Raw genomic sequence first — 115,343 nt, 5'->3', positions numbered from 1 at the left:
GCCTCGATGGCCCGCGCCCACGGATCGAGCCCGCACCGTTCAAGGGCGGCAACCCGCAGATGAGTCTTTTTAGCGACTGATCAGCGAAAACGGTGCCCACAGGGCCGGATGCGGCGGCACATTTTTGTCCTTAAGCAGGTCGAGCGTCGCCTTGCGCAGGGCCTCCGGCTTCGACAGCCCCGCCGCATTGGCTTTCAACGTTCCGACGCTGAGCTTTGCCGCCGCGTCGTCGCGCACGGGCCACAGCGAGACGAGCAGATTGCGCGCCCCGGCCTGCATGAAGGCCTGCGCCAGACCGCTATAGCCTGCCCCGCCGGTTTCGCGCGCCGAACCGGTATTGCACGCCGACAGAATCACCCATTCGGCATTCAGGCGCAGCAGCGACACCTCGGTGGCTGTGAGCAGTCCGTCATCGGCTTCGCTGGCGACTTCGGGCGGCGTCAAGACCAGCGCCGGTTCGCCGACGCGGCCCGTCTCGCTGCCTATCAGGCCATGGGTGGCGAAGGCAATGACCCCGTAATCGGTAAGCGCTGCCGCCTTGACGCGGGCCTCGGTCGCGTCCTTGCCGACCAGCAGAAGGGTCTTCCCGCTCTTGAGGATGGCGGCCATGGTGCTCAGCTCCTGTGCCGCCTCCGGCAAGCTCGGCAGGGTTTTCAGCACCGTCACATCAGCCAGATTGCCGCGATAGTCGTCGTCACCGCCGCGCGCTTCGCTCTCACCTCGCAGGGCATAGGGACTGCCACGCAGATCGGCCAGCAAGTCGCCGGACGGCCCCAGCAACGGCGCCCCGATACCGGCAAAGCCCTTGACCGCCAGAGACTCCGTTCGTGCCGCCACCGAAAATACCGGGCGCACCGACACCGCATAGCGCTTGATGAGGAAGGCGGTGCCGCGCAACGCCGCCGGATCCTCGTCGCGACCCTTCGGGGGATCGAGGACCAGCAGCGAGAACGGCAGGGTCATCAGCGGCCCGGCCCCCATCACCTGCACCGCCTTGACGCCGCCGAGCTTCTGACGCAGCGACGGCGGCAGAACCGCGACCCCCAGCACGTAGCCGGCCTGACGGTCGAACGCCGCGTCCGGATTGCGCAGACCCGCTTCGAGCGACAGGCGCACCTGATGCACCTTCTGACCGACCACGATCTGACTGATCGCGACCGTGTCGCTCAGCAGAGCGTCGCGCGTCAGGGCCAGGGTCAGGACCGCGTCGTCGGCGACCAGCGGCATGAGGACCGCCTGACCGGGGCTCAGGCCCGCCCGGGCCTCCTCGATCGATTGCGGACGCGGACGCCGCAGGGTTTCATAGACCGGCGACAGGGCCTTCAGGGCCTCGCGCGCCGCCACCAGCTCGGCCGCCGCCGCATTGATGTCGGGGATCAGGGCCTCGGCGACGCGCGCCGCCGCCGGATTGGACGCCGATTTCGACAGGGCATAGGTGCGGTCGCGATCAAGCTTGTGATACCGCCGCTCCGCCGCCTGAAGACGCGACAGCAGCCCCGTGGCCCGCGGGTCGTTCAGCATGGCCCGCACGGCCAATGCCTGCGCCGTGGCCGCCACTTCGGAAAACGCCGCCAGTTGCGCGGCGCGAAACGCCTCGTCGCGATATCCCGCCGCCAGCGCGATATGGCCGTAACGGGCGTAGTTGAGGCTGTAGGCATTGGCGATTTCAGACGGCTCGTTGCGCTCGGCCCCGCCTTCCAGCAGACGCGCGGTCATCACCGCTTCGGTGGCGCGCGCCTGCTCGAAGGCGTCCGCCGTACGGCCCAGCCGGACCAGAATGAGGGCGCGCAGCATCTCGGCATTGACGCGATCGGGGGCGGCGGGCGGCATGGCCACGCGATAATAGACCAGCGCCTCGTCGGTCAGGGTCAGGGCTTCGGCGGGGGCACCACGAATCAGTCGCACCCGGGCCAGCTCGACCTTGAGACGGCTGCGGGTGGTGTCCGCTGTCTTGCCTGCCCCTTCGAGCGCCGACACCCCGGCGCGCAGATGCGTCTCGGCACAGATCAGCCCCGCCTTGTCCGCTGCCGCATCGCCGCACAGGCGCGCCAGTTCCAGCCGCACCAGACCCGGCAGATCGGGGTTCGGGCCCGACGATACGCCCTCCATGGCCGCCAGGGCCGTATTGAAGAAGGTCAGGGCCGCCGCCTCGTCACCGCTCAGGCGACTGACCTGCCCCAGTCGATAGGCGAAGCCCGCCGTATCGATGCTTTTCGCGCCGCGGTGTTTCGTTGCCAGATCGAACCCTTCGCGCAGGACGACCTCGGCTTCGGTCAGACGCCCCATGTCGATCAGGGTCGCACCCATGGTGTTCATCGCCGTCAGGGTGCCCAGATGCCCCGCCGGCATCTTGACGCGGGCGACATCGAGCGCGTCGCGGCTGACCCGGAGCGCGCGCTCGTATTCCCCGGCCAGTCGCAAGGCCAAAGCATAGTTGGCCGATTGCGTCACATAGGGTCGCACGACGCCGTCATTGACCGCCATGCGTGGCAGGGCCTGATCGTACAGGTTTATGGCCTCGGTCAGGTTCCCCCCCGCCAGGGTCGAAAAGGCAATCTGCGACAGGATCGTCGCCCCCATCGGGCTTTCGGGCCCTTCCAGGCGCAGATAAAGCGCCCGCGCCTCGCGTTTGAGCGCCAGCCCGTCGTCGAGCAACCCCTTCTGGTCGAGCAACTGCGCGTGAAGCAGATAGAGGTCGCCCAGCTTGCTTTCGGTCAGCGGCGTCGCCCCGGGGCGGCTCATCGCGGTTTTCACCACGTCCTCGGCCTTCGCCACCACCGTCAGGGCGGTGTCGAAGTCGCGCGCAAAGGCCAGGGTATAGGCATGGATCAGGCTCAGATCGGCGTAGTCGGCAGCATCGGGAATACCGGCAGCCTCAAGCTCGGCCTTCAGCGCGACGATCTCATCCAGTTTGGGGCGTTTATCCGGCGTCGCGTACCGGGCCGCCATGTCGGCCACCTTCGCCTTGAGGGCCGCATCGGAGGCTTTTGCGGGTTGAAGCGCCGGTTTGGGGGGGGCCTTGTCCGCCGCGCCGACACCCGTCGCGCCGAGAAGCATTGCCCCTGCCGCCATCACGCCCGCCATCTGCCGCCGAACCATAATATCTTACCCCAACACTGAACCGTCTTAACCTATGACAGCGTTGAAATATTTTACAGATCGGCGGCAAAGCACACCCCCTGTTCAGGGGTAGTGGCCGTAATTTATATCAGGGCTGTTGAAAATCTTCGGGCGGGTTGACCCCATATTCCGCCGGTGTGACTGTCTCCGACTTCGCTTCGGTCTGGGCCTCATTCTGGGCGCTGAAAAAGCCCGCAATCCACTGGCTGAGTTCGGTGAAGACATCCGTTTCGGCGGATGTGGCCGCGTGAGCGCCGCTGGCCGACAGCATGGCCACGGCGGCACCATAAGCGATAGATTTGAGTTTCATATGACGTCCCCTCTACGTCAACACCCTGTGCGCTGACGACTCAACTTGCCATTGCGCCTTCAGGCGTCAACCGGGAACCTTACGCGACCGCCAGCGCTTCCATCTGACGCTTGACCTCTTCGGACGCCGACGCCACCTGAGAGAAGGTGCCGGAAATCGTGCCCATCGAGTCGGTGATGCGACCCACCGCGCTGACGGCGGACTGCATGTCGGCGCTGATCGTCGTCGTGGCGGCGTTTTGTTGCTCAAGCGCCCCGGCGATCGAGGCGACGTTTTCCAGCACGTCGTTCATCGAGCCCGAAATGAGATTAAGCGTCCCCGTCACCTCGCTGGTCACGCCCTGCATGTTGGCGATTTCCTCGGAGATGGTCTGGGTCGAGCGCGCCGCCTGATTGGCCAGGGTCTTGACCTCGGACGCCACCACCGCGAAACCGCGCCCGGCCTCACCGGCACGTGCCGACTCGATGGTCGCGTTGAGCGCCAGAAGGTTGATCTGGCTGGCGATGTCCTGAATGAGATTGACGACCTGGGTCATCGATTCCGCCGACTTGCCCAGCCGCTCGGCAGAGATATTGGCGGTTTCGGTGTGTTTGAACACCGCCTCGACCCCGCCGCGGGCATTGCCCATCGAGTTCGAGATTTCGCGCACCGAGGCCGACAGCTCTTCGGCGGCCGAGGCGACTGCATGGATCATGGTCCCGGTCTCGTCTGTGGCGTGGGCGACGCGCGAGGTCATGGAATTGGCGTCGAGGATTTGCCCGATCACGGCGCCCAGTTCCTGATTGAGGCGCTCGGAGCGTTCGCGCCGCTGCACGGTTTCGGTGATGTCGCTGGCGAACTTGACGACCTTGACCACCTCGCCCGCATCGCCGAAGACCGGATTATAAGTCGCCTGAATGTGGATTTCGCGCCCGCCCTTGCCGATACGCCTATATTCCGCCGACTGGAATTCGCCGCGCGCCAGACTTTCCCAGAAGCGGCGATAGGCGTCGCTGTTGACCACCGCCGCGTCGCAGAACAGGCTGTGGTGGCGGCCGCGGATTTCGTCGAGCGTATAGCCGACGGCGGCGAGGAAATTGGCGTTGGCGGTCAGTATCTGGCCCTTGGGCGTAAACTCGATCACCGCCTGAGCCCGGTCGATGGCGTCGATCTTGCCCTTGTAATCCATATCGCGCAGCTTGGCTTCGGTGATATCGGCGGCGAACTTGACGACCTTGATGACCTTGCCCGACTTGTCGCGGATAGGGTTATAGGTCGCCTGAAGCCAGATCGGCGATCCGTCGCGGCCAAAGCGCTTATAGACACCGGCGGCGAATTCGCCGTGCGCCAGATCGGCCCAGAACCGGCGATAGGCCTCGCTTTGCGCATAGGCCGGGTCGCAGAACAGGCTGTGGTGACGTCCCGCGATCTCGCTGAGACTGTATCCCGTCGCCTTGAGGAAATTGTCATTGGCCGTCAGTATGTCACCGTTAGGCGTAAACTCGATGACGGCCTGAGAGGCATGGAGGGCGGAAACGACGGCGTGGTCGCCATCGGCGGTCTTAGAGGAAAAGAACATGGGATACCTCACTACATGCGACACTCAACCAAAAGATGCGTGAATGCGGTTAATGTGAGGTTACCAGCGACGTTGGCATAACGGTATTTTCGCGCCTCACGCGATTGTGGGTTTGCGCGCGGGTTTTGGTTTGAGGTCCGGGCGTTTCGCGCCGGGTGATATGGCCTGCCAGCGCGGGTGCAGATCACGGAAGCGCGGCTCGCTACCACAGGCTGAGAAGCCAGACGAATTGACCTGCCCCTTTTCGAGCGCCTCGGCACAGGCATAGACGCGCGCCGCCTGAGGCTCGGTCAGGTCGTAGCGCGGGATATTGATGATCGCGGTACGGCCCGGCGCCCCGTTCAGGCCCGCAATATATTGCGTGATCGGCAGATAGCCGCGCTGGGCCGTCGCCTTCTGCCGCAACCGGAACGCGGCGGGCAGGTTCTTCGGCGTACCGTTGAGGCCGAACCTGTAGACCACCGCCAGAGCCAGTTGCGCCCGCGCCACGCCGCCATCGGCCTGAGGCTGCAGGTCCTCGACGCGCGACGTCATGGCGGTGTCCAGAATATCGAGGTCGGCGTGCGGATCACCGGCCAGCGTGGCGCAGCCCATCAGGCCTAAAACCAGACCCGACAGAACAATCATTTTAAGTTTCTGCATAATACCCCCCGATATCACGACTTAGCCCCTCCTCTGATATCAGAGGAGGGGCTTAAGATCTAAGCAAACAGCATTGCCGTCGTATTGACCACCAGCGACCTGAGTTCCTGCGCCGAAGCCCCGGCGCGAGCACGTACCCCCAGATTGGCGGTAATACCGCCGATCATCTGGGCCAGGACCTTCGGATCGTGGCCGGGCTTGAGGCAGCCATATTTCTGACCGTCGGCGAAGAACTTCTCGAAGCGGATATCGAACTCCTCGATGGTGTTCTGCAGCATCTCAAGGATCGACTCGTGCTGCGGCGCTTCGTTCAGCGCCGTACACATGAAGGCGCAGCCCAGCGGATGCTGGCTTTCGCCGGTATAGGTGTCGATGATGATATCGAAATAGCGCCGGATGATCGACAGGACCGTGTCGTTGGGATCGCCGTTGCAGATCAGCACCTCGTCCAGCCGCTCGGCCAGCGACTCGCGGTAACGCTGCATGGCCTTGAGATAGAGCGACTCCTTGTCGCCGAACCCGGCATAGAGGCTGGGGCGGTTGACGCCGGTCGCTTCGACCAGATCGTCGAGCGAGGTGGCCGCAAAACCCTTCTGCCAGAAGACCTTGAGCGCCTTTTGCAGCACTTCGTCGGGATTGTAGGCGCGCGGACGGCCACGGGCCTTAGGTTTGCAGACGCAGGCTTCGGGATCGAGGCTTTGCGCGCCGCAGACGCCGTTCAGGTCGAGGCTGTCGCTCAGATCGATTTCAGCCGCTTTATGAATCAGGGTCTCGTAGGGCTGATGCACCATGATGACGCTTATACTCCTGTGGCCATGCGCGCCGGCCTTGTCTGCCGGTCTTATGCACACGCCGCGTTTGACGTGACCCCACTCTAACCTCAGTTGAACCGCGCCGCCACCCCTCTTCTGTGCCGCGCCCGTATGCGGACGTCAGGACAGCGGCGATGGCGCGGTCGGTACGACAGCCGCCGACGCCTGAGCCTCGGCAAATGCCTTTGTTTTTAAGCCTTCAACACCGCATTAGGTCATTTTTGTGCGAATTAGTACAAAAATTTTGACTTTTTGGTGTCCGCCCTCTATTAATTTGCGGGGCAGTACATAAATAGGCCTCGTTGACGCCATTTCAAGCGTACCCAGCCACCAATTTCCTTTTCCCTTTCTCCCCGAAGGTGACCCGCCATGACCCCGTCTGAATTGTATAAAAAAGTCCCCCGCAAGCCTCTGCTGGCCGCCGTGGCCGCCGCCGCCCTTGGTATTGGCGGTCTGGGCATCGCCACCGTGACCTCCAACGCCTCCGAACAGGCGGCACCCGCCGCGCCTCAGGCCATACCGGTCAAGGTCGCCGTCATCGAAGAACAGACCGTGTCGGGCTGGGAATCGTTTTCGGGCCGCCTTGAAGCCGTCGAGCGCGTCGAAATCCGCTCGCGCGTTTCGGGCGCCGTGAAATCGATCCACTTCCGTGAAGGCGCGTTTGTGCGTCAGGGTGACCTGCTGGTGACCATCGACCCGGCCCCCTACGCCGCCGAAGTCGCCCGCGCCAAGGCGCAGGTGCAGGCCGCCGATGCCCGCCTGACGCTGGCCCGCTCCGACAATGACCGCGCCCAGCGCCTGCTGGCCGAACACGCCATCTCGCAGGCCGAGGCCGAAAGCCGCACCAACGGCCTGCGCGGGGCCGAAGCCGAGGTCGCCGCCGCCCGCGCGGTCCTGCAATCGGCCAATCTCAACCTCTCCTATACGCAGGTCCGCGCCCCGGTTTCGGGCCGCGTCGGTCGCGTCGAAATCACCCAAGGCAATCTGGTCGCGTCGGGGGCCGGTTCGCCGCTGCTGACGACGCTGGTGTCGGTGTCGCCGATCTATGCCAGCTTCGATGCCAATGAAGAGGTCATCAACCGCACCCTGAAAGACCTCAACGGGACCGCCTTTGAGCGCATCCCGGTCAAGCTGGAGCTGGACGACGGTTCGGCCCCGCTGGACGGTCACCTGCAACTGATCGACAATCAGTTCGATAGCCAATCCGGCACGGTCCGCGCCCGCGCGGTCTTCTCCAACGCCGACGGCCGCCTGATCCCCGGTCAGTTCGTCCGCGTCCAGATGGGCGAGGCCACCGCCAAGCCGCTGATCCTGATCAGCGAACTGGCCGTCGGCACCGATCAGTCGAAGCGCTTCGTCTATGTCGTCGGTAAGGGCAATGCGGTCGAATACCGCGAAGTTCACCTCGGCGGCACGGTCGAAGGCCAGAAGGTTGTCATCGACGGCCTCAAGCCCGGTGAGCGCGTGGTGATGTCGGGCCTTCAGGCCCTGCGTCCCGGCACGGTAATCGCCCCGCAACTGGTCGCGCTCAAGCCCGTTATCGACGCCACGCCGAAACCGAGCGTGTAAGCAAGATACCCCACCACCGCATCTAGCGCTTCGCGCGTCGTGCGATCCCCCTCCCCGGCATAGCCAAGGAGGAATGTTCTCCCCGCCTTTTATACCTCCCCAACTTGTTGGGGAGGGGGACCGCCGCGCCTGCGCGGGGGTGGTGGGGGGTCTTATGTCTGCAACAGACACCGCCCAACCAAGGGGGCAACTCATGAACCTCTCCAAATTCTTCATCGACAGGCCGATCTTCGCCGGTGTGCTGTCGCTCCTCATCGTGGTGTTCGGGCTTCTAAGCCTGCGCGCCCTCCCCGTCTCGGAATATCCCGAAGTCGTCCCGCCGCAAGTCGTGGTGCGCGCCGTCTATCCGGGCGCCAGCCCCGCCGTCATCGCCGAAACCGTCGCCACCCCCATCGAGGAAGCGGTGACCGGCACCGAAGACATGCTCTACATGTCGTCCGCCGCCACCTCCGACGGTCAGATGACCCTGACGCTGACCTTCAAGCTCGGCACCGATCCGGACCTCGCCCAGCAGATGGTTCAGAACCGCGTCTCTCAGGCCGAGGCCCGCCTCCCCGCCGACGTGCGCGCTTTAGGCGTGACCACGCAAAAGAGCCAGTCGTCCCTGCCGCTGGTCGTTCACCTCGTCTCGCCCAATGGACGTTATGACGAGAACTACCTGCGCAACTACGCGCTGATCCACGTCAAGGACCGCCTGCAAAAGATCGAAGGCGTTGCCCCGCTGCAAATGTTCGGCGGCGGCGAATATTCGATGCGCATCTGGCTCGACCCGCAAAAGGTCGCCGAACGTGGCCTGTCGGCGTCGGACGTCGCCAATGCCGTGCGCGGTGAAAACGTACAGGCCGCCGCCGGCATCGTCGGGGCCTCGCCCGGACAGCCGGACATCACCCTGCAAATGTCGGTCAACGCTCAGGGCCGCCTGAAGACCGAAGAAGACTTCCGCAACATCGTCGTGCGTTCGCAGGACGGCGCGGTGACCTATCTGGGTGACATCGCCCGCGTCGAATTAGGCGCGTCGGACTACGCCCTGCGTTCGCTTCTGAACAACCAGAAGGCCGTCGCCGTGCCGATCTTCGAGCAGGCCGGGGCCAATTCCCTGCAAGTCTCCGCCGACGTCAAAAAGACCATGGCCGAACTGCAAAAGACCATGCCCGAAGGCGTCGAATACCGCATCGCCTACGATACCACCGAATATGTGCAGGAATCGATCGACTCGGTGATCCACACCCTACTTGAAGCGATCATCCTCGTCGTCATCGTCGTCATCGTCTTCCTTCAGACGTGGCGCGCCTCGATCATCCCGCTGCTGGCCGTCCCCGTTTCGGTCATCGGCACCTTCGCCATCATGCACCTCGCCGGGTTCTCGATCAACGCCCTGACCCTGTTCGGTCTGGTGCTGGCCATCGGGATCGTCGTCGACGACGCCATCGTCGTGGTCGAAAACGTCGAGCGCAATATCGAAGCCGGGAAATCGCCCAAGGAGGCCACCTATCAGGCCATGCGCGAAGTCTCCGGCCCCATCATCGCCATCGCGCTGGTGCTGGTCGCCGTCTTCGTGCCGCTGGCCTTCATCACCGGCCTGTCGGGGCAATTCTACCGTCAGTTCTCGCTGACCATCGCGATCTCGACGGTCATTTCGGCGATCAACTCGCTCACCCTGTCGCCCGCTCTGGCCGCGCTGCTCCTCAAGGATCACCACGCCAAGAAGGACGGCCTGACGCGCTTCATGGATAAGTGGCTGGGCGGCTTCTTCCGCCTGTTCAACCGCTTCTTCAACCGCTCGTCGGATAATTACGGTAAGGGTCTAGGCGGCATCATCTCGCGCAAGGCCCTCATGCTCGGCCTCTATGTCGTGCTGGTCGGCGCCACCATGTTCATGTTCAAAACCGTCCCCACCGGCTTCATCCCGGCGCAGGACAAGGCCTACCTCGTCGGCATGGTGCAACTGCCCGAAGGTGCCACGCTCGACCGCACCGAAGCCGTGGCTCGCGCCATGACCGACATCGCCATGAAGCAGGAAGGCGTCAAGGACGCCCTGTCCTTCCCCGGCTTGTCGATCAACGGCTTTACGCTGGCGTCGAACTCCGCCGTCGTCTTTCTGGCGCTCGACTCGTTCGAGCATCGCTCGAAGCACCACCTCGACGCCAATGCCATCGCAGGTGCCCTGAACCAGAAGTTCATGGGCATCGGCGAAGGCTATGTCGTCGCCTTCCCGCCGCCGCCGATCCTCGGCCTCGGCACCACCGGCGGCTTCAAGCTGCAACTTCAGGACCGCGGCGCGCTGGGGCCGGAAGCACTTGACCAAGCGACCAAGGCCTTCATGGCCAAGGCCTATCAGACCAAGGAACTGGCCGGGGTCTTCTCGAACTATCAGATCAATGTCCCGCAGATCTATGCCGACATCGATCGCGTCAAGGCCCGACAACTGGGGGTTAATGTGCAGGATGTCTTCGACACCATGCAGATCTATCTCGGCTCGATGTACGTCAACGATTTCAACAAGTTCGGTCGCACCTATTCCGTGCGCCTTCAGGCCGACGCGCCCTACCGCGCCCGTCCGGAAGACATCGGCAAGCTGAAGGTGCGCTCTACCTCGGGCGAGATGATCCCCCTGTCAGCGCTGCTCAAGGTCGAACCCTCGTTCGGCCCGGTCAATGCCACGCGCTATAACGGCTATCTGGCGGCTGACATCAATGGCGGCCCCGCCCCCGGCTTCTCGTCCGGTCAGGCCGAAGCCGCCGCCGCGCGCATCGCCAAGGAAGTCCTGCCTGCGGGCATCGACTACGAATGGACGGACCTGACCTATCAGCAGATTCTGGCGGGCGACTCGTCTGCCGTCATTTTCCCGCTGGTCATCCTGCTCGTCTTCCTCGTTCTGGCGGCGCAGTATGAAAGCATGGTCCTGCCGATTTCGATCCTGCTGATCGTACCGATGGGCTTGCTGGCCGCCATCACCGGCGTTTGGATTTCGGGCGGCGACAACAACATCTTCACCCAGATCGGCCTGTTCGTTCTGGTGGGGTTGTCGGCCAAGAACGCCATCCTGATCGTCGAGTTCGCCCGCGAACTGGAACTGTCAGGTCGCAAGCCGCTCGATGCCGCGATCGAAGCCAGCCGCCTGAGACTGCGCCCGATCCTGATGACCTCGATCGCCTTCATCATGGGGGTTCTGCCTCTGGTGCTGGCGCATGGCGCAGGGGCCGAAATGCGCCACGCCATGGGGGTCGCGGTCTTCGCCGGCATGATCGGGGCCACCATCTTCGGCCTGTTCCTGACGCCCGTCTTTTACGTCACCCTGCGTGCCCTGAGCGGTAACCGCCCGCTCAAGGCCCACAACACCCCCCACGACGACGCCGGTCACGAGGTCATCGACGCGACCCTGACCACCGCCGCCCTGAATACGGAGGCACACTAATGTCCCGCTTTATTCCGCTCACCTTCGCCGCTTTACTCCTCGCAAGCTGCGCCACAGAACCCCTGACCAGGGACACCGGTCTCGCCACGCCGACAGCCTTTAAGGCCCCGGTGACGAGCGAGACCACGGCTCCGCCGCTCGCGAAAAAGACCGGCGCATGGTGGCTGATCTTCTCCGACCCTGTGCTCGACGATCTTCAGGCCCGCGCCATGACGCGCAATACGGACCTTGAGATCGCCGCCGCCCGCTTGCAGCAGTCGCGCGCCTTTGTCCGTCAGGCCCGCGCCGTGCAATTGCCTCAGGTCAATGCCGGTCTGCAATCGAGCCGTGGCTCGGACGGCGGCCCCAAGGCCTCGACCGTCCATGCGCTGGGTGTCGATCTTGACTACGAGGTCGATTTGTTCGGCCGCCTGTCCAAGGCGACCGGTGCCGCGAAACTCGATGCCGAGGCGTCGGCCGAACTCTATCGCGGCGCGCAGCTTCTGGTCTCGGCGCAGGTCGCGGAAACCTATTTCGCCCTGCGCGCCATCGACGAGGACCGCGCCATCGTCAACGAGACCCTGACCGCCTATCGCGAAACGCTCAAGGTCACCCAGCGCCGCTACGAGGCCGGTGACGTGGCCGAACTCGATGTGGTACGGCTGCAAACCGAGGTGTCGTCGACCGAGGCCGAGCTGAAGGCGCTCGACCGTCAGCGCGCCCAGATCGAAAACGCTTTGGCCGTGCTGGTCGGCGACATCGCCTCGACCTTCACGGTTCAGGCCTCGGTGTGGGACGCGCAAAGCTGGTCGCACGCCGTGCCGCTGATCCCGGCAGGTCTGCCGTCGGAACTGCTGGAGCGTCGTCCCGACGTGATTGCCGCCGAAAAGACCATGCAGGCGGCGCAAAAGCGCGTCGGCATCGCGAAAGCGGCGTGGTTCCCGCGTCTGGCGCTCACCGCGTCGGGCGGCGGCGCGTCGAACGAACTGGGCGACCTGTTCGAAGACGCGGCGCGCAGCTGGTCCCTGACCGGCATTCTGGCGCAGGCCATCTTCGACGGCGGTCAGCGTAAGGCCGCCACCGAACTGGCCGAAGGCGATCTGGCCGTTGCCTTCGCCCAGTATCGGCAGAGCGTTCTGGTGGCCTTTGCCGATGTCGAGAACCAGTTGTCGGACATCGACGGTCTGGCCGGTGAGGCAAAAACCCAGGGCGAGGCGCTCACCGCCGCGCAGCGGGCGCTCGACCTGTCGCAGTCGCGTTACAGGCACGGCTACGTCTCGCAGCTTGAGGTGCTGGACGCTCAGCGCTCGTATCTACGCCTGCGTCGTCAGGACCTGTCCGTCCGCGCCCAACAGTATCAGGCGACGGTACGTCTGATCCGCGCGCTCGGCGGCGACTGGAAGGCATAACAAATCGCCTCCCTACGCAAGCGTAGGGAGGCGGATTTTACGTCCGCGGCTTGACCTGCCCCGGATCGACGATGTCACCCGGCGCAGGAGGTGTAATCACCGTCGGTGCCGCCCAGTAACGTCCGCCCATCCAGGCGTCCAGTTCGCCCACTGTCAAATTCGTGGCGGGGGCGAATTTCGCTGACGCCATATAGTCCAGCACCGACCGGCGCAGGGATGGCGCGCCCGCATGACCCTTCAATCCGGCCTCTGACAGGTCGAACGACGTCACCATCAACCGGCCCTCGCCGACCTTCGCCTCGAACAGCATGGCCAGCCGCAGATTGCGGTTCCAGTCGTCGATCGGCTGCACCACCGGCGTCAGACTCTTCGGCAGGGCCTCGACATTGAGCGCCGTCGTCCTGCCCAGCAGATCGACCCACTGCCAGTCGCAATTGGCCTGCGTCGGGAAGCCGCCCAGCGCCGCATGGTTCGTGTCGCACAGCAGGCCGAGCATCCACGCGCGGCTGGGGTTCATCAGGCGGTTCCAGAAGATCGGCACGGTCGTCAGGGCCAGATCGGGCACCGGCTTTTCCGGCTTGCCCGACAGGAACAGGACGCGCCCGCCCTTGGCCAATTCAGCCTTGGCCTCATCCCACGAGGCGGTCACCGTTACCCCGACGGGGACGGCCGCATCAACGCTGGCCGGATAGACCCAGAACGGCCAGCTATTGCGGAACGTCGTGCCTTTCAGCTCCAGCACCAGCGTATAGGCCGAAGGACTCTTCAGCTTCGACAGGTCCGCCGTGATCGTCCCCAGTTTCAGGTTCTTGCCGCGCGGCGCGGCGCGTTTCGGCAACGAGCCCGACTGCACGGTCTTGCCCGCCGCGTCGACAATCCGCCATATCGGCGTCACCGACGCCAGCGCTTTCGGCCCGAAATGCGCCAGTTCGGCCTCGGCGGACAGCATTTTGTCGGAGGTGAACACCCGGTCTTTCAGGCGCACCAGCGGCACGGTCGTGTTGCAATACTGACGGAACTCGTCCGCCGTGACATAGCCCTTCTCTTCCCAGAAAGCGTCGAGCAGACCCATCAGCGCCCCGCCCTGCCCCAAATAGTCGTGCAGGTCGAGCAGGTGATAACCCGAATAGGACGGGGTGCGTAGATTGGCCTCGATCTCCTCCTTATAGCAGGCGACCTGAAAGCGGCCCGAGGCGTGGGCCAGTTCTTTGTTGCGGCTGAGCATCCCGTGCGCCTCGGCGGAATCGCGCATGATCTCGTAATTGCCGGGGACCATATAGGCCTGTTTGCCCCAACCTATGCCTTGCGGGAAGGCGGCGTATTTGCCCTTGCCGGAGAACTTCTCGATGATGCCGAAGTCGGGATAGGCGCACCATTGCCCGACCTCGTGGGCGATGCACGGGATGTCGGCATTGCCGGTCGATTCGGTCATGACCTGTTCGTAGTCACCGCCGAACCAGCCGCCCGGGCCGCGCCCGCGGATCGTCCCGAGGAAATCCGAGGCATAGGGCGTACCCGCCCCGCCCGGCGGCGGCGAAAAACGCCCAATACCGTCGGCATAGAGGCGGCGCGGATCGGCCTTGCGCCATTTCAGATCCCATTCGGGCAGTTGCGTCGGATACTGCCCCGCCGGCTCGTTCGACGCCGCCAGCATGATGAAGGACGGGTGGTTGCCATAGGCCCTGAGCAGCTTTTCGGTTTCTTCATTGAGCACGCCCAGCATCTTACGGCCCGGATCGAAATTGTTCCACATGCCGCATTCGGGTTGCAGATAGAAGCCGATCTCATCCGCCGCCTCAAACGCCGCTTCGGGCGGACACCACGAATGGAAGCGCATCGCATTGAGCCCCCACGCTTTGCAGATACCGAGAATCTTCTTCCACGTCTCGACATCGGTCGCCGGATAGCCGGTCAGCGGGAAACCGCCGCCGTCGTGCGTGGCGCGGAAATCGAGTTGTTCGCCGTTAAGCAGTATCTTGCGGCCTTCGGTTTTGATCTCGCGCATCCCGAAGGTCAGGTCGCGCGTATCGTCCGCGTCCGTGCCTTTCAGCACCACGGTCAGCTTTTGCAGAATCGGGGTGAATTCCGACCACGGTTTGGCGTCCGGCATCGGCACATCGATGACGGCCTCACCGCCCTCGACGGCCCACGTCACCGGCACGGACACCTTGCCCGCGTTCAGCGTCCCCGATCCGGCCTTGCCGGTCAGATTGCCGATCTTTACGCGGACCTGCGCCGACTTTTTGGCAAGGTCCGTATAGACCTGCGCGTCGTAGATCCACACCGGCGAGGTGGCCTTAAGCTCGATGCGCCCTACCACACCGTTCCACGTCGAGCCTTCGCCGTCCGACACACCGTGGCCGTCCGGGCGATAGACCGGTTCCTGCATCGAATTGTCGATGCGCAGCGTCAGGCGATGCATGCCGGGCTTCAGGATACCCAAATCGAAATCGTGCGGCGCGACCAGCGACGAATCCGTCCCCACCATGCGGTTGCCGATCCACACATCGGTGCGCCAGCGGGTCCGCTCCAGCGACAGGGCCACGCGTTTGCCGGCCCACGCCTCCGGAATCTCGATATCACGCTGATACCAGGCGACGCCCAGATAGTGCCGGATCGGTTGCGACAGGTACGGCACCTTGACGTTACCGGGCTCGGTATAGGCCTTGTACTGCGGCAAGAGATACCAGCGCATGTCGCGCGGCAGGGCCGCGACGAACTGCGTCTCGGCAGTGATCTCGTTGCCGTAACCTTGCGTTTGCAGGATGCCGGGCAGTTTGATCTTGAGGTCCGACGGCATGGTCTTGTTGAACCAGTAGTCCGCGGCGCCGACATCGGCGCGATCAAGCGCAAAGCGCCAGTCCCCGGCCAGCGACACGGTCCCTTCCCGCGCGGGCGCTTCCGGTGTCGAGGCCGCATGCAGCACGGTCGGCACCACGGCGGCGGCAGACCCCAGCAGGGCGATAAAGGTACGGCGGTCGGGATGGATGGTCGGCATTGTCTGTCCCTGCTTTATACGTCCCTGCGGACGGGTTTTGATAAGTCATATAATTATCAGATCAGGGCGACAAGACCTTAAAATCCTTCCCCGTTTACGGGGCCAAGAAACCTCAATCATCCTTCCCCGTTTACGGGGCCAGCCTCTAAAACTCCTTCCCCGTTTACGGGGAAGGTGGCGCTGAGCGGAGCGAAGTGACGGAAGGGGGAGCGGTGTTTCAACAAAGACCGGCAGAGTTTGCGAGTTCTATGGTGTTCCCCCTTCCGTCTTTGCCGCCTATCGGCGTCAAATCCACCTTCCCCGTAAACGGGGAAGGATGCTCCTTCTCTGGCCCCGTAAACGGGGAAGGATGCTTTCCCTTCTCTGGCCCCGTAAACAGGGAAGAACAAGCGTTCCAAATTCAGCAACATCAAATCAGCAAATCACGCACTTCTGAAACACCAGCGTTACGGCTATCTATTCGTCAACGACCTGAACCACAGGCCGCGCGTTTAAAAACCTCATCCTTTGAAAGGAACCTGTGTCATGTCCAAGCTTGAATCCGTTACCCCCGCCTTTGCCCGTCTGCTGATCGCGGCGATCTTCATCCTGTCCGGCCTGTCGAAGCTGGCCGCGCCCGAAGGCACCATCGGCTATATCGCCTCGGTCGGCCTGCCCTTCCCCGAACTGGCCTATGTCGGGGCCGTCGCCGTCGAAATCCTCGGCGGTCTGGTCTTCCTCGTCGGCTATCAGACGCGTCTGGTCTCGCTGGCGCTTGCCGCCTTTACCGTCGCGACCGCCGTCTTCTTCCATAGCAACCTTGCCGATCAGAACCAGTTCATCCACTTCATGAAGAACATTTCGATCGCCGGTGGCTTCCTTTATGCCGCGGTCTATGGCGGCGGTGTGGTGAGCCTCGATCACTGGCTGGCCAACCGCCACAAGACCCGCCTCGCCAACGCGTAACCGCTTTTAACTAAACCTTGCCCGCCGCTCTCCTCCCCCGGAGCGGCGGGCTTTTTTATTGCGCGTCCGGTTGCCGCCGCCTATAAGTCAGACAAATAAAAACACAGGAACCGTCCGATGAAAAAGGCCCTTCTCCTTACGCTTGCCGCACTGACGCTTGCCGGTTGCGCCCATTTGCCGACAGGCGGCGTTGCGCCCAAGCCGCTGTTCCGCGATCCGGTCTATGACGGGGCCGCCGACGTCTCCATCGTCTACGACAAGGCGGCGAAGGACTGGAAGATGTTCTACACCAACCGCCGCGCCACGCTGAAACTGCCCGACAAGGACGTGTCATGGGTCCACGGCACCGCCATCGGCATCGCCTCGTCGAAAGACGGCCTGAAATGGGACTATCAGGGCACGGCCAGCGTCCCGGCGGCCTGTACCGGCGAGACCCTGTGGGCCCCGGAACTGTACGCGGAAAACGGCACCTATCATATGTGGCTGACCATCGTGCCGGGCGTATTCAAAAACTGGCAAGGCGACCGCTTCATCGTCCATCTGACCAGTCCGGATCTGAAAACGTGGGCGTGCAGCGACCGGCTTGACCTGGGCACCGACCGCGCCATCGACGCCAGCGTCGTGAAAAAAGATGGCGTCTATCGTTTATGGTTCAAGGACGAGCGCAAGGGTAGCCGCCTGTTCACGCTGGAAAGCCCCGACCTGAAATCGTGGGTGCGTCAGCCCGATCCGGTTATCGATACCAATGCCGAAGGCCCGAAGGTGTTTCAGTTCGGCGGCCACTACTGGCTGATCGCCGATGTGTGGAAAGGCCTGATGGTGCTGCGCTCCGACGATCTCAAGAGCTGGACGCCGCAGCCGACGCGCCTGCTGGAACAGCCCGGTTTGCAACCGACCGACAACGACAAGGGTCAGCACCCGGACGTGGTCGTCAATGACGGCAAGGCGCTGATCTACTACTTCGTCCATCAGCACAAGTCCCCCGAAGCCGCCAGCGACCCGACCTATGGCCAGCGTACGGTGATTCAGGTCGCCGAGCTGAAAATCGGTCCGGATGGCTGGCTGACGGTGGATCGCGAGGCGAAATTCGATGCGCGGTTGAAAGCGCCGAAGTAACACTTAACATACCTCCCTGCACTTTAGTGCGGGGAGGTATAAGATGAGGTTCATCCCTCCTCGCCGCCGTTCGTCCCGCGCGCCCTGTTCAGGTCCGTGTGAAACGGCCACAGCGGTGTTATGCACACGCTTAACATCCTCACCCATATCGCCGCCGGTTGCGCCGCCCTTGCGCTCGGCCTGTTTCCGCTCCTGACCGCAAAAGGCAGCCGCTGGCATCGTCTTACCGGCTGGCTGTTCGTTGCGGCGGGGACGCTGGTCCTTGGCTGCGCGGTGATCGGCGTCACCTTCTTTCCCCAACCCGCCCCGCTGATTATGGCGACGCTATCGGCTAGCTACCAGTTCATCGGCGGTTTGCGGGCCCTGAAACGCCTGAACTACCTCGACACCCTGATGGCACTGGCGACGCTGGGCGCGTGCCTCTGGCTGGCGCTCAATATGCACAACGGCAATGCCTCATGGCCGCCGATGATCGGCTATTCGATCCTCGGCTTCCTCAGCCTGTTTACGCTCTACGACCTGAGCCGCCCCCTGTGGCGTGCGACATGGATGCGGGGGCGCCATATCGACCACGGCCTCAAGATGACCGGGGCCTATTTCGCGATGGCCTCGGCGGGGCTCGGCAATCTGTGGCCCACCGGACAGCCGTGGAGCCAGCTGGCGCCCTCGCTGATCGGTCTGGTGACCATGATCTTGCTATTGGGGATACATCTGAGCGAGAAAAGGCGCATGGATATCGCCGCATGAAACTGCCAAAATGGTGGCCCCTTGCCCTGACCGGGTTGATCTACGCCGAAACCGTCGGGTTTGCGGCCACAGCGGCGCGCGATCTGAGCGGTGGCACGATGTCGTGGATGTCGGCGATTCTTTGGCAGGGCCTGAACTACGGGACGTGGCTTCCGTTCGCCGCCCTCGTCCTCTGGCTGGCGCGGCGGCTTGGCCTGAGTGTGCGGTTTCTGGCGGCGCTATATCCGGCCATTGGCCTTTATACGCTGCTCCATGCCGCGATCAGCCTTGGACTATCCTACATTTTCAACGATAGCTCGACCACATGGCGTGGCTGGCTGTATCGCCTGCCGATAGACGTCCTCATCGCTACAGCCATCGCTGCCTCGATCGCCGCTCTGCGTGGCTATCGTCTTGCGATCGTCGAGCGCGACCGCGCCGTTGCCTTACAAGCCGCATTGGACAGGGCACAGACAGAACCAGCCACCGAACATCGTCTGTGGGTCTCGACCGGTCGCCGCAAGACCGCTGTGGATCTGAGCGAAGTCGAATGGTTCGCCGCCGCCGGGAATTACGTCGTCGTCAACTGGGCGGGTCGCGAAGGCCTGATGCGCGAGACCCTCAGCGCGCTGTCCGAACGCCTCGATCCGACGGTTTTCGTCCGCGCACACCGCGCCAGCATCGTCAATCTGGGCAAGGTTCGCAGTACCGCCATACTCGACGACAGTTGGGTTCTGACACTTGACTCAGGCGCGGAGCTGGCCGTCAGCCGCACCTGTCGCGACGCTGTGCTGGCGCGACTAGGGCATAAAAAACCCGCCTGACCAGCGCCAGACGGGTTTTCATTCTAGTCGCGCATCTGATTCCAAAAACCGCTGCACACTTTTTGGGATGCGCTTAATATGGATGAAACGGCTCTCTATGGCCTTGCGGCCCCGCCTCATCCTCCGGCAAGCCGGATACTTTTACGGTCGAATTTACTGAATCCCACCACCCAGTGCCGCATACAGGTTCACCAGGTTGAGCGCGCGTGTCAGGCGAACCCCGATAAGCCCCTGTTGCGCGCTGTAAAGCGTGCGCTGCGCGTCCGTCAGGGTCAGACGCGAGTCCACACCTCGGTCGAAGCGGGCCTGCGACAGGGTCTGGGTCTCGGTGGCGGCGTCAACCACGCGGGTCTGCGCCGCCAGACGACGATCGATCGTGGCGCGGGTGGCCAGTTCGTCGGCCACATCGCGGAACGCCGATTGAATGGCGCCTTCATACTGAGCCTGAGCGATCTCGCGTGCCTTGCGCGTCGCTTCGAGGTTCGCCGTATTGGCCCCGCCCGAGAAGATCGGGATCGAGACCGACGGGCCGTAGCTCCAGGTGATGCCGCCGTCGAACAGGTTGCCGAGTTCGGTCGAGGCCTTGCCGACGCTGCCGGTCAGGGAAATGCGCGGGAAAAACGCCGCGCGCGCCGCGCCGATATCGGCATTGGCGGCTTTCAGGTTGAATTCCGCCGCGGCAACGTCCGGACGCTTGAGCAGCACGTCGGACGGCACCCCTACCGGCAAATCGGCAAGGATGGCATTGTCGGCGAAGGTGTCCGGCAGAAGATCGGCAGCGACCTCGGCCCCGACCAGCAGGCGCAGGGCGTTCTTGTCCTGCTGCACCGTGGCTTCCAGTTGCGCGACGTCGGCGCGGGCCTGCTCGGCCAGGGTTTCGATCTGACGCAGTTCCAGCGCCGAGGTCGCCCCCAGATCGAAGCGGCGCTGCGTCAGGTTGAGGCTGTCTTCGCGCAGACGCAGGGTCTCACGCGACAGGCGCAGCTGGTCCTGATCGGCCCCGAGGTTCAGCCACGCGCTGGCGACCGAGGTGATCAGGCTGATTTGCGCCGCCTTGCGGTTTTCCTCGACCGCGAAATAGGATTGCAGGGCAGAGTCGCTCAAAGACCGCACGCGCCCGAACAGGTCCAGTTCCCACGACGCGCCGATATCGGCAGAGTAGGCATTCGTAGCGCCGACATCGTTACCTTGGCTGTCAACCGCCCCCGTGTCGGCTCTGCGCCCACTCACCGTGCCGTCGACCGCCGGGAACAGCGAGGCGCGCTGGATGCGATACTGCGCCCGGGCGCGTTCGACGTTCAGCACCGCCACGCGCAGGTCGCGATTATTGGTCAGAGCCTGCTCCACGACGCTTTGCAGACGCGGATCGAGCAGAACCTGACGCCACGCAAGGGTCTCGGCGGAAGCACCGGTCGCCGTGGAGGCGGTCGGGAACTGATCGGCGACCGGCAGGGTGCCGCGTTCGTACTTCGGCGCCAGGGTACAGGCCGACAGGGTCATCGCACCGGCGGCGGCCAGAAGGGCGGGTTTCAAAAAGGCGCGCATATTAGTGACCTTCCGGAGTGTGATCGGCACGGTTTTGTCTCGATTGTTCCAGCGCGGCCAGCGCCAGACGTTCATCAGCCTGAGCTTTAAGGTGTTTTTCGTCGGCTTTGAACAGTTTTTCGATGATGACGAAGAAGAGCGGAATAAAGAACACCGCCAGGAAGGTGGCCGACAGAATGCCGCCGACAAGGCCCGTACCGATGGCGTTCTGGCTGCCGGACCCCGCGCCATTGGCGAAGAAGAGCGGCAGGATGCCGAAGGTAAAGGCCAGCGACGTCATGATGATCGGACGCAGGCGGACGCGGGCGGCCTGTAGCGTCGCCTCGATCAGGTCCATGCCCTTTTCGTGGTTATGCTTGGCGAACTCCACGATCAGGATGGCGTTCTTGGCGCTGAGGCCGATGATGGTCAGGAGCGCCACCTGAAGATAGATGTCGTTCGACAGGCCGCGCAGCATGGTGGCGAGCAGTGCCCCCAGAACCCCAAGCGGGATGACCATGACGATGGCGACCGGGATCGACCAGCTTTCGTACAGCGCTGCCAGCAGGATGAAGACGACGAAGATCGACAGGGCGTAGAGCATCGGGGCTTCGGCACCGGACTGCTTTTCCTGCAAGCTGAGCCCCGTCCATTCATAGGAAATTCCGGCGGGCAGTTGCGCGATGATCTCTTCCATGGCGGCCATGGCCTGACCCGAGGAGTGGCCCGGCGACGCCATGCCCTGGATGTTCATCGACGGCGAGCCGTTGTAACGCTCCAGACGCGGCGAACCGTAAGCCCAGTGCGAGGTGGCAAACGCCGTGAACGGCACCATCTGGCCCTGATCGTTGCGGACGTACCACTGGTTCAGGTCTTCGGGCTTCATGCGGAACGGCGCGTCGGCCTGCACGAAGACCTTCTTCACGCGGTTGCGGTCGATGAAGTCGTTGACATAGGCCCCGCCCATGGCGGTCGACAGGGTCGCATTGATGTCGCTGAGGCTGACGCCCATGGCACCAGCGGCGGTCTGATCGATTTCGAGCTTCAGTTCCGGCGTGTCTTCCATGCCGTTCGGGCGCACGGCCATCAGGGCCGGGTTCTGCGAGGCCATACCCAACACCTGATTGCGGGCATTGAGCAGGGCGTCGTGGCCGAGGCCGCCGACATCCTTGAGCTGCAGGTCGAAGCCCGACGAATTGCCGAGTTCGGACACCGCCGGCGGCACGATGGCAAAGGCCATGGCATCGCGGAACTGGCTGAAGGCACCCATGGCGCGCCCAGCGACGGCCGGGGCCTTGAGATTATCGCTCTTGCGGTCGTGGAAATCCTTGAGGCGGACGAAGGCCATGCCTGCGTTCTGCCCCGGACCGGAGAAGGAGAAGCCCGACACGGTAAAGGCGGCTTCGACGGCTTCGTCCTTGCGGAAGTGCGCGCCGACCTGTTCGAGGACGGCATTGGTGCGTTCCTCGGTCGCGCCCGGCGGCAGCTGGACGATGGTGAACAGGATGCCCTGATCTTCGTCCGGCAGGAATGAGGTCGGGATGCGCGTGAACAACAGCACCATCAGGCCGACGATGACCGCGAAGACGGCCATGTAACGGACGCTTTGACCCAGAATCTTCGACACGATACCGCGATAGCCATTGGCCAGACGGTCGAAATTACGGTTGAACCAGCCGAAGAAACCCTTCTTTTCGTGGGTGTGCGTGTCGTCGACGGGCTTGAGCAGATGCGCGCAAAGCGCCGGCGTCAGGATCAGCGCCACCACGACCGACAGGGCCATGGCCGAAACGAGGGTGATCGAGAACTGACGGTAGATAACGCCCTGCGACCCGCCGAAGAAGGCCATCGGGATGAACACCGCCGACAGGACCAGCGCGATACCGATCAGGGCGCCGGTGATCTCTTCCATCGATTTGATGGTCGCGGCCATGGGCGGCAGCTTTTCCTCGGTCATGACGCGCTCGACGTTTTCGACCACCACGATGGCGTCGTCGACCAGCAGACCGATGGCCAGCACCAGCCCGAACAGCGTCAGGGTATTGATCGAGTAGCCGAAGGCCGCCAGCACGCCGAAGGTGCCCAGAAGCACGACCGGTACGGCGATGGTCGGGATGATCGTCGCGCGCCAGTTCTGCAGGAAGAGGAACATGACGATGAAGACCAGCACGACGGCTTCGATCAGGGTCTTGACCACTTCGTGGATCGACAGCTCGATGAACGGCGTGGTGTCGTAGGGGACGACGTAATGGTAGCCCTTGGGGAAGTTCTTTTCGAGCTGCGCCATCTTGGCCTTGACGGCATTGGCGGTATCGAGCGCATTGGCACCGGTCGCGAGCGTCAGCGCGATACCCGAGGCCGGACGGCCGTTATATTTGGCGGTACCGCCGTATTGCTGCGCGCCCAGTTCGACACGCGCCACGTCGGACAGTTTCACCACCGCGCCTGTCGTCGAATTCTTGACGGTGATGTTGCGGAATTGCTCGACCGTCGTCAGGCGCGACTGGGCCGTGATGGTGGCGTTGAGCGCTGTGCCCTTGACGGCGGGCAGGCCGCCCAATTGACCGGCGGAGACCTGCGTGTTCTGCGCACGGATAGCGGCGATAACGTCGGTCGGCGTCAGGTTGAAGCTGGTCAGCTTGGCCGGATCGAGCCAGATACGCATGGCGTATTGCGCGCCGAAGCTCTGGATCGTGCCGACGCCGTCGACGCGGCTGACCTGATCGACGATGGTCGAGGCCAGGTAGTCGCCGAGATCCTGATCGGTTACGCTCTGATCATCGGCATAAAGACCGACCACCATCAGGAAGCCGCTGGTCGCCTTGGCCACCGTCAGACCCTGCTGCTGCACCTCGGTCGGCAGAAGCGGCGTCGCCGATTGCAGCTTGTTCTGCACCTGAACCTGCGCGATGTCCGGATCGGTCCCCGCCTTGAAGGTCAGGGTGATCGAGGCCGCACCGCTCGAATCCGAGGTCGCGTTCATATAGAGCAGACCGTCGAGGCCCTTCATCTGCTGCTCGACGATCTGGGTCACCGAGTCTTCGACGGTCTTGGCCGACGCCCCCGGATAGAGGGCCGAAACCGAGACCTGCGGCAGTGCGATCTGCGGATACTGCGCTACCGGCAGGTTGGCGATGGACAGAAGCCCCGCCATCATGATGACGATGGCCACCACCCAGGCAAAAATAGGTCGGTGAATAAAGAAACGCGAGATCATGACGGTGTCCTCGGAGGGAGCTGAGGTATCTGAATAGGGCCGGTCGAAGACACACTTCGGGCGTAAACGACCACGCAGTTCAAATTAAACGCTTAATATTACTTAGCTTTTTGTTCGGCAGGCTTCTCAGCCGAGGCATCGGCGGGCTTCTGGCCCTCCTTGGTCGCGGTAAGGGTCGAAGCCTTAACAGGCGCATCCGGACGCACCTTTTGCAAGCCTTCGACAATGACCTTGTCCCCGGGCTGAAGGCCTTCGGTCACCAGCCACTTGTCGCCGACGGTCTGGGCGACCTTGATCTGACGCTGTTCGGCCTTGTTGTCCTTGGACACGACCATCACAAGGGCATTGCCCTTCGGATCGCGCGTCACGGCGGGTTGCGGCACCAGAATGCCGTTGCCGACCACGCCGGAGACGATACGCGCCTTGGCGTACATGCCCGGCAGCAGGACGCCGTTCGGGTTCGGGAACAGGGCGCGCAGAGTCACCGTGCCAGTGGCTTCATCCACCGAAACGTCGGAGAACTGCAACTTGCCCTTGAGCGGATAGACGCTGCCATCTTCGAGGATCAGCTCGACGTCGGCGGTCGCCGCTTCGCCGATCTGACCCGACGCCGCGCGGCGCTTAAGGTTCATCAGCTCGTTCACCGACTGGTTTATGTCGAGATAGATGCTGTCGATGTTCTGAATCTTGGCCAGTTCCACCGCCTGAGACGCCGTGACCAGCGCGCCGGGGGTGACGTTCGACTTGCCGATACGGCCGGAGATAGGCGCAAGCACCTTGGTGTAGTTGAGGCTGATGCCTGCCGTCTGCAGACCGGCCTTGGCCGTCGCCACGGTCGCCCTGGCCTGTGCATAGGCGGCCTGGGCGTCGTCATTATCCTGCTTGGACACGGCGTTGATCTTGACCAGCTCGGCGTAGCGTTCAGCCTTGAGACGCGACGAGGTCAGGTTGGCTTCGGCCTGAGCGACCTGGGCCTGAGCCGAGGCGTATTCGGCCTGAAATGGTGCGGAGTCGATCTGATACAGCGACTGACCGGCCTTGACGTAGCCACCTTCGGTGAAATAGCGCGCCTTGACGATGCCGCCGACCTGAGGGCGGACGTCGGAGACCAGATAGGCCGAGGTGCGGCCCGAAAGCTCGGCGGTCAGATTGACCGGCTCGGAGGCCACGACGACCACGCCGACCTCGGTCGGACCGCCGCCGCCCATGCCGCCACCCGCGCCACCTTCTTTTTTACCGCAGGCAGTCAAGGCCAGACCGAGCATCAGCAACGCAGCAGCAGGCTTGATCATATAAGAGGGCGATGTCATGCGGGGTCTCTCCGGAAAAATTCAGTCGCTTTAAAATGTCGCCGCGCACAGCAGCGCCGTATCAAAGGGTGCAACGCAATACTAACAGACACCTGTCGCACAGACATGTAAAAAAGTGTCAGCAGTGAATGAGAGTGAACGATCATTCTCATTTTTAGTGGCATTAAGCCCCTTTTTCGTGTATGTCAAGCGAGCCAACGACATTAAAAAATCTTAACCACCTTATGTATCAAGGATCAGCCATCATAGATGGATAAGCCTGCCCCCTCCTCCGCCGTGCCTGAAAATACCGCTCCAAAGCCCCGCCAGAGCCGCGAAGCGCGCCAGCAGCAGATTCTTGATGCCACGCTGCGCTGCGTCCGGCGTTCGGGCTTTCACGGCGCCTCGATGTCGGAGATCGCCGCCGAAGCAAAGATGAGCGTCGGCGTCATCTACCGCTATTTCGAGAACAAGGAAGCCATCGTCGAGGCTATCGTCGCCAACGACCTGGCCGAGATGCGCGCCAAGTTCGCCGAATGGGACGAGACGCCGGACGACCGGCTGCTCGATACCCTGCTCGACACCATCGACTTCGCGCTCGACCACAAATACGGCCCCGACAATTCGGCGCTGGCGCTGGAGGTGCTGGCCGAAGCGGCGCGCAACCCGCGCGTCGCCGCCATCGTTCAGGCCGCCGACGTGCAGGAGCGCGAACTGGGCCGCCATCTGTGCACGCGCCTTAATGCCGGCTGCGACCCGGCGCGTCTGGACGCCCGCGGCGAAATCATCGGCATGCTGTTCGACGGCATGATGATCCGCGCCGTTTCCAATCCGAATATCGACCGCAAGGCGCTGGCGCGGGAACTGCGCGAGGTGCTGCGCTATCTTTTCATATTGAAGTGAGTCACATATCGATGGCTCGCCACCGTGTCACACAACTGTCATCAAACTGTTGTAAACGGCGCGCCATGCCCGAACCGGTTTGAAATTTTACCGTCACAGTGGGCAATGAAACCTCCGGCCATCTCGGCCCTGACTCATCGGAGAGCCTCATGTTCAAACCCTTCGCCGCAGCTGTCGGCGCGCTCGTCCTTCTGGCCGCCTGTTCCAGCGGTGAAGCCCCCAAGACCGAAGCCCCGGCATCGGGCGGTCTGACGGGCGCTGGCTCGACCTTCTTCGCGCCGCTGGCGTCGAAGTGGGCGGAAACCTTCAAGGGGGCGACCGCATCGAACGTCAATTATCAGTCGATCGGCTCCGGCGGCGGCATCAAGCAAATCAAGGCCAAGACGGTCGATTTCGGGGCGTCGGATAAGCCCTTGTCGGTCGAAGACCTTAATGCGGCGGGGCTCTACCAGTTTCCGGTCGTTATGGGCGGCGTCGTCCCTGTGGTCAATGTTCCCGGCGTCGCCGCCGGTAAACTGAACCTGACCGGTCAGGTACTGGCCGATATTTTCATGGGCAAGATCAAGCGCTGGGACGATGCGGCGCTTAAGGCGCTGAACCCTGGCCTGGCCCTGCCGAACCTGCCGATCACGGTCGTTCACCGTGCCGACGGTTCGGGCACAACCTACCTGTTCACGAACTATCTGGCGGCGGTGTCGGCGGAATGGAAGTCCGCGGTCGGGGCATCGGACGCGCTGGAATGGCCGACGGGACTGGGCGGCAAGGGTAATGAAGGCGTTTCGGCCTTCGTAGCGCAAACCACCGGCTCGATCGGTTACGTCGAATTCGCTTACGCCGTCAAGACGGGCGCGGCCTATGCCAACCTGACCAACCATGACGGTCAGACGGTTGCCCCTTCTGCCGAGTCGTTTGCCGCCGCCGCCGCCGGTGCCGACTGGAGCAAGGCCCCCGGCAACCAGCTTCTGCTGCTCGACCAGCCCGGCGCCAAGTCGTGGCCGATCACCGGTGCCGTCTTCGTTCTGGTCTATAAGGATCAGGCCGATGCCGCCAAGGCGAAGGCAACCCTCAACTTCTTCGACTGGGCCTATACCAGCGGCGATGCGGCGGCGGCGGAACTCCACTACGTGCCGATGCCCGCCGAAGTGAAGGCCCTGATCCGCGCTCAGTGGGCCAAGGAAATCACATCGGGCGGTCAGCCGGTTTATGTGCCGGCCGCGAAGTAGTTGCAAAAAAGCGTTTGCCGCGACAAAAAGACGGTCTATGGAGCGGGTTCCCCACAAGGGAACCCCTCTTTGATTGCAAGGTATCGTAAAACCTTCATACAGACCGTTTAAGCCCTGAGAGCAGAAGCGACCTCGATGGATTTTAAAAGCATGGCCTTCAATGTTACACAGGCGGCTAAAAACGGGATAGCGGGCGTATCTGCCCCGCTCCCGAAAAAGGACCTGGCTGACCCTATCTTCAGAGCGGTGGCTTTTTCGGCAGCAACGCTGCTGCTGATCACGCTGGGTGGCCTGCTCGTCTCGCTGGTTATCGGCGGGTGGCCCGCCCTGTCGACGTTCGGCCTCGGATTTTTCACCTCGACGACATGGAACCCTGCAACCGAGGTGTTTGGCGCCGCCGGCCCCATTGTCGGCACCCTGCTCACCGCCGTCATCGCCCTCGCCTTCGCCCTGCCGATCGCCATCTGCATTGCGGTTTTCCTGACTCAGTTCTGCCCCAAGATCATCGCCCAGCCGATTTCGACGGCGATCGAGCTTCTGGCCGGTATCCCGTCGATCGTCTACGGCATGTGGGGCCTGTTCGTCTTCGCGCCGTGGTTCGCCAAAACCATCCAGTTGCCACTGCTGTTGTCCGTCGATCCTGACAGCCTCTGGGGCAAGCTGTTCGCCGGGGTGCCGAACGGGGCCAACATACTGACGGCGTCGACCATTCTGGCCATCATGATCCTGCCCTATATGGCCGCCGTCTTCCGTGAGCTGTTTCGTTCGGTGCCGCCGCAGGTGCGCGAGGCCGCCTTCGGTCTGGGTTGTACGCCCTTCGAAGTGGTGTCGTCGGTCCTCATCCCCTATGTCCAGAAGGGCATGATCGGTGTCATCATGCTGGGCTTCGGCCGGGCGCTGGGTGAAACCATGGCCGTGACCTTCATCATCGGCAACGCCCACGGATTCCCCGAATCGCTGTTTGCCTCCGGCTCTACCCTCGCCTCGACCATCGCCAACGAATTTACCGAAGCGACCGGCGACCTTCATACCTCGGCCCTGATCGCACTCGGCCTTGTCCTGTTCATGATAACCTTCGGCGTCCTGGCCATGGCTCGCGCGCTGCTATCGTCGCAAAGGTACTAACCCATGGCCCTTGCTCTTTCTCGCGCCACGCGCCGAAAACTGGCGTCTCAGGTCTTTGTGGCCGTATGTATCGGCGCGGCCGCCCTGGCCCTGCTGGCCCTGTCGCTGATCATGTTCTCTCTGTTTACCAAGGGCTTTGGCGGGATGAACCTGATGGTCTTCACCGCCGACACGCCCGGGCCCGACTCCGCGGGGGGCCTGCGCAACGCGATTGTCGGCTCGGTCATCATGTGTGCTCTGGCCATGATGCTGGCCGTCGTTATCGGCGTTCTGGCCGGGACCTGGTTGTCGGAAATCGGCGGCAACAGCCCCTATGGCCACGTGGTACGCTTCCTTAACGACGTGCTGCTGTCCGCACCCTCCATCCTGATCGGTCTGTTCATCTACGAGCTTCTGGTCCGCCCGATGCACGGCTTCTCGGCCTGGGCCGGCGCCATCGCGCTCGGCATTCTGGCGACCCCTATCGTGACGCGTACCACCGAAGATATCCTCAACCTGCAACCCAACGCGTTGCGCGAAGCCGGTATGGCGCTCGGGGCTTCGCAATGGGTCACGGTCCGCAAGATTATATGGAAGGCGGCAGGCGCCGGCCTTTTGACCGGCGGCCTTCTGGGGTTCGCCCGCATTTCGGGTGAAACCGCACCGCTTCTGTTCACCGCGCTGAACAACCAGTTCTTCAGCCTCAATATGAATCAGCCGATGGCCTCGTTGCCCGGTGTCATCTTCCAGTTCGCCATGTCCCCCTTCGACACCTGGCAGGAACTGGCCTGGGCCGGTGCGCTTCTGATCACCGTTACGGTTCTCGCCATCAATATTCTGGGGCGGTGGATCGCCCGCGACACAGATCACAAATAGGCTTCACCCATGTCCGATACCGAAACCGAATTCAAAAGCGTCATCACGCCGCCGCCGGCCGACCAGATCGTACTGGAAACGCGCCATCTCAACTTCTTCTACGGCACGCATCAGTCGCTGTTCGACGTCTCGATCCCCGTCAAGCGCAACGGCATCACCGCCCTGATCGGCCCGTCGGGCTGCGGGAAGTCGACGCTGCTGCGCACGATGAACCGTATGTACGACCTCTATCCGGGTCAACGCGCCGAAGGGGAAATCCTCATCGACGGCGAGAATGTCATCGGGCCCAAGATCGATGTGACGGCGCTGCGCGCCAAGGTCGGCATGGTATTCCAGAAGCCGACCCCTTTCCCGATGTCGATCTACGACAACGTCGCGTTCGGCGTAAAGCTGTACCACAAGAAGTCGAAGGCCGAGATGGACGAGGTCGTCGAAACCAGCTTGCGCCGCGCCGCCCTGTGGGACGAGGTGAAGGACAAGCTGAACAAGTCCGGCCTGTCGCTGTCGGGTGGCCAGCAGCAGCGTCTGTGCGTGGCGCGCGGCATCGCGGTCGAGCCGGAAATCCTGCTGCTCGACGAACCGGCCTCGGCGCTCGACCCGATCTCGACGGCCAAGCTTGAGGACACGCTCGAAGAACTGAAGCGCGACATCACGATCATCATTGTGACGCACAACCTGCAACAGGCGGCGCGCCTCAGCGACTATACGGGCTTCATGTATCTGGGCAAGCTGATCGAGTTCGGCCCGACCGAGACGCTCTTCGTCAATCCGAAGTGCGAAAAGACCTCGGACTATATCGGCGGCCGCTTTGGTTAAGTCCGGCACGTTTCCACATTAAAAACCCCGGCCTGATGACGTCAGGCCGGGGTTTTTAATTCAGCGGCCTGTACGGCAGCGCGGCCTTTGCCGGATCGCGCAGAACCTCTTTCACATAGCCATAGTTGAAGCGCTGCGTCATTGCCTTATAGATCGCTACGTCGCGCGGCGGTGAATAGTCGGCGATGCGCGGAAAGGTGATGGTGATCCACTGCGGATCGCCCTTGGCGGCGCGGGCATAGACCGCCGGGTCGATCTTATAGAGCGGATACAATACCCCCCGGTCGCCATCACCGAATACGTCCCAGCCGCTGGCAAAACTGCCGGACAGGTACTGCATGTTGCGCACCCTCGCGGGCTTATCCAGCTCCCCCGCGTGACGCTGACGCATCCGCGCCACGTCGGTCATCCGCGCGCTGAAGGTCGCCGGATCGGAGGGGTCGGTGACCTGCATACGCCTGAATCCGGCCTCGGCTATGTCCAGCGCCTCGCCGATCGACACCGGCACGACCGGCAGCCGACCGTTCGTCCCCAGCACCACGACAATTCGGCCCGTATTGACATAGACCACCGCGTCAGGCCCGACGGCGCGGCGCACAGCGGCGATTTCCGCGATATGTTCGGCGCGTATCTTCGGATCGACCCACGTGCCGTCCGGGTCGACATACATGGTGAAATAGAAGCTGTCCGGCGTATTGAACTCCCACGCGCCGTCCGCCCCGACAAGCCCGTTGGCGTAGATATTGATCCCCGATTCCGACGGGATAGGCGAGCGCGTCAGCTTGCCGTTTTTCATCGTCGGGTGCTGTATGATGACGCCCAGACCATAGGCGACCGGGCGATATTCCTTCATCCCCGCTTTATAAGGATCGATCGTGCGAAAGGCCTGCGGCAGACCACCAAGCGGTGTATAGCTGGCGTGCAGCCACTGCTCGAACCGGTCGATCCATTTCACCCGCGCGGGTGTGTGGCTGATATTGGTTTTCAGCTCCGCCGGCCCGGCATTGCCGCGCGTTTCCAGTCCATCGCTCCAGCTATAGAGCCGCGTATGCAGGTCCGGTTCTTTCTCCATGCTGCCGCTCAACCGGCCGCCCTTGGCGACGATGGCGTCGATATCGGCAAGGGTCTCGCCATCGGCGACCACCGGCAGGTTTTGTGTTTGCGGCGCAGGCTTCGGCTTGACGGCTTCGCGCGCCTTACGCTCGGCCTCCTGTTTGGCCCGATCGACCAGCCCGCCGAGGAAATCCTGAGCCGTCAGAACACCGGGCGTCAGGGCGATGACCGCCGCCCCGGTGAGTGCCAAAACCTGCTGCCGTGTCATCTGCTCACCTGCCGGATGCGGTATCTGCTACCCACAGGTTCGCGCAGAGCGACGTTATCGTCAACCTAAACTTACCCTCGCGACACACCCGGACGCGTGGTCTGCTTCGTCCAGGCCTCAATACCGAGTTGGGTCGGAAGCCCCTCCATCACCTTGTTCAGCACATCATTTTTGGGCGAGCGGCAACCCTTGTCGTGGATCAGCGTCGTCTTCGCGCCGTCAGGCGCGGTCCATGTGATCGTATAGGTTTGCAGATCGCTGACACGCTGATCGCAGTCCGTATGTACCGTCGTGCCCGCCGCCGGGCGATAGGCGGCCAGGGCCCGCGATACCCGGTTATAGGCGTCCCCACCGGCGTCGCGTGTCTTTGCGCCCAGCTCCGCCGTGTGGCGTTCGCCGGAATAGGTCAGGTGGCCCGACGACGTGACTTCGACACTATAGACCGGGCAAAAGCCGAAACACGGCCCGACCGAATAGGAAATGGTCTCCTTGTCACCGGTCGGCAGCGGATCGCCGGACATGGTCGCACAGGCGGACAGGCCGAGTGCCAGAAGTCCGGCAGCAGTGAAGCTAAGGGTACGGATCGTAAGCATGGTCACTCCTGAAACCAATCGTTTGCCCGTCTTAGGCAGCGATCATGTCGGGATTGTGGACCGCTTATAAAGGATCGATGATATCCACCGGTTGTCGCTGGGCATCGAGCCGGATGGTCAGGTCGGCGCGAGCGGGCATCTCCGTCAGAATATGTCGCGTCAGGCGTTCATAGTGCTGGATAAAGCGCGTGATTTGAACATCTTCCATGCCACCGGTGCGGCCCTCAAGCGCCAGTTTGCGGCGCAGGTCGTGCTCCTGCTGTGTGCGCCAGCCCTGCACGACCTCGAACCCCGGCGCGGCCAGCAGGATCAACCGGTCGAGTTTCGCAAACAGCGCCGCATAGGGTCCGGCGAGTTGCGCATTGACGTAGCGCCGCCACACACCGTCCGGGTCTTCGTCGCGTTCCAGTGCATTGACCGGTGCGATCAGATCGGTCTCGACCTGCGACACCGCCCCCACGCACCAACCTTCGAGGAGCAGGACGCCAGCAAACATATCCTCTTTGCCGCAGGGCACGGGTCGATCTGTCGCCTTGTCGAAACGCGGCGAACTAACCGCCTGTCCACGACGAAAGGCGTCGATGATCCGGATGCCTGAAATCGGGTCGTGCGTCCCCGGCACACCCCGCGTCTTAAACAGCGGATGTGCGGCAACCGGCCGGTCCTCGGGTGCCAGATAGAGATCGTCCAGTGAAAGGATGACCGTCGCAATATCGCGAGCGTTCAGCCCGGTCGCCACAGCTTCACAAAGCGTGGATTTACCGGAACCCTGCGCACCGCAAATCCCGACAACCAGCGGCGCGGCTCCGCGCCAGCCTTCGATAGCGCGAATGACGATGTCCGCCGAATTGAGGTCAGGCAATCCCGTCAAGCAGGTCTTCTCCGGCAAAGAAGCGATCCAGATTATAGGCGGCGCGCAGGCCCATATTGTTGCGCGTCTCGACCGTCGCCGAACCCAGATGCGGCAAGAGAACCGCATTGTCGAGCGGCAACAGCGCCGGGTTCACCACCGGTTCTTTCTGATAGACATCGAGGCCCGCCGCTGCGATCGTCCGCGCGTCCAGGGCTTCGGCCAGTTCGATTTCGTTCACCACCGATCCGCGCGCCGTATTGATCAGGATGGCGGTCGGCTTCATCCGTTTGAGCAGGGCCGCATTGATCATATGATGCGTCCCGGCTCCGCCCGGCGTGTGTAGCGACAGGACATCCGCCTGCGCGGCCAGTTCGTCGAGCGAGCCCACATAACGGGCGTCGAACGCTGCCTCGATCTCCGGTGCGACACGATTTCGGCTGTAATAGGCGATGTTCATGCCCAGAGCCGCCTTCGCCTTCCGCGCCGTCGCCTGACCAATGCGTCCGAACCCGGCAAGGCCCAGGGTCTTGCCATCGAGGCTTTGCCCCAGAAACTGCGTCGGCTTCCAGCCGTTCCAGTCGCCGTTGCGCAGGCCACGTTCGGCCTCCGACGCCCGGCGGCTGGTCATCAGGATCAATAGCAGCGCGATTTCCGCCGTCGCCTCGGTCAGGACGTCCGGGGTATTGGAAACGCGTATGCCCGCCGCCTTGGCCGCGTTCAGGTCGATATGCTCGAATCCCGCACCGAAATTGGCAATCATCTTTACTCGCGCATCGGCGACGCTCAGCACCTCCGCCGTCAGCTTGTCGGTAACGGTCGGGCACAGGGCATCGTACTCACCCATGGCCGCGATCAGTTGATCCTTCGTCAGCGGCACACCGCTGTCATTGACCGTGACATCATATCGAGCCTTGAGATACGCGAACGCGCCTTCGGGCCACGGACGCGTCAGCAGGATTTTGGGCGGCATGACGGTCTCCCTCTCAATACACCCCGCGTGACGGAGGCGTATTTACTTACTTACCAAACACTGCGGGCCGATTTCCTTGATCGACTTGACGCCGGTGAGCGCCATGGCCACGCGCATTTCCTTTTCGAACAGGGTCAGCAGGTTCTCGACCCCCGCCTGACCGTGGGTCGCCAGCGCATAGATGAACGCCCGGCCCAGCAGCACGCCGTCGGCCCCCAGCGCGATCATGCGCACCACATCGAGACCCGTGCGGATGCCTGAGTCGGCCAGAATGGTGATCTTGCCCTTGACCGCCTCGGCAATCGCCGGCAGGGCCCGGGCCGACGACAAAACGCCGTCCAACTGACGCCCGCCGTGGTTCGACACCACGATTCCGTCGGCGCCGAAGGTCACCGCGTCCTTGGCGTCTTCCGGATCGAGGATGCCCTTGATGATCATCGGGCCCTTCCAGAAGTCGCGGATCCACTCCAGATCCTTCCACGAGATCGACGGGTCGAAATTGGCCCCCAGCCAGCCGATATAGTCGGCCAGCCCCGTCGCCTTACCCAGATATTTCGACACATTGCCCAGATCGTGCGGACGCCCGAGCAGACCGACATCGACGGCCCATTCCGGGTGGGTCGCCGCCTGCCACAAACGGCGGAGTTCGGCGTTCGGGCCGCTCATGCCCGAGTGCATGTCACGGTAGCGCGCGCCCGGCACCGGCATATCGACGGTAAAGACCAGCTTTGTGATCCCCGCCGCCTGCGCGCGCTCCAGCGCGTTCTTCATGAAGCCGCGATCTTTGAGCACGTAGAGCTGGAACCAGATCGAGCGGTCGCAGTTGGACTGCACCTCTTCGATGGAACAGACGCTGACGGTCGACAGGGTCAGGGGGATACCCTTCTTCGCTGCCGCCTTCGCCGCCTGAACCTCGCCGCGACGGGCATACATGCCGGTCAGGCCGACCGGGGCCAGCACGGTCGGCATGGCCAGTTTCTCGCCGAACAGTTCGGTCTCAAGGCTTAAGCTTGCCACGTCCTTCAGGATGCGCTGACGCAGGGCGACGTCGGACAGGTCTTCGACATTGCGCTTCAGCGTATGTTCGGCATAGGCGCCGCCGTCGATATAGTGAAACAGGAACGGCGGCAGCTTGCGGCGGGCGGCTTCGCGATAGTCGGTAGAGGCGGAAATGATCATCGGAAGGCCCTGAGTCTTATGCAATGGATTATCGGCAGGTACTAACACGCGAGTGAAGCCCGATGCAATTGCTCCCGCTTCCAAATGATCAATTGAGAGCGAAATCGATCACACTAATAAAAGCCTTCCCTCTCCCTTTTTGCCTGTGCTACCGGTGAAATCGAATAGGAGACCTTAAGACTATGTCCGCTGCTGCCATGTTCGACCTGACCGGAAAAATCGCCCTGATCACCGGGGCCAATCGCGGTCTGGGGCAAGGCATGGCCCTGGCTTTGGCCGAAGCCGGGGCGGATATCTGCGCGGTGGGGTCGTCCAACGCCAACGATACGGCGCAGAAGGTTGCGGCCATCGGTCGCAGGTTCCATTTCATCAAGGCCGATCTGATGTCGTCGATCGACCCCATCGCCGGGATCGTCGCCGAGACGCTGGAGGTCATGGGGGGGCTCGATATCCTCGTCAACAATGCCGGCGGTATCCGTCGCGGCGAGATCACCGAATTCAGCGAACAGGACTGGGACGAGGTGATGACCCTGAACCTCAAATCGCTGTTCTTCATGTGTCAGGCTGCTGGTAAACACATGATTTCACAGGGTTCCGGCAAGATCATCAACACCGCCTCCCTGATGTCGTTTCAGGGCGGCATCCGCGTCCCGTCCTACACCGCCTCGAAGTCGGGCGTCGCCGGGATCACGCGTCTGCTAGCCAACGAATGGGCGGCGAAAGGCATCAATGTCAATGCCATCGCCCCGGGCTATATGGCCACCGAACTCACCGAAGCCCTGCAAAACGACCCTTCGCGCGCCGATGCGATCCTCAGCCGCATCCCCGCCGCGCGCTGGGGGACGCCCGCCGATGTCGGCGGCGCGACGGTTTTTCTCGCCGCCCCCGTGTCAAATTATGTAAACGGAGTTATACTCCCCGTCGATGGCGGGTGGCTGGCTCGCTGATTTAGCGTAAATAAGGACACAGATGACCACTCAGACCTTTCCGGTAGCCGCGCCCCTCAAGATGGCCGATATCGCGCGTATGGCCGGAGTCTCCGTATCCACCGTCTCCCGCGCCCTGGCCGGCAGCCCGCTGATCCCGAAGGCGCTCCGTGACAAGATCACCGCCATCGCCGACGAAAACGGCTATGTCGTCAACCACGCGGCGCGCAATCTGCGCCTCAAGACGACGCGGACCATCGGTCTGGTCCTGCCCGAAGACAACGACCGTAAGCTGCGCGATCCCGGCCTGCTGCACCTGATGGGTGCCCTGACGCAGGAAGTGTTCAAGCGCGGTTACGAGCTTCTGGTGCTCAAGACCCCGGCCAAGCGCTCAGGTGCCCTGAAAGACCTCGTGCAGTCGCAGCGCTTCGACGGCATGCTGGTCCTGCCCGACACCGCCGAGGACCAGCATGAGGCACTGAACGAACTGGCCCGCTATTACGCGCCGCTGGTCGTGTGGGGCCGCCTGCCCGACCACAGCTATTGCGGCGTCGAAGCCGTCGAGGACCGTCCTCAGATCGACGAAAGCGCCGAGGAAATGGTCGACCTGCTGTTCCGCCGCCTCAACGGCGAAAAGACGGAAGAGACGAAAGCCGCGGAATAGGCCGTCAATCGCTTAAGGCCCCCGAATGGTATCCGGTAGCTACCATTTTGATCGCTTCGTGCTCGATGCGCGTGACCGCCGCCTGCTGCGCGACGGCGTCGCCGTCGAGGTGAGCGCCCGCTATCTCGACGCCCTGATCCTGCTGGTCAGCGAACCCGGCACGCTCGTCTCGAAGGACCGGTTTCTCGACGAGGTCTGGCAAGGCGTGCCGGTGACCGACGAAGCCCTTACCCAGTGCATCCGCAGTCTGCGAAGGGTGCTGGACGACGACGCGGGACGACCGCGCTTCATCGAAACCGTCGTCAAACACGGCTACCGCTTTATCGCCCCGGTCGACACCGCCGCCCCTGTTGCAGCGCCTGTCATAGCTCTGGAGCAGAGTTCCGATTACCGCCCCCTGCTTGGGCAAGGCCTGATCGGCACCTTGGGAGCCAGCGTCGCCGGAGGACTCGGCGGCCTGCTTTATGGCTTCGGCGCGGCGGCGCAGTCAGCGCAGGGCGCGTCGGTGCTGCTGGTCCTGCTCTGCCTGACAACGCTCATCGCCACCCTTGGCGGCGCGGGCGTCAGTTTCGGCATCGCTGCGGGCCGTTCGCGCGGTAACCATCTGTGGGGATCGGTACTCGGCGGCGCGGCGGGCGGCCTTGTCGTCGGCGCGGTGGTCAAGCTGCTCGGCCTCGACGCCTTCACCCTGCTGTTCGGTCAGTCACCGGGCGAGATTACCGGTGCCCCGGAAGGCCTGCTGCTGGGGGCGGCGGTCGGTTTAGGGGCGGGACTGGCGGAACGATTTACATTGAAACGCGGTATAGCGCTGGCGGCGTTGTGTGGCGGCCTTAGCGGCATGGGCATCACGCTGATGGGCGGCCGGATGATGATGGGCAGCCTCGTCCTGCTGGCGCAGCATTTTCCCGGTTCGCGGTTGAATTTTGACGGGATGTGGCGCCTGTTCGGCGAGAACGGCTTCGGACCGGTCAGTCAGATGGTGACCGCCGGCCTCGAAGGGGCGCTGTTCGCCGGATGTATTGTCGGCGCTATGAAGCTTTTTCAGCCGCGCATCTGATTCCAAAAACCGCGCACACTTTTTGGGATGCGCTTAGGAAGCGTTAGCCGCCTTGTGAAACAGAGCCGCCGACACCAGCCACGACACGCCGAACATCGCGGTCAGGATCGCCGCCGGATAACCGTCCGACAGGGCGATCACCGCACCGACGCCCTGCACCAGCGCCATGGCCATCAGCACCCACACCAGACCGCTGGCCCTGAAGCGCACGATCAGCGTTCCGATCAGTCCGACCAGCAGCACCGCGGCAAAGATCAGGTTGGCCGGATTGTCCTCAGCCCCGATGATCCCGACGGCGAGGCTGACCCAGACCAGCCCGAAGCCGGTCAGGATGGCCAGACCCGCTGCGGCGCGATACGCCCAGTTTCCGCTCAACCGCACCGCCAGTTCGAACGCCCCCAGCGCGCATAGAAGCATGGTGCCGAAGAGGACGAAATCGCTGCCCGTCCATGCGACTTCGGTGGTGAACTGCATGGCGATCAGCGGCAGCAACAGCAAGGCCCCTGCCCCGCCCCACAGAAACAGGCGCCACGTCTTGCGCCACAGATCGGGTTTTGTTGTCTCAAGCATCGGTTTTACCTCCTAAAATGAAGGCCTTACCTAACCCTGATCCACATGAGCGACATGAGGACCGCCTGAGATCGCGGTGAAAACCACCGTACTGACAGATTTTTGTCCAACGCAAGGCGAAGATGTCGGCCTCTTTTGAGGGATCGATCATGACGCCCACGCATTACCTGCCTTTCGCTACACGCGACGACCTTTCGGCCTGGCTGGCCGAACATCATGCCACGAAGACCGAACTTTGGGTGCGGATGTACAAGAAGGCCGCCGCCCTCCCCTCGGTGACATGGGAAGACTGCGTCGTGGTGGCCCTGATGTGGGGCTGGATCGACGGCCAGCGGCAGGCGCTTGACGAGATTTCGTTCGTGCAGCGGTTATCGCCGCGCCGCCCCGGGTCCAACTGGTCGAAAAAGAACTGCGACCACGTGGAGCGGCTTATGACCGAAGGCCTGATGCAACCGTCGGGTCTGCGCCATGTCGAAGCTGCCCGTGCCGATGGCCGCTGGGACAGCGCCTATGCCGGATCGTCGGAGATGGCCATGCCGGCGGACTTTCTTGCGGCGCTGGCGGATGACCCCAAGGCCGCAACGTTTTACAGTACGCTGAATCGCGCCAACCTGTTCGCCATCTATCACCGTCTGCAAACCGCCAAACGCCCGGAAACGCGAGCCAAGCGGATGGTGGATATTCTCGGCAGACTGCGGGAAGGCACCAAATGGCATTAGTCATAGATACCCCGCCACTATCGGGGGAATGGTGACCGCCTGATCCATGAAAAAGCCCTCCGGTTCGCACCGGAGGGCTCAATTCTTACCGACACACGTGCCTTAGAACGTCGTCGACAAGCTGACCGAGACCGAGGTACCCGGGTCGTAGCGGTCGACATAGACGCGCTTGCTGTTGACCGTCTGGTATTCCTTGTACTCGGTGCCGCCCAGGTTACGCGCCTCGACCTGAAGGTTCAGGTCGCGACCGAAGGTAGTGAAGCCCTTGCGATAGACGAAATCGACCTGAGTGCCCGGCTCCTGCATGATGTCGGGGTCGCCGACGATGCCCGAACCGCGGACCGAGATGCGCTCGCTGACATAGGTCAGCAGAAGCGTGGCCTGCGACTTGGCCTCATCGTCCTGCCAGCCGAACTGGAGGTTGGCGAGGTGGTCCGACTGACCTTGCAGCTTGGCGCCGTCCTTGATGTAGAGCGAGGCTTCGACCGGCTGGAAGGTCGTGCGGCTGAAGGCGATCTTGTCGCCCGTCTTCACCTGCACGCTGGAGTCGGTGAAGGTGTAGTTGGCCTGAACCAGCCATTCCTTGCCGTCGAAGAACTTGCCCTGCATCGGGCTTTCGAACAGGCCCTTGTAGTCGACTTCGAAGCCTTGAATCTTCGCCTTGGGGGCGTTGACGAAGGTCTGCTGAAGCTGGGTGCCGGTCGAGATGGTTTCGACCGGGTTGTCGAGCGTCTTGTGGAACAGACCGGCGGTCAGGTATTCGCCCGCGCCGTAGTACCACTCGTACCGCGCATCCAGATTGGTCAGCTCGGTGTCCTTCAGGAACGGGTTACCGGTGAAGGAACGGTCGCTGTCGGATTCGCGGAAGGTCGGCTCGGCCAGTTCGCGGAACTGCGGGCGGCCGATGGTCTTGGACGCGCCGAAGCGGAGCTGCATGTCTTCCTTGAAGTTCCAGGTCGCGGTCGCCGACGGCAGGACGTAGCTTTCCTTGATGACCGTCGAGGCGCGGTCCGGCTTGGCGTTGGTCTGGTACAGGTAGCTCAGATCCGAGCGTTCCTTGCCGTTTTCGAAACGCACACCGGCGGCCACACGAACCAGCGGCAGGACGGCGACGTCGGTCTTGATGTAGTAGGCCTGAACGATCAGACCGGCCTTGTAGGCTTGAGGTGAATCCGAACCGGTTTCCCACAGTTGCAGGAAGTCCGGACGGATATTGTAGTCCGAGAACAGGTAGTCGACGCGGGTATATTTGGCGAGCGAGTCGTTGACCGACTTGAACTCGAAGGCCCGGCGCTGATAGTCGCGCTGGTTGTCGAGGGTCGACGCGCCGACCATCAGCTTGCCGTCGCGACCGTCGCCCAGCGAATAGTCCCAGGTCAGGTTCGCGCCGAGATACTTGGCCGTGTCCTTCAGGTTCGAGAAGGCCGTCTCGTTACCACCGCCATTGCGCAGGTCGGTGAAATAGAGGCCGTTCAGCGCACCGCCCGAGGTGTCGAGCTGGTAGTTGATGAACTTGTCGTACGGCGTGTCGCGGACGGTGACGGCGTAGGAGGCCGTCCAGTCGAGCGTCAGGGTCGAGGTCAGGGCATGGTTGCCCGTCAACTGGCTGAGGCCCAGCTCGCGCTGATACCAGCCGGTGCGGTCCTTACGGTAGAAGAAGCCGTTCGAGTTGTAGCCATCGCGGGTGGCGGCGAACTTCGTCGTCTTGCGGATATACATGCCGGTCCACTTGACCGTATGGCCGCCGTGCGTATAGCCGAGGCTAAGCAGGCCGTTCCACGAGACGTTGTTGGCCGAGTTTTCGTAGTCGTCCTCATAGTGGACGCCGCGCTTGACCGACCAGTTGTTGGAGAAATCGCCGACGGCGACCACGCCCAGTCGACCACCAAGCACGTCATAGGCGTCGCCCAGACCGAGATTGGTGCTGAAGTTCGGCGTCGGACGACCGATTTGCAGCAGGTTCAGGTCGGCATTGGTGAAGGACTGACCGATGGTCTGAAGCTCTTTCGTGGCACCGGTGCCGGTCGAGGGGTAGTTGTTCGGGTTGATCAGCTTGCCCTTACCCATGGCCGTGCGCAGGGCGTCCGGCAGGCTGCGCGCGCCGTCGTCATAGCCCAGCCAGTCGGTGACCGAACCGAAATAGGTGACGGTCTTCTTGCCGGTCGTTTCCGTGTTGTAGCCGGTGCCGACGCCGAAGGTCAGGAAGCTGTCGCGCGGGATAGCCAGGGTTTGCAGGTCGACGACACCGCCGCCGAACTCACCGGGGAATTCCGCCGAATAGGTCTTCTGGACCGAGACGCGGCCCAGCAGCGAGGCCGGGAACAGGTCGAGCGGCACGACGCGTTGCAGCGGCTCGGGCGACGGCAGCGGCGCGCCGTTCAGCAGGGCCGAAGAGTAGCGCTCGCCAAGGCCGCGCACATAGATGAACTTGCCTTCGACGATGCTGAGGCCGGCGACGCGGGTCAGGGCGGCGGCGGCGTTGTCGTCGCCGGTACGCTTGAGGTCTTCGGTCGTCAGGATCGCCGAGACTTCGGCGGTGCGGCGCATCGTCTTGGGGACGTTCTTGCCGCGCACGACGACTTCGGTGATTTCCTTTTCGGCCGCCGGGGCGGCGTTGGCGTCCGCGGCCGGAGGGGTTTGGTCTTGCGCCGTGGCAGCGGAGACCGCCGCCAGCGACGTGGTGGCCATCAGCAAGGCGCCGAGGGAGAGAGTGTGCAGTTTCATGGGATCAACCTTTGCTGAAGGACAGGGCAGAGAAGCTTGCGGCGGGGTTTCCCCCGCCGCTGGTCTTCAGCTTGCTGCTATTGGCAGGACTTCTCGCCGGTCGCCATGCCGCAGGTCCAGCCCTTGTACCAGGTCTCCGAGGCGCTGTTCACGGCACCGATATTGGTCGGCTTGGTGAAGAAGCCGACATTGTTGTTGACGCCGTCATTGAGGATCGTCGGGTCGGTCACGGCCACGGCGTTTTCGTTGGCGCCGTTGATGAAGTCGCCGGTCAGGGTCGTGGCGGTGCCCAGCGTGTTGTTCATGACGGTCGGCAGCAGAACCGAGGTCGAGGACGAGACGCGGGTGATGTTGCCCGAGGTCCACAGGGCGTCAGCGGCGGCCTGAGTCGGCAGAACCTGACCGGTGTTCGAGGTGCCCGTCTGGACGCTGATCGAGGCGATGCCGCCGCAGATGGCGTAAACCGAGCGGAAGGCGATCTGGGCGACGACGGTGTTGTCGTCCTGGATGCTGAAGCAGTTCGACGATGCGCTGGTGGTGCGGATGATCGAGTTGACCAGCAGCAGGCCGGTGCCGGTGTCGAGCTTCAGCGCCTGGGTGTTGGCGGTGTTCTTCATGATGATCGTCGCGTTCGACACCTTCGGGTAGGAGAACGGACGGATCGTGCCGGTGTTGACGGCCGAGGTGGTCGGGCACATCGAGCGGATGCCGCTGTTGCCACCCTTGTTACAGGACATTTCGAAGCCGAACGAGCCCGAGGTCGAGCGCGCGGCCTGAACCGCCAGCATCCACTGGACCGAACCCGACCAGGTGTTGTCGGTGTCGAACTGCTCGTCGTCGTTGCCGTAGAGCACGAGGTGCTTGGCGTTGACCGTGCCGCCGAAGAATTCGACGCCGTCGTCCGACGAGTTATAGACCTGCACGTAGTCGACCGTGGTGCCCGCACCGACGCCGGCGAAGGTGATGCCGTTCAGCTCCTTGCCGACATCGACCTGATAGCCGGTGTAGCGGACCTGCACGTACTTCAGGACGCCCGAGTTGTCAGCGAGGTTGTTACCACCGAAGTTCAGACCGGCAACGGCTTCGAAGTTCGTCGTACAATCTTTGAAGGCGTTGAGCGTGGCGGGAACCGCGTCGGTCGGGCAGGTGTTGGTCGGCGCGCGACCGAGGATCACCAGACCGCCCCATTCGCCGATCGAGTTGGCGGTCGAAGCGCCGGTGACGTTGTTGCGCGAGGTGAAGATGATCGGGTTGGCGGCGGTGCCTTCGGCGAAGATCTGCGAACCGCGCTGAACGGCGATGTAGTCGAGGCCGGCCGAACCGAAGACCGTGACGCCCGGCTCGATGGTCAGCACGCCCTTGGCGGCACCGGCGATGGGGGCATTGACGTCCGAACCCTGATCGACGCCGACGTTAACGCGGCCCGAGACCGAGTAGATGACGCCGTCGAGCTTGGCGAGCGTCAGGCTGCCCGAGATGGTGTTCGGCAGCTGGCAGTTACGCGCCTGAGCGCCACCGGCAAGCGTGATGACGCCGACATTGTCGGTGCCGGTCGGGCACGAAGCGGCGGCCACGCCCGAGGTCGAGGAGGACGACGAAGAGGACGACGAACCGCCGCCACCGATCAGGACGCCTTCGCCCGGCGAGGCGACGTTGTCGGCGCCGAAGCAGCCGGCCAGGGCGATCGCGGCGGTGAAGCCCATCAGGCCCAGACGGATTTTCGTGGATTTGTTCATTGTGCTCTCCAACGGTTGCGCAAGCGACGCGCCGGAGATTCTGTCCCCGCTCTGAACACGCCCATGCCATTGGAGGCGGCTTATAGGAGCGCTCTGTGACAGAACGCGAAAGCTTGCGTGACAGATTTGTGTAAGCCGCACGCGACAGGCGATTTACACGCATACGGAAGGCTTTTGCTGGCCGGACTGTGTCGGATTCGGCACAGATATTTTGACATTCGCGCCGATTACGGCTTCCCTTGGGCGCAAAGAGGCCCTCCATGTCACATCCGGCACCCCGCCCCCCCTTTCAGGCCGTCCGCAGCCGCCCCTGGCTTACCGCGGCTGCGGCTCTGGCCGCCGCGCTGCTGTGCGGACTGATCTGGCTGACGCCGTGGCGGTTGTCGCAAAACCTTCTTGTGGCCTGGAATATCGCCGCCAGCCTCTATCTGGCGATCGCCGCCTTTATCATGTGGCGCAGCGACGTCGAGGGCATTCAGCAGCGCGCCGAAGCGCAGGACGTCGGCAAATGGACCATACTGGGGCTGACCGGTCTCGCGGTGGCGGCCTGCGTCGTCGCCATCGCCACTGAGCTGATGGCCGCCCACGCTCTGCACGGACTGGACAAGGCGGTCAATCTGGGCCTCGGCGGGGCGACCCTCGTCACGACCTGGCTGTTCGTGCACACGACCTTTGCCCTGCACTATGCCCATGCCTATTACGTGGCGCTCAGGCGCGACCCGGAACCGGGACTGAGCTTTCCGGGCAAGGACGCCGCCCCCGACTATGTCGATTTTCTCTATTTCGCCTTCATCATGGGCACCGCCGCCCAGACGGCCGACGTCGCGATCATCTCGAAATCCATGCGCCGCCTGAATCTGGGCCACGTCGTTTTCGCCTTCTTCTTCAACACGACGATTCTGGCCATCGCCATCAACATAGCCGCCAGCCTGCTGGGGTGAATCATCCCGCAGGTTGATCTGAAAGGCTGCGCAATCCAGAATAAAGTGACAAGGTTCCGCTCCTTTGTTTCCACATATAAACGTGTCTTTTGCGTAACAAAGCGGCAAAAAAGAGAAGACGTAAGACCTAATACGAATTTTGCCTTGACTTGAATGTTAGCGCAAACAGATAGTCGGCCATACCCGTGGGCTGATAATTCGGAGGTTCGGCATAAGAACCCTAAAAGGGAGTCAGCCGCCCGGGGAAACTTCACAAGCGATACCTTTGCCCTGCCTGCGGTTCACCCGTGCGCAGGCCCTGACATCCATGCCTGATCACGCGTTCTGTCAGGCAGCGCCGGTCCAAGGGAGATCGGCGTAAGCAAATAAAAACACGTGCCGTTTCAACGGCATCGGGAGGAAAAAATGAATACACCCCAGTTTAAGAGGCTGATGGCCAGCACAGGCCTGGCCATGATAGCGGTAACAGCGGCATCTGTGGCTCAGGCGCAGCAGGCACCCGCGCCCAGCGGCGACACGAGCGTGACCGAAGTCATCGTCGTCGGCTCGCGCGCGTCGCAGCAATCGTCCATCAACCGCAAGAAAAAAGCCAAGACCGCGACGGACTCCATCGTGGCCGACGACGTCGGCTCGTTCCCCGACCGCAACCTGAACGAAGCCATTTCGCGCATCCCCGGCATGGCGCTGACGCGCGGTGAAACCGGCGAAGGCGAGACCATGGCCCTGCGCGGCAACGGTGCCGATCTGACCCGTGTCGAAATGGACGGCATGTCGGTGGCGTCTTCCGGCTTCGATCTGGCCATGAACCAGTCGGGTGGCCGGGCGTCGGATCTGCGCGAACTGCCCGCCGACCTGATCAAGAGCGTCGATGTGGTCAAGGGCCAGACCCCCGACATGACCCAGGGCGGCCTTGGCGGTACGGTTCAGGTCCAGACCCGTTCCGGCCTCGATTTCAAGAAGCCCTACCTTTCGCTACGCGTGGCGGGCGAGCGTAACTCGATCAGCCGGAAATGGTCGCCCGACATCAATATCGTGGCCTCGCGCAAGTTCTTCGACAATCGTCTGGGCGTCATCTTCAACCTGTCGTCACGTCGTTTTCTGGGCGACAGCCATCAGATGGCCAATGCCGGCGGCAACAACTGGGGCGGCTATCTGCGCGCCATCGACCTCGACAATTCGGCGGAAAAGACCTTCCAATACGATCCGTCGCTGGTCACCGGCGACGGCGCCAATACGCCAATCTCCACCTGGGATCTGGTGGCGGGCGGCAAGTTCTCGACCGACACGCCGATACAGGTCGTGACGAAGGCGGCGGCCGCCAAGAGCAAGGCGGATTGCGATGCCGCCTTCCCGCTCTACAGCGAAGCGACGCTCAACTCGATCGTCGCGGGCGGCAGCAACAACAATCGCCGCGACCTTCAGGCCCAGCGCATCCGCGAGCGGATAAGCTGCCTGAACCAGTGGAACGACTACACGCCGCAGATCGTGCGCGAAACCTGGCTCAACCAGTACGAAGACCGCCTGACCTGGGACCTGCGTTTCGACTACCGCGTCAACAGCAACCTGACGGTCTTCGCCAAGTATCAGGAAACGAGCCGTCACCAGCTCGATTCGCGTTCCAACCGCACCCAGGGCGGCATTACGCTCCTGACCGGCGCGACGACGGGCGTCAATACCCTGCCCCAGATCAGCAACCCGACGGTCAGCTATCCGGTCAATACGCCCATGGTGATGACCGTTCTGCCCAATACCGGCTACTATCTGTACAATCCCGGCTATACGACCGGCCTTGTTCAGTACGACAATACGGCGGGCTCGACCACGACCAACAACTCCTTCCCGGTCATCGGTCAGGCGGTCAATATCGTGCCCGGCTCGATCGTGATGGACGGTAACCACCACCTGCTGTCGGCGGAAATCACCAACTCGGTCTATAATGTCGATCACATCCGCAACGACCAGAACTGGGACACCAGCTATCTGCAGGTCGGGGCCGACTATAACAAGGGGCCGCTGAAGGTCGAATTCCGCGCCAACCGCTCGGAAACCAGCTATACGCGCTACGACAAGCGCGTGGCCTTCAACCTGCCCTACGGCTCGACCAAGATGTACGCGCAGTCGAACGGCACCTGGGCCTTCCAGTTCCCGGCTGGTGTCGATCTCAACAATCCGGCCAACTATGTCACGCTGAACCCGGCAGCGGCCACGGCGGCGCTCTATACCAGCAATATCCAGCTGGGCTACGGACCGCGTCTGGTGGAATCCACGCAGGACGAAGCCAAGCTCGACGCGACCTACCGTCTGCCCGAAGGCCTGCCCTTCTTCACCTCGTTCAAGACCGGCATACAGTATCGCAAGGCCGGTACCCAGGCGTGGAACGGCGACGGCTATATCCCGAAACCGGGCGTCTATGTGCCGACGCTCAACCTGCGCAGCCAGCTGCGCGCCTGTCAGAATCAGGCGACGACGACGGCGGCCAATGCCTGCGTTTACGGTTATGTGCCCAACGCCAGCACCACGGTCAATTTCAACCACGGCGTCCAGACCGTGACCGTGGCGCAGCTGACCGAAATCATCGGCTCAAGCGTCCTGCCGAACACGGGCCAGTTCCTGCCGGACATCGAGGGTGCCGAAAGCATGCGGCTGTGGAACTCGATCGATCTCGACAAGTTCTATGCTCAGGTCGAGGCGGCCAAGAACTACAACTTCAACTGCCTGAAGTCCTGTACGGCCAGCGACGGTAATGTCTATCCGATGATCTCGCGCCTTTCGGGCGAACAGTTCACCGCCGCCTACTACATGGTGGAATTCGAGCAGGAACTGCCGTTCGGCATGGAATTCGGCGGCAATTTCGGTGTCCGTGCGGTCGAATCCAAGGTCGCCGGGACGGGCTTCGTGTCGGTCAACTCGATCCGCAAGAACTTCACCGATGACGGTAATCCGAACAACGACTGGAATGCCAACGAAGGCAATACCCGCGTCACGACGACCACCATCGTCAAGCCGGTCGCCATCGAGCGCGAATACCGCTACTGGCTGCCGAGCTACAACGCCTATCTGTGGGCCGTGCCGGACAAGCTCGTCCTGCGCTATTCGTGGACCAAGGCCGTGGCCCCGCCGCCGCTGAGCGCCATCTTCCCCGCCGGTTCCTGTACGGTCGATGAACGGATCGAAGACCGGTTCGACGACGGTGAAACCGACCTGATGCAGGGCTGCTCGGGCTTCGGCAATCCGGACCTCAAACCCTATGCGGCCAACCGCAACAACACCTCGGTCGAATGGTACGTCAACAAGGACACCATGATCTCGCTGGCCTATTACCGTCAGAAGGTCAAGGTCGGCGCACCGGTCAGCCAGACCCTGCTCAACTACCCGCTGTTCGAGGGCAGCGAGGAAATCGACCCGGCCACCGGTCGCAAGCTGTCGGACTTCAAGTTCAGCTACGGCACCACGATCAATGGCCCCGGCTACGTTCAGGCCGGCTGGGAATTCGCCACCAAGACGGCCCTGAGCTTCCTGCCGTGGAGATTCCGCTACACCGGCTTCGACTTCAACTACTCGACCAACAAGTCGGTCGGCGGTCAGGGCGGCTTTATCGATCCGCTGACCGGCATGAACCTCGGCACGGCCAACCGGCCCGACTACACCGCCAACCTGTCGCTGTGGTACGATGACGGCAAGACCAATGCCCGCATCAGCTATCAGAAGAAAGCGGAGGTGCTGGAATGCGTATCGTCGTGCACCCGCAACGACAATACGGTCTATTCCTTCCCGAACGCCAACCCGCTGAAGGTGGTGGGCCTGCCCTACAATCCCGGCGAAGGCTTCTATCAGGCCGAAAACGCCTATCTGGACGCCAAGATCACGCACAAGCTGACGCCCAATATCGAACTCTATTGGGAAGGCCGCAACCTGATGCGTGAAACCGCCCGCCGGATCGGCACCAAGGACCGCGGTTTCTCGGACCTGCCGGAAACGCCGTGGACCTTCCAGTACGGCGGCCGCCGCTTCACGGTCGGCATGATCTACAAGATGCAGTAAACCCGCGGCTTCGCACAAAAAGGCCGCCGTCCGGACACTCCGGGCGGCGGCTTTTTTCATATTGCCTGCTTTTCAACGATCAGCGCTTGAACGCCCATTTATCATAGGCATCGATGGCCTTTTGCGGTCCGTTGCCGAACCAGGCATAGCCGTTGCGGCGCTCCTTCTCGACATCGTCGATCGAGTCGTAAAGCTTGCGGTCGCGATTGCCGAAGATCGGTTTCAGGGTCTTCGCGTCGTAGTAGCGCGCCCACAGAGGCCCGGCCCCCGCCTGCGGCACCAGACGCTTGCCCTCATCTTCGCTCACCTTGACGAAGGCCACGCCTTCGAGTTTCGTTTCGCGCAGCACAGCGACGCCCGCCGCGACGCTGGCGATAATCTGAGGCGACGGGTTTTTCAGTGACATCAGATAGATCAGCACGCCCGCGCTTTCCGATCCCGACAGCGACGACGGCTCATAGGCCCGCGCCGTGGCGGGCGCCAGCGTCAGGACGTCGTGCTGCTGCGCCCACAGGGTCTTGCGGCCATTGACGGTCACCTGCGCCGCCAGCAGCCACGCAATGCCCTTCTGCTCCGCTGCCGCGGCACGGGCACGGTCGGCGGGAGACACGAAGGCGAAGGCCTCTTCGCCGCGTCCGATCGCCGCCAACACCTTGAGCACATGCACCATGGCGTCGTCATTGAGCGTGATCGCGTCGTGATATTCACCCTGCAACGGCCAGATCTGCGGCCAGCCACCGTTCGGATACTGCGCGTTAAGCAGCCAGCCCAGCCCCTTGCCGAAGCTGGTGCGATAAATATCGCCATCCTTGCCCGGAAGGGCCGTGGCGACGCGCGCCAGAAAGCTCAGTTCGGTCGTCGCCGCGCCATTGTCGATGGTCCCGACATAGGACCAGCGGATCTCTTTCGGAGGCACCGCCGGATCGACCTTGAACGCCGCCACGTCGCCGGGGACGTAGGTCTGGCCTTTCAGACGCGGCGGCGTATTGCGCAACTGGTTCTTGCCCCAGCCGCCCGCAGGCGTCTGAAAGCTGACGATATTGTCGGCGATGGCGCGCGCCTCAGGACCGGCATACCAGTCGGCGGGCTTATTGAGCGGCATGGTCGGGGCCGTGCCGCCCTTCGGGTCCGCCGGAATATCCAGCAGGCCCTTGCGCTCGGCGACCAGCGCCGCCTTGTCCGCCGCCAGTTGCGCGTCGGATTTGGCGAGGTAATCGAGCCAAGGCTTCTGTTCGCCTCCGGGCAGGGCGGCGATGCGCTCGCGCGTCAGCGGGTGAGCGGGCTCATTGACCCCGACCTGCGCCGCAAACAGCGACGACGGCAAGGCGGCCGACCCAGCGAGAAGCGTCATCGACGCAAGAAAATGGCGGCGTAACATGTTGGTCTCCCCATAGTTATTTGTTGTTATACGGGCCGCTGAGACACTTCCCGTTGTTCCGTGTTTACAGCTCAATCATTTCCAGCACCAGCAGGTTCCAGTTCATGAACCCCTTATGGCTGAGGGCCTTGGCGGTATCCGGGTGATAATATTCGTTGAGCGAGCCCGAGGCCGTCAGGTCGTCGGCAAGCAGCTTCACCGTCTTTGCCGACAAATCCGCCGCCTCGGTGGTAAAACCGTAGTTTTTCAGGCCGCGCCAGACGAAGTAATTGACCACGATCCACACCGGTCCCAGCCAGTTCGACGGGTTGGTGCTGGCGCGCAGATCGTACATCGACTCCGCCGCCGACAGTGAGCGCACGCCCGCTTTCGAATGGAAGGTGCGCGGGTCGAGAGAATGCTGACGCAAGGCCTCGGCCTGATCTTTCGTCGCCAGACCGCACCACAGCGGCAGGAAGCCCGTAAAGGTCTGGATACGCAGCGGAATCGTCTGCCAGTCCATGTCCATGCCGCGCGGAATATTGGGGATCAGCTCGGCCCGGCGGTCCCTGCATTGCACGTCTGCCGTATAGAAGAACCGGTCGCGGGCGTCCCAGTTATGCTTATGGATCGCCCTGGCCAGTGGCTCCAGCCGATCGGTGAAGGTCTTTTGCCAGTCGGCCTTGCCCAGCCGTTTGGCGATCTCGGCGGCGGCCTTCAGATCGTTGTAATAGAGGCAGTTGAGCAGCAGATTGGCCGAAGAAAACTCCGGCCGCCCGAAGGTCGTCGGGTCGTTGTCGTTACCGATGGCGACGTCATTGCCCCAGACGAGCAGGCCCGAAGCCTTAAGATTGTCCTGCGTCCACGACTCGTAAAAGCGCAGCAGATGGTTGAACCACGGCTCGAACCAACTGATGTCGCCCGTTTCGTCCGCCGCCATCAGGGCCAGTTGCGCCAGAACCGGCTTGGCCTGATTGCGCGGATTGGGCCGCTCGCCCTCAAGACAATGCAGCGGATCGGGGTTCTTGACCGTAATGAGCATCGGGATGCGCCCCTCTTTCGACTGATGGTCGAAGAAGTTGGCCAGGGCCCCGCGCGCGTGTTCGGCGATCCCCTTGCGCAACGCGGCGTCGTTCGTCAGGCGCGCGACGTGGAACAGGCCGCGCACCGTCCACATGGTGTCCCAGTCCCACTGTTCGGTCGAATACTGGCTTTTCGGCAGGCTGGGCGAAATGCTGGGATATTTGAGATAGCCGCCCGGCTGACGCAGCAGCAGTTTGGCGTTACCGGCGAAATAGTCGATCAGCTTGCGCGCATCGGCAGGCGAGGCCGTCACCTTTGGGGTCGCCGCCGACGCGGCACCCGCTGCGAGCGTACCCCCGGCCATACCGGTCAGAAAATCACGTTTGGAAACCGTCATGAGGCACCTCAGACAAAAGGCTTAAAGGGTTGATCGGCGGAGGCGACCACGCGCCCGCTGGCATCGAATTCGATAGCGATCAGGCCGGGCTTTTCGCGGAACGGCATCTGATCGTCATTGCCGAAAAAGGTCTGCCACCACTTGCCGGATTTGTCGCGGAAGACATTGCCGCCACCGCCGCCCGCCGGGCCCTCGTGGCGGTTGCCATAGGGACCGGTCAACTTGTCCGAAGTAACGAACATGAAGGAATAGCGGCCTTCGTGGTGGTTGCAGGCCCCCAGATAATAGGTCTTGCCGCGCTTGAAGATCGTTACGCCTTCGAAGCCCGCCCGACGTACGGGTTTGCCGTCCTTTTGCGCCGCCGGATCGACACCTGTGTCATCATAGACGATGTCCTGCCACTCGCCCGCGAAGTCGCTGAAGTCCGGTTTGATCTCGCGGATACGCTGACCCGAGCCCCACGACAGATAGACCTTGCCGTCGTCGTCGCGGAACAGGGTCGAGTCGATCCCCCCCTTGATGGGTTCTTGCGAAATCACATGGACATAGGGGCCTTCCGGCTTGCCGGTCGTGCTTTTCAGCACCCCCATGCCGACGCCGCTGATGCAGTGACAGAGATAGTAATTGCCATCGATATAGTGGAATTCCGGCGCCCAGATCGAACGGAAAGGCACCCCCGCCCGCGCCGTCCAGTTCTTTTCCCACGTCCCGTCGCGCTCGATGCTCCAGATCAGGCTGCGATATTCCCACGTCTTCAGGTCGCGTGACCGATAAAGCTCGATCCCGTCGGTAACGGCCCAGCAGTTGTCGCCGGTCGAGCCTGACATATAGTACCAGCCGTCGCCGCCTAACTGCACGATGGTGTCGCGGATATGGACATCCCAGATCGGGCGGATAGCGGGCAAAAGTCCCTTGGTGACCGCCGAGGCGCTGTCGGCGGTGCCCCAGTCGGCGATCGGATATGTCCGCGCCACGGGCCCCTTATACCTCACATCGATCAGGCCGGAGACCCAGCCACCGGTCTGAGTAGCCTTGGTCACCGGCTGGCCCGCGCCGCTGATGCCGGAATAGGGCCAGTAATCCTTCGCCGGGGCCGGGATGATGCGGCGGCTGTTGTCGGCATTGTCCAGCTTCGGCGTCCCCGGCTTGGGATAGGTCGGGTACAGAATGCCGGGGGCCAACTGCGCAAAGGCCGCGCTACTGGTGGTCCAGAAGGCCGCCGCAGCACCGCCACTCAAGATGGTACGGCGGTTGATATTCATATGTGACACGGTTTTCCTCTTATCATTATAGGGGTGTCAGTGACGCAGGAAGCGCACGGCCTGAAACGGTTTGCCGGGCAGGATCAGCTTGGCCTTGGTCGTAAATTCGCCGGCAACCGGTGCAATCGTCATCTCCCACGGATCGATTAGTTCGGCGCGGAACCGCCCTTCGGGCAACGGGAATTCGTACCAGACCGGGCGGTGAAAATCGAGGAAGTACAGAAGCCCGTCGACCGTCTTGCCATCGATCTTCATCGTCGAGGCATAGCGGTAATAAACCTTCTCAGGCGGCACCAGACCCGGCGTCACGCCCGGCCGCGCATTCATTTCTTCGACCAGCTTGCGCAGGAAACCGATGCGCGCCGGACTGGTCCCTTTCAGCTTGCCGCCGTGCGACCACCACAGGGTCGGCGTCGACTCCTCGCTATAGTCTGCGGCCGCATCGAGCAGGGTTTCACCGTGCGAGACATAGCCCCCCGCCAGCACGCCCCGCCAGAAGCGCCAGGTCAGTTCTTCACCGGTGATATTGCCCCAGCGACGGTTCAGATTACCTTCATACGACACCTCGTCATTGAGGACGGGCTTTTTCCAGAGTTTCAACTGCTCCGGCGTCGTTTCGAAATGCTGCGGCTTGAACGGCAGGGTCTGCATGCTGGCGTGGGTGACGATCGGCTGGCTGTAGTCCCACGGCGTCACCGAATAGTGAACCGAGCGCAGATGTTCATAGGGATCGTGTTTGGCGACCAACCCCAGCAGGCGCTCGAAATCCGCCGTCGTCTTGCCCTTCATCAGGTCGTATTCGTTGGCCAGCGACCACCAGATATTGGAAAAACTCGACAGGCGCGCCGTGAGGTAGCGCACATAGGCGTCGTCCTGCGCCGGGGTCATCGAGGCATAGCCCCAACGGTCGTAGGGATGGAACAGGATCAGGTCGGCCTCGATGCCCATGGCCCGCAAATCAGCCAGTCGCGTTTCCAGATGCCGGTAAAAGGCCGGGTTGGGCCGGTCGTAATCGCTCTTTCCCTCCGCATTACGCGCGAACGGATAAAGCCCCGGCTCGTTGTGGTTATATTCGTAGTGCTTCGGGAACACCGCCATACGAATCTTGTTGAAGCTTGAGGCTTTCAACGTGGCCAGGGTTTCCTGCTGCAAGGTCTCGGACTGATGTATCCAGGCATAGCTGGTCGTACCGAACGGCAGATAAGGCGTCCCGTCCCTATATGTGAAATGCGTACCGCGAACCTGTACCGGTCCATGCGATCCATTTGTTGCAGGCGCGCAATCAAATCCTCCGGTCTTGCCGTCGAGGCGCTTCACCGAGCTTACCGTCCGGTAAGTCCAGTGCCCCACTGCATCGGGCATGCAGCGCACCTTAGTATATCCCGTCACCGTCATAGAATCCGTCGACCGTGACCGCGCGATTGCCCTGGGTGAACACAGCCTTTATTGTATGATTTATAAAAGAATTATCTGTTTTCGGCCCCGTCAGGCTTAGCTCAAATCTATCCCACATCGCCACGCGAGGGGGAGCGCTTTTAGCCATAGCGGGAAGCGCCGACACCACGCCCAGACTAACCGGCAGGGTCAGGATCATACGGCGGCTGAAGGGCCTGGGGTCCTTTGTCACGGATTGCGTCCTCATTTTCCTGTGCAGTGCGGTATCGAATTTTATGCTTTTTGAGTGATCGCCGCAGGACTGATCTTTTCCTCCCGTCGCCCGGCTTTGTCCAGAGCCTAATTCGATCGAAGACAGGAAAAAAATGCCATATGAATAAGGGTTTTTGTATGAAAAATTCGTTGAACGGAAAGGCAGTGATACAGGCCGCCCCGGGTTAAAAGCTTGAAAGCAAACTACAAATTTACCCCGTCTCTTTCTCCTGAAAGCAAGACATCGCCTGTTGAAATATTGACACATGAATTTCGATTTTTTTTGATTTTATGAAATGCGAAAATTTTCGATTTTCAATGAGGCCAAATTGCGTCTATTATGAAACGACGTTTCAACAAACGCGCAATGCCGCCTGACATCCCCGAGATGCAAAAAAACAAAGGGCGGCCAAAGGAGAGGAAAAATGCTTACACAGAACCCGCCGCACCGGCGCCGTTCCGCCCTGACGGGCGCATCCATCGTCGCCATCTGTCTGGCTATCGGCGCCCCGGCCCTTGCGCAGGAAACGACAGCCGCCAATGACGACACCACGACCGTCGTCGTCACCGGCTATCGTCAGTCGCTGCAACAGTCGCTGACGCAGAAAAAGAATTCCGACGCCCTGATCGACGTCATTACCGCCGAAGATGTCGGCAAGTTCCCCGAATCGAACCTTGCCGAAGCGCTGCAACGCCTGCCCGGCATTTCGATCGAGCGCGAAAACGGCGAAGGTCGCACCATCACGGTGCGCGGTCTGGGCGGCGATTTCGTGCGCACGCGCCTCAACGGGCTGGAAACGGTGGCGGCCTCGGGCGTCAACGAAGGCCAGACCGCGGTCAACCGGACGCGCGGTTTCGACTATAACGTCTTCGCCTCGGAGCTGTTCAGCTCGCTGTCGGTGCGCAAATCCGCCGAAGCCAACGAGGACGAAGGCTCGCTCGGCGCCACGGTCGATATCGACACCGGTCGCCCGCTCGACATGCGCTACGACAAGGGCAAGACCCACAAGGTCCTGTTCTCGGCGCAGGACACCTATTACGACAATGGCGGCGAGCACAATCCGCGCTACGCCGTCCTGTTCGCCAAGAAGCTCATGGGTGGCAAGCTGGGCTTCCTGTTCTCCGGCGCCTATTCCAAGCGCGACACCGGTTTGAGCTTCTACGACCGTAACCCCGGTCAGTTCGAGTTCTATTATCGCGGTTCGAACCACGGCACCGCCAAGGTTCAGAACGGCACCGGCTCCCCGGTCGCGCCGGTCTGCTCGACCACGGTCAATACGGTCAATGCGACGACCAATACCTCGCCGCTGAACTGCTTCTACGGCTTCGCCTCGCCGACGCCCACCAGCGTGTCGCCCGCCCCGTCCGGCATCGGTACGGTGGCCAATGGCATTTCCTCGGCGTCGTACATGTATGGCTCCGACCCGGTCGCCTGGGCCAAGCTGAACCAGAACCTCATCACGACCATGCCGTCCCTGGCCAGCCTGCAGCAGCAGGACATCAAGCAGGAGCGCCTCGGCCTGACCTTTACGACGCAGTGGAAACCGACGGACCGCACCAAGATCACCTTCGATGCGCTCTATTCGGAATTCATCGCCGACAACCAGTCGCACATTCTGGGCTCGTTCGGCCTGAACCGCCACTTCTTCAACGACCGCGCCGAAATCGGTCTGACCAACACAACGACGGGCCTGCGTCCCTATTCGACGGCGAACAATAACTACTTCGCCGACCGTCGCGGGGTCTATGGCAACCGCTGCGATTACAACGCGGTCACCAACCTGTGTCAGGGCAGCCTCGGCGACGCTAACAAGGCGGTCTTCTCCACGACGCAATACTGGAACGGCACGGCCTATGTCCCGGTCGCGGCCGTCCTGAACACGGCGACCGTCGCGGGCAACACCTGGTCGACCAACCCGTACAACCTCGACACCTACGACTACTACAACAACCCCGGTTCGGTCGGCTACAGCGCCGCCGGTGCCGCCGCCGACCGTCGCGGCATCCTGATGTACGATCAGATCATCGGCAAGGAAGCCGTCCTTCTGCGCGACGTCTCGATCAACAGCGCCAATCAGGTCGAATATATGAAACTCGACCGCGTCGACTGGCAGACCAACGACGCCTACGCGAAAAACGAGACCTATTTCAGCCAGTTCGGCCTGACGCTCGACCACCGCTTCAGCGACAAGTTCGTGATGCAGGCCGTCTATGGGGCCTCCTATTCGCAACTGAAGATTGATGGCGGCCGGACCGACATCTTCGCCCTCGACAAGAACGGCTTCGTCTATGATCAGCGCAGCACGGGCGATGGCATGCCGGTCTATAACCCGGGCTTCAACGTCGCCGACCCCAACGAATACGGCGATATCGTCAAGGGCTACGCCAGCATCAGCCGCTATGTGCGCTCCTCGATCAACCGTTACGAAACCCTGCGCGCCGATTTCAAATACGACTTCAACGACCGTTATCGCCTCGACTTCGGCTATTCGAAGCGTATCTATCAGTTCTCGACGCGCGCCGCCACGGTAGGCCGCAGCGTGCTACCGACCATCGCCGAACTCAACAAGTACGGTCGTGAGCAGAACAAGCCGGAATACGCGAACCTGAAGCTGGGCGATCTCGGCTCGGTGGTTCAGTTCGGCGCCGGTCTCGATCTGCCGGCCGGTGTGCCGACCAAATGGTGGTCGCCGGATCGCGACACCATGTCCCGAATCCTCGGCTACGAGTGTAACTGCGTCAATGCGTTTGCCGACTGGCGTCTGCAAACCTCGCTCGGCGACGCGCTGACAGTCAAGGAAACCGATACCAGCCACTATATTCAGGGGACATTCAATATCGACCTGTTTGGTCGCCCGCTGCGCGGCAATACCGGTGTGCGGGTCGCCAATACCAAGGTCGAAAGTGCCTCCAACGGCACGTCGGGTGTGTTCAGCGGCACGGGCTTCACCGGCAGCAACCAGTATACCGATGTCCTGCCGTCGCTGAACCTGACCTATGAAGTCGTCCCGGATGTCTTTGTCCGCTTCGCCGCAGCCAAGACCATGGCGCGTCCGTCGCTGGGCAACCTGACCCCGGGTGTCACCGGCATTACACTCAACGCCGCTCCGGATTCCGGTGCCAACGCTCCGCGGCTGACCATCGGCAACCCGAAACTGTCGCCGTTCCGCTCGACCAATTTCGACCTGAACGTCGAATGGTATCCGACCCGCGACATGTTGCTGTCGGTCGCCTTCTTCCACAAAGATATGGGCTCCTACCCGCGCCAGCAATCCTACTACGCCAAGCTGAACGAGTTCCTGCCGACGGAAACCTACAGCGCCGTCCGGGCCGGTTTGACCACCCTGACGCCGGTGCAGGCCGCCTATATGGATACGGGCGAAAACGTGTGGAACATCAACACCTATGTCGACAGCCCCGGCGGCATCATCAACGGGATCGAACTGCAATACCAGCAGACCTTCACCTTCCTGCCCGCACCGTTCAACGGTCTGGGCATACAGGCGAACGCCACCAAGCTGGAGTCGGAACTGAACTACCTGACGCAGTCGGGCCGCTGGGCCGCCGCACCGTGGCCCTTCGCCTCGCCGCAAGCGGTCAACCTCACCGTCTTCTATGAAAAGGGCCGCTTCGAAGGCCGCGTCGCCTATTCGTGGCGCGACCGCTTCGCCAGCCGCTTCCCGCAGGCCGAAGGCACCTGCTCGCCGGGTATCACGACCAATGCCGGTGGCGTCTGCGGCGCACCCTATAACGACTTCCTGGGCACCGAAGCGCAGCAATATGTCGACCTGAAACTGTCCTACAAGTTCAGCGACAAGCTGCGCGGCGACTTCTCGATCCAGAACATCATGAACGAACCGGAAGTGCAGTGGCTCTATGAGCCCAGCGTCGTGCGGAAATACTCCGCCGGGGCCGGGGTCATCATGACCACGGGTCTGCGGTATACCTTCTAACGCCCCCTCTACATCCCCGAACTGAAACGCCGCCGTCCCCCCAGACGGCGGCGTCTTTTTTTGCCGGTTCAGGCGACGGTCAGGGTCACGGTCTTTAGATCGACGCTGTTTGCGCCCGTCATGATCGTGAAGGTGCCGGGCTCGACGACGCGTTTCATGTCCGTGTCGTAGAATTGCAGATCCGCCGGTGTGATGGTCAGCTCGACCATCGTCTGTGCGCCAGGCGTCAGCGTCACGCGCCGGAAGCCTTTCAACTCTTTGATCGGACGCGTGACCGAAGACACGTCGTCGCGGATATAGAGTTGCACCACCTCGTCCCCCGCCACCTTACCGGTATTGGTCAACTCGACCGAAACCGTCACGCTGTCGGTCGCCTTGATCGTCGCCTTCGACAGGCGCGGCGCAGACAGGGCAAAGCTCGTATAGCTCAGGCCGAATCCGAAGGGATAGAGCGGGGTATTATCGCCGCCCAGATAGTTGCGATTGGCCGTCGGTTTGGCATTGTAGAAGACCGGCAATTGCCCGACGCTGCGCGGGATCGAGATCGGCAACTTACCGCCCGGATTGGCGTGCCCGAACAGCAGGTCGGCGGCGGCGTGGCCGGTTTCCTGCCCCAAATACCAGCCCTCGATGATGGCATTGGCCTTATCCTGCAACAGGTTGATCGACAGCGGCCGCCCGTTGAGCAGGAACACCACCGTCGGCTTGTTCAGCGCGAAAATCGCCGCCGCCAGATCGTTCTGCTGCCCGATCAGGTCGAGCGAGTCGCGGTCACCGAGATGCGTCTCCCACCAGGCTTCGCGCGAGGTCTGCTCGTTGTCGCCCAGCACCATGACGATGGTATCGGCGGATTTCGCGGCCTCGACGGCCTCGGCGATGAGCTTCGCATTGACCGCCGGATCGGTGAATTCGACCTTGTCCTCGGCCCAGTCGCGCACCTTGGTCAGGCGCACGGCCTCGCGGTAGTCGAGGATGAATCCTTGCGCCTTGGCTTCTTTTTCAAGGCCCTCATGGATCGAAACCACATGCCGCGGGATGTCCGAATATCCCCCGATCGGCGTATCCTTCGCATGAGTCCCGAGCAACAGCAGCTTGCCGACCTTTTTACCATCGAGCGGCAGGACGCCGTCGTTCTTGAGCAGCACCGCTGACCGTACCGCCGCCTCGCGCGCCAGCTTCACGGCGTCGGGGGTGGCGGTCAAACCATCGGCGGCGTTCGCATCGACATAGGGCGCTTCGAACAGTCCACCGAGGAATTTCAGTTCCAGAATTCGCCGCACGATAGCGTCGATTTCGGCTTCGGTCACCCGGCCCGCCTTCACCAAGGCGATCAGGTTGGGATAAGCCTCGCCGTCCGGGGTTTCGATATCGACGCCCGCCTTGACGGCCCGGTAAGCCGCCTCGGTCAGGTCGGGCACGAGGCGGTGCCGCGTCTGCATTTCCTTCAGCGCGAAATAGTCGGACACGGTGACGCCTTTGAAGCCCCATTCCTTGCGCAGGATCGTCGTCAGCAACCATTTATTGGCGTGCGACGGTATGCCGTCGATCTCGTTATAGGACGGCATGACCGCCGCGATCGGCGTTTCTTTGACGATCTTCTCGAACGGCGGAAAGAAGACCTCGCGCAGCACACGCTCCGAAATCTGGGCCGGGGCGGTATTGATGCCGCGCTCGGGCTGGCCGTGACCGGTCATGTGCTTGAGCGTGGCGAAGACCTTGTCTTTGGCCAGCTTACGCTCGGTGCCGGAAAAACCGGTTACCGCCGCCTTGCCCATTACGCCCATCAGGTGCGTGTCTTCGCCATAGGTTTCCTCGACCCGGCCCCAGCGCGGGTCGCGGCAGACATCGACCACCGGTGCCAGCGCCAGATTGGCGCCTCTCGCCCGCATTTCCTTCGCACAGACCGAAAAGACGCGCTCGACCAGCGCCGGATCGAAGCTGGAGGCCAGTGCAATCGCCTGTGGGAAGCAGGTCGCGTCGCGCGCCGTGTAGCCGTGCAGGCTTTCCTCGTGCAGGAACAGAGGGATACCAAGCCGCGTCTGTTCGACGGCCCATTTTTGCGCGGCATTGGTATAGGTCGCGGTCTCGAAGGCATTGCGGTTGGCCATGCCCGCATCGGCCCCGGCATTCGTGTTCTTGACGCCCTTGCGGTCAGAGGGACGGGCGATCATCCCCAGCCCGTTCGGGTAGGCCTGAGACGCTTGCGACGCATCGAAATCTCCGCCTGCGGTCTGAATGCGATCCTTGTGCAGCCAGACGCACTGCATCTGAGCGACCTTTTCCTCAAGCGTCATCCACCCCAGCAGGTCCGCGACGCGCTGTTCGACCGGTAGCGCCGCATTCTTGTACGGCAGGGCGGCAGCCGTCGCACGGCTGGCGGCCACGGTCAAAGCCGCCGTGCTGACCCCGGCAATGACATGCCGGCGTGTTGGATATTGCCCTGTCATGGTGTTCCCTCTGTTTTGAATAATCTGGCATTGGCCCGGCTTCCCGTCAAAACGAAAGGAACGCCGGTCCCCACCATGGGAAACCGGCGTCCAAGTTTACCGACTGTCACAAACGGGGAGTCGGGTCGTGAACCGCATCAGGGAGGGAAGCGACCCGATGCGGAAGGCATACAGAGTCCGGCACTTAGTAGTTGTACCGAACGCCCAGATAGAATTGCCGCCCGCCTTCGCGATAATCCTCGACGCGCTGGGCCTTGGAATCGACCCAGCTGACGTGTGGTTCGTTGCCGAAATTGAGCGCTTCGAGGCTGACCGAGACGCGGTCGGTGACCTGATAACTCATCGAGGCGTCGTAATAGGTAGCCGCATTGATCCCCGACACGTCCATATTGAACGGCCCCGGCACCGCACGCAGATAACGGTCACGATAGTTCATCGAGACGCGGGCCTGGAACGGACCTTTTTCATAGTAGAGCGTCGCGTTGTAGGCCTTTTTCGACAGGTTGAGCAGGTCCGCCGTCACCGTGGTCGCCCCGACCGCCGTCGAAGTGAAATAGTCGATCTGACTATCGACATAGGTATAGTTCAGCAGGGTGCCAAAATTACTGAGGATACCCGGCAGGAAGGTGAACGGCTGCTGGTAGTTGATCTCGAACCCTTTCAGCGGCCCACCCGGCGTGTTGATAACATTGGAAATGGCGAAATCGTCGCTGGCGGCGACCCCGGTATTGGCGATCAGGCTATCCGGCAGACCGGTCGACGAATAGGGCGCGATACGCGTCACGCTCTGGATATAGGTCTTGATATCCTTGTAGAAGAACCCGACCGACAGGATCGAGCCGGAATTCGGATACCATTCGAACGACAGGTCCGCCGTATTGGCGCGGTACGGCGTCAGATTGGGGTTACCGGTCGAAACGGTCCGCGAACCGCCCGCCACCGACACCGACGTCGCCGCCGCAATATTGACCAGAGGCGGACGGACCATGACGCGGGCGGCGCTGAAGCGCACCGCCGTCCGGGACGTCGGCTCAAGGATGAAGTTCATCGACGGCAGGAAATCGTCATAGGACCGTTCGACCGTCGTATAGACGAAACCGCTCGGGTTAACCGTCGTTGGCACATTGGTGTAGAAGTTGGACTTCTGCTCTGTGCGGACCTGACGGACACCCATATCGCCGCGCAGACGCATGCCGTTGATATCGACGTTGAAGTCGAGCATGGCATAGACCGAGGTGTCGCGTTCGGTCACGCTGCGGTTATCGCCACGCGCGGCCGCAACGGTCTCGGAGATGGTCGCCCGACCGGCGCCGGACAGGATGCCGAACTTCGAGATATAGGCGTCGATGTTCGGCACGGTCCAGCATTTGGGCGAGGGCGATGGCGGGTTGAAGTCGTCGAGGCCGCAGAATTGCTGGGTGATGTCGGCCATATTGCCGGTATAGGCCGGCCAGTCGGCTTCGCCAGATGCGTAACGATAGGCCACGGCTTCGAAATAATATTCCTTCCATTCGGCGCCGAAATGGAAATTCAGCTCGTCGCCCAGCTTATAGACGAAGCCACCGCGCGCCAGCTTGTATTCGTTATCGGTGTAGTTCGGGCGCAGACGGATTTCCGGACCGGTCGACCCCGTACCGCCCGGCTGCGTAACACGCGGCCCGAAATACCAGTTACCGGGATTGGTTACGTCGAAGCCGTAATTGATCGACGGGTGCGCCTGCCCGGTCGAACGGATATCGAAGGAATAGCCGTCGACATTGAAGCGGTCGATCTGGGTTGCCAGATCGAGATAGTTGTCGAAATCCGACAGCGACCAGCCGATCATCCCGTCGAAGTGCAGACGATCGCTGAAATCGTGCTCGGCCCTCAGGGTGACTTGCGTAAAGCGCGTGGTGAATTCGTCGAGATTGTGCTCGGAGCGCATGTCGACATTGTCGAACACGCCGTAAACCGCAGTATTATTGCTATCCAGTTCCAGCGCGCGGACGAGGGTTTCCGGCTTGCCGCCCTGCGAGGCGCCGCGGCTGAAGCCGATCGGCTCCATCGTATAGTTGTCCTGCCGCGTCTCGAACTGCGAATAGAGCAGGTCGGCGGTGAAGGTGGTGGCGTCGGACGGTTTCCATTGCAGGCTGCCGGTCAGGCCCAGACGCTCGACATCGCCCTTGGTGTGGACGTAACGATAGAAGCGCGGATTGTAGGTCGTGGGCAACATCGCCTTGTTATACAGGGCCGTATAGGCCGCCAGCTCTGACGCCGGGACATCGCACAGACCGCCGGTGCCCGTCGTCGGCTTGCAGAAACCGCCGTCCCCATTGCCCTGATTCCAGTTACCCGAATTGGACTGCTGAAAATCGATGGGGTTGGTCGAATAGGCGGCGGAAACGAGCACGCCCAGCGTGTCGTCGGCGAAGGTGTTCGACCACAGGAGCGCCGTGCGGTAGCCGCGGCGACCGCTCTGGTCGTTATAGCTCATCTGGCCCGAGGCGGCGGCCTTCATGCCCTTATAGTCGAACGGATGGCCGGTATAGAGATCGACGGTCGCCCCCAGCGATCCTTCGGGCAGGCGCGCCGAGGCGGTCTTGTTGACGTCGATGCGGCTGAATAGTTCCGAGGCAAAGACGTTGAAGTCGAAGCCGCGCCCACGATTGGTGCCGCCCGCCAGACCGTCGGTCGAGGCCTGAGATTCCATGCCGTTGATCTGAACACGCGTGAAGTCAGGCCCCAGGCCACGCACCGACAGAGAGCGGCCTTCGCCCTGATCGCGCGAAATCGAGACACCCGGTACGCGCTGGATCGATTCAGCCAGATTGTTGTCCGGGAACTTGGCGATGTCCTCGGCGATGATCGAGTCGACCACACCGGTCGAATTGCGTTTGATGCTCAGCGCCTTGGCCAGACTGGAGCGATAGCCCTTGACGACGACCTCGGTGACATCGGTGTCCGGCTTGGCCTCCTGTGCGTGAACCCCCATGGCGGCCAGACCGGCGGCCATGAGAACGCCCGCCGAAATGCCGGCTTTCAGACGCGCGCGAAAAGACGGACTCAAAGCGAGATGCTTACCAACCATAATACCCTCTCCTGATAACAGATTGCGTTTCCTCGGACCGTTCGTTGACGGCCCTGTCTTAATTCCGACCTTCGCGGCGTTTATGACACCGGTGTCAGGTAGCGTTATCGTAAATCAGTTTCCATCACCCATCAATATCTATTTTTTTCGAATTTTTTCGTTATCGTTTTGCGGCGCGAACCCCTGCATTTTTGAGTTTGAAAATCACTTAATATCTATTTTTGAACGATTTTTTTGCAATACAAATTTGTATCGTTAAGATTTAACATCTCAATTTTCATTGCGACGCGGCAATATTTCACATTTATAGAAGAAACAATTTTCGATTTTTTTCAAATTCAAAAACGCCTTTTCAACATTCAGGCTTGGCGTTCCCGACGACCCGCTATAAAGATAATACATCTTATAAAAATGCAGGCCTGAAGCCTGTGCGTCCGGGAGCTTTCGCCATGACTATTCCTGCCTCCTATCTGTCACGCCGCGGATGGCTTGCCACCGCGGGCGCTGGTTTTCTGACCGTCAGCCTCGGCCTGCCCGCTCAGGCGGCCGATAACTGGGCGCCCGCCGAGGCCATATTGAAACGCATCAAGGCCCCCGTATTTCCCAAACGCGATTTCGACATCACCCGTTTCGGCGCGTCGCAAAGCGATCAGGCAAAAACCTCGGCGGCGCTCGCACAGGCCATCGACGCCTGCGCCAAGGCGGGCGGCGGGCGTGTCGTGGTCCCGGCGGGGGTCTGGCCGACCGGTCCCATTCACCTGAAAAGCAAGGTCAATCTGCACGTCTCTAAGGACGCGACCCTGAAATTCTCGACCGAGCCGAAAGACTATCCGCCGGTCGCGACGCGGTTCGAGGGCGAAGAACTGATGAATTATTCGCCACTGGTCTATGCCTACGGCCAGACGGACATCGCCATTACCGGCGAAGGCACGCTGGACGGTCAGGCGACGGACCAGACCTGGTGGAACTGGGTCACGCGCAAGGACACGGCCATCATGACCCCACGCAAGGCGGCCATCGACCGTCTGCACGCCCTGGCCGAAAAAGGCGTTCCGGTCGCCGAGCGCGTCTTCGGCGACGGCCATTATCTGCGCCCGAACTTCATCCAGCCCTATAATTGCAAAAACGTGCTGATCGAGGGCGTAGCCATCAAGGGTTCACCGATGTGGATCGTCCACCCGGTCCTTTCGCAGAACGTCATCGTCCGCAATCTGCGCATCGACAGTCTGGGGCCGAACAATGACGGCTGCGACCCGGAATCGTGCCGCGACGTGCTGATCGAAGGCTGCGAATTCATCTGCGGCGACGACTGTATCGCCATCAAGAGCGGGCGCAATTTCGACGGCCGCCGCGTCAATGTCCCTTCCGAGAACATCATCGTGCGCAACTGCCAGATGAAGGACGGCCACGGGGGCGTGTCGCTGGGCAGCGAGGCCTCGGGCGGCATCCGCAACGTCTATGTGCGCGACTGTCACATGGGCGGGCCGGAGCTTCTGCGCGCCCTGCGCCTGAAGACCAATTCCTTCCGCGGCGGCTATATCGAAAACGTCGTCTTCCGCGATGTGAAGGTCGATCAGGTGGCCGAGGGCGTGCTGGAGGTCAGCCTCTATTATGGCGAAGGGGCGAACGGCAAGTTCTATCCCCGCCGCGTCGGCGGCATCGTCATGGACAATGTGGTGTGCGAAAAAAGCCTCTATGCGCTGGACGTGCGCGGCTATGCCGACCTGCCGGTGGATTCGATCGCGCTCAGCAATTGCACCTTCCGCGGCGTGGCCAAGGGTAACCGGCTTGAATACGCGCAGGTCAAGGCGACCGGGGTCACCATCAACGGTCAGGTCTGGACCGGCGCATGAAACGGTTGTTCGCCAGCCTTGTGCTTATTGCCTGCGCTGTCCCGGCGTGGGCGGTCGAACTACACGTCTCAAAGACCGAGGCCGGGGCCTATGCCACCGTTCAGGCGGCGCTCGACGCCCTGCCCGCCGAGGGTGGCGACCTGCTCATTGCGCCCGGCACCTATCGTGAAAAGCTGCGGGTGGACAAACCGCATGTGCGTTTTATCGGAAAGGGTATGAAGCCCGAAGACGTGGTGCTGGTCTGGGGCGACAGTTCGATCAATGTGGGCAATACTTACAATACGCCCTCGACCTACGTGGCCGCCGATGATTTCTATGCCGAAAACCTGACCTTCGACAACGACTGGACCAGGTCCGGCAAGCCCAATTCGCAGGCCGTGGCGCTGGCGGTGACCGGTGACCGTGCGGTGTTTATCCGCGTGCGTATTCTGGGGGCGCAGGACACGCTCTATCTGGCGCATCCCGAGGGGAAGGTCGTCCGCCACTATTTCCGCGACTGCTATATCGAGGGCCATGTCGATTTCATCTTCGGCAATGCCAAGGCCTATTTCGACCGTTGCCAGATCCACGGCATCGAGCGCCCAACGATCATGTACACCGCCCAGAGCCGCAACAGCCGCGACGAGGACAGCGCCTTCGTCTTCGACCATTGCCGCCTGACAGCCTATGAAGGGGCCAAGGGCAATGTCTGGCTGGGCCGGGCGTGGCGGCCCTATGCCCGGGTCATCTTTCTCGATACGCAGATAGACGCGCCGGTCGACAAGTCCGGCTGGCGCGAATGGTATCCCGATCGCTCAAAGACCCTCCACACCGCCTATTACGCCGAATACAATTCCACCGGCCCCGGCGCGTCGCCGAACACGCGGCAGATATTCTCGTACCAGCTGACCGCCGAACAGGCGCAAACTTGGCGACTGGCGGCCTTCTTCAAGGGCGACACCGGCTGGATTCCGAAGTAACTGCTAGGGGAATCTTTCTCATACCTCCCCATCTTTGATGGGGAGGGGGACCGCACGAGCCATGAAATGGCGAGATGTGGTGGTGGTGGTTCTTGCTTTCTTGCGACAGTGGCCGTTGATCCTCCGCAAGATACCCCACCACCCCTTTGCTTTGCAAAGCGGTCCCCTCCCCAGCAAGCTAGGGAGGCGTAAGACGTTACGTGCTAATCAATCCAGATCCGGATTGGTCCACACCCCATCCTTGCCGGTGACGCGCGTGATGCGCAGCGCGATCCATTTCTTCCCCGGCAGCGTCACCACCGGTCGCTTCGGATCGTGGAAGCTGTAGGCGTCCTTGATGTCCATCGTGAACACACCTTCGACCGGCGTGATCGTCATGTTCCAGGTATCGATGATATCGACGCGGTAGGTGTTCTTGGGATCGTCCTTGCGCCCGGGCAGTTCGAACACCCACTCGGTCGGTTCCGCCGCACCGAAATAGCGCAGATAATATTCGAACGGCTTGCCGCCCATATGCTTGTCGTACCACGTCTCGATCGGTTCTATCCCCGGCGTCGGCGCGGTATCGAGGATAGTCTTCAGAAACGCCAGCCGTGGCGGGCTGGTCCCGATTAGTTTGCCGCCCTGCCCCAGCCATGAGCCGTCGGTCCTGCCGGGCTCCGAATAGGCCTCGCTGTGGCCGACATAGGTCCCGGCGATCGTCCCCCACCAGAAACGCATCACCAGTTGCTCACCTGTCAGATTACCCCAGCGCTTGACCGAATTGCCCTCGTAGCAGACCTCATCGAAGATGACCGCCTTCTGGGCGAAGTTGCGGTAGGGCTGGGCGCGGGCGTCGTCGAGCACCGCCGAGCCATTCTGGAAACTGGCGTGGGTGATCCATGGTTTGCGGTGGTCGTAATAGACGTTGATATTGTGAATCGAGCGCAGCCGGTCGTGCGGATCGGCGGCCTGCAAGACCTGAAACAGGTGGTCCCAGTCATCCATGACCTTGGTCTTGATGCCGTCATACTCGTTGCCCATCGCCCACCAGACGTTGCGATAGGCCGAAAACCGCGCGCTGACGTAACGGATATAGCGCTCGTCGTCGGCGCGGCTCATGTTCGAAAAGCCACGCGCCTTGTTGTAGGGGTGAAACAGGATGATATCGGCCTCGATCCCCAAGGCCCCCAGCCGCCGGATGCGGTCTTCGTAGCGACGGAAAAAGGCCGGGTCGAAGCGTTTGGCATCCCAGTCTCGGTCGCCCGAACCGGTGCGCACGAACGGATCGATGCTTTCAGCGGTCACGTTCGGGAAGATGCACATGCGCAGCTTGTTAAACGGCGAGGTCGAAAGCGTCGTCAGGGTCTCGGCGCATTTGGCGTCCGATTGCTGGGCCCACGCATAGCAGGTCGTGCCGATCTGACGGAACGGCGTCCCGTCGGCATAGGCGAAGTGGTAGCCGTCCTTGGTCACCCGCACCGGACCGTGGTTTTGTCCTGTGGGTGCGGTCGCCTCAAAGCGACCCGTTTGCCCCGACAGCGCCCGGATATTGCTCTGCGTCGCCCACGACCATCCGCCGGTCTCCGGCGGGCTGAAGCGGACCCGATAGACGCCCTCGCCGTCGTAAAAACCCGGCACCACCACGCGTCTGGCGCCCGACACGAAGACGGCGGACAGGGTCACCTCATCGAACGGATTGCCCGTTTGCGGCCCTTTCAGTGCGATCTCATAGACGCCCCAGCGTTCGACCGACGCAGGCGCGGCAAAGGCAGCGTTGCTGAGGGCCAGAGACGCGGCAGCGGAAACCATGACGGTGCGACGTGACCACATGCTCAGGCCGTCCGGAAATAGGTGTGGTAGGTTTCAGTATCGATCCGGTAATAGGGCACGAAGACCAGATCGCGGCCATGGCTGTTCAGTGTCAGGGCATCGGCCTGACCGGCGACCGGTTTCAGCGCCTGCGGCAGGGCGAAGGTTTCGGACTCCAGCCCCTCCCACGGGTTGAGCCCCGCATAAAGGACCGGCCCGCGCATGACGGCGCGCAGGTTCGGGTTTTCCGGATCGATGGCCACGGTACGCACCGGTTGCGGCAGGCTGAGGTCGATCACATCGCCCGCTTTCCATGTGCGCGAAATCGTCGCCAGTTGTCCGGGCGTCGTGGCCACGGATACGCCATTGACCGTGAGTTTCGCGCCCTTCGTCCAGGCGGGGATACGCAGTTTTACCGCAAAGCGGCCATTGCCCGCCCTGACGACCCTGAGCCGCGTCGTATCGCCCGCCGGATAGGTGGTGACCTGCTCAAGCTGCACCTCGCCACCGGGGCGCGCCCAGCTGACCGTCGAGGGGACGAACATATTGACCAGCAGCGCCTCATCGTCGTGGAAATAGACGTTCAGCACATAGTCGGCCACGCCCTGCACCAGCGTCCCGGAACAGCACGGCCATTTCTTCTTGTAATACTGCTTGTCGGCGCGCGCGCCATAGTTGGAATAGTAGGGATAGTCGCCGTCGGAGTCGGGGCGGCGCGTCGCCAGCATGGTGTTGTACAGCGTCCGCTCCAGCCCGTCGCCATAAACCGGCTCGCCCGTCAGGCGGATCAGGTAGCGCGCCAGCTTGAGGTCGGCAAAGGCGCCGCACGGCGTCTCGAAATGCGCGGTCGAATTTTGCAGACTGGCCGCCAGCGCCCCCTTGCCGTGCTCGACGAACTGCTCCTCAGGCCCCCAGCCGCCGGAGGCGAAGCGCTGCGGTTCCATATAGGTCCACGCATTGATCAGGGCTTTTTTGTACTTGTCGTCGCCCAGTTGCAGATAGGCCTGCCCGCCCGACGACAGGGCGATGGTGTGGCTGTAGGCGTGTTTCGTCGGCAGGACGTCCTGACCGGCGGCCAGCGGGTCGAACCACTCCTTATTCAGCAGGTAGTGAACGGCCAGCGCCCGGTATTTCGCATCACCCGTGATGTCGGCGACGTGGAACAGGTTTTCCGACAGGACGTAGGTCTCATCATAAGGCGGCTCCTTCTTGCCGATGCGGTCCTTAGACACCGGAGAGATAAAGGGCAGGCATTTGTCCACCACCACCGGCAGCAGGGTTTTTGCCTCCTCGACACCCGACAGGCGGTAGGCATCGACCAGCCCGACGATATATTTGTCCATCACATAGGCCGGCCACATCTTTTCGGCGTTCGGCCCCGGGTAGGGATTGTCGGTGGCGCGCAGCACCTCGCCGAAGCCCTTGACCAGAGCGGCGACCTTGGCGTGGCAGGCGGGATCGTTCGTCGCCGCCCCCAGACGCGCCAACCCGGAGATATATTGCCCCAGCGTCAGGCCGGGCACGAATCCCGTCTTGTCGTACCAGCCACCCATGTCGCGGCCCGGTGCGGGCAGTCCGGCGTGCTCGCGGAAGACCTTAAGCACCCGGTCATTGTCGAGCGCCAGATAGTGGGCGTGGATATGGTCGAACTGATCCTTGATCGGTCCGTCGGTGAGCCGCACCGCGCCGTAGGGAAATTCGCGCATCTTTTCGCGACCCGGCGCAATGGCGGCCAGCGTCGGGCCGCTCAGCGTCGCCGTAGTGACGGCTGCGGCGGCCCCGATCGTGCCGCAGATAAAGCAGCGGCGCGTCGCAGCGCCCCCAAAGGGTCGGCTATGTGGCATGGCGATTTCCTCTGTGCGGAGTCGCTTGCTCCGCTTATTCGTATGACGTATTCTGTTCTGAATAGCATATTGCCTGCCGGACGGCAGCGAAATTCGCTGATAAACGAAAAAAATCTACAGGGACCTCCATGTTGTATCGCCCGATCCTGCTCGCTGTTCTTCTGTCCGTCGCCATGGCCGGTCACGCGACCGCGCAGAACACCCCCGTCGCGCGGGCGACGCGCTTTGCCGATAAGCCGCCGCTGGCCTTCGGGACGGCGTGGTACCCGGAACAATGGCCGGAGGCCGAGTGGGATGCCGACCTGACGCGGATGAAACGCGCGGGATTCAACGTCGTGCGGATCGGTGAATTCGCCTGGTCGCGGATGGAGCCCGAAGAAGGGCGCTACGACTTTGCGTGGCTCGATGCCGCCATCGACCACGCCGTGAAACACGGCATGATGGTCGTACTGGGGACGCCGACCGCCGCCCCGCCGGCGTGGCTGACGCAAAAATACCCTGAGGTGCTGCGTGTCGACGAAAACGGCACGGTGGCCGGTCACGGCGGGCGGCGGCACTTCTCCTTCGCCAGCCCGAAATACCGCGAACTGTCGGCAAAGATCGCCTCGGAAATGGCCAGACGCTACGGCAAAAACCCTCACGTTGTCGGCTGGCAGATCGACAACGAGATCGGACCGCCGTCCTTCGATCCGGCCTCGGTCACCGCGTGGCACAGGTTTCTAGAAAATCGGTACGGCACTATCGACACGTTGAACGCGCGCTGGACGACGCAGTACTGGAGCCAGTTCTACAACAGCTTCGATCAGGTGCCGCTGCGCATGACGGGTCAGCAGAATCCCGGCCTGCTGCTCGATTTCAAGCACTTCGCTACCGACACCTGGACCGCCTATATCAAAAATCAGGTCGATGCCCTGAGGCCGCATCTCGATCCTCGCGCCTTCATCACCACCAACACCATGTTCTGGAATGCCGGGTTCGATCACTACGACCTGCATAAGGTCGTCGATATCGCCGCCTGGGACAACTATATCCCCGACGGTCGGCCAGACTGGGTGGCCAACGGGACCAACCACGATCTGGTGCATGGCTACAAGCAGCAGAACTTCTGGCTGATGGAGACGCAGGGCCGCGTCGACTGGGTCTCGGTCAATCGCGCCCTCGACCCCGGTCAGATGCGCGAAATGGCCTGGCAGGCCATCGGCCACGGCGGCGATGCGGTCGTCTACTGGCAGTGGCGTCCGGCGCGCAACGGGCAGGAAACCTATCACGGCGCGCTGATGGGGCAGGACGGGCTGCCGACGGTCTTCTTCCCGGAAGTCGCACAAACCGGCAAGGAGATCACCGCCGCCTCGGCAGCCTTAGCCGATACGGTGCCGGTGGCTAAGGTCGCGCTGCTGTGGTCCTACGACAGCCGCTGGGCCATCGCGCTTCAGCCGCACCATAAGGACTTCGATCCGGTCAAGGCCTTCCTCAGCTTTTACAAACCGTTGCGCGTGAAGGCTCAGGGTGTGCATGTACTTCCCACCGACGCCAACCTCTCGGCCTACTCGCTGGTGGTCGCGCCGAACCTCAATGTGATGTCGCAGGCCGAGGCCGATCACCTGAAAGCCTATGTCGAGGCGGGCGGGCATCTGGTCCTCGGACCGCGTTCGGGCATGAAGGACGACGCCAATGCCCTGTGGCCGGACGCCCAGCCGGGGCCCCTGCGCGGCGTCCTGAAGGCGAAGGTCGAGCAATATTTCGCCCTCGATCAGGCCATCGGCGTCAGGGGGGCTTATGGCGACGGCAAGGTGTCGATCTGGGCCGAGTGGCTAACGCCGGAACCGGGGACCGAGGTCGTGGCGACCTATGCCGACCCGGACGGCTGGCTCGACGGCAAGGCGGCGGTGGTCACGCGCAAGGTGGGTAAGGGCCGCATCACCTATGTCGGCGCATGGCTCGATGAGGCGACGATGGGGCGGCTGGCCGACCGTTGGTTGTCCGACGCCAAAATCGAACCCGTTTTGTCCGGCCTCTCGCCCGATATCGAAGTCATGCAACGCAGCGGCGCAGGCAAGCGCGTGCTGATCGTCATCAATCACGGCAAGACGGCAACGCCCCTGCCCTTGCGGGACGGTGCAACGGCGGTGACCGGCGACCTCCGCGATGGACAACTGCCTGCGCATGGTGTTGCGGTGGTTCAGATTAAATAGCTACCACGGGCGCGACCGGGCCACCGATATGCCGCGCACATCGTTCGGCCACTTGCCGCCGGTGGCGCAGTAGAAATGGTACAGGTCGCCCTTGTGGTAAATGACCGCCGGCTTGTGCGCATAGGCGTCGTCCACCGCCCCCGGCGCCCCGACATCGATCAGCACCTCCGGCACCTTGGTGAAGGCCGTCGGCGTATCGCCCAACGCCAGCAGTTCGCGCGCCTTGCCGTCCTGCGCCAGCCCGAAATAGAACAGGCCCCACTGGCCGCGATGCTGCACCACCACCGGGTCCGAGGCAAACCGCGCGTCGGGCGACCCCGCCGGGCCGTTGCGAAGGATCGGATTGCCCTCAAAGCGCGTCCAGTGCTTCAGATCCGTCGAGGTGGCAAACCCCGTCTGCTCTTTCCAGCGCTTGTCGGCGGTTTTGGCGTTGTAATAGAGGATAAAGGTGTCGCCGTGCTTGATCAGGTAAGGCTTATAGAGACCGCCCTTTTCCCAGTCCGCCGCCCCTTCGACCGTCAGGATCGGGACGTCGCGTCGCCAGCTGAACAGGTCTTTCGAAAACGCCAGACCGATCACCGCCGGGCCTTCTTCGTAGCCCGGCGATGGATAGGCGTGCCACGCACAAACGTATTCGCCGTTGACTTTCAGGAGCCTGCCCGGCGTTTGCAGGCCGTTCTCGCGCAGGATCGAGGCGCTGGCGACATTGAAGCGCGTCACCGGATCGGCAGGATCGCGCGCCAGAATAAGCCCCTTGCGCTCCCAGTGGATCAGGTCGTACGACACGCAGATACCTGTCTGATAGCCGGTGCCGTCGAAACCGACATAGGTCAGGTAAAACCGGCCCTCATGCGAAAAGACGAAGGGACAATCGACGGCCTTTTCGTCGAAATCGCCCTTGCGGCCCGTGCCTCCGAGGATCAGCTTGCCATATTTGTACGGCGTCCGGTAGGGCGCGACGGGGTCGGTTGGGGCGCTCACTGTGGCACAGCCCGGCAGCACACAGGCGGACACGCCCGCGATCAGGTGGCGGCGGTTCATCATTTCACAGTCACCTCTTGCGACACGACGAGGCGCACCGGCCCCAGAAGCCCGGAGTCGAGCAACGGCTCGTCCGCGCGGAAAAACGTCCAGGTCGAGAAGGTCACGCGATCCTTCGGCGCGGCCTCGCCGCGTTTATACCAGTCGGGCAGCTGGGTTAGCTTGCGCGCCTTGACCGCCGCATAGCCGCCGCCCGGCTTCGGGATTTCGCCGATGGTCCAGTCGCCGTCGACATAATCGTAGGGCTCAGGCTTGGCGGCATCGCCGATCATGCGGTTGGGCCACAGGCTGGTCACCGCGACCTCCAGCTCATTGTCGCCGGGGCGCAGGGCGTCGGTGATATCGACGCGATAGGGCGGCTTCCATACCGTGCCGAGGTCGCGGCCATTGAGCCTGATCCGCGCCGCCACCTCGACGCGACCCAGATCGAGCCACACCCGCTGACCGGACTTCGGACGGGGCGCGCTAAACCGGCGGCTATAGGTCGCCGAGCCGGAAAAATACCGCACGCTGTCGTCGGCGTGACGGCTAAGCGAGATCAGCCGGTCGAGTGTCACCGCGTCCGGCGCGCCGCGATCCTTTTCGAACGCTACCCGCCACGGCCCGTCGAGCGTGACCGGCACGGGCAGTTGGGTGATGAACCCCTGCCCGCTGCTCAGACGATAGCGCCCGCTTTGCCAGACCACCGCTTTCAATGCCGCATCGCCGCGCGTCAGGGTTATGGCGGGTGTGTTGAGCGACGGCACAGGCATCCCTTTCGCCGCCATGGCCGCGATTTCAGCATCCGACAAGGCGCGGTCGATGGTCTCCAGCGGCGTCGCCTCGCCCTCGAAAAAGTAGGTGACGCCGTTGGGATGCGGGGCGTCCGAACCCCCGGCATGGACGGTGTGGCCGGTCTTCACGCCTGTTTGCGTCAGCTTGCCATCGACATAAAGGCTCGGCACGCCGTCCCGATAAACCAGCGCAAAATGCGTCCACCCGGCGATGGGCCGGTCCGACACCAGCACAGCCGGAACCGCCTTCGCCGAAACGCGCTCGATGACGAAAGCGCCGTTACGCCCGACCGCCAGCCCCGCCACGGCATGGCCTTCGCCGTACAGGTCGGCACCCGACCGCGCCGTGATCAGGAAGTTCTTGCCCGTTTCATTGATGCGACCTTTCGCTTCCTGCGTCGGCATGACGCGCAGGTCGATATCGGGCTTGGCCCACAGCGACAGGGTAAAGCTGTTTACCGGCGTGGACGGGCGCTTGATCATCGGCAAATCGGTCGTCGTGACGCGCTGCCCATCCTTTTCAACCCAGGCGACGCCGGGTGTTGCGTCCTTTGCAAAGCGCACAAAGACCGAACCCGCCGGAGCGAAGTCGATCGTTACCTGAGTGCGTCCGTCGCGATGCGTAAACACCGCAGGCCGGGTAACGGTCCCCGTTTCGGCATCCCAGAATTCCGGCGTGCCCGCGACACGGAAATCGCAAACCACCGTTTCCGACCGGCGTTGTCGATTGACGACAAAATAAAGCTCGCCGTCCGACAGCTTGCGGTGCGTCCAGCGCACCTGACCGTCCGGACTTACGGTGCGGCAGCGCACATCTTCGCCCAGCCCGATATCCTCCAGCACCGGTCGGATTGGCCCAGACGGATAGACGCGGCCCTTGCCCACAACGCGCATCGCCTGCCCGTCGCCCCACAGGTCGTCACGGTCGGCAATGAACTGCGCCTCGGTCGTCGCGTCGTGCCGCCCCAGCGACGCAACAGGACGCGGGGCCAGCAGGACCAGGCCCTGCGCCACCATCACCCGTAACCGCGCCGTCAGCTCCGGCGTCAAGCGCGTCAGGGTGTCGGGCAGGACCAGAACCCGGTAGGCGGTCCCTTCGGGCAGAACGATCCGTCCGTCTTCGATGGTCGTCCGCGTCAACAGCACCTCGGCATTGACGTAGTCGAAATCGTAGCCTTCGGGGATGGCGGGGGTGAAGTACTGACCGATGCGCGGATTGGAGTCGGGATTGGTGTCCGGACGGGCATAGCTGGCGCCGCTGGGGCTGTTTTCCCCCACCATGAAGAGGATATCCGCCGACGGCTGACCCTGCCGCAGCAGGTACTGTGTCCGGCTGAGATAGTCGATCCACGGCTTTGCGTCCCTGAACCAGGTATTGGTGCGGTCCAGATTGATGCCCCACGGCCCCATGGTCATGCCGGGCGCGGCGTTCGGATTCGGCTGATGGGCATAGCGATGGAAAAACAGCGCATTGACGCCCTGGGTGAACATCACATCGCCCAGCGCCTTCATGGCATAGGGATAGTCCATCCAGCGGCTGGTCTGGGACTCGCCGGTAAAGGCTTCGGCGGCGACCACCGGCTTGCCGTAGATGTGGGCGGCGGAGGCGACCATCTTGACGGTGCGATTGTCGGTCCACGGCGTCCGCGTCCAGAACTCGGTCATCGGCACCTCGACGCGGCCCGACGCCGTCAGCTCGTCGAACGGTCCCGGCCCGTAGCCTTCCATGTAGAATTTCAGGCCCGCGCGGTTGGCATGACCCTGCATCCGTTCGTAATAGTTGACGACCATCAGATCGGACAGGGTGCGGCGGAAGTCGAACAGGAAGCGGTCGGACGCCTCGGTATCCCCGACGATCCGCCCGGTCAGGGCGGGCAGCCACGGCAGGATGTCGTAACCGGCGTGGGCTTTGAACGCTTCCGGCAATTTGGCCGTCCAGTTCTGCAAACCGGCCTCGTAGGAATCGATCTCGATCTTGTCGAATACCGACCCGGCCAGCGGCCCGGCGGCGGCGATGACCCGCCCGACGCTCGACTGAAACTGATGATCGACGGCGGCGGCATCGAACTTGTCGACCTCCAGCCCGCGACCAGAGTCCGACGCCGCGACATTACGCTTGCCGGTCGAGGTATGGCCGAAGCGCAGGATCGTCCAGCGGCCCTTAGGCGCTTGCCATGTCAGGCGGCCCTTATCGGTCAGGGCCGTCAGATCGATCACCGATTTCGGGTCGATGGCATAGGCCGTCAGCGGATCGGTGGCGGGGCGCTCGGTCCCGGGCCACATACGGAAATAGTGCTCGCCCTTGATGTCCCAATCGGCGATGCGCGGGGTCGCGTGCAGCAGGGCATCGGCCAGCCGGACCTTCGCGCGCGCGCTCAGGCGGAAAAACCGCGCGCTGACAGGGGCGAAGTTCGCAATCCCCGGCGGCGCGATGCCGCGCTCCGGCCCGACACTGGCCTTGCCGACACTGCGCCACGTCCGGCCATCGTCGGAGACTTCGAGCGTGACGGTGAACGACCCCTGCCCTTCGCCGCCATAGACGGTCAGGGCCTGAGCGGCAAAGGGTTCGCGCATCTCGAACATCAGCGGCGCATCGGGTCCGAGCTCATAGGCCGTCGCCGCATCGCGGTCGGTCAGGCGCGCCGCATCGACCGCGACCGGGCCCACCCTTGCTTCCTTGATATGCGCCGTGAACCGGCTATCGTCACCGTCCGACGCCGGAAAAGCGATGATCGCCGCGTCGCGGTAATAGCCCTCTTTCGTATAGGGTTGCAGCAAATCCACGGTCACTGATCCCCCGCCACTGACCGTGGTTTCGGTCCACACGATCTGCTGCATCGATTGCGCCGGCGCGATCCACGGCCCCCCGCTGGATGACCAGCCGGGGGCATTGTGCATCCCGACCCTGAGACCCAGCGTCTGTCCTTCTGTCATCATGTGGGTCATCAGGTCGAGCCACTGCGGGCTAAGATAATCGACCGGACCTTTCGGGATATCGTCGGAGCCATCGAAGACCATCACCCCGCCAAGACCGATATCCTTCATGGCTTTCAGATCGGCATCGAGCCCTTCGCGCGTTACATTGCCGTTCATCCAGAAATAGAGCGCGTCCGGTCGGGCGTCCGCTGGCGGCGTTTTGAACGCGTCCGGTGACGGCGCTTCGGCCTGTGCCGCCGTGGCCAGCAGGGCCACCGCCAGAACCTGTCCCAAGCGCCGCGTTCGCATCATGCCTCCCTGCCTGTCGATTTGTTATTTTGTTGACTCCCTACCCTTCCATCCGTCAGATTGCAAGAAAATCATAATATGACTTACCAATCACACAGGGAAACGACCCGTGACGACACGTCGTCTTTTTATCGGCAGCACCTTGGCCGCCGCAGGTTTGAGCGCGTCCGGTGTCGCGTTCGCTGCCCCTGAGGTTCAGTCTGAGCGCCTGTGGCTGGGCTCGGCCTGGTATCCGGAACAGTGGCCCGAAGACCAGTGGGCACAGGACCTCAAACTGATGCAGGACCACGGCGCCAATGTCGTGCGTATCGCCGAATTCGCCTGGTCGCGCATGGAGCCCACCGAGGGCCAGTACGACATGTCGTGGATGGTCCGCGCGGTAAGGCTGGCGGCGACATACGGCCTGAAGACCGTCATCGGCACCCCCACCGACACGCCGCCGGCGTGGATGAGTCAAAAATACCCCGACATCCTGCGCATTGACGAAAGTGGACGTGCGATCGGCCACGGGGGCCGCCGCCAGTTTTCGATCTCCAGCCCGCGCTACCGCGACTTCTGCCGCACCATCGTGACGAAGATGGCCGAGGCACTGGGCAAAGACCCGAACATCATCGGCTGGCAGATCGGCAACGAATATACCGACGAAAGCTACGGCGACGACGCCAAGCAACAATGGGCGGCGTGGCTGAAAGCCAAATACGGCACGCTTGAGCGGCTGAACGAAGTATGGACGACGGCCTACTGGTCGCAGACCTATTCAAGCTGGGATCAGGTGCCGCTGAAAACCTCGGGCCAGCAGAACCCCGGCCTGCTGCTCGATGCCAAACGCTTCATCACCGCGACGTGGGTCGATTTCCAGAAGGTGCAGGTCGACGCCCTGCGCAAACTGATTGCGCCGTCGCAGTTCATCACCACCAATCTGGGGGGCCTCGGCTGGGCCAACAAATTCGACCGCTTCGCCATCAACCGCGACCTCGACTTCGCGTCGTGGGACGAATATGTCGGCTCGGGCCACCTCAAGCCCGACCGGATGGGGGCGACGCACGACCTCGTGCGCGGCTGGAAGCGGAAAAACTTCTGGGTCATGGAAACCCAGCCGGGCTACGTCAATTGGGCAGGCGTGTCGAACATGCTCTATCCGGGCGAGACGCGGGCGCTGGCCTGGCAAGCGGTCGGCCACGGTGCTGACGCCGTTCTCTACTGGCAGTGGCGCAACGCCCTCAACGGTCAGGAGACCCTGCACGGCTCGATCATCGGGCCGGACGGCAAGCCCCTGCCGATTTATGACGAGATCAAACAGATCGGTTCGGAATTCGCCAAGACCTCGAAGGCGCTGGCGGGGACGGTGCCGGTGTCGGAGGTGGCGATCCTGCAATCCTACGACAGCCGCTGGGCCATCGACTACCAGATGCACCATAAGGACTACGACCAGATCGAGGTGCTTCTGGGCTATTACCGTCCCCTGAAAGCGGTGCTGGGCGCGGTCGACATGTCCGAGGTCCGCGCCCCGCTGGACCGCTATAAGCTGGTCGTCGCGCCCAGTCTGAACGTCATTTCCGAGGCCGATGCCCAACATCTGACGGCCTATGTGCGCAATGGCGGGCACCTGATCCTCGGCCCGCGTTCGGGCCTGAAGGACGAATTCAACCGCCTGCATGTGGTGCGTCAGCCGGGACCGCTGGCCGGGCTTCTGGGGGCGCAGGTCGAGCAGTATTACACCCTCGATGAGACGATTGCGGTCGAGGGCGGCACGGCGACCATCTGGGCCGAAGACCTGACGCCGAAAGCCGCCGACACCGAAGTGCGCCTCCGCTACGGCAAGGCCAATGGCTGGCTGGACGGCAAGGCCGCCGTCGTGACGCGCATGGTGGGCCAAGGCCGGATCACCTATTTCGGTGCGTTGTTCGATGCCGCGACCACGAACCGCCTGATCGACGCCGCGCTGACCGAATCCGGCGTGACGCGGTCATTCGCCGTGCCGGACAAGGTCGAACTGATGACGCGCCGCGCGGGCAAGCGCCGGGTGCACATCCTCGTCAACCACAGCCGCGAACCGCGCCAAGTCACCCTGCCCGACGTCATGACCGATGCATTGAACGGCGGCGCAACCACCGCCGTCACTCTGCCGCCGCTGGGCGTCGCCGTTCTTGCCCAAAGTTGAGCCCACCATGCACGTTTTGAAAACCCTGCTCCTGACCGGCACCCTGTTCGCCGCCACCGCTCACGCGCAACCGCACCCGATCGCCGATGCGCAGGGCCGGACCGCCGACGGCCAGTATCCGATGGATTACAAGGCTGGACCGGTCGAAGCCCAGCTCAAAAAAGTCGATCAGCGTCTGAAACGCGGCGCGTACAAGCCTGACTGGGCAGCGCTGAAAGCCTATGAGACGCCCGACTGGTTCCGCGACGCCAAGTTCGGCATCTTCATCCACTGGGGGCCCTATTCCGTTCCGGCCTTCGCCAACGAATGGTACACGCGCAACATGTACGCGCAGGGCAATTCAGCCTTTCGGCATCACGTGGAAACATGGGGACCGCAAAACCAGTTCGGTTACAAGGACTTCATCCCGATGTTCACCGCTGAAAAGTTCGACGCCAATGCCTGGATCGACCTCTTCCAGCGGGCCGGGGCGCGCTACGTCATCCCGGTGGCCGAACACTGCGACGGCTTCGCTATGTACGATTCGGCGATGACCGAATGGAAAGCCACCACCATGGGGCCAAAGCGCGACACGACCGGCGAGCTGGCCACCGCCGCCCGCGCCAAAGGCATGCATTTCGGCCTGTCGTCGCACCGCGCCGAACACTGGTGGTGGTTCAATGACGGGCGCAAATACGACTCCGACGTCAACGACCCGAAATATGCCGGGCTCTATGGTCCGGCGGCCCCCATGCGGCTGAACGGCGACGACGCGAAGGGCTGGCCGGACGGCAACCACCTCGAAAACTGGTTTCCACCGAATAAAGAGTTCCTCGACGACTGGCTGGCGCGGACGACCGAGCTGGTCGATAAATACAGGCCCGAAATGGTCTATCTCGACTGGTGGAGCGCCGCCCCGGCCTTCGAACCCAATATGCGAAAATTCGCCGCCTATTACTATAGCGACGGCAGGGCGAAAGGCTATGCGCCGACCATCGCCTATAAGGGCGAGCAGTTCATCGAAGGCTCGGCCCTGTTCGACATCGAACGCGGCAAGCTCGACGCTCTCCGCCTTGAGCCATGGCAGACCGACACCTCGGTCTCGATCAAAAGCTGGGGCTATGTCGACGGCGACAGCTATCGCACGGCGAAATCCCTGATCGGCGATCTGATCGACGTGGTGGCGAAAAACGGCAACCTGCTGCTCAATGTCGGGCCGAAGGCCGACGGCACCCTCCCTGAAGAGGCGAAGACCGTGCTGCTCGGCATGGGGGTATGGCTGACCGTCAATGGCGAGGCGATCTACGGCAGCCGTCCGTGGACATATTTCGGCGAAGGCCCGACCGTCACCGTGACCGGCGAGAAAAAAGAAACCCCGAACAAGGTGTGGACGGCACAGGACATCCGCTTCACCACCAATAAGGGCAAGCTCTACGCGATGGGCTTCGTCCGTCCCGCCGATGGCAAGGTCTTTATCCGCACCCTGTACAAAGATACCCCATATCTGAACCGAGCGCCCACCTCGATCGAGCTGGTCGAAACCGGCAAGGCGGTGGCATGGCGTCAGACCGACAAGGGGCTTGAGATCGATCTGCCACCATTGGACAGCGACATGCCTTATGTTTTGCGGTTAAGCCTATAAAGCGAAAGAAAACGTTAGAAAGCGAAAATTAACGCTTCCGGTGACGCGTCGGTTGTGGCACCCATAGGTCAATAGAAAGGCCAGATAAGGCCGCAGGATTCAGGAAGGAAACACGCTATGCCCCGGCTGAACCGCCGTCACTTTCTGGCCGCCAGCGGTCTCGCTGCTGCCGCCTCGCCCGCTTTTAGCCAATCGAAAACAGCCTTCGGCGTCACTGACCTGCGCGCCGAACAGACCGAAAACCTTCTGGGGACGCAGGTGCGCGAACCGCGCCTGTCGTGGCGGCTGACCGGGACGGGGCGCGGGATCCTGCAGGCCGCATACCGTATCCGTGCCGGGTCGAAACCGGGCACGGCGGACCTGTGGGATTCGGGCGATATCGTCTCGGACGCCTGTTTCGACATCCCCTACAAAGGCAAGCCGCTCAACGCCATGCAGCGCGTCTGGTGGACGGTCGAGGTGCGCGATACCAAAGGCCGCAAGGCGGCCTCGGCACCGGCGTGGTTCGAGACAGGCCTGCTGGCGCCCGGCGACTGGAAAGCGCAATGGATCGTCGCCGAAGACGCTTTGGCTGAGGGCGACCGCAAGGCGGGCCTGCAATGGATCTGGTCGGAAAAGGCGCTCGACAACCGCCTGCATGCCTTTCGTCTCGACTTCGACGTGCCTGCCAATCTTGCCTCGTCCGAAGTCCTGATCGCGGGCAAGGACTGGATCAGGGGTGTATGGGCCAATGGCGAGACCTTACCCACACCCGACCAACTGGTGCCGAACTGGGGGACGCTGGTGCCGGTCCCGGCGAAGCTGAAACCCGGCAAAAATAGCGTCTGTGTGCTGGTGCAGGCCGAAACGACCGGTTTCTTCCCGGTCGATGGCGGGGCCTTTGCCGCCCTGATCCGTTTGCGCCTGTCCGACGGTACGATCAAACGTCTGGTCAGCGATACGAACTGGAAGGTGCGGCCCCTGCCGCCCGAAGCCTGGACGAAGGCCGATTTCGACGCCTCCGGCTGGGTCAGGGCGCAGAAATCAGGCGCAGACGCCCAGAACGATCCACGCCCCGCCGAACCGGCCATGCTGCTGCGCAAGGCCTTTACGCTCACTAAGAAGGTGGTCAATGCCCGCCTCTACGCCACGGCGCTGGGGGCCTATGAGGCGCGCCTGAACGGTCAGCCGGTGTCGGCGGCGAAGATGGCACCGGAAATCTCGGTAACCAAAGACCATATCTATTACCAGACCTACGATGTCACCAGGCTGATCCGCGCCGGAGACAATGCTTTCGGCGTGGTGATGGGCGACGGCTTCTACGCTTCCGCCTTTGGGTGGCGACTGGAGCGTTACGGCTTCGGCCCCGCGCCGCGTCGCCTGATGGCGCAACTGCGTCTCGACTATGCCGACGGCACATCGGAATGGGTCGTCACCGACGATAGCTGGCGCATCGGGCAATCGCCGATCGTCACCTCGGAAATCTATGACGGTGAGGTCTTTGACGCGCGCCTGAAGACCGACGGCTGGGACAAGACCGGCTTTAACGCCGCGCGCTGGCCCACCGTGCGACTGGGTCAGGCCCCCAACACCAAAATCGTCGCCCAGACCGGCCCGGCCCTCGTCCCCGTCGCCAAACGCCGCGGCACCATCACCCAGCCGAAGCCCGGGATCTATGTCGTCGATTTCGGGCAAAACTTCGCCGGATGGGCGCGCCTGAACGTCAAGGGTAAGTCCGGCCACACGGTAACGCTGAAATTTGCCGAATATCTCAAGGCCGACGGCGAGGTCGATCAAGCCAATCTGCGGATGGCCAAGTGCCGCGATATCTATACTCTGCGCGGCGATGCGGGTGATGAAACCTTTGAGCCGAGCTTCACCTATCACGGCTTCCGCTACGTGCAGGTCGAAAACTTCCCCGGCGTGCCGACGCCCGCCGATATCGAGGGTATCGTCGTGACGTCTTACTGCCGCGAAACCGGCAAGATGACCTTCGACGATCCGATCATCCAGAAATTCTGGCAAAATTCGGTGTGGAGCCAGCGCTCGAACTTCTTCATGGTGCCGACCGACTGCCCGCAGCGCGACGAGCGCATGGGCTGGATGGGCGATATTCAGGTCTTCCTCGACGCCGCCACCTTCAATATGGAGTGCGACCCGTTCATCCGCCGCTATCTCGATGAGGTGCGGGCGTCGCAGACCGACGAAGGGGCCTTCCCTATCGTCTGCCCGCAGCCGGAATCCTTCCCGGAAGTCACAACAGCGGGCTGGTCGGAAGCGGGCGTCATCCTGCCGTGGACCCTGTGGCGGCGCTATGGCGACACATCGGTGATCAATGAGAACTGGGTCGCCATGACCAAATGGATGGATTACCTCTATAAGTACAATCCCGACTATGTCTGGCGCAAGGAACGCGGCCTCGACCTCGGCGACTGGCTGTCGGTCGATGCGGTCAAGCCGGACGACGAGACCACCCCGCGCATCCTGTGCGCGACCGGCTACTGGGCCTACTGCGCCGATCTTATGACGCAGATGGCCGCCGCCACGGGGCGCGAGGCCGAGGCTGCGAAATACCGCGACGTGCGCGCCAAAATCGGCACAGCTTTCGCAAAAGAGTTCGTCGGCACCGATGGCAAGGCGGGTAACGGCAGCCAGACCTCGCAGATCCTCGCCCTCTATTTCAACCTTGTCCCCGCCGAACGCCGCGCCGCCGCCGGTGAGATACTGGCCAAGGAAATCCGAGGTCGCGGCATGAAGCTGTCGACCGGTTTCCTTGGCACGCCGTACCTGCTCGACGTGCTGGCCGACACCGGCCATCTCGAAGAAGTGTCGGGCCTGCTCAAGCAGCGCGAGAAACCCTCCTGGGGCTATATGCCGCTCAAGGGCGCGACGACCATGTGGGAGCGCTGGGACGGCGACACCGGCGATCTGGCCATGAACAGCTATAATCACTACGCCTATGGCGCTGTGTGCGGCTTCATGTACCGGCGGCTGGCCGGTCTGGCACCCGCAGCACCCGGCTTCCGCAGAATGACGGTCGAGCCGATCTACCTGCCCAACGTCGGCAAGGTCACGGCCCGCTACGACTCGTGTCTGGGGACGATGGCCGGAGCTGTCACCGGCAACGCGGCGGGCCTGAAAACCTACGACCTGACCGTGCCGCCCAATGCCGTGGCCGAGGTCATCCTGCCCGACGGCGTCTGGCGCGAAGGCGGCAAGGCTCTGACCGGCCACGCCGATATCCGCAGCCTCCGCCGCGAGGGTGGCAAGGTGCGCTTCGAGGTCGGGTCAGGCAGTTACCGGTTTACGGTTTAGGAAACGCACCTTCCGGCCAGTCGCGAGCGGTGTGGATGACCCGGAGAATATAGACCGTGTCATCCGGCCATACCTCATAACAGAGGATATAGGGCACACCAGTCACCGACGTCTCGTAGCTGCCTGTGACCCGTCCGGGACGGCCGGTTAGCCGACGACCCAGTGCGTCAGCAGCCGTATTCAATCGGTCGATTACCTTTTGCGCGGCCAGAGGGTTATCGGCGGATATATAGGTGATTTGCGCCTTAACATCATCAAGCGCACCCCGCGACCAGCGAACCGTCGGCAAGACTTACGCTCGACCCGATTGTGCCGCGTCGATAATAGCCTGTAACTCGGCCATTGCCTCTTCATGACTGACGGTGCGGCCCGCGCAAGCATCCTCCATGCCTTGCCTGATGCCCTCGACGATCGCCAGTTCACGCTCGACATAGGCGCTCACCGCTTCACCCGCCAGCCACGATTGGCTGCGCTGTGTGCTTTCGGCCAGACGCTCAAGGCGCGCCTTGACGTCGGTGCTGACACGGATGGTCATGGTGGTGCTGGGCATGATCGGCTCCGGGTGTGTGCAGATGTACACACCCTAACACACCCGGGGTCTGGCCGCTAGGGCTTGGGTTCTGGCTGCACGTCGATGATGACCCGCTTATAGCGTGTCAGGCGCGGCGTGCCGTGGTCGGTGACGGCCACAATGACATGAATTGTCCCGGTCCCCGGCTTGTTGACGCGGTCCTTCTTGACCGTCAGCCACGCCTTTTGTTGATCGAAGTTCTGCACTGGCAACTTGACCCCGGTGAAAGAGTTCATCATGCCGCGCGTCCCGGCTTCCTCATAGACGAACCAGTTGTAGGACACCGCATCACCATCCGGATCGGTCGTGCCGACGGCACTCAGATCCACGCGCTCACCCGGTTTCGCCTTGATATAGGCCGGCATGTCGAGCTTCACGACCGGCGGATGGTTGGCCTTGTCATAGGGCTTGGTCGTCCAGTCCATCCGCGCGGCAAAATCGTTCTGATAGGCCTCGCGCCAGCGCCAGACGGTCGCGTGCATGGTCGTGTGCCATTCGTTGTCCAGCCCCAGCACCTCGTCCATCGCGGTCGTCCAGATCGGCCGGGTTTCCGGTTCGAAGAACCATTTCTGCGTCGGCGGGGTATAGAGTTCGTAGCGACCGCCCCAGCCACCCCAGTTGGGGTGCTCCGGCGCGCTCAGGCCATTGTCGACCAGATAGAGGAAGGACGGCGTATCGCCTTCCATCTGAAACTTCCACGCGGGATAGACCGCGCCCAGCGGTCCCTTGGTGCGGATATTTTTGTCCAGCCACTCATTGGTCACCAGCGACCAGTCGGCCCCGCCGAAGCGGCCGTGGAACATATCGCCGCCGATGCCGATCCAGGTCGACATATGGAAATTGCCGCCGGGATTGACGATGTAAAACAGACCCGGAAACTCGCGCCTGATCCACGGTCCGGCATCGTCCTGATCCGAAATCGCATAGACACGAAGTTTCGACACGAATTTCGCCACCTCGGCCTTTGACCGCGTCGCCTTGACCTTCCACAGGGCCTGCGCAAGGACGCTGGGGCCGCCCCAGACCGTGACCCAGACCGGGCGCGGATCGTCGCGATCGACCGCCTTGATCAGAAGCTCGGAACCAGCGGAGTCCTTACCCTTGCCGATCGTTTCGATGCCGTCGAAATTGGGACCTGACGCGATGGTGGCGCGCAGGGCCTGCTCGGTCGGAAAACCCTTTTCGTGACGCTCCAGATTATCGCGCACCTTGCCATAGGCTTCGATGACGTGATCGATCTGCTCCGGAAACACCCCGGCGCTGTTTTTGGTGGCGACCAGACCTTCGATGTCGAACTGATTGGCATAGGTCATCAGGCGGACCATCGACTGAAGGTCGTCGGGATCGCCGCCGATATCGGTCAGGACAAACAGGCGGATTTTGTCTCGCGCTTCCGGCGCCTGCGCCGTCGCCTCAGGCGTAGCGGCCACCGGCACGCCGGGCAGGGTCGTCAGCATCAGTCCGGCACATAGCCACCCGGTTAAGGTCCGTTTCGTCATGAGCGTTTCCTGTCGTTTATATTTGTTATTCAGCTAGAGGATAGACTGACCGGTCTTCGCCCAGTCGGCGAGGAAGGTCTCTAAGCCCTTGTCGGTCAGGTCGTGCTGGAACATGGCCTGAATAACCGCAGGCGGCAGAGTGGCGCAGTCCGAACCCGCGATAGCGGCCTGAGCGACGTGGGTGGTGTTACGAAGCGAAGCCGCCAGAATGGCCGTTTCGAAGTCGTAGTTGTTGAACACCTGACGGATGTCGCGGATCAGCTGCATGCCGTCCTCGCCACGGTCGTCCAGACGACCGACGAACGGTGACACGAAGGTCGCCCCGGCCTTGGCCGCCAGAAGCGCCTGCGTCACCGAGAAGCACAGGGTGACATTGGTCATCAGGCCCTGTTCGGAAAAGACCTTGGTGGCCTTCAGGCCATCGACCGTCAGCGGCACCTTGATCACGACATTGTCGGCGATCTGAGCCAGTTTTTCACCCTCGGCAACCATCTGACGGAACTCGGTGGCGGCGACTTCGGCGGAGATCGGGCCATCGACGATATCGCAGATTTCCCTGATCACCTCGGCCATGTTGCGCCCCGATTTGGCGATGATGGTCGGGTTGGTCGTCACCCCGTCGATCAGGCCGGTTTCATTGAGTTCGGCCAGAAGCTGGGTGTCGGCGGTATCGGCAAAAATAAGCATCAGAGTCTCTTAGAAATTGAACAAGGCCGCACGGGCCAGATTGGTCGCGGCGACGGCATCCTGACGCGATTGCGCGGCCTTCATGGCATCCCAGTCGAGCCGGTCCAGCGCCTGATCGATGTGTTTGAGGAACGAAATCGCGCTCTTGGCCGCGCCCACGCAGTCGTCGCGGAACGGGAACTGATCGAGCTGCCAGACGCCTTTCCACTTGTTCTTGCGCAGGACATAGAAGAATTCCATCAGCTCCATCGGGTGGATCGAGCCGGCGATCATGTCATCGTCCCAGCCGCGCAAGTTGTCGTTGACGTCCATGCCAAACAGGCGACCGTAATCGATAGCAAGTTGCGCCGAATCCGCCGGGGACTCGCCGCCGTAGAGCGCGTGACCGAAGTCGAGCAGGATGCCGATATTGGGCAGGCCGATCTTCTCGATACCCAGAAGGGTCCGCGCCACCGAATCATAGCTCATATGGTTGCGCGGCTCGCGCGGCTTATATTCGATGACGAATTTCAGGTCGGGGTTCTGGCTGGCCAGTTCACCGACGCCGTCCATCGAAAGCTTCCACAGATCGTGATAATCGACCTGGAACGGGTAGTCCCAGCCGTCCTGACCCGGCCACAGCTTGACGTAATCAGCACCGAAACGACGCACAACCTTGGCGGCTTCGTTGCACATTTCGTTGGCCAGACGACGCACGCCCGGATCGGGGTTGGTGAACGAGCCCTTCGAAAAGACCTGCGTATAGATTTCCGGCGTGATGCCGATAACGCTGAGATTGTTGCGCTTCAGCGCCGCCTCGACCTCTTCGAACGACACCCCGCCGCCGGGGAAGGGATAGTTGATATCGACCACCGACAGGTCGCCGACCTGACCGGCCAGATCGATCATCTCCAGCAGGCTGCGCTGCGGGCCGTAGCCATCGGTGGCGTAACGGTCGACATAGGTCGCGAAATGCCAGATGCCTGCGCCATAGCGTTGAGCGGGTTTTTGCTGTCCGGTCATGGGTAACTTCCTATTCCTGTTTGGCTTTTTCTATGGCCGCGTACCATTGCGACAAGATTTGCGTGCGCGCGGCCTGATTGAGGCGCGGCGTGAAAACGGTGTCTTCGGTGTCTCCCCGGCCCTGCCACAGGCCGAGCGCTTCGCCCGCCATGCGCGCCACGCCGCAGGCCGTGACCTCGGTCACCGCCGGACGGCGGACGGGCCGGTTGAGGAGATCGGCGAGGATCTGCATCAGGACATCGCTGGCCGCGGCACCGCCATCGACGGAGATATCGGGTAACTCCGCGCCCAGATCGGCCTCCATGGCGACGAAGACATCGCGGATTTGCAGGGCGATGGCTTCCAGCGCCGCCCGCGCCACGTGGGCGGGTTCGGTGGCCAGGGTCATGCCGGTGATCTGACCGCGCGCGCGGTCCTTCCAGTGAGGCGCGCCAAGCCCTGCCAGCGCCGGAACAAAGACCACGCCGCCATTGTCGGACAAGGTTTTCGCCAGTTCGGTCAGGGCCGCTTCGTTGGCCAGATTAAGCAGCCGCGTCGCAAAGGCCGCCGCCTGACCCGACACGGAAATATTGCCTTCCAGCGCGTGAACGACGTCGCCGTGGCGCGACCACGCCACCGTCCCCGACAGGCCGTGCGTCGAATACGCCCGCGCGCCGGTCACGGCCATCAGTGAGCTGCCGGTGCCCAGAGTCGCCTTGATTCGGCCTGGGGTTGAAATGCCGTGCCCGAACAGGGCCGCGTGGGAATCACCCATCAGGGCGTGGATCGGCACACCGTCCGCCGTATGGCCAAACAGGGCGTCCGACGCCTTGATCTCCGGCAACAGCGACACCGGCAACCGGAACAGCTCGGCCAGATCGGCGTCCCAGCGCCCGGTGTCGATATTCATCAACTGCGTGCGTGAGGCGTTCGAGGCGTCGGTCGCGTGGACCTTACCGCCGGTCAGGTTCCACAGCAGCCAGCTATCGACCGTCCCGGCGCGCAACTCACCGCGTTCAGCCCTCACCCGGGCGTCGGGCAGGTTATCGAGCAACCACGCCAGTTTCAAAGCCGGAAACAGCGGATCGATACCAAGGCCGGTTTTTTCGACGATCATCGCCTCGTGGCCGTATTCGCGCAGCAGAGCGCAAGCATCGGACGAGCGGCGACACTGCCAGATAACACACGGCCCGACCGGTTCACCCGTCGCCGCGTCCCATAGCAGGATCGACTCGCGCTGATTGGAAATGGCGATGGCGGCGACATCACGTCCCGCGCTGACCTCGTCTATCGTCTCGCGCACCGTCTGCCAGATGCCGCACGGATCGAGCTCGGCCCAGCCCGGCTGAGGGTGCGTCACCGTCATCGGTCGCGAGGCCTTCGCGACGATCCCGCCCTGCGGATCGATCAGGAACGCCTTGGAATTGGTCGTCCCCTGATCGATGGCCAGTATGAGCGGCGATGCGCTCATCCCGCCCGCCGTGCGTTCAGCAGCTCGCGCACATTCTGCGCAATGCCCTCGGCGGTGAGGCCGAAATGCTCGAACAGAAACTCCGCCGAACCGGTCGGGGCGAAGTTGGGGAAGCCCAGAATGCGCATCGGGCACGGCTGTTGCGTGGCCAGTATCTCGGCGACCGCGCCGCCTAAGCCTCCGCGGATAACGTGCTCTTCGACCGTGACGACGGCACCGGTTTTCCCGGCCTCGACGATAGCGGCTTCATCGAGGGGCGATATCGACGACAGATTGACGACCCGCGCCGAGATCCCTTCGTCGGTCAGAGCCTCCGCCGCCGACAGCGCCCGGTGCACCATGGTGCCGTTGGCGATGATCGCGGCGTCATGGCCCTGACGCAGGATTTCGGCCTTGCCGATTTCGAATTTTGCGTTTTCGCGCGGGAGAGCCGGGACCGGCGTACGGCTGACGCGGATAAAGACCGGCCCGTCGAGCGCAGCGGCAGCCTTGATGGCTTCTGCGGTTTCCCACGGATCGGACGGCACGAGAATGGTTAGATGCGTCAAAGGCCGCAACCACGCCAGATCCTCGATCGAATGGTGCGTCGGCCCCAGATCGCCGTAACCGACCCCCGGCGCCATGCCGCAGAGCTTCACATTGGCCTGACTATAGGCGATATCGGCCTTGATCTGCTCCAGCGCCCGCCCCGTCAGGAAGCACGACGCCCCCGACACGAACGGAATCTTGCCGCCATTGGCCAGACCGGCGCTGACGCCGATCATGTTCTGCTCGGCGATGCCGACATTGACCAGACGGTCAGGGAAGCGGTCGCGGAATTTATTCAGCTTGGACGAGCCGACGCTGTCGTTGCACACCGTGACGATGCGCGCGTCGTTGACAGCCAACTCTTCGACGGCCTTCACATAGGCGTCGCGGCAATCGAACATGTTGCTCGCCACAGGGGTCGCCGCGCTCATAGTTCCAGCTCTTTCATCGCCATAGCAAACTGTTCCGCCGTCGGCACGCCGTGGTGCCAGGACGCCTTATCCTGCATGAAGGACACCCCCTGCCCCTTATGGGTATGGGCGATCACGCACAAAGGTTTATCGCGGGTTTCCGGCGATGCTTCAAGCACCGCCAGCAGCGCCGCCACGTCGTGGCCATCGACCTCTTCGACCGCGAAACCGAACGCCCGCCACTTGTCGGCCAGCGGCTCCAGCGCCACGGTTTCCTCGGTCCCCATGCCCTGTTGCAGGCGGTTGCGGTCGACGATCACGGTCAGGCGATTGAGCTTACGGTGGCCTGCGGTCATGGCCGCTTCCCACATGCTGCCTTCCTGAAGCTCGCCGTCGCCGGTCAGAACAAAGGTGCGGTAATCGGCCTTGTCGATCTGACCGGCGATAGCGATGCCAACCCCGACCGGAAACCCGTGCCCCAGCGGGCCGGTATTGGTCTCGACGCCGGGCAGGTACATGCGATTGGGGTGGCCGTTTAGTCGCGACAAGGGCTGGAGATAGGTGTTGAGTTCGTCTTCCGGGAAATAACCTGCCGCCGCCAGCACCGAATAAAACGCACCGGTAATGTGCCCCTTGGACAGGATAAAGCGATCGCGCGCCGGATCGGCAGGGTTTTTCGCGTCATAGCGCATGACGCCGAAATAGAGCGTCGCCAGAATATCGGCCGCCGACAGGTCACCGCCCGGGTGACCGGCCTGCGCGTCGAAAACCATTTTGAGGGACCGGCGGCGAATCCAGTTCGCACGTTCGGCAATATGGGCAACGCGGGCATCCCGGTCGGGCGCACGCACGGCAGCCGTGAGAGACATATTCAATCCTTAAACAAGCCGCTTGGCCCGGCGAACCCGGAAGCGGCATAACCCATTCCTCCCGCGACACCTTATCTGTGGGTGCGCGCTACGGGGTGTTGATCACCTCTTGACGCTCACCCTACCCCCAGCCGCGACGGATGACAATAAGGTTCACTTTCGTTTTTTATCGATTTATTCCTTTTTGTCGTGATTGACAAGAATTTCAAAAAATGTAGCCTGTCAAAAAACATAAGATGACTTCACCCGACACGTGGTGTGGACGTAAGAACAGGCAGGACATGCGACAGACTCCTAAGACCCGCCGATGGTGCGGATATTGTCATGCGTCGGCGCTGGCCGTCATGATGTGCCTGTCGTTTGGACTGCAGGCCTGTACCGTCGTGTCGATCGAAGAGGATCGCATGGCGCGCGCCCAGCAAAGCGACAGCTTCGACGCCAGGGCCTATGCCGAACAGGTGTGGGCAGCGAAGGTTGTGCCCGCCATCGATGGTCGCGCCCAGCCGGTCGACACGCTTCTGGCTGCGCTCAAAACCGACGCGGCGACGACTGAGAAAAACTTCGGTCGTCAGGCGGGCGAAGGCTCGCCCTTCACCTATGCCCTCAAAGGCGAAGGGACGGTGACCGCCGTCGATGCCTCAGGTCCGGCGGGCGTGGCCACGGTGCGGGCCGGGAATACCGATGTACTGATCCGCACCGGTCCCTATGTGTCGGGCACTACCTTGCGCGACAGCCTGGCCTTCATCTCGTTCAACGACTTCACCAATCAGCTCGTCTATGCCGACGTGTCGAAGTCGTTGAACGAAAAGGCGTTGCGCGCCAATGCCGCCGCTATCGGGGCCTTGCGCGTAGGACAAAAGGTTCGCTTTACCGGCGTCTTTGCGCACACCGCCGACTCAGCCGTCCGCGTCACGCCGGTACGTCTGGACGTCGTGTCATGACCCTGCTGCGGGCCGAGACCATCGTCAAACGCTACGGCGCGACCGAAGCCCTGAAAGGCGTCGATTTCGACGTTCACGCCGGGGCGGTCAATGTCCTGATCGGCGAGAACGGGGCGGGCAAGTCGACCCTGATGAAGATTCTGGCCGGGGTCGAAACCCCGACCTCGGGCCGACTGTTGCTGGACGGCAAAGCGGTTCGCATCGGTTCGGTCAAGGACGCCGCCGCCCACGGCATCAGCATCGTGCATCAGGAACTGAACCTGTGCCCGAACCTCAGCGTCAGCGAAAACATCTTCCTCGGCCGCCAAAACGCAGGCCTGATCGACCGCCGCAGCGAACGCGCGGAGACCGCGGCCCTGATGAAACGGCTGGAGCAGGATATCGACCCCGACACCCTCGTCGGCGACCTGCGCATCGGTCAGCAGCAGATCGTTGAAATCGCCCGCGCCTTATCGGACAAGGCGCGCGTCCTGATTCTCGACGAGCCGACCAGCGCGCTCAGCCCGACCGAGGTCGAGGTCCTGTTCCGCATCATCCGCGACCTCAAATCCGTCGGGACGGGTATCGTCTATATCTCGCACCGACTCGAAGAACTGCTGCGCATCGGCGACCACATCACCATCCTGCGCGACGGTAGCTGGCAAGCCACGGCCCCCGTCGCCGAGGTCTCTATGCCGTGGATCGTCCGCCATATGCTGGGCCACGACGGTCAGGCCGCCGTCGCGACCTCGCGCGACACCACCGCCGCGACGGTGCTGAGCGTGCGTGACCTGAGGCTGACGCGGCCCGATGGGGGCTACAGCCTCGATCACGTCGATCTCGACATCAAGGCCGGGGAAATCGTCGGCATCTACGGCCTGCTCGGTGCGGGGCGCAGCGAGCTTCTGGAATCGCTGGTCGGTGCTTGTCCGGCGCGCGGCACGGTCCGCCTCGATGGCAAGGATCTGGCGGGCCTGAACGTGTCAGCACGGGTTGAGCGCGGCCTGTGTCTGGTCCCCGAAGACCGCAAGGCCGAGGGCCTGTTTCCCAATCTCAGCGTCGGTGGCAATCTCGGCCTGTCCAGCCTGGTGAAGTTCAGCCGTCTGGGCCTGATTTCCGAAACCGCCGCTGGACGCGCCATCGCCGCCATGATCGGCCTGATGGGCGTCAAGACGGCGTCGCCGGATCTGTCCATCGGGGCCCTGTCCGGCGGCAACCAGCAAAAGGTCGTCATCGGGCGCTGCCTGATGCCGGGACCGCGCGTCCTGCTGATCGACGAACCCGGTCGCGGCGTCGATATCGGTGCCCGTCACGACATTTTCGCCCGGATGCGCACCCTGGCCGAAGGCGGGATGAGCGTCGTCTTCACCACCTCCGACATGGCCGAAGCCCAGACCGGCGCCGATCGCGTGCTGGTCATGGCGCGCGGCCGTATCACTGCCGATTTGTCGCCGTCCGAAGCCACGGAGGCCGCCCTGATCGCCGCCGCCAATGGCGTTCCCGAATCTGAAATGAGCCCCGCCTGATGAGCGCCACGACCCAAACCACCCCCGCGCCATCCGACACCAAGGGCGGCGTCCTCAGCCTGATCCTGCAACTGCGCACCTATATCGCGCTGATCGCCGTGCTGGCCTTCTTTTCGTTCGCCGCGCCGAACTTCCTGTCGGTGGCCAGCTTCACCATCATGCTTCAGCACATCGCGATCATCGCGATTCTGGGCATAGGGATGAGCTTTGTCATCCTGACCGGCGGCATCGACCTGTCGGTAGGCTCCACCGCTGGTCTGGCCGGGATGGTGGCAGGGATGCTGATCCTCAACGGCATCGTGCTGGAGCCCTTGGGCATCGTCATCTATCCGTCGATCCCGCTGGTCATCGCCATCACCCTGGCCGTCGGCGCGCTGGTCGGCCTGATCAACGGGGCGCTGATCACGCGCTTCGGCGTGGCACCCTTCATCGCCACGCTGGGGATGCTCTATGTGGCGCGCGGCTCGGCGCTTTTGTCGTCGAACGGCACGACCTTCCCCAATCTGGTCGGCACTGCGGCGCACGGCAATACCGGCTTTCCGTTCCTTGGTGCCGGTCAGTTATTGGGCGTCCCCGTGCCGATCTGGCTGATGATCGTCATCGCCGCCGTCGCCATGGGCGTCGCCGGACGCACGGCGTTCGGGCGATATGTCTATGCCATCGGGGGCTCTGAGCGCGCCGCGACTCTGGCCGGGGTGCGCGTGAATAAGGTCAAGACGCTCGTCTATATCATCTCCGGCCTGTGCGCGGCCTTGGTCGGGCTGATCATCTCGTCGCAACTGGTTTCGGCCCACCCGGCGACCGGCGAGACTTTGGAACTGTCGGCCATCGCCGCCGTCGTTCTGGGCGGAGCCTCGCTGTCAGGCGGACGCGGCACGATCCTCGGCACGCTGATCGGCGCCTGCGTCATCGGCGTCCTGTCCGACGGCATGATCATGATGGGCGTGTCCGAGTTCTGGCAGATGGTTATTAAGGGCAGCGTGATCGTCGCCGCTGTGGTACTGGATCAGATTCAGAAACGATTCATTACCGGGGCCCGTTCATGAAAAAAAGCGACACCGCGCGCAAGATAAAGGACAAGGTCGGCATCGCCAGCACGAACCTGCTGGCCGATACGCGCCGCAAAAAGATCATGGAGTGGCTTCAGGAAGAGGGCTCCGCGCGGGTGCGCGACCTGTCGGAAGCCTTCGGCGTGTCCGAAGCCACCATGCGGCAGGACCTCGAAAAGCTGGAGGGCGAAGGCCATATCGTCCGCGAACACGGCGGGGCCTTCCTCAAATCCGTACCGCAGCAGGTCAAGGCGCTGGCGCTTCAGCACATGGTCAATATGGATGCCAAGCGTCGCATCGGCATGGCCGCCGCCGCGCTTGTCCACGACGGTGAGACCATCATCCTCGATTCGGGCTCAACGACGACCGAAGTCGCCAACCATCTGGTCGAACGGCAAAACCTCAATGTCATCACCAACGCGCTGAACATCGCCCTGACGCTGGGCGGTTTGCCGAGCTGTTCGGTCCACATGCCGGGCGGCCATTTCAAGCCACCGACGCTCTCGCTCAGCGGTGAGAAGTCCGCCGACTATTTCAACGGCATCTATGCCGAAAAGCTGTTCCTGGCCACCGCCGCCGTCTCGTTCGAGGCCGGTCTGACCTATCCGTCCATGGCCGATCTGTACGTCAAGCGCGCCATGATCAAGGCCGCCTCGCGCGTCTATCTGGTCGCCGACTCGACCAAGATCGGCCGCACCTCGTTCTCGTCGCTGGGCGGGCTCGACACCATCCACACCCTGATCACCGATACCGGCATCCGCCCGGAAGACCGCGAGGCCTTCGAGCGGCTGGGCATAGAGGTTATTATTGCATGACGCGCTACCTGAAGTTCCTGCTGCCCGCCCTTGTGGTGATCGCCGCCATCGCCTTTTTCGCCCTTGCGCCGAAGAGCCGCGACAATCTGGTGGTCATCATCACGCCGTCGCTCGACAATCCCTTCTTCGGCTGGGAAGCACGCGCGGCGGAGGCAAGGGCCAAGGAACTGGGGTACAAGACGCTCACCTTCTCGCACGGCGACGACGCCTATAAGCAGAACGAGCTGATCGACACGGCCATTGCCCGCAATGCGGCGGCCATTATTCTCGACAATGCCGGGGCCGACGCTTCGGTCGCCGCCGTGCAAAAGGCGCGCAATGCCGGGATCGCCGTCTTCCTCATCGATCGTGAGATCAATGTCCGCGGTGCGGCCCACGCCCAGATCGTGTCGAACAACTATCAGGGCGCGACGCTTGGGGCCGAAAGCTTCATCACCGCGATGGGCGGCAAGGGCGCCTATGTCGAACTGGTCGGCAAGGAATCCGACACCAACGCCCTGATCCGCTCCAAGGGCTATCACGAGGTGCTGGATCAATATCCCGATATGAAAATGGTCGCCCGTCAGAGCGCCAACTGGTCGCAGTCCGAAGGCTTTACCGTCATGCAGTCCCTGCTTCAGGCGCACCCTGACATCAGGGGCGTCATCGCCGGTAACGACACCATGGCGCTGGGGGCTCTGGCCGCGCTTGAGGCCGCCGGACGCACCGACGTGGTGGTGGTCGGTTTCGACGGCTCCAACGACGCCCGCGACGCCATCCTGCGCGGGCGGATGACGGCGACCGTGCTGCAACCGGCCTTCCGTCAGGCGCAATATGCCGTCGAACTGGCCGACAAACACATCAAAAGCGGCCAGACCAGTCAGGTCGAGAAGCTGCTGATGGACTGCGTGCTGGTCGATGGCAACAACGCCAGACAACTCGATAATTTCGGCCTGAAAAAGGGCTAATCCCCGCCTTCCCTGCGCCTCACCGCGCCTGAAAAAAACATAACATATATGAGGAGACGACCATGTCCTTTACCCGACGCGCCGCCTTCACCCTGCCGGTTGGGCTCTATGCGACCGCCGCCTTTGCCGCGCCCAAAAAGACGACGACACCCGCCGCACCTGCGCTGGAACGCTGGGGTCTGTACGAGATCAGCCTGAAAGGCCCTGACACCGGCAACCCGTTCCTCGACGTCGATCTGAGCGCCGACTTCACCGACGGTGCCGAGGTCGTGCGCGTGCCGGGCTTCTACGACGGCGACGGGGATTACCGCATCCGGTTCAGCCCGCCGAAGACCGGCACCTGGCGCTGGGTGACCAAAAGCAACGTCACGGCGCTGGACGGCCAGACCGGTCAGGCCGAAGCCAGCGCCCCGTCGAACACCAATCACGGGCCCGTAAAGGTGACGCTCGACGGCTATCACTTCGCCTATGCCGACGGCACGCCCTTCCGTCAGATCGGCACCACCTGCTACGCCTGGGCCCAGCAATCGGACGAACGCTGCGCGCAGACGATCAAAACCCTGACCGGTTCGCCCTATAACAAGCTGCGCATGTGCGTCTTCCCCAACGTCGCTGCCGAGCCGATCCATCCGTTCGTGCAAACGGGTACAGGCGACCGCGACTGGGACGGTACGCGCTTCAACCCCGCCTATTTCCGTCGCTTCGAATCGCGCGTCAAAAGCCTGCTCGATATCGGGGTCGAGGCCGACATCATCATCTTCCATCCCTATGACGAAAAGCGCGGCTTCTCGGATCAGAACCGCGTCCACGACGAACGCTATCTGCGCTACCTGATCGCGCGCCTGTCGGCGTTCCGTAATGTCTGGTGGTCGGCGGCGAACGAATACGACGACATCAAGACCAAGTCGATGGCCGACTGGGACCACATTCTGGAACTGCTGCAGTCCGAAGATCCGCACCACCGCCTGCGCTCGATCCACAATATCAAGGTGCTGTACGACAACAACAAGCCGTGGATTACCCATGCCTCGGTGCAGAACGGGACGGCGGTGCTCGATGACCGCACGGCGGAAACCTATCGCAGCGTGTGGAAGAAACCGGTCATTTTCGATGAGGTCTGCTACGAAGGCGACATCGCGCTGCGCTGGGGCAATCTGAGCGGTCAGGAAATGGTCATGCGCTTCTGGCACGGCCATATCGCCGGGACCTATGTCGGCCATTCGGAGACCTATACACCGGACAAGTCGGGTGCCGACGGCTCGTGGCTGGGTAAAGGCGGGACGATGCTCGGCACCGCAACGCCGCGCCTCGCCTTCCTTAAAAAGGTCATGGAGGACGGCCCGGCTCCCGGCATCGACCCGATCGACAAGTGGTGGGAGCGCCACGTCGGCGGCAAGGAAGGCCGCTATTATCTGCGCTATTTCGGCGATCAGGCCCCCGCAGAATGGGCCGTCGACCTGCCGCGCAACGGGCTGAAAGGCGGTGAACAGTTCAGGGTCGACGTGCTCGATACCTGGAACATGACCGTCACCCCGGTCGAGGGCGTCTTTACCATGGCCAAGAAGGACAACTATAATTTCCACGACCCGGCCCGTCCGACGATTAAGCTGTCCGGTAACAAGTGGATGGCCGTGCGCATTACGCGGGTTTAGGCCTGCGAAAAAGATTGATCCAAAAACATAATATATATTATGAAGACGGAAAGATTATAAACGGGGAATCCTCATGACGCTCGACCGCCGCCAGCTCGCCCTGAGCCTCGTGACCACTCTGGCGGTCGCGCCGTCGCTGGTTCGGGCCGCCACGTCGGCGTTTTTCGATGTCAAAACCTTCGGGGCGCGCGGCGACGGCAAGGCAATCGACAGCGACGCCATCAACAAAGCCATTCTGGCCGCGTATAAGGCAGGTGGCGGTACGGTCGTTGTCCCCGCGGGCCGCTATCTGTGCTTTTCCCTGCGTCTCAAGGACCGTGTGACCCTCCTTTTGTCGCCGGGTTGCGTTATCGAAGCCGCCGACACCGCCGTCCACGGGCGCAAGTACGATCTGGCCGAACAGGAACTGCTCGAACAGTTTCAGGACTATGGCATTACCCATGCCCATCCGGCTCTGATCTATGCCGATGGCGCGGTCGATATCGCCATCGTCGGGCAAGGGCTGTTCTACGGCAAGGGTCTGGTCCGCGAAGGCCCGAACGCCCGCTGGAAAGGCGTCAAGGACTGGAAATCAGCCACCGAACTCGGCCTGTCGTTACGCGATGCGCGGCGGCAGAATCCGGCGGAGGTCGCGATGGACGGCTTGGCCCACCGTACGGTCAGCCTCAAGAATTGCCGCAATGTCGTCCTGCGCGATTTCATGGTCCTGCAGGGCGGGCATTTCAGCGTCTTTGCCAATAACTGCGACAATGTCACGATCGATAATCTGCTGATCGACACCAATCGCGACGGCATCGATATCGACGGGTGCCGCAATGTGAAGGTCGTCAATTGCAAGGTCAATTCGCCGCGCGACGACGCCATCGTGCTGAAATCCAGCTATTCGCAGGGCCGCAAGATTTTCTGCGAAAATATCCTGATCTCCGGCTGCACGACCTCGGCTTTCGGCATGGGCATGGTGTTCGAGGGCACGCTGCCGAAACTGCCGGAAGGCCAGCCCTACAATAATCCCGGCGCGCTGGGGCGTATCAAGATCGGCACCGAGTCGAACGGCGGCTTCCGCAATATCCAGATCACCGACTGCCTGTGCGACCATTCGCGCGGCATCCTGATCGGGGTGGTTGACGGCGGCCTGATGGAAGACGTCACCATCTCAAACATAACCCTGCGCAACCCCGTCAACCATCCGCTGTTCGTGCGGCACGCGGCGCGTTTGCGCGCCCCCGAAGGCACCGGCATCGGCGCCATCCGTCGCATCCGCTTCTCGGACATCACCGTGACAGGCGTACAGTCGAAATTCGCCTGCGGCGTCGAAGGCATCCCCGACGGGATCATAGAGGATGTCAGCTTCAGCCACCTCCACATCACCGCCCGCGGCGGCGGCACGACCGAAGAGGCCGCGCTCAATCCGGCGGAAAAACGCGTCGCCAGCCTTGAGGTCAACCATATGGCCCCCCTGCCGGCCTATGGGCTGTTCGCGCGCTTTGCCCGCAATGTGACGGTGCGCGACTCGACCTTCGACACAGAGACCCCTGATGCGCGTCCGGCCATCGTCTTCGACCGGGTGACCGGCGGCGTGGTCGAGGGTCTGCGGTCGGTGCGTGACCCGAAAGAGGCCGTGGTCCTGCGCGATTGCCGCGACATCAGCGTAGAAGGCGTGACAAGGATCAGCTGATGACCTTGGGGCGGCGCTTGCGCCACGACGATTCGATATGGTCACGCATGGCGCGGGCCGCCCCATCAGGGTCGCGCGCCAGAATGGCGTCATAGACCTTCTGGTGTGCGTCGTGCGTGTCGCGGATATGTTCGACGCTCAGTTTGCCGGCATAGGCGAAGTTGCTGAGCGCCCGGCCCTGAATCCCGTCGATGATCGCCTCGCTCAGCCGGTCACCGGAAATGCGCATGATCATGTGGTGCAGCACGACGTCCTCGACGATATAGGCGGCGGGATCGGCGACCATCCCGGCCAGCTTATCCATCTGCGCCCGAAGCTCGGCCAGTTCGGCGTCAGTCGCCTTGCGCGCCACCTTGGCGGCCATCGAGGCTTCGAGTGCGACCCGTATTTCAACCAGGTTATCGAGATAGCTGAGGCCGTCCTCGCGTTGGAACAGAGCGCCCAGCACCATCGGATCGAGCCGGTTCCAGTAGGTCTCGCCCTGCACGATCGTCCCCCGGCCCTGCTGCGAAACGACCAGCCCCTTTTCGGTAAGGGCCGTCGTCGCTTCACGCACCACGGTGCGGCTGACCTCGAACATGTCGCAGAGGACGTTTTCCGGCGGCAGGGCCGACCCGGCGGGATAGACCTCCGTCACAATGGCGGTCACCAGATCTTCGACTACCGCCACCGCAAGGCGCGGACGGCGGCGGGTCTGACGGGCAGAAAAATCGTTAACGGTCAAAAATCTGTTCCTCAGGGCCGGTCAGGGCGATTCGCGCGGGATGGCACATAACTTAGCACAGCTAATAGCACATGCCACCGCGTTAGATTATGTCATACAAACCTTTATCGCCATTAAAAAACGGCAGGCGTCTTTTCATGCGCCCGCCCGTTGCCAGTCGCGCATCGCAATGTTATGTTATCATACATATTATATTGATGGCGACTCTTATGAAGATTTCTGGCTACCGCAGCCTGTCCACCGTTCACCTCTGGAACCGCGCCGTGGGCGACGTCAACGGCGTCGTGGAGTCGGGCATTACCGAGGTTCCGCTGCTGATTCTCGAAACGGATAGCGGGCTGGAAGGCGTCGGATTGGGGCCGCACGCCGAAATCACCCGCCTGTTTCCCTGCATCGAACACGAAGACCCGCGCGCCGTGGCGGCCCTGTACGACCGGATGCTGGCGCAGGTGTTCAAAAGCGGTCATGCCGGGGCTACCTTCGGGACCATCGCCGCCCTCGACATGGCCCTGTGGGACCTCAAGGCGAAAATGGCCAACGAGCCCCTGTGGCGGCTGCTGGGCGGGCGCGACCGATTCGTGCCGGGCTATGCGTCGGGTCTGTGCTACGGCCTCGACGATGCCGCCCTCATCACCCTTTACGAGCAATGGGCCGACCGGGGCTTTGCGTCGGCCAAGGTCAAGGGCGGGCGCGACCTCGACCGCGATATCCGGCGCCTGCTGATGGTGCACGACGTCATGGCCCGCAACAGCGTCCGACCGGCCCTGATGCTTGACGTCAACGAAGCCTGGAGCCGCAAGCAGGCCATCCGTCACCTGCATGAAATCGAGCGCCATATCGACCTGACCTGGATCGAGGAGCCCCTGCGCCGCTGGGACGTCGAAGGCCATGCCATGGTGGCGCGCGCCGTGAAAACCGCAGTTGCCACCGGCGAAAACCTGAGCGGGCTGGAACAGTTCACGCCCCTGCTGGGCAGCGGTGCCGTCGATGTTGTCCAGACCGGCAGCGTGTGGGGCATTACCCATTTCCTGCGTGTCGCCACCGCGGCCCATGCCCATAATCTGCCGGTATCGCCGGTCGCCTACGACACCAATCCCGTCGCCCATGCCGCCGCCACCGTGCCGAACTGCCTGAGCATCGAGCTACAGGATTTCCATGCGCCGCTGGGCCTGAGCGTCGATCAGCAGATCATCGACGGCGGGATCGTTCTGGGCGATGCCCCCGGACTGGGGATCGCGGTGGACGAAGCCGCCATCGCCGCCAACCGCCTGTCGGGACAATGGACGGTCCCCAACGGCCCGCATGTCCGGCCGGCGCGCGCGGGCCTGAGGCTAGTGCCGGAACACTGAGAACCGACACTGAGGACCGACACTGACACCAAAGGTTAAGACTAAACGCTAAATTGACAACGTCAGAGACGGGTTTAGCGCTACCATGCGCATAAGAGATAAAAACGACCCGGAGGAAACGACATGACCGAGACTGTGCCGGAGGCGCTTAGCGCGCTGCCCGATAGGCCTGCCCCTGCCCTTCCGGTGTCAGGCGGTCGGCGAATCCGCCTGCAATATTCCCTGACCCTCAGCTTCTTTGTGCTGATGGCGCTCTATTCGGGCGTACTGGGGGTTTTGCTGCCCAATCAGATCGCCGAGTTCGATCCGGCGAACAAGGCCGGGAATCTGGCGCTGCTCTTCGCCGTGACCTCGGTGTTTTCGACCCTGACGACGCCCATCGCCGGGGCCTTGTCCGACCGGACGCATACGCGCTGGGGCCGACGGTCGCCGTGGATACTGGCCGGTGCGCTGATCGGGTCGCTGGCCCTGTTCGGCGTCTCGCTGATGACCAGTTTCGCCTCGGTTCTGGTCCTGTGGGTCATGGCCGCCGTCGCCTATAATTCGATGCAGCCCGCCATGACCACGATCATCGCCGACCGCTTTCCCGAACAGACGCGCGGCGTCGTCTCCGGCTTCGTCGGTGCGGGCATGACGGCCGGATTGACGGCGGGCACCGTCGTGGCAGGCTATCTGGCCGGGGAGCGCGTCATGGCCTATGGCCTGTTTGCGCTGGCCATCGCCGCCTGCTGCATCACCTTCGTCGTCATCAACCGCGAGCCCCCGGTCCCGCGCACCGCGCCCGAAACCTTTCGTCTGGGCGTCTTTTTGAAAAGCTTCTGGATCGACCCGCGCCAGCACCCCGATTTCGCCTGGGCCTTCGCCGGGCGCTTTACCATCTATATGGGCTATCAGGCCATCGCCACCTACCTGCTCTATATCCTTCAGGACTATATCGGGCTGGGGGTCGCGCGTGCCAATACCGCCATCGCCGAGCTGGCCCTGATCACCTTCGGTTGCCTTGTCGTCTCTTCCGTGGCGTCGGGTTTTTTGTCCGACCGCCTGCAACGGCGCAAGCCCTTCGTCTTCGTCGCCAGCCTGATCATGGGCGTGGCGATGGTCGTGCCGCTGATCCTGCCCGATATGTCCGGCATGCAGATCTATGCCGCCCTGATCGGCCTCGGCTACGGGTCGTTCATGTCGATCGACATGGCCCTCATGACTCAGGTCCTGCCGAAAACCGAAGCCGGTGACGAAGGCAAGAACCTCGGCATCCTGACCACCGCCATAAATATCCCGCAGATCCTCAGCCCGGTCATGGCCGCAGTTCTGCTCAACCTGTCCGGCAATAATTACGCGGTGCTGTTCGTAGCGGCGATCATCTTCGTCTTCGGCTCGTCGCTGTGCGTCCTGCCCATCCGTTCGGTAAAATAATGCGCCTGTCTGCCCTGCTCCTGTCGTGTAGCCTCCTGTCGTTGCCCATATCGCTACCCGTCTGGGCCGAGACCGTCATCCACGTCTCGCCCACCGGCAGCGATACGGGCGACGGTACGGCTCAGAAACCTTTCCGCACCCTGCCTCGCACCCAGACCGCCGTGCGTAAGGCCAATGCGAAGGACGATGTCGTGGTCGTGCTGGGCGACGGCACCTATGCCCTGAACGCGCCGCTCGTCTTCACCGCCGCCGACGGCGGGAAAAACGGCCACAGCGTAACATGGCGTGCCGCCGAAGGGGCGACGCCGTTGATTTCCGGCGGGTTCACGGTCACCGGCTTCACGCTGGTCGATGCCGATAAGCGCCTCTACGTCGCCAATGTGCCCAAGGGCACCGACGCGCGTCAACTCTGGGTCGATGACGTGCTGGCCGAACGGCCCTTCATCGAGATCAAGCCCGAAGATCTCGAATACTCGGCTACGGGTTTCACGATCAAAAATCCCAAGCTGGCCTATATCGCCGACCTCAAACACCCGGCGCGGCTGGAGGTCGAGGCGACCGGCATCTTCACCGACCGGTACGCCCCGGTAAAGTCGATCGACGGGCAGGTGGTCACCATGCAACAACCGGCGTGGGACAACAACACCTGGGGCTACGACACCCTGACCAAACCCTTCTTCGCCAACGAGTCGCACCTGTTCCTCGTCAACGCGCCGGAGTTCTTCGGCAAGGTCAATCAGTGGCACTCGCGCCCCTATCAGTGGTTCGTCAGCCCCGAAGAGGGCAAGCTTTACTTGCGCGCCGCGCTCGACGCCGATGTAGCGAAACTGACCGTCACCCTGCCGCGGCTTGAAGTACTGATCAGCATTTCCGGAACCGTGGACAAACCGGTCGAGAACCTGACCTTCGAAGGCCTGCGCTTTTCCTACACCTCATGGATGGGGCCGTCGCAGCCGACGGGCTACGCCAACCAGCAAAGCGGCGCGTTTCTGAAAGAGGTGTCGCCGGTTCGGCCCTCTGAGGCGTGGAAGGTGTGCGGCTGGGGCTGCGCCGACTTCGAGCGCATGCGCCTGAAATGGAACCAGATTCCCGCCGCAATTCAGGTCTCCGCCGCCCGTAACATCACCTTTGCCCGTAACACCTTCTCGCAACTGGGTCAGGTCGGGCTCGGCATCGGCAACGACGCCAATGCGCACCTGTCAGGCGTCGGTCTGGCCACACAAAACATCCGCGTCACGCGTAACCGCTTCGCCGTCCTGTCGGGCAGTGCTATCATGGCCGGTGGCATCCAGACCCCGGCGCACCACCCGGACGATCCGCGCCTGATCAGCCAGAACCTCGTCATCGAGGACAACTGGATCACCACGGTGTCGCAGGACTACAAGGACAATGCCGCCGTCCTGACCACCTATATCGACGGCGCTCAGATCCGGCATAACGACATTTCCGACGCGCCCTATGACGCCATCGCGGTCGGTTGGGGCTGGGGTTACAATGACGCCGGCGGCAATCCGAACTACGACAAGAAGCAGAAGGGCTATCTGCACAATCCGGTCTTTGATACCCCGACGACGCTGAAAAATACCGTCATCGAAGGCAACCGCATTCACGGCGTTAAGCAGTGGTACATGGACGGCGGTGCGATCTATAACCTGTCGGCCAATCCGAACGCGGTCATCCGCAACAACTATATCGCCGACATCAACAACAAGGTCGCCCTCTATCTCGATGAAGGCTCAAAGCACTTCCTGATCGAGAATAACGTCGTCGACACCCAGGGCATGTGGCTGAACATCAATACCGCAGGCAAGGAATATCTGAAGCGGATTTCGTCGAACAATACGGCGCGCCACAACTGGCACAATTCGATCAAGACCGGCGGCCGCTGGCTGAAAGAGATCGATAATGTCGCCGACGACAATTATCTGCTGCCGGACAAGAACTGGCCGCCCGAAGCGCAGGCCGTCATCCGTAATGCCGGGGTCCGGCCCGAATAAAAAAACGGAGGGCGATGCCGCCCTCCGATGGAAAGGATCACATATCAATCCGTGGCCGGAAGATGCACGACACGGGGCCACAACCCTGAACCTCCCGGCGGCAAAATCAGGATTTCGCACACCGGAAACAGGGGTCGCAAGTATGTGATCCGCTCCCTTCCGGAGAGGGATGAGGCGCCGGAAACGACCGAATCGATACTTGCCACCTTGATGATAAATTCATAATACAACATTCAATTACATGCAATACATATAATATGTAATATGTTTGTATGATTTATAGGCCGCCCGTCCGCGCCGTCCATTGCCAGACCACCGAATCCGTCACCGCGCCTGCCGTCGCCGTGACGGTATTATCGCCTTCGATCAGTTCTATATCCCATGTGGCGATGTGATCATCGGGCTTTTTGGGCGACAACCGCTGGCCGTTGAAAGTCAGGCTCACCTCGGGCTGATTGGTATAGATCTTCACTGTGACGAACTTTGCGCGTTTCGGCGTGTCACGGCGGCTGGTGATATGCACCATCGGCGCTTCGGACCAGTTAGCCTGATACCAGTACCAGGCGTCCTTGCGCACCTTGCGGTCCTCGGTGACGAGGCCCTTGTCGTTGATCGCGGGGCGATCGCCCTCGTTACGGCGGAAGGACGGAAAGTCGAAGGCCAGCCAGATGAAGTTCGACCACAGATAGGGCCGCTTGTTCAGTTCGCGCCAGTTGGCCTCGTGATAGAGCGCCTGATACTGCTCCGGGTGCCAGTAGCTTTGCGGCACGGTGCGTTTCGGCGGGTCTTCCTGATGCTTGATACTCGCCCCGGCTCCGTATTCCGACACCCCAAGGATACGGTCGGGATACTTGGCGTGCAGGTCATCGGCCCATTTGCCCATGTCGGCGTGTTCACCCCAGTACCAGCCGAAATAGCGGTTATAGGAGATGGTGTCGGAATGGTTGGCGATGGCGTCGTTGTCATCAAGGCAACAGTGAGCGTAATTGGTCGGACGGTAGGGGTCCATGCCCTTGGCGGTCGCCTGAAGACCGGCCAGCACGGCGTTCGACTGCGGGCTTGAGACGCGCAGTTCGTTGCCTAGTCCCCAGGTCGCGACCGACGGGTGATTGTAGTTCTGCGCCACCAGTTCGCGCATCTGCGCGACCGTTGTGTCGCGGAAGGCGTCCGAATTATCGATCTCATCGACCAGCGGCACCTCGGTGGTGATCAGTATGCCGCGCCGGTCCGCCTCTTCATAGACCTTTTTCGGGTGCTGCATGTGAGCCAGACGCAGGGCGGTGACGCCCATCTCGTCCATGATCTGCATGTCCTCGGCAATCTCGGCGTCGGAAACGGCAGTGCCTTTGCCGTAGCGTCCCGGCTGCTGCATATTGGTGCCGTAGATGCGGTAAGGCTTGCCATTGAGGCGGAACGTGCCGGTCTTATCGACGGCGACCGTGCGAATCCCCAAGGGCGCTGCCACCGTGTCGCGCCTGCCGTTGGCGGTGACGCTTACCTCGACGCGATAGAGGTACGGATCGGCGCGTCCGGCCCATAGACGCGCCCTGGCGATCCTCAGAGCGGTTTCGACCGGCAGGGTCTGACCGGCCATAAGATCATGACGCGTGGTTCCCATCGCTACGACCTTGCCGGTAGCATCGAGGATGCGCGTCGAGACGGTGGCCTTGACAGGTGCCGCGCGGTCGTTGGTCAGCAGGGTTTTGACACCGATCATGGCCTTCGGCGCGATAGCCTTGGTCGTCACATAGATCCCCGGCCCGCCGTGGTCGCCAAGACTTATATGCGCCTCCGGCACGCTGATCAGCGACACCTTGCGATACAGGCCGCCGAAGACGATGAAGTCGCCGGTCAGGGGCGCAATATGGGGAAAACGCCTATTGTCGACGCGCACGGCGATGAGGTTCTTGCCCGGTTTCAAGGCCGGTGTGATATCGAAGCGAAAGGCGGCATAGCCGCCGTCGTGACGCCCGATGGACTGTCCATTGACCCACAGTTCGGTGACCAGAGCCGCGCCGTCGAAATTGAGCACATAGCGGCGGCCCGCTTCCGGCGTCAGGTCGAGCATCCTGCGATACCAGCCCGGCCCGCGGTAATAGCTGCCCTCCGTTTCACCGCGCGCCTTATCGCCGCCCGAACCGGCATCCCCGGCATTGAAGGTGTGCGGCAAGGTCACCGCCTGCCACCCTGTGTCGTCGAACTCCGTGTCTTTGGCCGCCGGGACGTCCTGACGCACGAAGCGCCAGCCGTCGTCGAGGGGCGTTTCGACGCGCTGGGCCAGCACCGTCAGGGGCATCACGATCAGAACCGTGCAAACGGCCATTACACGTACCCAGTTCATGCGGTGTCTCCTTATTTGACGATGACGTAATCGACGGCCACAGCCCCCTCGACGCGCAGGCTCAGCCGGTAGGTTCCGGCATTGATCAGCGAAGGGGTTTCGATGACCGCCTCGGCCCAGCCGTCGCTGACCGCGAAGGTCACCGGCAGGTCGGCAACCTCGATGCCGCTCATATCGGTGAGGATCACACGGGCCGTTAACGGGGCGGTGGCCTGATAGCGGAAGGTGTAGGCCTGACGGCTGGCGGCACCGGTCGTGACGCTCCATTCCGCGCTGCCGTTCGCTTCAATGGCGGCATAGGCCTGACCGGCATAGCCCTTGAGCTTCGTGGCCGCGACGGCCCCGGTCAGCTTCGCGGTTTCGGCCTCGTAAAGATTCTTGTTGCGCGCAAAGGTGAACACCCCCGGCGCAAACGGCAACGGCAGAGCCCGGCGAACCAGCAGCGGCAAGGCGGCGGGCACGCTCACGGTTTCACCCGCCTTGACGCGACGGGTAACGAAGGCAAATCCACGCGCCTTGAGGTCCGTCGGTGCCCATCCGTCAGGGGACGCCGTGCCGTCCGGCAGCGCCAGATAGAGCGCGCTGTCGAGGCGTACCTGCACCGTCGTATTGCCGGTTGCCGACGCGCTTTCGGGAGGCACCCAGTCGCTGTCGAGCACGGCGGGCGGTAGTCCGGCCCAGCGCTGATCGCCGGTCACGTAGATCGTTTCGCCGTTATCGAGGAAGGCACGGCCCTGACCCGCGATCAGGTCGGTGCCGTCGGGCGGCGCCTCGCTCCCCTTGCCACGGATAGCGATCGCCGCGATGACCGCCTGCCCTGCCGTGACGCGCGGGAAGTGGATGCGCAGTTCGCCGTTTTCAGCCTTGGCCCGCACGACCTTGGTCATCGCCTTGCCGAACCCGGCCTCGGCATAGAGGTCGAGGTTTTTCACCACCGTCCGGCCATTGACCGCGACATCGAAGACGCGCCAGCCCCTGGCGTCGATCCCGGCGCGGCCATACCACGGCTCGGCAAAGTGCAGTTCGATCTCGTACGTCCCATCGGGCACACTGAACCGGTATTGCAGCCGGTCGCGCCCGAAACGGTAGGTACGGTACAGATCGCCGTCCGCCGTCCCCGCGATTTCGTCATAGCCGATACGACGGCTGCCCAGCGCCGGATCAAGGTCGGGATAATCGTCGCCCCAGCTTTGCCAACCCCAGCTTTTTTCATTTTTGGGGGCGCCCTCGACCCAGTGCCGGTCGCCCAGCCACAGATTTCCCGCCGCATCGCGATAATCCGGCCCCCCGGCATTGACCCGGTAAAGATAGGCGCGGGTATCGGCTTTGGCGGCAAGCGGAACCACCCCCGGCGCGTCGGGCAGATAATGCAGGCGGATCAGGTCGCGCGCCGCCGTCTTGCCGCCATTGCGACACACGGCGGACAGCCGGTTATAGCGCACCTCGACCCCATCCCAGCGGAAGGGCGCACCGTCCGCCGGACGCGCGCGCCACCCCAGCGACAGGGTGTTGTTCGCATCGTTGAACAGCTCGACCGTATCGCAGTTCGAATAGACCTCGATACCCGACTTCACGCCCGGCTCGATCCAGCGGTCCGGCCAGGTCGGCGAGACGATATAGACCATCGGTTCTTTCACTGTCTTGGCCCGATACATATAGAAGGCGTCGGTCGGCTCGCCCCACAGGGTCAGCAGTCCCTTGTTGTTCGACGGCCCGACCTGCTCCAGCGGGCGGATGCCGTCGAAGATCTGTGTTCCGTCGGCGCGCATCAGACGGCCCGGGTTTTCATGCGTGGTCAAAAGCCAGTGGAAATCGCCGACCGCCTGACCCTCGACAGACAGGGCCTGCCGCGCCTTTTTCTCCAGCAGCGCCGCCGCGGCGCTTTCGCTGAACGCGCCCCCCTTGAACGGAGCCTCGGCGTGCCAGCCGAGCGAGCGCCACGCGCCGTATTCGCCGACCAGACCCTGCTTTTTCAGTTCCTCGGCATAGCGATCCGGATTGCCGCCATAGGTGCCGGACCAGTTCTGCGGCACGTTCCAGTCGGTCCCCTCGCCGCCATTGCACGACACGATCAGGCGCTCGACCGAAGCCATCGGATCGTGCTCGCGGATGATATTCATCACCTCACGCGCAAAATCCGGTGGCAGTTTCGACTCGTTCTGTAGCCCCCACAGGAACAGGGCCGGGTTGTTGCGCCGCTCGCGTACCCAGTCAGCGGCCAGCGCCTTGAAATTGGCGCGAAAGGCGTCGTTGTCGAACCAGACGTGCGCCGAAAACTGCGTCCACCACAAAATGCCGTCGCGGGCGAAATGGTCCTGATAGCGCAGATTGTGCGGATAGTGCGCGTCGCGAAAGGCGTTGAAGCCGCCCGCCTTCACCATGCTGACACGGGCAGCGACCTGCGCGTCGGTAAAGGCCTGAGACGCCCCCAGATGATGCTCGTACTCGGCGACACCGTGGACATAAAACGGCTTGCCGTTGATCAGCAACTGTCGTGCGCTATCCTTTGTCCCGGTGATCTCAACCGTGCGCAGACCGGTCGTCGTTACGGTCTCATCGACCACCTTGCCGTTTTCACTCAAACGCGTGCGCAAGGTGTAGAGATAGGGCGTTTCCGGCGACCACAGATGCGGATTTCTGATCTCCGGCAAGGCCTGCTCGAAGTGGCCCTCGGCGCCGGCGCCGAGCATATGCGGTGTGGTGACCGTCGCCACCACCTTGCCCCCGGCATCGATCACGTCGCTGGTCAAGGTAAAGTCGCGCCGACGATCCGACGCGTTCTGCAACTCGCTGCGTACCGTCAGTTGCGCGCGGCGAGCGTCGATCCGCCCCGGCCCGCCCCAGACATAGGCCCCGAACGGGCGAACGCGTAAACTGTTGGTCCTGATCACATGCACGGGTCGGAAAATGCCCAGGGGCTGCGAGCCTTCGGCAAAGCCGTTTTCGGGCTGATCGTCGCCGGGCACCCACGGCAAATCCTTGATACCGTCAGGATTTTCAGCCCGCACGACCAGCAGGTTTTTACCCGGTTTCGCGGCGCGCGTCATATCCAGCGTAAAGCTGATCAGACCACCCCCGTGCTTTCCGACCACCTGACCGTTCAGATAGACCGTGGCATAGGCATTGACGCCTTCGAACATCAGAAACAGGCGCTCGTCCGCACCCACCTTCGGCAGATCGATCGTCTTGCGATACCAGGCGACCCCATGCAGCGTCCCACGCACCACCTGTCGGTTATAGCTGTAACCCTGCCAGTTGTGAGGGACTTCGACGTCCTGCCATGTCGCGTCGTCGAAAGCCGTCGCCTGATAGGCACCGTCCGCGCCCGGCGTTTGCCCCTTGTCGTCGGTGACGAACAGCGCGGACCGCCACGTCCCGTGGAGACGCGTCTCTTCACGTGGCGCGGCCTGAACCGTCACGGATATCAAACTTAGCAGGGCCACGAGCCACCACCGGATCATGTTTCCTCACCGCCTTAAGAGGGTGTTTGGGTCTTGGTACGGCCAAGCCGCTACATCGTCAATATAATATGTATTATATCTATACAGCTAAACGTCGCTCGGTTAGGGTCGATGAAAACAAGAGGGGGCATTCCATGATCGATCCGGTAAAACCGTCGCGCCGCGCCGTACTGGCATCGGTCGCTGTCGGGACCGTAGCGCCCACCCTGAAGGCCGCCGAAACGCAAGCCGAACCCCCGCACGACCCCCGTCTGAGCCTGTGGTACGACAAGCCCGCCGCCGTATGGACCGAAGCGCTTCCGGTCGGTAACGGGCGGCTGGGCGCCATGGTCTTCGGCGGCATCAAGCGCGAGCGGCTGCAACTGAACGAAGACACCCTGTGGTCGGGCGGACCCTATCACAACGTCAATCCGAAGGGTCGCGCGGCCATCTTGAGAGTGCGCGAACTGATCTTTTCGGGTCAATATGCCGAGGCTGAAAAGCTGGCCGACGCCGATATCCGTGCCGTGCCGATGCGCATGATGTCCTATCAGAACGCCGGTGACCTGCTGATCGACCTGCCGCGCGTCAACGAAACCTCCGTGAGCGGTTATAAGCGCGAACTGGACCTCAATACCGCCGTCTGCCGCACAAGCTTCACGTCGGAGGGCATCGGTTATGTGCGTGAGGTCATCTCCAGTTTCCCGGCCAATGTCATTGCGGTGTCGCTGACCGCCACGGGTGGGCCGCTCGATGCCGACATCGGCCTGTCGAGCGGTCAGCGCGGCGAGGTCACAACATCCGGTGACGAACTGACCCTGACCGGTGTCAACAACAGCGATTTCGACAATCCCGGACGGCTGAAATTTCAGATTCGGACCCGCGTCGTCACCGACGGTAGGATCGAAGCCTACGGCCCGACCCTGCGCGTGCGCGGCGCGACCTACATCACCGTTTATACGGCGATAGCTACCAGCTATCTATCCCCAGCCAATGTATCGGGCGATCCCGACGCCCTGACCCGCAGCCACATCGCCGCTGTCCGTGCGACGTCGTTCGAGACGCTGAAATCCGCCCATATCACGGACTATCGCAGCCTGTTCGCGCGCGTGGCACTTGAGCTACCCGAAGGGCGCGGCGGCAACCGCACCACCGCCAGCCGCGTCGAAAACGCCGTCGGCCTGAAAGACCCGATGCTGGCCGTGCTCTATTTCCAGTTTGGGCGTTACCTGCTGATCTCGTCGTCGCGTGGCACGTCGCAACCGGCCAATCTGCAAGGTATCTGGAACGAGCTGAACCGACCGCCCTGGGGCAGTAAATATACGCTCAACATCAATGCCGAGATGAACTACTGGCCCGCCGATCCGGCCAATCTGTCCGAATGTCTTGAGCCACTGGTGCGGATGGTCGAGGAACTGTCGGTGACCGGGGCACGCACCGCCCGCGACCTTTATGGCGCCAGCGGCTGGGTAACGCACCACAATACCGACCTGTGGCGAGCGTCGGGACCAATCGACTTCATGCGTACGGGACTTTGGCCGACCGGCGGCGCGTGGTTGTGCGTGCAGTTGTGGGACCATTACGACTACCGGCGCGACATGGCCTTCCTGCGTCGCATCTATCCCCTTATGAAGGGCGCGGCACAGTTTTTCGTCGAAACCCTGCAAACCGATCCGAAGACGGGGATGCTGGTCACCAATCCGTCCAACTCGCCGGAAAACGACCACGGGCGCGGCTCGACCCTGTGCGCCGGTCCGGCCATGGACATGCAGATCCTGCGCGACCTCTTCGACCATACCATAGCCGCCGCCACGATCCTGAAGACCGACAAGGCTTTTGCCGCGCAGTTAAAAACTACACGAAGCCGCCTGCCCCCGGACAAGATCGGCAAGACGGGCCTGCTTCAGGAGTGGCAGGAAGACTGGGACGACACCGCGCACGACCTGCGCCACCGGCACGTTTCGCACCTCTACGGTCTGTTCCCCTCGCAGCAGATCAATATGGATGAGACCCCGGACCTGGCAGTTGCCGCGAAAAAGTCACTCGATCTGCGCGGGGACAACGCCACCGGCTGGGGCGTCGGCTGGCGGCTGAACCTGTGGGCGCAGTTACGTGACGGCGAGCGCGCCCATACGATCCTGCGTAATCTGCTATCACCGAACCTGACCTATCCGAACCTGTTCGACGCCCATCCGCCGTTTCAGATCGACGGCAATTTCGGCGGCGTCCGTGGCATTATCGAAATGCTGATCCAGAGCCGGGCCGAAACCGTTCACCTGCTCCCGGCCCTGCCCAAAGCGTGGCCCGACGGTCGCCTGACCGGCATCCGCCTGCGCGGCGACGTCGAAGCCGACCTGATATGGAAAGACGGCCAGCCCGAACGCCTGACCCTGCGCGCCACAAGGGCCGGACAACGCACCGTCACCTTCGGTGACCGGACGCGCACGGTGTCCCTGACACCGAACGCGCCGACGATCCTAAGTTGGAGTTAGACCAGCTTTTTCGGATCGACGACCACGTGGCGGATGCGGCGGCGACCTACTGTATAGGTGATATGCAGCAACCCGTCCGAGGTCTGGATCACCGCCGGATAGGCATAACCCGACACCAGCGGCTTGTCTTCCAGCGTCAGGACGTTGCGCCAGTGGATACCGTCGTCCGAGAGGGCGATATTGAGCGGCCAGCGGTCGCCCTTGCCCGGCTCGTCCGGGCGATGGCCGGAGTGGTTATAGACCACCAGTTGCCGCCCGTCTTTCAGCGTCACGGCATCGGTGCCGGAACTGGGGTTCGGCAAATCGATGGCCGTGATGCTGCTCCAGGTCAGACCGTTGTCCTTCGACCAGGTCGAGCCGATAACGCCTTGCCGCGTGCGACCGATCGCCTGCAACTGCCCGTCCTTGTGGAACAGAACGCTGGGCTGGATGGCTTCGATGGAGACCTTTGACGGCACATTGGCCGTCTTCGTCCACGTCTTGCCCTTGTCGGTCGAACGTTCGAAGTGAAAGCGCCAGCCCACATTGGTGTCGCCGGTCATGCCTTCGCCGCCTTCGGTGCTCGACGGCGACAGCCACGAGCCATCGGACAGCACCACCGGCTTGTTCTTGATCGGGCCCAATATACCGTCCGGCAGGCGGCGCGGTTTGGTCCACGTCTTGCCGTCATCGGCGGAGCTGATCACCATCCCCCACCAGGCGCTGGGGCTGGGGCCGACCTTGTAGAACAGGTGCAGGTCGCCGGTCGGGTCCTGAAACAGGACCGGGTTCCACGTCGGCAGACGCGTCCCATCGGCCTGAACGCCATTGGCGACCTCGACACTGGGCGACCATTTGCCGTTTTGCAGCCGCGCCACCCAGATACAGACGTCCGGATTGCGCTCCTTGGTGCCGCCGAACCACGCCGCGAGGATGGTTTTGGCCCGCGTCTCGACGATGGTCGAGGCGTGCGGCTCGATATAGGGGGCAGTATCGTAGGTATTGACGCGGCTGAGTATAGCCCCGCCGGGCTTGACAGGTTCGGGTGCAAACTTTTCGGCGTCGGTTTGTTGCGCGCGCAGGGGTAGAGGCAGCGTCATGGCCAGCGCCCCGGCGGCGACGGATTTCAGGAACAGACGTCTCATGTAAACGACTCCACGGATAGATCAGGATCGGGCGCAATCGGTTTGCGCACCACGAAGAGATAAACCAGCGCCGACAGGCTGGCCGCCGCCGCGCCCACCAGAAGGGCAGGTACGAAGCTGCCGGTGGCCTGCACGATATAACCGGTGACGATGGGGGCCAGCGCGCCGCCGATAAAGCCGCCGAAGTTCTGCAAACCACCTAATGAGGCGACCTGTTGTGGCGGTGCGACGGCGGAGACCAGCGCCCACGAGCCGACGCTGGCGACATTGGCGAGGAAGATGACGGC

78 protein-coding genes (2 of these 78 cut by a window edge) are annotated in these 115,343 nt (G+C 62.5%); 37 read left to right on the top strand and 41 right to left on the bottom strand.

Annotated elements, in window-relative coordinates; all coding sequences use genetic code 11:
- On the top strand, window positions 1-80 hold the 3' portion of the coding sequence (locus tag PQU92_RS13095) for a PA0069 family radical SAM protein (protein WP_272748678.1). The gene continues 1,048 nt to the left of window position 1, outside the view; only the last 80 of its 1,128 coding nucleotides appear in the window; the start codon falls outside the window, past its left edge; it ends in the stop codon at window positions 78-80.
- Here the strand turns inward: PQU92_RS13095 and PQU92_RS13090 are convergent.
- The 5 genes from PQU92_RS13090 to PQU92_RS13070 form a co-directional block, all read right to left on the bottom strand.
- On the bottom strand, window positions 70-3,099 hold the full coding sequence (locus PQU92_RS13090) for a CHAT domain-containing tetratricopeptide repeat protein (RefSeq protein ID WP_272748677.1): 3,030 nt from the start codon (window positions 3,097-3,099) through the stop codon (window positions 70-72). The two genes, PQU92_RS13095 and PQU92_RS13090, sit on opposite strands and share 11 nt — an antisense overlap.
- A 109-nt stretch (window positions 3,100-3,208) precedes the next feature.
- Window positions 3,209-3,430 carry a hypothetical protein gene (locus tag PQU92_RS13085; protein ID WP_272748676.1) on the bottom strand — a complete coding sequence of 74 codons (222 nt, stop codon included), beginning with the start codon at window positions 3,428-3,430 and terminating at the stop codon, window positions 3,209-3,211.
- 79 nt (window positions 3,431-3,509) lie between these two features.
- A complete protein-coding gene (locus tag PQU92_RS13080; protein ID WP_272748675.1) occupies window positions 3,510-4,988 on the bottom strand; it encodes a methyl-accepting chemotaxis protein in 1,479 nt (492 codons plus the stop codon).
- Window positions 4,989-5,084: 96 nt separating this feature from the next.
- Window positions 5,085-5,630, bottom strand: coding sequence for a hypothetical protein (locus PQU92_RS13075; protein ID WP_272748674.1), 546 nt, complete (start codon window positions 5,628-5,630; stop codon window positions 5,085-5,087).
- A 59-nt stretch (window positions 5,631-5,689) separates the two neighbouring features.
- Window positions 5,690-6,421 (bottom strand): TetR/AcrR family transcriptional regulator, encoded by a 732-nt coding sequence (locus PQU92_RS13070; protein ID WP_272748673.1) that lies wholly within the window; start codon window positions 6,419-6,421, stop codon window positions 5,690-5,692.
- Window positions 6,422-6,811: 390 nt separating this feature from the next.
- Here PQU92_RS13070 and PQU92_RS13065 point away from each other — a divergent pair, with 390 nt between their 5' ends.
- The 3 genes from PQU92_RS13065 to PQU92_RS13055 all read left to right on the top strand — a co-directional run bounded on the left by PQU92_RS13065 (window position 6,812) and on the right by PQU92_RS13055 (window position 12,814).
- Entirely contained in the window at window positions 6,812-8,011 is a 1,200-nt protein-coding gene (locus PQU92_RS13065; protein ID WP_272748672.1) for an efflux RND transporter periplasmic adaptor subunit, read from the top strand.
- A 193-nt stretch (window positions 8,012-8,204) separates the two neighbouring features.
- Entirely contained in the window at window positions 8,205-11,426 is a 3,222-nt protein-coding gene (locus tag PQU92_RS13060) for an efflux RND transporter permease subunit (protein ID WP_272748671.1), read from the top strand.
- Window positions 11,426-12,814, top strand: a complete 1,389-nt coding sequence (locus tag PQU92_RS13055) for an efflux transporter outer membrane subunit (RefSeq protein WP_272748670.1) — start codon at window positions 11,426-11,428, stop codon at window positions 12,812-12,814. The genes PQU92_RS13060 and PQU92_RS13055 overlap by 1 nt, the downstream gene beginning before the upstream one ends.
- A gap of 37 nt (window positions 12,815-12,851) precedes the next feature.
- Here the strand turns inward: PQU92_RS13055 and PQU92_RS13050 are convergent, their stop codons facing one another.
- Window positions 12,852-15,812: a DUF8487 domain-containing protein gene (locus PQU92_RS13050; protein ID WP_272748669.1), complete on the bottom strand. Its 2,961-nt coding sequence runs from the start codon at window positions 15,810-15,812 to the stop codon at window positions 12,852-12,854.
- A 525-nt stretch (window positions 15,813-16,337) separates the two neighbouring features.
- Between PQU92_RS13050 and PQU92_RS13045 the strand changes: the two genes are divergently transcribed.
- The 4 genes from PQU92_RS13045 to PQU92_RS13030 all read left to right on the top strand — a co-directional run bounded on the left by PQU92_RS13045 (window position 16,338) and on the right by PQU92_RS13030 (window position 19,423).
- Window positions 16,338-16,757, top strand: a complete 420-nt coding sequence (locus PQU92_RS13045) for a DoxX family protein (RefSeq protein WP_272748667.1) — start codon at window positions 16,338-16,340, stop codon at window positions 16,755-16,757.
- Between the two features lie 117 nt (window positions 16,758-16,874).
- Window positions 16,875-17,873: a family 43 glycosylhydrolase gene (locus PQU92_RS13040; protein ID WP_272748665.1), complete on the top strand. Its 999-nt coding sequence runs from the start codon at window positions 16,875-16,877 to the stop codon at window positions 17,871-17,873.
- Window positions 17,874-17,993: 120 nt separating this feature from the next.
- On the top strand, window positions 17,994-18,620 hold the full coding sequence (locus PQU92_RS13035; RefSeq protein WP_272748664.1) for a hypothetical protein: 627 nt from the start codon (window positions 17,994-17,996) through the stop codon (window positions 18,618-18,620).
- A complete protein-coding gene (locus PQU92_RS13030; protein WP_272748663.1) occupies window positions 18,617-19,423 on the top strand; it encodes a LytR/AlgR family response regulator transcription factor in 807 nt (268 codons plus the stop codon). Before PQU92_RS13035 ends, PQU92_RS13030 begins: the two co-directional genes overlap by 4 nt.
- A 153-nt stretch (window positions 19,424-19,576) precedes the next feature.
- On the opposite strand, the gene PQU92_RS13025 is transcribed toward PQU92_RS13030, so the two are convergent.
- The 3 genes from PQU92_RS13025 to PQU92_RS13015 all read right to left on the bottom strand — a co-directional run bounded on the left by PQU92_RS13025 (window position 19,577) and on the right by PQU92_RS13015 (window position 25,474).
- Window positions 19,577-20,968 (bottom strand): efflux transporter outer membrane subunit, encoded by a 1,392-nt coding sequence (locus PQU92_RS13025; protein WP_272748662.1) that lies wholly within the window; start codon window positions 20,966-20,968, stop codon window positions 19,577-19,579.
- 1 nt (window position 20,969) lies between these two features.
- Window positions 20,970-24,164, bottom strand: a complete 3,195-nt coding sequence (locus PQU92_RS13020) for an efflux RND transporter permease subunit (RefSeq protein ID WP_272748661.1) — start codon at window positions 24,162-24,164, stop codon at window positions 20,970-20,972.
- Window positions 24,165-24,262: 98 nt separating this feature from the next.
- Window positions 24,263-25,474 carry an efflux RND transporter periplasmic adaptor subunit gene (locus tag PQU92_RS13015; RefSeq protein ID WP_272748660.1) on the bottom strand — a complete coding sequence of 404 codons (1,212 nt, stop codon included), beginning with the start codon at window positions 25,472-25,474 and terminating at the stop codon, window positions 24,263-24,265.
- A 249-nt stretch (window positions 25,475-25,723) separates the two neighbouring features.
- Between PQU92_RS13015 and PQU92_RS13010 the strand changes: the two genes are divergently transcribed.
- The 5 genes from PQU92_RS13010 to pstB all read left to right on the top strand — a co-directional run bounded on the left by PQU92_RS13010 (window position 25,724) and on the right by pstB (window position 30,375).
- A complete protein-coding gene (locus PQU92_RS13010; protein WP_272748659.1) occupies window positions 25,724-26,356 on the top strand; it encodes a TetR/AcrR family transcriptional regulator in 633 nt (210 codons plus the stop codon).
- A 149-nt stretch (window positions 26,357-26,505) separates the two neighbouring features.
- Window positions 26,506-27,579, top strand: a complete 1,074-nt coding sequence (gene pstS, locus PQU92_RS13005) for a phosphate ABC transporter substrate-binding protein PstS (protein WP_272748658.1) — start codon at window positions 26,506-26,508, stop codon at window positions 27,577-27,579.
- A gap of 150 nt (window positions 27,580-27,729) precedes the next feature.
- Entirely contained in the window at window positions 27,730-28,704 is a 975-nt protein-coding gene (gene pstC, locus PQU92_RS13000; protein WP_272748656.1) for a phosphate ABC transporter permease subunit PstC, read from the top strand.
- 3 nt (window positions 28,705-28,707) lie between these two features.
- Window positions 28,708-29,559: a phosphate ABC transporter permease PstA gene (pstA, locus tag PQU92_RS12995; protein WP_272748655.1), complete on the top strand. Its 852-nt coding sequence runs from the start codon at window positions 28,708-28,710 to the stop codon at window positions 29,557-29,559.
- Window positions 29,560-29,568: 9 nt separating this feature from the next.
- Window positions 29,569-30,375 (top strand): phosphate ABC transporter ATP-binding protein PstB, encoded by an 807-nt coding sequence (gene pstB / locus PQU92_RS12990; protein ID WP_272748654.1) that lies wholly within the window; start codon window positions 29,569-29,571, stop codon window positions 30,373-30,375.
- Between the two features lie 55 nt (window positions 30,376-30,430).
- Here pstB and PQU92_RS12985 read toward each other — a convergent pair whose 3' ends face one another.
- The 5 genes from PQU92_RS12985 to lldD all read right to left on the bottom strand — a co-directional run bounded on the left by PQU92_RS12985 (window position 30,431) and on the right by lldD (window position 35,291).
- Window positions 30,431-31,696 carry a hypothetical protein gene (locus PQU92_RS12985; RefSeq protein ID WP_272748653.1) on the bottom strand — a complete coding sequence of 422 codons (1,266 nt, stop codon included), beginning with the start codon at window positions 31,694-31,696 and terminating at the stop codon, window positions 30,431-30,433.
- A 71-nt stretch (window positions 31,697-31,767) separates the two neighbouring features.
- Entirely contained in the window at window positions 31,768-32,289 is a 522-nt protein-coding gene (locus PQU92_RS12980) for a DUF6438 domain-containing protein (protein WP_272748652.1), read from the bottom strand.
- 64 nt (window positions 32,290-32,353) lie between these two features.
- Window positions 32,354-33,160, bottom strand: a complete 807-nt coding sequence (locus PQU92_RS12975) for a kinase (RefSeq protein ID WP_272748651.1) — start codon at window positions 33,158-33,160, stop codon at window positions 32,354-32,356.
- Entirely contained in the window at window positions 33,144-34,112 is a 969-nt protein-coding gene (locus PQU92_RS12970; RefSeq protein ID WP_272748650.1) for a 2-hydroxyacid dehydrogenase, read from the bottom strand. Before PQU92_RS12970 ends, PQU92_RS12975 begins: the two co-directional genes overlap by 17 nt.
- Window positions 34,113-34,154: 42 nt before the next feature.
- A complete protein-coding gene (lldD, locus tag PQU92_RS12965; RefSeq protein ID WP_272748649.1) occupies window positions 34,155-35,291 on the bottom strand; it encodes an FMN-dependent L-lactate dehydrogenase LldD in 1,137 nt (378 codons plus the stop codon).
- 182 nt (window positions 35,292-35,473) lie between these two features.
- On the opposite strand from lldD, the gene kduD reads away from it, so the two are divergent.
- From kduD to PQU92_RS12950, 3 genes are read left to right on the top strand one after another with little or no spacing between them, the layout of a single operon-like run.
- On the top strand, window positions 35,474-36,238 hold the full coding sequence (gene kduD / locus PQU92_RS12960) for a 2-dehydro-3-deoxy-D-gluconate 5-dehydrogenase KduD (RefSeq protein WP_272748648.1): 765 nt from the start codon (window positions 35,474-35,476) through the stop codon (window positions 36,236-36,238).
- A gap of 22 nt (window positions 36,239-36,260) precedes the next feature.
- Window positions 36,261-36,881: a LacI family DNA-binding transcriptional regulator gene (locus tag PQU92_RS12955; protein ID WP_272748647.1), complete on the top strand. Its 621-nt coding sequence runs from the start codon at window positions 36,261-36,263 to the stop codon at window positions 36,879-36,881.
- Window positions 36,882-36,906: 25 nt separating this feature from the next.
- A complete protein-coding gene (locus PQU92_RS12950) occupies window positions 36,907-37,938 on the top strand; it encodes a winged helix-turn-helix domain-containing protein (RefSeq protein ID WP_272748646.1) in 1,032 nt (343 codons plus the stop codon).
- A gap of 33 nt (window positions 37,939-37,971) precedes the next feature.
- On the opposite strand, the gene PQU92_RS12945 is transcribed toward PQU92_RS12950, so the two are convergent.
- Window positions 37,972-38,508: a hypothetical protein gene (locus PQU92_RS12945; RefSeq protein WP_272748645.1), complete on the bottom strand. Its 537-nt coding sequence runs from the start codon at window positions 38,506-38,508 to the stop codon at window positions 37,972-37,974.
- Window positions 38,509-38,657: 149 nt separating this feature from the next.
- Here PQU92_RS12945 and PQU92_RS12940 point away from each other — a divergent pair, with 149 nt between their 5' ends.
- The gene (locus tag PQU92_RS12940) at window positions 38,658-39,227 is read left to right on the top strand and encodes a YdeI/OmpD-associated family protein (protein WP_272748644.1); all 570 of its coding nucleotides are present in this window, start codon (window positions 38,658-38,660) and stop codon (window positions 39,225-39,227) included.
- A 102-nt stretch (window positions 39,228-39,329) separates the two neighbouring features.
- On the opposite strand, the gene PQU92_RS12935 is transcribed toward PQU92_RS12940, so the two are convergent.
- Together PQU92_RS12935 and PQU92_RS12930 are read right to left on the bottom strand one after the other, a co-directional pair.
- Window positions 39,330-41,951, bottom strand: coding sequence for a TonB-dependent receptor domain-containing protein (locus tag PQU92_RS12935; protein WP_272748643.1), 2,622 nt, complete (start codon window positions 41,949-41,951; stop codon window positions 39,330-39,332).
- 77 nt (window positions 41,952-42,028) lie between these two features.
- Entirely contained in the window at window positions 42,029-43,687 is a 1,659-nt protein-coding gene (locus PQU92_RS12930; protein ID WP_272748642.1) for a beta-helix domain-containing protein, read from the bottom strand.
- Between the two features lie 260 nt (window positions 43,688-43,947).
- On the opposite strand from PQU92_RS12930, the gene PQU92_RS12925 reads away from it, so the two are divergent.
- Window positions 43,948-44,628, top strand: coding sequence for a DUF1345 domain-containing protein (locus PQU92_RS12925; protein WP_272748641.1), 681 nt, complete (start codon window positions 43,948-43,950; stop codon window positions 44,626-44,628).
- A gap of 432 nt (window positions 44,629-45,060) precedes the next feature.
- Window positions 45,061-48,669 carry a TonB-dependent receptor gene (locus PQU92_RS12920; RefSeq protein WP_272748640.1) on the top strand — a complete coding sequence of 1,203 codons (3,609 nt, stop codon included), beginning with the start codon at window positions 45,061-45,063 and terminating at the stop codon, window positions 48,667-48,669.
- Window positions 48,670-48,748: 79 nt separating this feature from the next.
- Here the strand turns inward: PQU92_RS12920 and pelA are convergent, their stop codons facing one another.
- The 5 genes from pelA to PQU92_RS18905 form a co-directional block, all read right to left on the bottom strand.
- On the bottom strand, window positions 48,749-50,047 hold the full coding sequence (pelA, locus tag PQU92_RS12915) for a pectate lyase (RefSeq protein WP_272748639.1): 1,299 nt from the start codon (window positions 50,045-50,047) through the stop codon (window positions 48,749-48,751).
- 64 nt (window positions 50,048-50,111) lie between these two features.
- Window positions 50,112-51,446, bottom strand: coding sequence for an MGH1-like glycoside hydrolase domain-containing protein (locus tag PQU92_RS12910; RefSeq protein WP_272748638.1), 1,335 nt, complete (start codon window positions 51,444-51,446; stop codon window positions 50,112-50,114).
- Between the two features lie 8 nt (window positions 51,447-51,454).
- Complete coding sequence (locus PQU92_RS12905) at window positions 51,455-52,708, bottom strand: family 43 glycosylhydrolase (RefSeq protein ID WP_272748683.1); 1,254 nt, start codon at window positions 52,706-52,708, stop codon at window positions 51,455-51,457.
- Window positions 52,709-52,744: 36 nt separating this feature from the next.
- A complete protein-coding gene (locus tag PQU92_RS12900) occupies window positions 52,745-54,070 on the bottom strand; it encodes an apiosidase-like domain-containing protein (RefSeq protein WP_272748637.1) in 1,326 nt (441 codons plus the stop codon).
- 10 nt (window positions 54,071-54,080) lie between these two features.
- Window positions 54,081-54,221 (bottom strand): DUF5060 domain-containing protein, encoded by a 141-nt coding sequence (locus tag PQU92_RS18905; protein WP_368407111.1) that lies wholly within the window; start codon window positions 54,219-54,221, stop codon window positions 54,081-54,083.
- Window positions 54,222-54,780: 559 nt separating this feature from the next.
- Between PQU92_RS18905 and PQU92_RS12895 the strand changes: the two genes are divergently transcribed.
- The gene (locus PQU92_RS12895) at window positions 54,781-58,308 is read left to right on the top strand and encodes a TonB-dependent receptor domain-containing protein (RefSeq protein ID WP_272748636.1); all 3,528 of its coding nucleotides are present in this window, start codon (window positions 54,781-54,783) and stop codon (window positions 58,306-58,308) included.
- Between the two features lie 68 nt (window positions 58,309-58,376).
- Here PQU92_RS12895 and PQU92_RS12890 read toward each other — a convergent pair whose 3' ends face one another.
- The gene (locus tag PQU92_RS12890) at window positions 58,377-60,755 is read right to left on the bottom strand and encodes a glycoside hydrolase family 3 N-terminal domain-containing protein (protein WP_272748634.1); all 2,379 of its coding nucleotides are present in this window, start codon (window positions 60,753-60,755) and stop codon (window positions 58,377-58,379) included.
- 184 nt (window positions 60,756-60,939) lie between these two features.
- Entirely contained in the window at window positions 60,940-63,822 is a 2,883-nt protein-coding gene (locus PQU92_RS12885) for a TonB-dependent receptor (protein WP_272748632.1), read from the bottom strand.
- 449 nt (window positions 63,823-64,271) lie between these two features.
- On the opposite strand from PQU92_RS12885, the gene PQU92_RS12880 reads away from it, so the two are divergent.
- Together PQU92_RS12880 and PQU92_RS12875 are read left to right on the top strand one after the other, a co-directional pair.
- Complete coding sequence (locus PQU92_RS12880; protein ID WP_272748630.1) at window positions 64,272-65,675, top strand: glycoside hydrolase family 28 protein; 1,404 nt, start codon at window positions 64,272-64,274, stop codon at window positions 65,673-65,675.
- Window positions 65,672-66,634 carry a pectinesterase family protein gene (locus PQU92_RS12875; protein WP_272748629.1) on the top strand — a complete coding sequence of 321 codons (963 nt, stop codon included), beginning with the start codon at window positions 65,672-65,674 and terminating at the stop codon, window positions 66,632-66,634. Before PQU92_RS12880 ends, PQU92_RS12875 begins: the two co-directional genes overlap by 4 nt.
- Window positions 66,635-66,841: 207 nt before the next feature.
- Here PQU92_RS12875 and PQU92_RS12870 read toward each other — a convergent pair whose 3' ends face one another.
- Both PQU92_RS12870 and PQU92_RS12865 read right to left on the bottom strand, forming a co-directional pair.
- Window positions 66,842-68,446: a DUF5060 domain-containing protein gene (locus tag PQU92_RS12870; RefSeq protein WP_272748627.1), complete on the bottom strand. Its 1,605-nt coding sequence runs from the start codon at window positions 68,444-68,446 to the stop codon at window positions 66,842-66,844.
- A 2-nt stretch (window positions 68,447-68,448) separates the two neighbouring features.
- Window positions 68,449-70,269, bottom strand: coding sequence for a beta-L-arabinofuranosidase domain-containing protein (locus PQU92_RS12865; protein WP_272748626.1), 1,821 nt, complete (start codon window positions 70,267-70,269; stop codon window positions 68,449-68,451).
- 128 nt (window positions 70,270-70,397) lie between these two features.
- On the opposite strand from PQU92_RS12865, the gene PQU92_RS12860 reads away from it, so the two are divergent.
- The gene (locus PQU92_RS12860; protein WP_272748625.1) at window positions 70,398-72,461 is read left to right on the top strand and encodes a beta-galactosidase; all 2,064 of its coding nucleotides are present in this window, start codon (window positions 70,398-70,400) and stop codon (window positions 72,459-72,461) included.
- Here the strand turns inward: PQU92_RS12860 and PQU92_RS12855 are convergent, their stop codons facing one another.
- Together PQU92_RS12855 and PQU92_RS12850 are read right to left on the bottom strand one after the other, a co-directional pair.
- Window positions 72,462-73,505, bottom strand: coding sequence for a glycoside hydrolase family protein (locus tag PQU92_RS12855; protein WP_272748624.1), 1,044 nt, complete (start codon window positions 73,503-73,505; stop codon window positions 72,462-72,464).
- The gene (locus PQU92_RS12850) at window positions 73,502-77,500 is read right to left on the bottom strand and encodes a glycosyl hydrolase (protein ID WP_272748623.1); all 3,999 of its coding nucleotides are present in this window, start codon (window positions 77,498-77,500) and stop codon (window positions 73,502-73,504) included. The genes PQU92_RS12855 and PQU92_RS12850 overlap by 4 nt, the downstream gene beginning before the upstream one ends.
- A 109-nt stretch (window positions 77,501-77,609) precedes the next feature.
- Here PQU92_RS12850 and PQU92_RS12845 point away from each other — a divergent pair, with 109 nt between their 5' ends.
- The 3 genes from PQU92_RS12845 to PQU92_RS12835 all read left to right on the top strand — a co-directional run bounded on the left by PQU92_RS12845 (window position 77,610) and on the right by PQU92_RS12835 (window position 84,576).
- Window positions 77,610-79,661, top strand: coding sequence for a beta-galactosidase (locus tag PQU92_RS12845; protein ID WP_272748622.1), 2,052 nt, complete (start codon window positions 77,610-77,612; stop codon window positions 79,659-79,661).
- Window positions 79,662-79,668: 7 nt separating this feature from the next.
- A complete protein-coding gene (locus PQU92_RS12840; protein WP_272748621.1) occupies window positions 79,669-81,282 on the top strand; it encodes an alpha-L-fucosidase in 1,614 nt (537 codons plus the stop codon).
- Between the two features lie 117 nt (window positions 81,283-81,399).
- A complete protein-coding gene (locus PQU92_RS12835; protein WP_272748620.1) occupies window positions 81,400-84,576 on the top strand; it encodes an alpha-L-rhamnosidase in 3,177 nt (1,058 codons plus the stop codon).
- Here the strand turns inward: PQU92_RS12835 and PQU92_RS12830 are convergent.
- Genes PQU92_RS12830 through PQU92_RS12795 form a run of 8 tightly spaced genes read right to left on the bottom strand, consistent with a single transcriptional unit; the run spans window position 84,566 to window position 91,592 of the window.
- Window positions 84,566-84,865 carry a type II toxin-antitoxin system RelE/ParE family toxin gene (locus PQU92_RS12830; RefSeq protein WP_272748619.1) on the bottom strand — a complete coding sequence of 100 codons (300 nt, stop codon included), beginning with the start codon at window positions 84,863-84,865 and terminating at the stop codon, window positions 84,566-84,568. The two genes, PQU92_RS12835 and PQU92_RS12830, sit on opposite strands and share 11 nt — an antisense overlap.
- 3 nt (window positions 84,866-84,868) lie before the next feature.
- Complete coding sequence (locus tag PQU92_RS12825; RefSeq protein ID WP_272748618.1) at window positions 84,869-85,126, bottom strand: CopG family ribbon-helix-helix protein; 258 nt, start codon at window positions 85,124-85,126, stop codon at window positions 84,869-84,871.
- Between the two features lie 56 nt (window positions 85,127-85,182).
- Window positions 85,183-86,646, bottom strand: a complete 1,464-nt coding sequence (locus tag PQU92_RS12820) for a DUF1593 domain-containing protein (protein WP_272748617.1) — start codon at window positions 86,644-86,646, stop codon at window positions 85,183-85,185.
- 33 nt (window positions 86,647-86,679) lie between these two features.
- Window positions 86,680-87,333, bottom strand: a complete 654-nt coding sequence (gene fsa / locus PQU92_RS12815) for a fructose-6-phosphate aldolase (RefSeq protein ID WP_272747397.1) — start codon at window positions 87,331-87,333, stop codon at window positions 86,680-86,682.
- 9 nt (window positions 87,334-87,342) lie between these two features.
- Window positions 87,343-88,335 (bottom strand): sugar phosphate isomerase/epimerase family protein, encoded by a 993-nt coding sequence (locus PQU92_RS12810; protein ID WP_272748616.1) that lies wholly within the window; start codon window positions 88,333-88,335, stop codon window positions 87,343-87,345.
- A gap of 10 nt (window positions 88,336-88,345) precedes the next feature.
- Window positions 88,346-89,785 carry an FGGY family carbohydrate kinase gene (locus tag PQU92_RS12805; RefSeq protein ID WP_272748615.1) on the bottom strand — a complete coding sequence of 480 codons (1,440 nt, stop codon included), beginning with the start codon at window positions 89,783-89,785 and terminating at the stop codon, window positions 88,346-88,348.
- Complete coding sequence (locus tag PQU92_RS12800; protein ID WP_272748614.1) at window positions 89,782-90,744, bottom strand: transketolase family protein; 963 nt, start codon at window positions 90,742-90,744, stop codon at window positions 89,782-89,784. The genes PQU92_RS12805 and PQU92_RS12800 overlap by 4 nt, the downstream gene beginning before the upstream one ends.
- Complete coding sequence (locus PQU92_RS12795; RefSeq protein ID WP_272748613.1) at window positions 90,741-91,592, bottom strand: transketolase; 852 nt, start codon at window positions 91,590-91,592, stop codon at window positions 90,741-90,743. The genes PQU92_RS12800 and PQU92_RS12795 overlap by 4 nt, the downstream gene beginning before the upstream one ends.
- A 281-nt stretch (window positions 91,593-91,873) precedes the next feature.
- Here PQU92_RS12795 and PQU92_RS12790 point away from each other — a divergent pair, with 281 nt between their 5' ends.
- The 7 genes from PQU92_RS12790 (at window position 91,874) to PQU92_RS12760 (ending at window position 100,176) form a co-directional block, all read left to right on the top strand.
- Window positions 91,874-92,533, top strand: coding sequence for a DUF2291 family protein (locus tag PQU92_RS12790; protein WP_272748612.1), 660 nt, complete (start codon window positions 91,874-91,876; stop codon window positions 92,531-92,533).
- Window positions 92,530-94,038: a sugar ABC transporter ATP-binding protein gene (locus PQU92_RS12785; RefSeq protein ID WP_272748611.1), complete on the top strand. Its 1,509-nt coding sequence runs from the start codon at window positions 92,530-92,532 to the stop codon at window positions 94,036-94,038. Before PQU92_RS12790 ends, PQU92_RS12785 begins: the two co-directional genes overlap by 4 nt.
- The gene (locus tag PQU92_RS12780; protein ID WP_272748610.1) at window positions 94,038-95,084 is read left to right on the top strand and encodes an ABC transporter permease; all 1,047 of its coding nucleotides are present in this window, start codon (window positions 94,038-94,040) and stop codon (window positions 95,082-95,084) included. The genes PQU92_RS12785 and PQU92_RS12780 overlap by 1 nt, the downstream gene beginning before the upstream one ends.
- Complete coding sequence (locus tag PQU92_RS12775) at window positions 95,081-95,902, top strand: DeoR/GlpR family DNA-binding transcription regulator (RefSeq protein ID WP_272748609.1); 822 nt, start codon at window positions 95,081-95,083, stop codon at window positions 95,900-95,902. Before PQU92_RS12780 ends, PQU92_RS12775 begins: the two co-directional genes overlap by 4 nt.
- Window positions 95,899-96,849, top strand: coding sequence for a D-ribose ABC transporter substrate-binding protein (locus tag PQU92_RS12770; protein WP_272748608.1), 951 nt, complete (start codon window positions 95,899-95,901; stop codon window positions 96,847-96,849). Before PQU92_RS12775 ends, PQU92_RS12770 begins: the two co-directional genes overlap by 4 nt.
- A 62-nt stretch (window positions 96,850-96,911) precedes the next feature.
- Window positions 96,912-98,501, top strand: coding sequence for a DUF5060 domain-containing protein (locus tag PQU92_RS12765; protein WP_272748607.1), 1,590 nt, complete (start codon window positions 96,912-96,914; stop codon window positions 98,499-98,501).
- A 73-nt stretch (window positions 98,502-98,574) separates the two neighbouring features.
- A complete protein-coding gene (locus PQU92_RS12760) occupies window positions 98,575-100,176 on the top strand; it encodes a rhamnogalacturonidase (RefSeq protein ID WP_272748606.1) in 1,602 nt (533 codons plus the stop codon).
- On the opposite strand, the gene PQU92_RS12755 is transcribed toward PQU92_RS12760, so the two are convergent.
- Window positions 100,169-100,900: a FadR/GntR family transcriptional regulator gene (locus PQU92_RS12755; RefSeq protein ID WP_272748605.1), complete on the bottom strand. Its 732-nt coding sequence runs from the start codon at window positions 100,898-100,900 to the stop codon at window positions 100,169-100,171. The two genes, PQU92_RS12760 and PQU92_RS12755, sit on opposite strands and share 8 nt — an antisense overlap.
- A 209-nt stretch (window positions 100,901-101,109) precedes the next feature.
- On the opposite strand from PQU92_RS12755, the gene PQU92_RS12750 reads away from it, so the two are divergent.
- From PQU92_RS12750 to PQU92_RS12740, 3 genes are all read left to right on the top strand, one after another.
- Window positions 101,110-102,249, top strand: coding sequence for a mandelate racemase/muconate lactonizing enzyme family protein (locus tag PQU92_RS12750; RefSeq protein WP_272748604.1), 1,140 nt, complete (start codon window positions 101,110-101,112; stop codon window positions 102,247-102,249).
- Window positions 102,250-102,372: 123 nt separating this feature from the next.
- Window positions 102,373-103,662: an MFS transporter gene (locus tag PQU92_RS12745; protein ID WP_272748603.1), complete on the top strand. Its 1,290-nt coding sequence runs from the start codon at window positions 102,373-102,375 to the stop codon at window positions 103,660-103,662.
- Window positions 103,662-105,659, top strand: coding sequence for a right-handed parallel beta-helix repeat-containing protein (locus PQU92_RS12740; protein ID WP_272748602.1), 1,998 nt, complete (start codon window positions 103,662-103,664; stop codon window positions 105,657-105,659). Before PQU92_RS12745 ends, PQU92_RS12740 begins: the two co-directional genes overlap by 1 nt.
- Window positions 105,660-105,936: 277 nt before the next feature.
- Here PQU92_RS12740 and PQU92_RS12735 read toward each other — a convergent pair whose 3' ends face one another.
- Window positions 105,937-108,000 carry a glycoside hydrolase family 2 protein gene (locus tag PQU92_RS12735; protein WP_272748601.1) on the bottom strand — a complete coding sequence of 688 codons (2,064 nt, stop codon included), beginning with the start codon at window positions 107,998-108,000 and terminating at the stop codon, window positions 105,937-105,939.
- A gap of 11 nt (window positions 108,001-108,011) precedes the next feature.
- Window positions 108,012-111,461 carry a malectin domain-containing carbohydrate-binding protein gene (locus PQU92_RS12730; RefSeq protein ID WP_272748600.1) on the bottom strand — a complete coding sequence of 1,150 codons (3,450 nt, stop codon included), beginning with the start codon at window positions 111,459-111,461 and terminating at the stop codon, window positions 108,012-108,014.
- Window positions 111,462-111,595: 134 nt separating this feature from the next.
- On the opposite strand from PQU92_RS12730, the gene PQU92_RS12725 reads away from it, so the two are divergent.
- A complete protein-coding gene (locus tag PQU92_RS12725) occupies window positions 111,596-113,932 on the top strand; it encodes a glycoside hydrolase family 95 protein (RefSeq protein ID WP_272748599.1) in 2,337 nt (778 codons plus the stop codon).
- Here the strand turns inward: PQU92_RS12725 and PQU92_RS12720 are convergent.
- Both PQU92_RS12720 and PQU92_RS12715 read right to left on the bottom strand, forming a co-directional pair.
- Window positions 113,929-115,056, bottom strand: a complete 1,128-nt coding sequence (locus tag PQU92_RS12720; RefSeq protein WP_272748598.1) for a sialidase family protein — start codon at window positions 115,054-115,056, stop codon at window positions 113,929-113,931. The two genes, PQU92_RS12725 and PQU92_RS12720, sit on opposite strands and share 4 nt — an antisense overlap.
- On the bottom strand, window positions 115,053-115,343 hold the end of the coding sequence (locus PQU92_RS12715; protein WP_272748597.1) for an MFS transporter. 990 nt of this gene lie beyond the right edge of the window; the window shows 291 of its 1,281 coding nt (coding positions 991-1,281); its start codon lies beyond the right edge, outside the window; its stop codon occupies window positions 115,053-115,055. Before PQU92_RS12715 ends, PQU92_RS12720 begins: the two co-directional genes overlap by 4 nt.

It is taken from the genome of Asticcacaulis aquaticus (assembly GCF_028550415.1).
Lineage (GTDB): Bacteria > Pseudomonadota > Alphaproteobacteria > Caulobacterales > Caulobacteraceae > Asticcacaulis > Asticcacaulis aquaticus.
This window is presented reverse-complemented; position numbering and strand designations above follow the sequence as displayed.

What these genes read in the sequence shown, in the direction of transcription:
- PQU92_RS13090 (WP_272748677.1), bottom strand. Translation starts at nt 3,099, where the DNA reads ATGGTTCGGCGGCAGATGGCGGGCGTGATGGCGGCAGGGGCAATGCTT.
- PQU92_RS13085 (WP_272748676.1), bottom strand. Translation starts at nt 3,430, where the DNA reads ATGAAACTCAAATCTATCGCTTATGGTGCCGCCGTGGCCATGCTGTCG.
- PQU92_RS13080 (WP_272748675.1), bottom strand. Translation starts at nt 4,988, where the DNA reads ATGTTCTTTTCCTCTAAGACCGCCGATGGCGACCACGCCGTCGTTTCC.
- PQU92_RS13075 (WP_272748674.1), bottom strand. Translation starts at nt 5,630, where the DNA reads ATGCAGAAACTTAAAATGATTGTTCTGTCGGGTCTGGTTTTAGGCCTG.
- PQU92_RS13070 (WP_272748673.1), bottom strand. Translation starts at nt 6,421, where the DNA reads ATGGTGCATCAGCCCTACGAGACCCTGATTCATAAAGCGGCTGAAATC.
- PQU92_RS13065 (WP_272748672.1), top strand. Translation starts at nt 6,812, where the DNA reads ATGACCCCGTCTGAATTGTATAAAAAAGTCCCCCGCAAGCCTCTGCTG.
- PQU92_RS13060 (WP_272748671.1), top strand. Translation starts at nt 8,205, where the DNA reads ATGAACCTCTCCAAATTCTTCATCGACAGGCCGATCTTCGCCGGTGTG.
- PQU92_RS13055 (WP_272748670.1), top strand. Translation starts at nt 11,426, where the DNA reads ATGTCCCGCTTTATTCCGCTCACCTTCGCCGCTTTACTCCTCGCAAGC.
- PQU92_RS13050 (WP_272748669.1), bottom strand. Translation starts at nt 15,812, where the DNA reads ATGCCGACCATCCATCCCGACCGCCGTACCTTTATCGCCCTGCTGGGG.
- PQU92_RS13045 (WP_272748667.1), top strand. Translation starts at nt 16,338, where the DNA reads ATGTCCAAGCTTGAATCCGTTACCCCCGCCTTTGCCCGTCTGCTGATC.
- PQU92_RS13040 (WP_272748665.1), top strand. Translation starts at nt 16,875, where the DNA reads ATGAAAAAGGCCCTTCTCCTTACGCTTGCCGCACTGACGCTTGCCGGT.
- PQU92_RS13035 (WP_272748664.1), top strand. Translation starts at nt 17,994, where the DNA reads ATGCACACGCTTAACATCCTCACCCATATCGCCGCCGGTTGCGCCGCC.
- PQU92_RS13030 (WP_272748663.1), top strand. Translation starts at nt 18,617, where the DNA reads ATGAAACTGCCAAAATGGTGGCCCCTTGCCCTGACCGGGTTGATCTAC.
- PQU92_RS13025 (WP_272748662.1), bottom strand. Translation starts at nt 20,968, where the DNA reads ATGCGCGCCTTTTTGAAACCCGCCCTTCTGGCCGCCGCCGGTGCGATG.
- PQU92_RS13020 (WP_272748661.1), bottom strand. Translation starts at nt 24,164, where the DNA reads ATGATCTCGCGTTTCTTTATTCACCGACCTATTTTTGCCTGGGTGGTG.
- PQU92_RS13015 (WP_272748660.1), bottom strand. Translation starts at nt 25,474, where the DNA reads ATGACATCGCCCTCTTATATGATCAAGCCTGCTGCTGCGTTGCTGATG.
- PQU92_RS13010 (WP_272748659.1), top strand. Translation starts at nt 25,724, where the DNA reads ATGGATAAGCCTGCCCCCTCCTCCGCCGTGCCTGAAAATACCGCTCCA.
- pstS (WP_272748658.1), top strand. Translation starts at nt 26,506, where the DNA reads ATGTTCAAACCCTTCGCCGCAGCTGTCGGCGCGCTCGTCCTTCTGGCC.
- pstC (WP_272748656.1), top strand. Translation starts at nt 27,730, where the DNA reads ATGGCCTTCAATGTTACACAGGCGGCTAAAAACGGGATAGCGGGCGTA.
- pstA (WP_272748655.1), top strand. Translation starts at nt 28,708, where the DNA reads ATGGCCCTTGCTCTTTCTCGCGCCACGCGCCGAAAACTGGCGTCTCAG.
- pstB (WP_272748654.1), top strand. Translation starts at nt 29,569, where the DNA reads ATGTCCGATACCGAAACCGAATTCAAAAGCGTCATCACGCCGCCGCCG.
- PQU92_RS12985 (WP_272748653.1), bottom strand. Translation starts at nt 31,696, where the DNA reads ATGACACGGCAGCAGGTTTTGGCACTCACCGGGGCGGCGGTCATCGCC.
- PQU92_RS12980 (WP_272748652.1), bottom strand. Translation starts at nt 32,289, where the DNA reads ATGCTTACGATCCGTACCCTTAGCTTCACTGCTGCCGGACTTCTGGCA.
- PQU92_RS12970 (WP_272748650.1), bottom strand. Translation starts at nt 34,112, where the DNA reads ATGCCGCCCAAAATCCTGCTGACGCGTCCGTGGCCCGAAGGCGCGTTC.
- lldD (WP_272748649.1), bottom strand. Translation starts at nt 35,291, where the DNA reads ATGATCATTTCCGCCTCTACCGACTATCGCGAAGCCGCCCGCCGCAAG.
- kduD (WP_272748648.1), top strand. Translation starts at nt 35,474, where the DNA reads ATGTCCGCTGCTGCCATGTTCGACCTGACCGGAAAAATCGCCCTGATC.
- PQU92_RS12955 (WP_272748647.1), top strand. Translation starts at nt 36,261, where the DNA reads ATGACCACTCAGACCTTTCCGGTAGCCGCGCCCCTCAAGATGGCCGAT.
- PQU92_RS12950 (WP_272748646.1), top strand. Translation starts at nt 36,907, where the DNA reads ATGGTATCCGGTAGCTACCATTTTGATCGCTTCGTGCTCGATGCGCGT.
- PQU92_RS12945 (WP_272748645.1), bottom strand. Translation starts at nt 38,508, where the DNA reads ATGCTTGAGACAACAAAACCCGATCTGTGGCGCAAGACGTGGCGCCTG.
- PQU92_RS12940 (WP_272748644.1), top strand. Translation starts at nt 38,658, where the DNA reads ATGACGCCCACGCATTACCTGCCTTTCGCTACACGCGACGACCTTTCG.
- PQU92_RS12935 (WP_272748643.1), bottom strand. Translation starts at nt 41,951, where the DNA reads ATGAAACTGCACACTCTCTCCCTCGGCGCCTTGCTGATGGCCACCACG.
- PQU92_RS12930 (WP_272748642.1), bottom strand. Translation starts at nt 43,687, where the DNA reads ATGAACAAATCCACGAAAATCCGTCTGGGCCTGATGGGCTTCACCGCC.
- PQU92_RS12925 (WP_272748641.1), top strand. Translation starts at nt 43,948, where the DNA reads ATGTCACATCCGGCACCCCGCCCCCCCTTTCAGGCCGTCCGCAGCCGC.
- PQU92_RS12920 (WP_272748640.1), top strand. Translation starts at nt 45,061, where the DNA reads ATGGCCAGCACAGGCCTGGCCATGATAGCGGTAACAGCGGCATCTGTG.
- pelA (WP_272748639.1), bottom strand. Translation starts at nt 50,047, where the DNA reads ATGTTACGCCGCCATTTTCTTGCGTCGATGACGCTTCTCGCTGGGTCG.
- PQU92_RS12910 (WP_272748638.1), bottom strand. Translation starts at nt 51,446, where the DNA reads ATGACGGTTTCCAAACGTGATTTTCTGACCGGTATGGCCGGGGGTACG.
- PQU92_RS12905 (WP_272748683.1), bottom strand. Translation starts at nt 52,708, where the DNA reads ATGAATATCAACCGCCGTACCATCTTGAGTGGCGGTGCTGCGGCGGCC.
- PQU92_RS12900 (WP_272748637.1), bottom strand. Translation starts at nt 54,070, where the DNA reads ATGCCCGATGCAGTGGGGCACTGGACTTACCGGACGGTAAGCTCGGTG.
- PQU92_RS18905 (WP_368407111.1), bottom strand. Translation starts at nt 54,221, where the DNA reads ATGTGGGATAGATTTGAGCTAAGCCTGACGGGGCCGAAAACAGATAAT.
- PQU92_RS12895 (WP_272748636.1), top strand. Translation starts at nt 54,781, where the DNA reads ATGCTTACACAGAACCCGCCGCACCGGCGCCGTTCCGCCCTGACGGGC.
- PQU92_RS12890 (WP_272748634.1), bottom strand. Translation starts at nt 60,755, where the DNA reads ATGACAGGGCAATATCCAACACGCCGGCATGTCATTGCCGGGGTCAGC.
- PQU92_RS12885 (WP_272748632.1), bottom strand. Translation starts at nt 63,822, where the DNA reads ATGGTTGGTAAGCATCTCGCTTTGAGTCCGTCTTTTCGCGCGCGTCTG.
- PQU92_RS12880 (WP_272748630.1), top strand. Translation starts at nt 64,272, where the DNA reads ATGACTATTCCTGCCTCCTATCTGTCACGCCGCGGATGGCTTGCCACC.
- PQU92_RS12875 (WP_272748629.1), top strand. Translation starts at nt 65,672, where the DNA reads ATGAAACGGTTGTTCGCCAGCCTTGTGCTTATTGCCTGCGCTGTCCCG.
- PQU92_RS12870 (WP_272748627.1), bottom strand. Translation starts at nt 68,446, where the DNA reads ATGTGGTCACGTCGCACCGTCATGGTTTCCGCTGCCGCGTCTCTGGCC.
- PQU92_RS12865 (WP_272748626.1), bottom strand. Translation starts at nt 70,269, where the DNA reads ATGCCACATAGCCGACCCTTTGGGGGCGCTGCGACGCGCCGCTGCTTT.
- PQU92_RS12860 (WP_272748625.1), top strand. Translation starts at nt 70,398, where the DNA reads ATGTTGTATCGCCCGATCCTGCTCGCTGTTCTTCTGTCCGTCGCCATG.
- PQU92_RS12855 (WP_272748624.1), bottom strand. Translation starts at nt 73,505, where the DNA reads ATGATGAACCGCCGCCACCTGATCGCGGGCGTGTCCGCCTGTGTGCTG.
- PQU92_RS12850 (WP_272748623.1), bottom strand. Translation starts at nt 77,500, where the DNA reads ATGCGAACGCGGCGCTTGGGACAGGTTCTGGCGGTGGCCCTGCTGGCC.
- PQU92_RS12840 (WP_272748621.1), top strand. Translation starts at nt 79,669, where the DNA reads ATGCACGTTTTGAAAACCCTGCTCCTGACCGGCACCCTGTTCGCCGCC.
- PQU92_RS12835 (WP_272748620.1), top strand. Translation starts at nt 81,400, where the DNA reads ATGCCCCGGCTGAACCGCCGTCACTTTCTGGCCGCCAGCGGTCTCGCT.
- PQU92_RS12825 (WP_272748618.1), bottom strand. Translation starts at nt 85,126, where the DNA reads ATGCCCAGCACCACCATGACCATCCGTGTCAGCACCGACGTCAAGGCG.
- PQU92_RS12820 (WP_272748617.1), bottom strand. Translation starts at nt 86,646, where the DNA reads ATGACGAAACGGACCTTAACCGGGTGGCTATGTGCCGGACTGATGCTG.
- fsa (WP_272747397.1), bottom strand. Translation starts at nt 87,333, where the DNA reads ATGCTTATTTTTGCCGATACCGCCGACACCCAGCTTCTGGCCGAACTC.
- PQU92_RS12810 (WP_272748616.1), bottom strand. Translation starts at nt 88,335, where the DNA reads ATGACCGGACAGCAAAAACCCGCTCAACGCTATGGCGCAGGCATCTGG.
- PQU92_RS12805 (WP_272748615.1), bottom strand. Translation starts at nt 89,785, where the DNA reads ATGAGCGCATCGCCGCTCATACTGGCCATCGATCAGGGGACGACCAAT.
- PQU92_RS12800 (WP_272748614.1), bottom strand. Translation starts at nt 90,744, where the DNA reads ATGAGCGCGGCGACCCCTGTGGCGAGCAACATGTTCGATTGCCGCGAC.
- PQU92_RS12795 (WP_272748613.1), bottom strand. Translation starts at nt 91,592, where the DNA reads ATGTCTCTCACGGCTGCCGTGCGTGCGCCCGACCGGGATGCCCGCGTT.
- PQU92_RS12790 (WP_272748612.1), top strand. Translation starts at nt 91,874, where the DNA reads ATGCGACAGACTCCTAAGACCCGCCGATGGTGCGGATATTGTCATGCG.
- PQU92_RS12785 (WP_272748611.1), top strand. Translation starts at nt 92,530, where the DNA reads ATGACCCTGCTGCGGGCCGAGACCATCGTCAAACGCTACGGCGCGACC.
- PQU92_RS12780 (WP_272748610.1), top strand. Translation starts at nt 94,038, where the DNA reads ATGAGCGCCACGACCCAAACCACCCCCGCGCCATCCGACACCAAGGGC.
- PQU92_RS12775 (WP_272748609.1), top strand. Translation starts at nt 95,081, where the DNA reads ATGAAAAAAAGCGACACCGCGCGCAAGATAAAGGACAAGGTCGGCATC.
- PQU92_RS12770 (WP_272748608.1), top strand. Translation starts at nt 95,899, where the DNA reads ATGACGCGCTACCTGAAGTTCCTGCTGCCCGCCCTTGTGGTGATCGCC.
- PQU92_RS12765 (WP_272748607.1), top strand. Translation starts at nt 96,912, where the DNA reads ATGTCCTTTACCCGACGCGCCGCCTTCACCCTGCCGGTTGGGCTCTAT.
- PQU92_RS12760 (WP_272748606.1), top strand. Translation starts at nt 98,575, where the DNA reads ATGACGCTCGACCGCCGCCAGCTCGCCCTGAGCCTCGTGACCACTCTG.
- PQU92_RS12750 (WP_272748604.1), top strand. Translation starts at nt 101,110, where the DNA reads ATGAAGATTTCTGGCTACCGCAGCCTGTCCACCGTTCACCTCTGGAAC.
- PQU92_RS12745 (WP_272748603.1), top strand. Translation starts at nt 102,373, where the DNA reads ATGACCGAGACTGTGCCGGAGGCGCTTAGCGCGCTGCCCGATAGGCCT.
- PQU92_RS12740 (WP_272748602.1), top strand. Translation starts at nt 103,662, where the DNA reads ATGCGCCTGTCTGCCCTGCTCCTGTCGTGTAGCCTCCTGTCGTTGCCC.
- PQU92_RS12735 (WP_272748601.1), bottom strand. Translation starts at nt 108,000, where the DNA reads ATGAACTGGGTACGTGTAATGGCCGTTTGCACGGTTCTGATCGTGATG.
- PQU92_RS12730 (WP_272748600.1), bottom strand. Translation starts at nt 111,461, where the DNA reads ATGATCCGGTGGTGGCTCGTGGCCCTGCTAAGTTTGATATCCGTGACG.
- PQU92_RS12725 (WP_272748599.1), top strand. Translation starts at nt 111,596, where the DNA reads ATGATCGATCCGGTAAAACCGTCGCGCCGCGCCGTACTGGCATCGGTC.
- PQU92_RS12720 (WP_272748598.1), bottom strand. Translation starts at nt 115,056, where the DNA reads ATGAGACGTCTGTTCCTGAAATCCGTCGCCGCCGGGGCGCTGGCCATG.